Genomic DNA, 113,914 nt, shown 5'->3' with positions numbered 1-113,914 from the left:
TCCGCTGTCCGGTGCAGGTGGAGAACGACGCGAACGCCGCGGCCGTGGCCGAGCACTGGAAGGGCGCGGCCAAGGGCACCGACGACGTGGTGTTCGTGATGGCCGGGCTCAGCCCGGGCGCCGGGTCGCTGATCGGCGGCCGGCTGCACCGCGGCTTCGGCGGGGCGGCGGGTGAGATCGGCGCCCTGCACCTGCTGGGGCGGGACGTCACGCCCGAGCGGCTGCTGTCGACCACCGGTGAGCCGCTGCACCCGCTCGACGAGCAGGCGGTGGCCGAGGTCTTCGCCGAAGCCAAGGGCGGGGACGAGCACGCCGTCGCCGCGGTGGACCGGTTCATCCAGCGGCTGGTGCACGACGTGGCCGCGCTGGTGCTGGCCATCGACCCGGAGCTGGTGGTGGTGGGCGGCTGGGCGGCAGGTCTGGACGGCGTACTGGACCCGCTCCGCCAGGAGCTCGCGCGCTACTGCCTGCGCCCGCCGAGGGTGGCGCTGTCGATGCTCGGGGAGGCGGCGGTGGCCACCGGCGCGCTGCGGCTGGCACTGGACCACGTCGAGGAACAGCTCTTCGCCATCGAGAAGACCGTCACCGCCCGCCGCTGACACCGCTCCCGTCCCTCCGGACCCCGCCGAGCGTGCCGGGCCGGCCGGTCCCTCGGGACCACTCCGGACCCCGCCGTGCGCTCCGGGCCCGGCCGAGCGGCCGCCCGGACAGCCGCCGGACGTGCCGCCGCCCCGGGCGGCGGGGGCCGGTCCGGGGCGGGCGGGAAGAGCGGGGCCTGGCGGCCGGGGTCAGGAGGCCTGACGGGTGTCGTCCGGGTGGATCTGCACGTCGCCGAGGTCGCCGAAGGTGAGGCGGCAGGTGTCGGCCCGGTAGGTGGCCACCGACACGGCCGCGGTGCCGTCGGCGGTGAGGTAGCGGGTGGTGACCACCAGCACGGGGGCGCCGGGCAGCCGGTCGAGTTCCTTGGCGTCGTCGGCGCGCGCGGAGCCCAGCTCCACGGACCGGTCCTGGCCGTCCAGCTCCAGGCGGCGCAGTTCGCGCAGGACCGCGCGGGCGCGGGCCGGTCCGGCCGGTGCGTCTATGGCCGAGAGCCCGGGCACGGACCCTCCCGGGACGTGCAGCAGCTCGGCCGCGACGGGCTGGCCCTGGGTGACGCGGGTGCGCCGGACGGTGTGGATCCTGCTCTGCGGGTCGACGCCCAGCAGCCGCGCCACGGCGGGCGTGGGCAGGCCCTCGGCCGCGTCGACCGGCTGCCAGCCCTCGCCGGCCTCGGAGGGCCAGCCGCGCCCGGTGCCGCCGACGGCGACGCCCAGCCGCGGCGGGGCGACCGTGGTGCCCACGCCCCGGCGGCGCTGCAGGCGCCCTTCCAGCTCCAGCTGCTCCAGCGCCTGCCGCAGGGTCGCCCGGGCGACTCCGAAGCGCGCGGCCAGCTCACGCTCGTTCGGCAGGATCTCGCCCACGGCGAAGTCCTGATCGAGCGCCTCGCTGAGCACGGTCTTGAGGTGCCAGTACTTCGGCTCCGGCACCGATTCGAGCTGCGTGGTCCCCACCCTGACTCCTCCTGCAGTCGCTGTTCTCCAGCGGCAGTTCCGCGCCTTTGTTTATTAAAGGTTCCTGACTATCCCTGCGACCATAGGGCGGCGCACCCCCTTGGTCAAGACCAATCCTCATCCCTTTGCCGGGCAGACCGGGCATACGTATCAGCACGTTCACAGGATGTTCTTGCGGAGTGCAAAGAGGGCGAACGAACCAGACCCGACACCCGCCGGCCGCCGGCCCGGCCACCGCTCCCTAGCACCCTTGCCGCCCGGCTACCCAGCGGTAATGATGCGTTGACGGCGCTTCCCATCACCGCGCCGCCCAACACACCGGCTCCGCACGCCACTTCGACCGCCCGGCCGGATCCGCGACGGAGCCCCGACGAGGAGCAGCATGCCCGCCACGGTCTCCTTCACGATCGACACCCCGCACGGCCCCCGCCCCGCCACCGTCGCCTACGAGCGCCGCGGCGCCGGCGAGCCGCTGCTCCTCCTGCACGGCATCGGCCACCACCTCCAGGCCTGGCACCCGGTCATGGACGTCCTCGCCACCGCGCACGACGTCATCGCCGTCGACCTGCCGGGCTTCGGCACCTCCCCCGCCCTCCCCGAGGGCGTCCGCTACGACCTGGAAGGCGTGGTCCCGACCCTGGCCGCGCTCTGCACGGCCCTGGGCGTCGAGCGCCCGCACGTGGCCGGCAACTCCCTCGGCGGTCTGCTCGCGCTCGAGCTGGGCCGGCAGAAGCTGGTCCGCTCGGTGACCGCGCTGTCCCCCGCCGGGTTCTGGACCGACGGCGAGCTCCGGTACGTGGTCACCGCCCTTGTCGCCCTGCGGGCCGGTGCCCGGAGCCTGCCGCTCCCCGCCGTGCGGCGGCTCTCCCGTACGGCGGCCGGCCGGGCCGCGCTCACCAGCGCCATCTACGCCAGGCCGGGCCGGCGTTCGCCCGAGGCCGTGGTCGCCGAGACTCTGGCGCTGCGCGACTGCCCCGGTTTCGGCGGCACCCTGAAGGCGGGACCGGTCCGCTTCACCGAGGACGTCCCCGGGATGCCGGTGACCATCGCCTGGGGCGACCGCGACCGGCTGCTGCTGCGCCGTCAGGGCGTCCGCGCCAAGCACACCGTCCCCGGTGCCCGCCTGGTGAGGCTCCGCGGTTGCGGGCACGTCCCGATGAACGACGACCCCGCGCAGGTCTCCCGGGTCATCCTCGACACCACCCACGCCCTGGTCTGACCGGCGCCTGCGGGCGCGCGGCCCCCGAAGCCCCGTGCGGACAGCACTGTCTGACGGGTGTTCACCGACGGTTCGCGTGCCCGACGGGTCGGGCCGGTGTGGCGGCGGCACACTGGCCCGACCCGTCACCCGGAGGCGCCCGATGCCGTACCCCAGCCCCGACCGCCGTTCCCTGATCCGCGGCTCCCTGGCCGCGACGGCGGCCCTGACCCTGCCCGCCGCCGTCCCCGCCGCCGCCCTCTCCAAGGCGCCCGCCCTCGCCCTCTCCGGACGCCCGCAGGCCCTGTGGGGAGTCCAGTCGGGCGAGGTCACCGAGGACTCCGCCCTCGTCTGGGTGCGCTCGGACCGGCCCGCCCGGATGCTGGTGGAGACCGCCCCCACGGAGTCCTTCCGGTACGGCCGGCGCCGCTGGCACGGCCCGCTGCTCGGCCCCGGTACCGACTTCACCGGCGTCACCGCCCTGCACGGCCTGCCGCCGGGCACCCAGATCCACTACCGGGTGCTGCTCGCCGACCCCGACGACCCGCGCCGTACCGGCCTGCCCGTCTCCGGCACCTTCCGCACCGCCCCCGCCCGCCGCCGGGCCGGGGTCCGCTTCCTGTGGTCCGGGGACCTCGCCGGACAGGGCTGGGGCATCAACCCCGACCGCGGCGGCCACACCGTCTTCGACGAGATGCGCGGCCTGGACCCGGACTTCTTCCTCTTCAGCGGCGACACCGTCTACGCCGACGGCCCGATCCAGGCCACCGCCCTCCAGCACGACGGCACGCCCTGGCGCAACATCACCACGGACGAGAAGGCGAAGGTCGCCGAGACCCTTGCCGAGTACCGCGGGAACTTCCGGTACAACCTCCTCGACGAGCCCTACAAGCGCTTCCAGGCGCAGGTCCCGACGATCGTCCAGTGGGACGACCACGAGGTGCGCAACAACTGGTACCCCGGACAGCTCCTCGACGACCCCCGCTACACCGTCAAGGAGGTGGACGTGCTGGCCGCCCGGGCCCGGCAGGCCTTCGGCGAGTACTTCCCGCTCGACCCGGGCCGAACCCGGCACGGCGCCCGGGGCACGGCCGGCCGGATCCACCGGGTCGTCCCGCACGGCCCGCTGCTGGACCTCTTCGTGCTCGACATGCGCACCTACCGGGACCCCAACTCCCCCGGCCGGCAGACCGACGACCCCACCGGCATCCTGGGCGCCGAGCAGCTGACCTGGCTCAAGCGCGAACTGTCGCGCTCACGGGCGGTGTGGAAGGTGATCGCCGCCGACATGCCGCTGGGCATCCTGGTGCCCGACGGGGCGACCGACTTCGAGGCGGTGGCCCAGGGCGACCCGGGCGCCCCGCTCGGCCGGGAGCTCCAGATCGCCGAACTCCTGCGTCACATCAAGCACGAGCGCATCACGGGCACCGTCTGGCTCACCGCCGACGTGCACTACACCTCGGCCCAGCACTACCTCCCGGAGCGGGCCGCCTTCTCGGACTTCGCGCCCTTCTGGGAGTTCGTCTCCGGCCCGATCGGGGCCGGCGGCTTCCCGGCGGGACGGCTCGACCAGACCTTCGGCCCGGAGTTCGCGTACGTGAAATCACCCGAGTTCGCCAACGCGTCCCCGGCCGAGGCGCCGCCGAACTACGGTGAGGTCCGGATCGACGGAGCGAGCGGGGAACTGACCGTGCGGCTGCGCCAGCAGGGCGGGCAGGTGCTGTACACGAAGGTGCTCCAGCCCGGCCGGGTCGGCCAGTAGGACACCGGGTGCCCGGGGCGGAGATCCCCCGCCCCGGGCGTCCCACGGGCCGCGCACGTCACACGCGCCCCGGGCGTCACACCGATCCCCGGAGTCCTCCGGAAGAAACCATTCGGAAAACAGGGCGAAACCGGCCAGATCCACCTTTTACCAGTCGGTCACAGAACGTTCGTGATCAGGCAACACCACGGCGGGAGAGTGGTGTGCATGACTGACAGGACCTCCGCCCCCGCCCCCCGCCACCACTGGCGCCGCGACCTCGTCGAGCTCGCCGCCCTCTTCACCGCCGTCGCGGTCGCCGACGGCCTCGCCAACCTCGTCGCCCACGGCCCCGACGGCCCGGTCCTGCTGGTGGCCTCGGCCGTGGCGCTGCTCGTCACGGCCGGATTCCACACCTGGTGGGCCCGCCGGCACAGTCATGCCCCGCCGCCCCGGCCGGGCGGCGCCGCCACCTCCCCCGGTGTCCGGCCGACGGGCGCGCTGTGGCGGATGCGCACGACCGTGCGCGACGAGCCCGGCAGCCTCGCCGCGCTCTGCACGGCCCTGGCCCGCCAGGGCGTGGACATCCTGACCCTCCAGACCCACCCGCTGGCCGAGGGCGGCACGGCCGACGAGTTCCTGCTGCGCGCCCCGCAGGAGCTGACCGCCACCGAGCTGACCCGTACGGTCGCCCTCGCCGGCGGCCGGGACACCTGGACCGAGCGGGCCGACGCGCACGACCTGGTCGACGCCCCGACCCGGATCCTGGGCCTGGCCACCCGCACCGCGCTGGACGCCGCCGAACTCCCGCTGGCGCTGCGCCAGCTGCTCGGCCGCTGCACCATCCGGTCGGTGCCCGCCACCACCCTCTCCGGCCGGCCCAACGCCGCCGCGGACGCCCCCGTCGAAGGGGTGCTGGAGACCACCGTGATGCGGCTGCGGGACCCGTCCGGCGGGGCGATCACGATCGAGCGCCCCTATCTGCCCTTCACCCCGACCGAGTTCGCCCGGGCCCGCGCTCTGGTCGAGCTGGACGCCCGGCTCGGCCCCCGGGTCCCCCGCAGCCAGGACGTACTGACCCTGCCCGAGGGCAACGAGATCACCGTGCGCCGCGCGGACACCGCCGACCTCCAAGCCGCCCGGGCCATGCACGACCGCTGCTCCGAGCGCACCCTGGGCCTGCGCTACCACGGTCCGGTCGGGGACGCCGACCGGTACCTCGGCCACCTGCTCAGCCCCCGCTTCGGCCGCACCCTGGCCGTGTGGACCGCGTCCGGCAAGCTGGTCGCCCTCGGCCACCTGCTCTGGGACGGCGACGAGACCGAGATCGCCCTGCTGATCGAGGACGACTGGCAGCGCCGCGGCATCGGCTCCGAACTGCTGCGGCGGCTGATCGCGATGGCCGCGGAGGCCGGCTGCGACAGCGTCTACGCCGTCACCCGGTCGGCCAACACCGGGATGGTGGCGGCGATGCGGGGCCTGGGGCTCCCCCTCGACTACCAGATCGAGGAGGGCACCTTGGTGATCACCGCCCGGCTGGAGACCGTGCCGGTGCCCTCCCGGCCGTCCCGCGAGGCCCACCGACAGGAGTTTGAGCAGGAACGATGATGACGCGGACCCCTTCTTCGTATGAAGATGTCCGCATGTCAGACACCCTCCACAGCACTGCGCTGCCCCGCCAGGTCGCCGACGCCTACGTCGACGAGCTCATCGCCCTCGACCCCATCACCGGCACGTACCTGGGAGTCGCCGCGAGCGCGCGCACGCTCCCGGACTTCTCCCCGGCCGGCCGGGAGGCGGTGGCCGACCTCGCCCGCACCACCCTGCGCAGGCTCGCCGAGGCCGAGCGGCAGCCCGGCGCCGACACCGATGCCGAGCGCCGCTGCGCCCGCCTGCTGCGCGAGCGGCTGACCGCCGAACTCGCCGTCCACGAGGCGGACGAGGACCTGCGTGCCGTCTCCAACATCCACTCCCCCGCCCACGCGGTGCGCGAGGTGTTCACCCTCGCGCCGACCGACACGGAGGAGGACTGGAGCGCCGTCGCCGAGCGCCTGCGGGGCGTGCCGGCGGCGCTGGAGGGCTACCGCGCCTGTCTGGCGCTCGGTCTGGAGCGGGAGCTGTACGGCTCCCCGCGCCCGGCCGGGGTCTTCGTCGAGCAGCTGGCCGCCTGGGCCGGCGAGGACGGCGAGAGCGCCGGCTTCTTCGCCGGGCTCGTCGCCGACGGCCCCGAGACGCTGCGCGCCGAGCTGGACGAGGCCGCCGCGGGCGCCACCGCCGCGGTCCTCGCGCTCCGCGACTGGATGCGGGACGTGTACGTGCCGGCGGTCGCCGGGCAGCCGGACACGGTCGGCCGGGAGCGCTACGCCCGCTGGTCGCGCTACTTCAACGGCACGGACCTGGACCTGGACGAGGCCTACGCCTACGGCTGGTCCGAGTACCACCGCCTGCTGGGCGAGATGAAGGCCGAGGCCGGCAAGATCCTGCCGGACAAGGGTCCCTGGGAGGTGCTGAAGCACCTCGACTCGCACGGCACCAGCATCGGCGTGGACGAGGTCCAGGGCTGGCTGCAGGGCCTGATGGACGAGGCCATCGAAGCGCTCGACGGGACCCACTTCGAGCTGGCCGAGCGGGTGCGCCGGGTGGAGTCCCGCATCGCCCCGCCCGGCGGCGCGGCGGCCCCGTACTACACGGGCCCCTCGGAGGACTTCTCGCGACCGGGCCGGACCTGGCTGCCCACCATGGGCCAGACCTCGTTCCCCACCTACGACCTGGTCTCCACCTGGTACCACGAGGGCGTGCCGGGCCACCACCTCCAGCTCGCGCAGTGGACGCACGTGGCCGACCAGCTCTCCCGCTACCAGGCCACCGTCGGCATGGTCAGCGCCAACGCCGAGGGCTGGGCGCTGTACGCGGAGCGGCTGATGGACGAGCTGGGCTTCCTCAAGGACGCCGAGCAGCGGCTGGGCTACCTGGACTGCCAGATGATGCGCGCCTGCCGGGTGATCGTGGACATCGGCATGCACCTGGGCCTGGAGATCCCGGCGGACTCGCCGTACCGCCCGGGCGAGCGGTGGACGCCGGAGCTGGCGCAGGAGTTCTTCGGCATGCACAGCGGCCGGCCGGCCGACTTCGTGGCCAGCGAGCTGGTCCGCTACCTGTCGATGCCGGGGCAGGCCATCGGCTACAAGCTGGGCGAGCGGGCCTGGCTGCTGGGCCGGGCCAACGCCCAGGCCGCGCACGGCGACGCCTTCGACCCGAAGGCCTGGCACATGGCCGCCCTCTCGCAGGGCTCGCTGGGCCTGGACGACCTGGTGGACGAGCTGTCCAAGCTCTGACCAAGCCTCCCGCGCACGCCCGACGGCCGCCCGTTCCCTTCCGGGAGCGGGCGGCCGTCGTGGTCGCGGGCGGGGTACGGGCGTTCTGGCGGGCCGGCCGTACCCCCGTGCGGGGCTGGGCCCGGGTCAGCAGCCGCAGTTGTCGGAGTCGGTCGGCGCGGTCAGCGGGTCGGCCTCGGTGCGCTGCTCCCGGCCCTGCCAGGTCTCGACCTCGAAGCCCTCGCGGATCCAGTACTCGATGCCGCCCAGCATCTCCTTGACCTGGAAGCCCAGTTCGGCGAGGGCCAGGGCGGAGCGGGTGCCGCCGTTGCAGCCGGGGCCCCAGCAGTACGTCACCACCGGCACGGACTTGTCCAGCAGGCGCTCGGCCTGCTCCGGGATGAGGGCGGTGGGCAGGTGGATCGCGCCGGGCACGTGCGCCTGGTCCCAGGACTCGGTCGAGCGGGAGTCGACGAGGACGAAGCCCAGGTCGCCACCGGCCTTGAAGGCCGCGGCCACGTCCGAGACGTCGGCGTGGAAGGTGAGGCTGGCGCGGAAGTACGCGGCCGCGGCGGCCGGGGAGGCCGGCGGGACCCGCAGCACGGAGTTGGTGGGGGCGGGGGCCTGGGTGGTGTTCGTCGTCGTCATGGCCAGAAATCTACAATCTGTTGATCCACTCGGGAAGTGAATTTCCCCGGCACTCGCCTTGCCCGGCCGGGGAATCCCCTGTTATCCCTGGAACATGACCATGTATTCCCCTGACGCAACGGACTGGCGCATCCTGGATGCCCTGCAGCGCGACGGCCGGGCCAGCTTCGCCGATCTCGCCCGGGCCGTCTCGATGTCGGCCAGTGCGGTCACCGAGCGGGTCCGCCGCCTCGAAGAGGCCGGGGTGATCACCGGCTACACGGCCGTGGTCGACCACGAACGGCTCGGGCTGCCGATCCTCGCGTACACCCGGCTGCGCTACCCGCACGGCAACTACAAGCCCTTCCACGACCTGCTGGAGACCACCCCGGAGATCCTGGAGGCCCACCACGTCACGGGCGACGACTGCTTCGTGCTGAAGGTTGCCGCCCGCTCGATGCCGCACCTGGAGGAGATCTCCGGCAAGATCGCCGCGCTGGGCTCGGTGACCACCAGCGTGGTCTACTCCTCGCCGCTGCCCCGGCGGGCGCTGAGCAACTGACTACTAGGACGCGGCGGTGTGGTGCCGGACCGCCGAGCCGCCGCGCTGTTTGACGACCTCCAGCTGGGCCTGGACACGGGTGCGCAGGTCCGCGACGTGGCTGACGATGCCCACGCTGCGGTCGCGTTCGCGCAGCGAGTCCAGCACGTCCAGCACCTCGTCCAGGGCCTGCTCGTCGAGGCTGCCGAAGCCCTCGTCGATGAAGAGGGTGTCCAGCCGCATCCCGCCGGCCTCCTCGGTGACCACGTCGGCGAGCCCGAGCGCCAGGGCGAGCGAGGCGGAGAAGGTCTCGCCGCCCGAGAGGGTCGCGGTGTCGCGGGTGCGCCCGGTCCAGGCGTCGACCACGTGCAGTCCGAGGCCGGACTTGGCGCCCCGGCCGGCCCGGGCGTCGGAGTGCACCAGGGTGTACCGGCCGCCGGACATCCGCAGCAGCCGGACGGTGGCGGCGGCCGCGACCTGTTCCAGGCGGGCCGCGAGCACGTACGACTCCAGGCGCATCCGGCGTTCGTTGTCGGCGGAGGTGCCCGCGGTCAGCCCGGCCAGCCGGGCCACCCGGTCGTACTCCTCGCGCAGCGGGCCGAGTCCGCGCAGTTCGGTCTCCGCCTGCCGGGAGAGCCGGTCCAGCTCCGAGCAGCGCAGCCGGGCCGCGTCGCAGGCCGAACCGGCGGCGCGCCAGCGGGACTCGGCGGCGGCCGCGGCCCGCTCGGCCGGCTCCGGGCGGGCCGGCTCCGCGGCGGCGGCCGCCGCGGTGTCGGTCTCGGAGAGCCGGTCGGCCACCGCCGCCGCCTCGGCGGCCCAGGCGTCCAAGCGGTGCTGGCAGGACCGGCGTTCGGGGTCGGGCAGCAGGGCCTCGACAGCCGCCTCGGTGGTCTCGAAACCGGCCGTGAAGGCGGCGTGGGCCAGCCGGTCGTCGGCTTCCTTGAGGCGCTGCGCGGTGGCCTCCGCCTCACGGGCGGCCTCCCCCGCCCCGGTGACCAGCCGCACCCGGTTCTCCAGGACCCGGGCGCGCTCGGCGACGCTGCCGGCGTCGGCGCGCAGCCGCGCCAGTTCCTCCTCCAGCGAGGCCTGTTCGGTCTCCAGGGCCTCTCGGCGGGAGGTGGCGGCGGTGGCGGTCTGCTCGGCGGTGCGCCGGGTCTCCAGCCGGTGTCCGTGCTCCCGCTCGGCGCGGGCCAGCGCCTCCGCCGCGGCGTGCAGGCCGGCCGCCAGGGTCCGGGCCGCGGCGTGCTCGGCGGTCAGCCGACCGGTACGGTCGACCAGTTCGGCGGTGGTGGCCTCGCCCGCGCCGGCCGCGGCCTCGGCGGCGGCCTCCGCCACGGCCGCCAGCTTGCGCTCCGCCGCGGCGCGTTCGCCGTCCAGGCGCTCGTAGCGGGCGTGGGCGGCGTCCTCGGCCGCCCGGTCCACGTGCCCCGCGGCCGGCCGGGCCGGGTGCGGGTGCTCGGCCGAACCGCACACGGCGCAGGGCCGGCCCGCTTCGAGGGCGGCGGCCAGCTCGGCCGCGATCCCGGCCAGCCGGGCCTCCTTGAGCTCCAGCCAGTGCTCGCGGGCGGCCCCGGACCGCTCGCGTACGGCGGCCAGGTCCGCGGCCACGGACCCGGCCTCGCGGGTCAGTTCGTCCCGGCGGCGGGCGGCGGCCAGGTGCAGCCGGGCCGGCTCCAGCCGGGCGGCCAGCTGCTCGGCGCGGGTGGCCGCGCCGCGGGCCTCCTCCACGGCCTGCTGGAGGGCGGTGCGCCGGGCCTCCCAGCCGGCCAGCCAGCCGGCGGCCTCGTGCAGCTGCTCCTCGGCGGCCCGGGCCTCCCGGTCCAGGGCGGCCCTTTCGCGGGAGATCTCGGCGCTGCGCGCTTCGGCGCGGCGGCCGGCGGCCAGCTCGCCCAGCTCCTCGCGCAGCCGCTGGGCGACGGCGGCGAGCTGCTCGGCGCCGGCCTCGGCGAGGGCGGGCGGCAGCTGGCCCCGGGCGGCGGCCGCCCGGCGCACCGCCCGCTCGTGGTCGCCGTGGGCGCTCTCGCGCAGGTCGACGGCGGGGGCGACCCGGTCGGCCCGGGCCCCCCGGTCCAGCCGGGCGCGTACCCGCTCGCGTTCGGGGGCGGCGGCCTCGAGCGCGGCCGAGCGGGCCAGCGCGTCGGCGTACCGGCGCTGGAGCCGGTCCAGTTCCCGGGCCTCCTCCAGGGCCCGGCGGCTGCCGTGGTGGGCGCTCTCCGCGGCAGCCAGCGCGTACTCGGCCACGGTCAGCCCCTCGCGGGCGCCGGAGCGGGCGACCGCGGCCCAGCAGCGGACCGCCTCGGCGAGCCCGGGCTCGCCGGGCGAGAGCGGCGGCAGCGGCCAGGCGCGCAGCTCGGCGGTGTCCCCGGCGGCCTGGGCCAGCCGGTGGGCCACGGCGAGCACCCGCTCGTCGCCCTCGCGCACCCGCGTCTCGGCGACCCGCCGCAGGTCGGCGAGCCGGGTCTCGACGGCCGCGAACCGGCGGGTGTCGAAGAGCCGGCCCAGCAGCCGGCCGCGGGCCTCGGCGTCGGCGCGCAGGAAGCGGGCGAACTCGCCCTGCGGCAGCAGGACCACCTGGCAGAACTGCTCCCGGCTCATGCCGAGGAGCTGTTCGACTTCCTCGCCGATCTCCTGGTGGGAGCGGCTGAGCGGCTGCCAGCCGGTGACCGGGTCGTGCACCCGCAGCCAGCTCTGGGCCTTGTCGCGGGTGGTGCCGGTACCGCGCTTCTTGGGGCGGGACTGCTCGGGGCGGCGGGTGATCTCCAGCCGGCGCCCGGCGACGGTCAGTTCGAGGGTGACCTCGGTGGCGGTGCCGGGGTCGGCGTGGTCGCTGCGCAGGGTGGTGCCGGGCGCCTGGCGGGCACCGGGCACGGAGCCGTACAGCGCGTAGCAGACGGCGTCGAGCACGGAGGTCTTGCCGGCTCCGGTGGGGCCGTGCAGCAGGAAGATGCCCGCGGCGCAGAGGGCGTCGAAGTCGATCTCCTGGGCCTCGGCGAAGGGCCCGAAGGCGGTGACGGTCAGCCGGTGCAGCCTCATCGGGCGCCCTCCTGGCGGGCCTGGTCCGCCCGGACGTCGTCGAAGGCGTCCCGCAGCACGGCGCGTTCGGCGTCGTCGGCCGGGCTGCCGCCGCGGACGTGGACCACGAAGTCCTCGGCGATCTCCTGGTCGGTGCGGCCCTTGAGGCGTTCGGCGTAGGAGGCGCCGGGGCCCTCCTCGCCGCCCTCGGGGTCGAAGGCGAGGGACAGGGTGCCCGGGAAGCGCTCGGCCAGCCGGGCCATCGGATCGGACGGCCGGGCCGGGTCGGTGAGGGTGGCCTCGACCCAGGCGTCCTCGTGGCGGGCCAGGGCCGGGTCGGCCAGCAGGTCCTCCAGGCGGCCCCGGATCCGCGCCAGCGCCCGGGGCACCGGCGTCTCCAGGCGCTCGGCGGTCAGCTCGCCGCCGGGCCCGAGGTCGACCAGCCACATCGACTTGCGGTGGTGCACCTCGGAGAAGGAGTAGGCGAGGGGGGAGCCGGAGTAGCGGACCCGGTCGGTCAGGGTCTGGCAGCCGTGCAGGTGCCCCAGGGCGACGTAGTCGATGCCGTCGAAGACCTCGGCCGGCACGGCGGCGACCCCGCCGACGGTGATGTCGCGTTCGCTGTCGCTGGCCTGGGCGCCGGTGACGAAGGCGTGCGCGAGGACCACCGAGCGGGTGCCGGGGGCCCGGCCCGCCAGGTCGGCCCGGATCCGGTCCAGGGCGGCCCCCAGCACGGCCTCGTGGCTGCCCTTGTCGGCCGCGAACTCGTCCTTGACCAGGGCGGGCTCCAGGTACGGCACGCCGTAGAGGGCGACCTCGCCGTGCTCGTCCGCGACGACCACGGGGTCGGCGCAGCCCGCCGGGTCGGTGCGCAGGTGGATGCCGGCCCGGTCGATCAGCCCGGCGCCGACGCCGAGCCGGCGGGCGGAGTCGTGGTTGCCGGAGATCATGACGGTGGGCACGCCGAGGGCGGCCAGCCGGTGCAGCGCGCGGTCGTACAGCTCGACGGCGGCCAGCGGGGGCACGGCCCGGTCGTAGACGTCCCCGGCGACGAGGACGGCGTCGACCCGGTGCTCCTCGGCGGTGGCGACGAGGTGGTCGAGGAAGGCCGCCTGGGCCTCGAGCAGGCTCACGCGGTGGAAGGCCCGGCCCAGGTGCCAGTCCGAGGTGTGCAGCAGTCTCACGCGCGGCCCCGCCCGCCCGCTCGGTCCGTGTGCAGCCGCACGCCCGCCCCGCCTTCGTCTCGCTCCTGGTCCCCACCACGCTAACGGACCGGAGGCCTTGCTCCGGACTCGTATGCTCGGCCGCATGTCTGTACTGCTGCGGAGGACCGGCAAGGCGGGGCGGATCACCCTCGACCGCCCCCAGGCGCTCAACGCGCTCACCCACGACATGGTGCTGCGGATCGACGCGGCCCTGGACGACTGGGAGGGCGACCCGGGCGTGGAGGTGGTGGTGCTCGACGGGGCGGGCACCCGGGGGCTGTGTGCGGGCGGTGACATCCGGGCGATCCGGGAGTCGGCGCTGGCGGACGGGAGTGCGGCCCGCGCGTTCTGGCGTGACGAGTACCACCTCAACGCGCGGATCGCGGGCCTGCGCAAACCGTGGGTGGCGCTGATGGACGGCATCGTGATGGGCGGCGGCGTCGGGCTCTCCGCGCACGGCTCGGTGCGGATCGTCACGGAGCGTTCGCGGGTGGCGATGCCGGAGGTCGGCATCGGCTTCGTGCCGGACGTCGGCGGCACCTACCTGCTGAGCCGCGCGCCGGGTGAGCTGGGCACGCACCTGGCGCTGACCGCGACCGCGATGACGGCGGGCGACGCGCTGCTGTGCGGGTTCGCCGACCACTACGTCCCCTCGGACCGGCTGCCCGCCCTGCTGGAGGCCCTGTCCACCCGGGGTGCGGAGGCGGTCGAGGCCTTCGCCGAGCCGGCTCCCCCGGCTCCGCTGGCCGAGCGGCGCGGCTGGATCGACGCCTGCTACGCGGCGGACACCGTCGAGGAGGTCGTGGACCGGCTGACCGGCTCGGCCGAACCGGCGGCCAAGGAGGCGGCCTCGGTGCTCCTGGGGCACTCGCCGACCGCCCTGAAGGTGACCCTCGCGTCGCTGCGGCGCGCCCGCGGGCTCCGGTCGGTGGGACGCGTGCTCGCCCAGGAGTGGTGCGTCTCGCTGGCCGCACTGTCCTGGCCGGACCTGGCCGAGGGGGTCCGGGCGCAGGTCGTGGACAAGGACCGGCAGCCCCGCTGGTCCCCGCCGCTGCTCGCCGAGGTCCCGGACCGCACGGTGGCCGACGCCTTCCTGGAGCCCGCGGAAGGCCCCCTCTGCGGGCGGTGACGGCCGCGGGCGACGGCGGGCCGGCCCTCCCCCACCCGCTCGGCGCGGGCGGGCCGGCCCGCCCCGGTCAGCTTCCGCAGGCGCCCAGGCAGACCCGCGGCCGCTTCTGGACGTGCACGTCCCCGGGATAGTCCGCGTCCCGGGCGTTGGCGTCCACGGTCGCGTCGGCCCACCCGTCGCGGAACCGGGCGTCGCCGTACGGGCGCACCTCTCCCTGCCAGGGCACGGACCGCCCGGCCGTGCAGTCGACCGACTCCACGAGCCATCCGGTGACCGTGGTGGCGCCCTGTTCCTGCCGCAGGCCGGCGGAGACGTCGACCCGGGTCATCTTGGTGCAGCGGACCGTGCCGTGCAGCACGGCCCGCCCGTCGGGCGTGACGCTGCCGGTCCGGGCGCCCGAGAGGGCGAGCTCCAGCACCGGCGGTGCCGGCGTGGAGCGGATGTGGAAGGAGCCGCGGGCCGTCGCGGTGCCGGTGGCGCAGCGCTGTTCGAAGGCGGCGTCGACGGAGTTCAGCCAGCCGGCCTCGGACCAGTCGACCGCGGTGACGGTGAAGCTTCCGGTGACCCCGCCCCGGCAGCGCCGGCCGGCCCCGCCGAAGTTCAGCCCGGGCCGGTCGTCGTGGAAGGGGAACTGCGCCACGTCGCGGTAGGTCCCGGCGGTGAGGCGGCGGCCGGCGGGCGCTCCCACCTCGACGCTCCACCACGTGCCGTCCGTGGCCCGGACCACCAGCGACAGCATGTTGCTGTGGGCGCTGCGCTGGACGATGAAGGTCTGGTCGGCCGCGTCGAAGTGGTCCGAGCGCCCGCCGGTGGCCTCGTCCCCCGGCTCGCCGGCGAAGTCGAGGCGTCCCTCGGCCACCGGCTGGTCGAGCGTGGGCAGCTCCGGCATGTCGTCGTCGGCCGCGGCGCCGCCGGCCGTGAGCGCCAACAGCAGCCCGGCGGCCGCGAGGCCGCGGAGGAGTAACGGTCCGATCCTGGTGCCTGCCATGCGGATTCCCCCCTGGAAGTCCGGTCACGAGCGGTCCGTGGCAGCGTAGGCGGCCGGGTGGGGGCGGGACGGGGATTGGCCGGGACCGGGCGGGCGTCGTCCGGAACTCGCGCAGCGGCCTCCGGGGGCCCGGGCCGGTCGGGACGGCCCACGGGCGTCAGGCGTCGCCGTACGCCTCGCCGCCGAGTTCGAAGGCGGCCGTGCCGGCGGTGGTGTCCGCGAGCCAGGCGCGGAAGGGGTCGATGTCCGTCTCGGGGAGGCCGATCTCGATGGCCACCGCCTCCCCGTAGCGGACGTCCAGCACGGCCCGGCCGGTGGCGCGCAGGTCGTTCTGCATCTTGCCGGCCCGCTGGTGGTCCACGGTGACGGTGGCCAGCCGGTAGCGGCGCCGGGTGATCGTGCCGAGGGCGTCCAGGGCCTCGCCCACCACGCCCCCGTACGCGCGGATCAGGCCGCCGGCGCCCAGCTTGACCCCGCCGTAGTAGCGGGTGACCACGGCCACCGCGTACCGCACCTCGCGGCGCAGCAGCATCTGGAGCATCGGCACCCCGGCGGTGCCGCCGGGCTCGCCGTCGTCGCTGGCCTTCTGGACGGCCGCGTCGGCCCCGATGACGTAGGCGAAGCAGTTGTGCGAGGCGGTGGGGTGCTCGCGGCGGATCCGGGCGACGAACTCCTGCGCCTCCTGCTCGGTCGCGGCGGGCGCGAGCGCGCAGAGGAAGCGCGAGCGGTTGATCTCGGACTCGTGCACGCCCTCGCGGGCCACCGTCACGTACTGGTCTGCCTTCACCCGACCACCCTAAACCGCTGGTGGGAATGGGCCGGGCGGTCCGCGGCGTTGACACCGGCCGTGGGCCCGGGCCGGATCCGCGGGCGGTTCACGGCCCCCCGGCCCGGCCGCGTGCGCGGCCCGAGACGAGACGACGGGAGACCAGACGTGTACGGCGATCCGGCGACCATCCGCACGATCCTGACCGAACTGGGCGACACCTGGGCGGTGGTGGGCCTCTCAGCCAACCGCGACCGCGCGGCCTACGGCGTGGCGAAGGTGCTCCAGCGCTACGGCAAGCGCATCGTGCCGGTGCACCCGAAGGCCGAGACGGTCCACGGCGAGCAGGGCTACCCCTCGTTGGCGGCGATCCCCTTCCCGGTGGACGTGGTCGACGTCTTCGTGAACAGCGAGCTGGCCGGGCCGGTGGCCGACGAGGCCGGGGCGGTCGGCGCCGCGGCCGTCTGGTTCCAGCTCGGTGTGATCGACGAGGCGGCCTACCACCGCACCCGCGAGGCCGGGCTGCACATGGTCATGGACCGCTGCCCGGCGATCGAGATCCCGGCACTGGGCTGAGGCCGGGCCGGCCGTGCCCCGGCCGAGGTCAGCCGGCCGCGCGCCGGACGTGCAGGTGCCCCTCGCGGGGGAACTCCGGCGGCGCGGCGGTCAGTACGGCTTCGAGGGCGTAGCCGCTCTTCTCCGCGACGCGGCAGGAGGCGAGGTTGTCCAGCTGGTGCAGGAGGTCGAGGCGGGCCGGGCCGGCCGGCCCGAAGGCGGTGAAGGCCCAGTCGGTCAGCGCCTCGAGCGCCCGCGGGGCGACCCCCCGGCCGCGGGCGTGCGCGGCCGTCCAGTAGCCGACCTCGGCGGTGGGGCGGCCGGCCGCGGCCCCCTTGAGGACGACGCTGCCGGCGAGCCGGCCGCCGCCGGAGCCGGCCGTCGGGCCGGTCTCCAGGACGGCGAAGCCGAGCCGGTCCCCGGCCTCCCAGCCGCGCTGCTCGGTGGCCAGCCAGCGGATCCCGTCGGCCTCGTCGGCCACCTCGTGGCTGGTCCAGCGGCGCAGCACCGGGTCCCGGCAGACCTCGACGAGCGCCGGGAGGTCGGCTGGTGTCCAGGGCCGCAGGAGCAGGGCGGGGCCGGCCGCGGTCGCGGGGGCGTGCAGCACGACGGAGGAGTCCACCGGCCGATCATAGGCTGGAACGATCTTCGCGCCCGGTGCCGGAACCGTCAGGGCACCGGGGGGATGGTGACCGCGAGGGTCATCTCGGCGGGTTCCGGGCCGTCGTTGTGGTAGCCGTGCGGGACGTCCGCCTCGAAGACCGCCGCCGCACCGGCCGGCAGGGCGTGCCGCCGGTCCGCGACGACCAGGGTCAGCTCGCCCGCGGTGACGTGCAGCATCTCGACCGTGCCCGGCGGGTGCGCGTCGGAGTCGGTGCCCTCGCCCGGCTCCAGCCGGTAGCTCCACATCTCGAAGGGGCCCCGGCGGTCGTCGCCGACCAGCATGGTGGTGACGCTGCCCGCCTCGGTCGACCACATCCGCACGCCCTCGCCGGGGCCGACCACCCGGACCCGGGGCCCGCGGTCGCGGTCAAGCAGCGTGGTGATGCTCACACCGAGCGCGTCCGCGAGTTTGACGGTGGTGCCGACGCTGGGGTTCGTCCGGGCCTGCTCGATCTGGATGATCATGCCGCGGCTGACCCCGGCCCGGGCCGCCAGCGCGTCCAGCGTGAAGTGGCGTTCGGTGCGCCAGCGCTTGAGGTTGCGGGCCAGCGCCTGTGTGAGCTGTTCGAGGTCCGTCACCGTGCCGCCTGCTCCATCCGTGTCCCCGTGTCCCCGTCCGTGTCCGGGTCAGCCGCTGCCGCGCTTTCCCCGGGGGCCCGTCCAGCATGCGAGAGTCCAATATTCTTGATGGCGTAGTGCAATCCATTGGACTAGCGTGCGCTGTACCGACCGTTCACCGCACTGTACTGCGAGGCGCTGCCATGACCACATTCTTCGCCCTGGCCACGGCCGTGCTCTGGGGCTTCGCGGACTTCGGCGGCGGGCTGCTCACCCGGCGCCTGCCCGCCCTGACCGTGGTGGTGGTCTCGCAGTCGCTGGCCGTGGTCGTGCTCGGCGCGGTGGTCCTCGGCACCCAGGCCTGGCGGGACGCGGGGAGCGAGCTGTGGTTCGCGGTGGCCGCCGGCCTGGTCGGCCCGGTCGCGATGCTGAGCTTCTACAAGGCGCTCGCCCTGGGGCCGATGGGAGTGGTCTCGCCGCTGGCCTCGCTGGGCGTGGTGGTGCCGGTCGGAGTGGGCCTGGCCCTGGGCGAGCGGCCGGGCGGCGGGCAGTTCGCCGGGATCGCGGTCGCGGTGGCCGGCATCATGCTGGCCGGCGGCCCCGAGCTGCGCGGCGCACCGGTCCAGCGGCAGGCCCTGGTGCTCACCCTGCTGTCGGCCTTCGGCTTCGGCGCGGTGATGGCGCTGATCTCCGAGGCCTCGACCACCGTCACGGGCCTGTTCCTCGCCCTGTTCGTGCAGCGGGTGACCAATGTGGCGGCGGGCGGCACGGCGCTGTGGCTCTCGGCCCGCCGGGGCAACCCGGTGCTGCCGGCCGGCACCGGCCGGGCCGTCCTGTGGGGAGCGCTGCCCGCCCTGGCCTTCGTCGGACTCGCGGACGTGGCGGCGAACGGCACCTACTCGATGGCCGCGCAGAGCGGTCCGGTGACGGTGGCGGCCGTGCTCGCCTCGCTCTACCCGGTGGTCACGGCGCTGGCCGCGCGCGGGGTGCTGGGCGAGCGGCTGAAGGTGATCCAGGCGGCCGGGGCCGGACTGGCGCTCGCCGGCACGGTCCTGCTGGCCGCGGGATAGCCGCCCGCGGCCCTCTCCGGGCGTACGGCGCTCAGCTCTCCAGGGCGTCCAGCAGTCCGGCCCGCTCCGCCTCCGCGAGGGCCTGGAGCTGGCCGGGGGTGACCCCGGCCGGGATCGGCACCGGTGCGGGCGTGCGCAGCGGCGGCTGCCAGCCGGTCTCCGGCTGCCAGCGCCGGACGACCTTGGCGGGCGCGCCGGCCACCACCGCGTGGTCGGGGACCTCGCCGCGGACCACGGCCCCGGCCGCCACCACGACGTTGCGCCCCAGCCGCGCCCCGGGCAGGATCACGGCGCCCGTGCCGAGCCAGCAGCCCGGGCCGATCTCCACCGGCTCGCTGCGCGGCCACTGCCGGCCGACCGGCTCGTGCGGGTCGTCGTAGCTGTGGTTGGTGGAGGTGATGTAGACGCCCGGTCCGCAGAAGGTGTCGTTGCCGATGGAGATGCGGGTGTCCGCGATCACGTGGCTGCCCCGGCCGAGCACCACCCCGTCGCCGAGCACGAGCACCGGCTCGTCGCCGAGGTCGAGGTCGGGCATCATCCCGGCGGTCAGCGTGACCTGCTCGGCGATGATGCAGTGGGAGCCGAGCCGGATCCAGCGCTCGCCGAAGACCGTGCCCTGCGGGAAGGCCAGCCGGGTCCCGGCGCCGATGGCGCCGAAGCGCAGCCGGCCGGGGGTCTCGGCGGTGACGGCACCGGCCTGCTGCATCCAGCGCCAGGCGGCGTGGGCCACGCGGCCGGCGGCCCGCCGCCGCCAGGATGAGAACGTGTTTCTGTTCTTCGGCACCCGGTCACGGTAACGGCCGCCGGACCGGGCGTCCGGACCGGCGGCCTGTGATCTTCGCCCCACGCGGCCCGCGCGGCCCGCGGTCAGCCCTCCACGGCCTCGCGGTGCGCCTTGACCAGCTCCTCGTACATCAGCGCGTTGACCTTGATGCCCTCACGCTCCTCGTCGGTCAGCTGCCGGCGGACCTTCGCGGGCACCCCGGCCACCAACGAGCCGGGCGGGACCTCCATGCCCTGCGGGACCAGCGCCTGCGCGGCCACCAGCGAGCCGGCGCCGATCCGGGCGCCGTTGAGCACCGTGGACCCCATGCCGATGAGCACGTCGTCCTCGACGGTGCAGCCGTGCAGCACGGCGTTGTGGCCGACCGAGACCCGCTCGCCCACGGTGACCGGGAAGCCCGGGTCCACGTGCACGGTGCAGTTGTCCTGGATGTTGCTGCCGGCGCCGATCACGATCGGCCCGCAGTCGGCGCGCAGCACGCCGTGGTACCAGACGCTGGCGCCCGCGGCCAGGGTCACCTCACCGACCACCACGGACGTCGGGGCGGTGAACGCCTCCGGGTGGACCTGGGGCTCCTTGCCGCCCACGCCGAGGACCAGTGCCTGCTCCGCCATCGCCTTCTCCTTGCCGTACCGCTGCTTCGAGTCGCGCCGATGCGAACGGTAGGCGATGCGGGCCGGGCCGGCGCGCGCCGGGTCAGTCCGTGGCGGCGGCCGGCTCGGCGGCGCCCGGCACGGCGGCCGCCTCGGCCTCGGCGGCGGCCTTCTTGGCCCGCTGCTTGATGACCAGCAGGGAGGTCAGGCCGATGAGCACCGCGAGCACCAGCCCCAGCCAGGAGAACTTCTTGAGCCAGGACTCCGCGACCACGCCGACGTAGTAGATGACCGCGGTGGTGCCGCCCGCCCAGGCGATGCCGCCGAGGACGTTGGCGGTGAGGAACTTCCAGTACGGCATGTGCAGCACGCCGGCCAGCGGCCCGGCGAAGATCCGCAGCAGGGCGACGAAGCGGCCGAAGAACACGGCCCACATGCCCCACTTCTCGAAGGACCGCTCGGCCATGGCGATCTGGGGCGCGCCGAAGTGCTTGGGGAACCTGGCACCCAGCTTGGCGAGCAGCGGCCGGCCGCCCTTGCGGCCGATGGCATAGCCGGCCGAGTCGCCGATCACGGCTCCGGCGGTGGCGCAGGCGCCGAGGACGACCGGGTTGACGCCGTCGTGCTGCGAGGACAGCAGCGCGGCGCTGACCAGGATGATCTCGCCGGGCAGCGGGATGCCCAGCGACTCGAGTCCGATGACCAGGGCGACGATGAGGTACACGCTGACCGCCGGCACGGTGTCGAGCCATTCCTGGATGTGCACCGGTACGTCCTTTGCGGTCCTGGGCCTCGTCGCCCCGGTGCACGCCCCCTGCGGCACCTGCCGGGCAGCCTACCCGCTCGCCGCGCGCGGGCCCCCGCTCACCGGCCGGCGGGACGGCCGCCCGCGGCGGCGGCCGGGACCACCGCCTTGGCCCGCAGCGGCAGTTCGCGCGAGGAGCGGCCGACGAACACCTCGCGCGGACCGGTGCCCAGGACCCAGGCGTGCCCGGCCGGGTCCCAGGAGGACAGGCTCCGGGCGTCGACGGTGAGCTTCACGCGCGCCGCCCGCCCCGGATCCAGGGTGAGCCGGCGGTACCCGGCCAGGGCGCGCACCGGCTGGTCGAGCCGCAGCGCCGCGGAGGGCCCGAGGTAGACCTGGGCGACCTCGGTGCCGCGCCGCCTGCCGGTGTTGCGGACGGTGAACTCGACGGTCAGCGCCCCGCGCTCGGCCCGCACCGCGAGCCCTTCGTAGCCGAAGGCCGTGTACGACAGGCCGTGGCCGAAGGGGAAGAGCGGGGCGACCCGCTGCGCGTCGTACCAGCGGTGGCCGACGTGGATGCCCTCGCTGTACTCCTGCCGGCCGGCCACGCCCGGGTAGCGGACCGGGTCCCCGGCGACCGGGTGCAGGTTCTCGGCGGCCGGGAAGGTCTGGGTGAGCCGGCCGCCGGGGTCCTCGTCGCCGAAGAGCACGGCGGCGGTGGCGGCGGCTCCCTCCTGGCCCGGGTAGTACATCTGCAGGACGGCGCCGGTGGCCTTCAGCCAGGGCATGGTCGTGCTGGAGGAGGTGTTGAGCACCACGGTCGTGCGGGGGTTGGCCGCGGTGACCGCCTCGATGAGCCGCTGCTGACCGCCGGGGAGGGCGAGCGTGGTGCGGTCGCGGCCTTCGGTGGCGTCCTCGTAGGCGAAGAGCACGCAGCTGTGCGCGGCCTTGGCCGTGCGGACGGCCGCGGCGAGGTCGTCGGCCCGGGTGGCGCCGGTGGTGTGGCGCAGCCGGAAGCGCTGGCCGCCGGTGCCGCCCTCGGCGCGGACGGTGAGCCGGTGGGCGCCCTTGGTCAGGCGCAGGGTGCGGCGGCGCACGGTCAGCCCGTCCGGCGCGGTGCCCAGCAGCCCGCCGGCGAAGAACTCGGCCACCCCGGGCTGGACGGGGAAGAGCTCCTGGCCGTCGAGGGTGACGCTGGGGCGCCGGCCGCTGTAGTGGACGAGCAGGGTCCACTCGTCGTCGGCGGGGACGGTGAGGGTGCCTTCGTAGGCCCAGGCGCGGCCGGCGGCCACGCTCCGGTCGTCGAGGGCGGCGGCCGGGGCGAGTCCGGCGCCCGGCAGCGGGCGGCCGTAGACGTCCTCGCCGAGGGCGTAGCTGACGGTGGCGCCCTTGCCGGCCCGGGCCCGGATCGCCTCCAGGGGGCCGGCGGCCCGGTCCGGCACCACGTGCGCGCTGCCGCCGCCGCTGACGAACGGCACCTGCCCGGTGGGGCCGATCACGGCCAGGGAGCGGGCGGCGGGGCCGGCCAGGGGCAGGGTGCCGCGTTCGTTGCGCAGCAGCACCGCGCCCGCCACGGCCACCCGGCGGGCGAGTGCGGCGCCGGCGGCCGGGTCCCGCCGCGGCCGGGCGGGCGCGGCGCCGCCGATCAGCCCGAAGCGGTCCATGGTGGCGAGGACACGGCGGACCGCGCGGTCCACGTCGGCGACGGGCACGGTGCCGTCCGCGACGGCCCTCCTGAGCCCGGTGCCGTAGTGGGCGCCGCCGGGCATCTCCATGTCGAGTCCGGCGGTGAGGGCGGCGGCGGTGCTGTGGGTGGCGTCCCAGTCGGACACCACCCAGCCGTCGAAGCCCCAGCGGCGGCGCAGCAGTTGGTCGAGCAGGTCCTTGTTCTCGCAGGCCCAGGTGCCGTTGACCTTGTTGTAGGCGCCCATCACCGAGCCGCAGCCGGCCGTCACGGCCGCTTCGAAGCCGCGCAGTTCGGTCTCGTGCAGGGTCTGCTCCCCGGCGATGACGTCGACGGAGGCGCGGCCCTGCTCCTGGTTGTTGGCGGCGAAGTGCTTGACGGTGGCGATCAGGCCCTCGTCCTGGATGCCCCGGATCACCTCGCCGACCAGGTCCGCGGTGAGCTTGGGGTCCTCGGCGAAGGTCTCGAAGTTCCGCCCGGCGTACGGGGTGCGGATCAGGTTGACCATCGGCGACAGCAGCACGTCCTGGCCCAGGGCCCGGCCCTCGCGGCCGATCAGCCGGCCGTAGGCGCGCGCCAGCGCGGGGTCGAAGGCGGAGGCCAGCAGCACGGGCGCGGGCAGGGCGGTGGCGTGCGCGTCGACCCGGACGCCGGCCGGTCCGTCGGCCAGCCGCAGCGGGGGCACGCCGAGCCGGGGCACCCCCGGGACGTACCCGGCCTGGCCGAGGTTCTTCGGGTCGCGGTCGCCGTGCAGCAGGCCGATCTTCTCGTCGAGGGTGAGCTTGTCGAGCAGGGCCTCGACCCGGGCGGCGGCGCCCGGCCGGGCGGCCCGCACCGGCGCCTCCCGGAAGCCGGCCTCGGCCACCTCCGGCGCCCCCGCGCGGTCCGCGGGCGGCGCGGGCGGCACGCAGCCGGCGGCCCCGGCCGCCGCGGTGGCCGCGCCGAGCAGGCGCAGGGCGGTACGTCGGGACAGGGCCTCGCTCATCGGCGCTCACTCCTCGGGCTGCCCGCGGGGGAACGCACTCCCCTCGCGCGGACACTGTGCGCCCGTCCCCCGCCCGGCGGCGGCCGGACGCCCCGCACGGGGGCGGGCTTCACCCGACGGGGGCACCGCGGTCGGATGGTCGTACCGGAGGGTGGGGCGATGGCCGAATGACACTCTTTGCCACTTCAACAATTTGTGTATTCTGCCGATCGGCATGTACAGATCATGGCCGTGGATCGCCCGTGCACCTCGCGCGCACCGATCACACGGCCAGATCAGGGGAGGAACCATGAAGTACCGCTTCGCGGCCGTCGCCGCCGCCGTCGCACTGACCCTCGGGACCGCCGGCGCCGCGTCCGCGTCGACGACGCTGCCCAGCACCAACACCGCGCACCGCTGCGTGCGCCACACCACCGGCCTGTGCGGCTGGACCCACGGCCAGCGCCCGGTGGACAAGTACGAGACGGCCCGCTGCAAGGACCGCACCCACTCGTACTCCCGCCACTCCAGCGGCACCTGCTCGCGCCACAGCGGCGTGCGGTACTGGTTCAAGTAGCCCGCCGCCGGTCCCGACAGACCGCCGCGGCAGCACGAAGGCCCCCGTCCTCGCCGGACGGGGGCCTTCGCGCGCTGCCGGTGGCCGCCGGTCAGGCGGGGTTGTTCGGACGCAGGGTCCAGATGACGGTCATCTCGCCCGAGACGGCCTCGTCCTCGCGCTGGATCTCGATCTTCACGGGGAACTCGGGACGGCCCCCGGCGTCGAGCTCGGCGACCACCTCGGCGGCCGGGCGGCCCAACGTCGCGGTGGCGGTGACGACCCCCTTGGCGACCTTCTTGTAGCCGATCTCGGCGCGCACGGCGAGCGGCACGGCGCGGGAGAGCTGGTCGCCGAAGGCGGCGAGGACGATCGCGCCGCTGGCGGACTCGGCCAGGGTGAACATGGCTCCGGCGTGCGGGCCGGCGATGTGGTTGTGGTACTCGGCCTGGTCCGGCAGGCGCAGCACGGCGCGCTCCGGCGTGGTCTCCACGAACTCGAGGTTCAGGGTGCGGACCATCGGCACGGTGGCCGCCAGCAGTTCCCCGACGTTCATCTGATCAGCGCTCATGGGTCGCGATGTTACCCACGAGTAGAGAGCCTTGGCCAGACCCTGCCCGGGGGCGGGCGTGGCTCCCGTCGGTGGTCCCCTCTATGGTTACGGCCTATGTGGCCAGGACAGCAGCCGCCCGGGGGCGAGCAGGACCCGCAGGACGGGAACCAGAACCCGCAGGGCGGGACCGACAATCCGTACCAGCAGTCCCCCCAGCCGGGGGAGGACCAGCCGGTGAACCCGTACCAGCAGCCCGCGGGCGGGTACGGCTACCCGCCGGGGCCCCCGGCCCCGCCGCAGGGTGGTTACGGCTACCCCCAGCAGCCGCCGGCCCCGCCGCAGGACGGGTACGGCTACCCGCAGCCGCCGGCCCCGCCGCAGGACGGGTACGGCTACCCGCTCCAGCCGCCGGCCCCCGCGCCGACGCCGGACGGTTACGGCTACCCCCAGCAGGGCCAGTACCCGCAGCCGCCGACGGCCGAGCAGTGGTCGTACGCCCAGCCGTACGAGACCCCCGGCACCCCCGGTGGCAAGCGCAAGACCGCCAAGGTCGCGATCATCGCCTCCGTCGTGGTGCTCCTGGCGGCCGGCGGCATGGGCGCGTACGTGCTGACCCAGGACGACGACAAGAAGTCCGTGGCCGACGACAAGCCCACCACTCCCCCGTCGAGTTCGGCCCCGGCCTCGCCCAGCGCCAACCCGCGCGCCGGCGGCGAGATCAAGCCGACCATCCCGGGCTGGAAGGTGGTCGTCAACCCGAAGTACGGCACCGCCTTCGACGTCCCGCCGGAGTGGCAGGTCGACACCCCGGACACCTACGTCGGCTTCGCCGACGACACCAAGACCGACGGCCGGCCGGTCACCAGCTTCTCCGCACCCGCCTTCCTCAAGGAGAAGTGGTGCAGCGTCGACCACGACAAGGACGGCGACCTCGAGGACTACGCCCTCGCGGGCACCGGCACCAAGGGCGGCCAGGGCGCCAAGGACACCGCCTCCGGCGCGCACAACGAAGCCGGCAACTGGGTCTGGGCGCCGTACGCCCAGAAGGAGAAGTCCAAGATCAAGATCGGCAAGTCCCGGCCGTTCACCACGAAGTCCGGGCTCAAGGGCCACTACGCCACGGCCACCGCCAACGGACTGAAGAAGGAGAACAAGTGCTCCACCGATGGCAAGTCCATCGCGTTCACCTTCCACGTCGCCAACGGTGACTTCGCGAGCTGGGTGCTCTACGCCCCCAACAACGTGAAGGACGAGCTGGACCACACCGTGATCAAGAAGATCATGAGCACCGTCCGGCTCACCAGCACCAACTGATGGCCGGCTGATCCGATGTCCGTGCGCTCCGCCCGCCCCGCGTGGGCGGGCCGCAACTACACCCTGCTGACGGCCGCCGCGGTCGTGACGAACCTGGGCGCCCACGGCGCCCTGATCGCGGCGACCTTCGCCGTGCTCCAGAGCGGCGGCAGCGGGGCGGACGTCGGCCTGGTCGCCGCCGCCCGCACCCTCCCGCTGGTCCTCTTCCTGCTGATCGGCGGGGCGCTGGCCGACCGGCTGCCACGACACCGCGTCATGGTGGCGGCCAACGCCCTCAACTGCGTCTCCCAGGGCCTGTTCGCCCTGCTCGTGCTGGCGGGCGAGCCGCGGCTGTGGCAGATGATGCTGCTCTCCGCGCTCGGTGGCACCGGGCAGGCCTTCTTCAACCCGGCCGCCGAGGGGATGCTGCTCTCCAGCGTCTCGGGCGAGCACGCGGGCCGCGCCTTCGCCCTCTTCCGGATGGCGATGAACGGCGCCGGCATCGGCGGCGCGGCCCTGGGCGGCGCGATGATCGCCGCGATCGGCCCCGGCTGGGTCCTGGCCGTGGACGCCGCGGCCTTCGCCGTCAGCGGGGCGCTGCGCGCCTTCCTCGACGTGAGCGGCGTGGCCGCGCGCGAGCCGGGCGGCGGGATGCTGTCCGACCTGCGCGAGGGCTGGCAGGAGTTCGCCTCCCGGCCCTGGCTGTGGAGCATCGTGCTGCAGTTCTCCGTGGTGGTGGCCGTGGTCGGCGCCGCCGAATCGGTGTACGGGCCGCTGGTGGCACGGGACCACCTCGGCGGGGCCGGTCCCTGGGGGCTGGCGCTCGGGGCCTTCGGCACCGGCACCATCTGCGGCGCGCTGCTGATGATGCGCTGGAAGCCGCGCCGGCTGCTGCTGGTGGGCACGCTCTGCGTGTTCCCACTGGCGCTGCCCTCGGCCGCGCTCGCCGTCCCGGCGCCGCTCGGCGTGCTCGTCGTCGTGATGTTCGTCAGCGGCACCGCGATCGAGGTCTTCGGCGTCTCCTGGATGACGACCATGCACCAGGAGATACCGGAGGAGAAGTTCTCCCGGGTCGCGGCCTACGACTGGTTCGGCTCCCTGTCGATGCTCCCGCTGGCCACCGCGGTCGCCGGCCCGGTCGAGTCGCTGGTCGGCCGGACGGCCGCGCTGTGGGGCTGCGCGGTCCTGGTGACCGTGGTCACCGCCGCGGTGCTGACCGTGCCCGACGTCCGGCGGATGACCCGGCGGCCGGCGCCGGTGGCCGCCGCGGGCGGCGAGCGGCCGGCCCCCGCCGTGCCGTCCGCCGGCTGCCCCGCCGACGGCGCCTGCGAGGGCGTCAGCCGAGGCTGAAGGCGCCCGCCGGGGGCTGCGGCGAGGGGGTGGCGTCCGCGTCCCCGACCGGCCGGGCGCCGGCGATCAGCCGGGTCAGGGCCGCCCCCTCGGTGACCCGCGCCGGGAAGGCGTCGGCCGCACAGCGCCGGGCCAGCGGGCCGAGGTCCATCTCCCGGTGGGCGGCGAGCAGCAGCGCGTTGCCGAACCGCCGCCCCCGGAGCACCGACGGCTCCGCGACCAGGGCGACGTACGGGAAGGCGGCCGTGAAGTTGGCCAGTTGCGAGCGGAGGAAGCCGAAGGGCGCGCCGTCGGCGAGGTTGGCCGCGTAGACGCCCGCGGGCCGCAGCACGCGCGCGGCCTGGTGGGCGTACTCCAGCGAGGTCAGCTGGGCGGGGACCCGGGAGCCGCCGAAGACGTCGGCGACCAGCACGTCGGCGCTCGCGTCCGGGGCGGTCCCGATCCAGGCCCGGGCGTCCGCGGTGTGCACGGTCCCGGCCGTGAACGGCAGCAGCTCCAGGACCAGCCGGGTCAGGGCCGCGTCGAACTCGACGACCTGCTGCCGGGAGCCGGGCCGGGTGGCGGCGGCGTACCGCGGCAGGGTGAGCGCCCCGCCGCCGAGGTGCAGGAGGTCCAGCGGTTCGCCCTCGGGGGCCGCGCAGTCCAGGACGTGCGCCAGCCGCCGGACGTACTCGAACTCGAGGTGCCGGGGGTCGTCGAGGTCCACGTACGACTGGGGCGCGCCGTCCAGGGTGAGCAGCCAGCCGCCGGCGCTGTCCACGTCGGGCATCAGCTTGGCGCTGCCGGAGTCCACCGCGCGCAGGACGGGCAGCCGCTCATCCTCGGGCCCGTCGTCCGCGCTCTCGTCGTCCGCGCTCTCGTCGTACTGCTCTGCAGGGTCTGCCACCCGGCCATTGTCGCCCGGCCGGCCGCTGCGATACTCCCTGATCATGGACACGATCACCGAGTGGGAGTGGCGGCTGCGCACCGCGGGACCGGCGGACATCGAGCCCATCGCCGAGCTGAAGGCCGTGGTGATGCGGGCCGACCTGACCCGGCTGGGCCGGTTCGGGGAGGAGCGCTGCCGCCGGATCTTCCGCGAGGGCTTCGCGCCCGGGTTCACCTCCGTCATCGAGCTGGCCGGCGCCTTCGCCGGTTCCCTGACGCTGCGTCCGCACCAGCGGGGCGGCCGGGAGATCGCCCACTTCTACCTCGACCCGGCCGTGCAGGGCCGCGGGCTGGGCGGCGAGATCCTGCGCTCCGTCCTCGCGGACTGCGACGCCCGCGGGCTGCCGGTCCGGCTCACGGTCCTCCAGGGCAGCGCCGCCCGCCGCTTCTACGAACGCCACGGCTTCGCCCTCGAATCCGAGGACCCGATCGACGTCCACATGCTCCGGCCGCCGGCAGGCGGCTGACGGACCCCGGGCACCGGAGCCGTCGGCGCCACGGCCATAATGACGATCATGAGTCTGCGCCGTGAGACGGCCGGCTCCCCGGCCCGCCGGCCCGGGTATGCCGCTGCCGTGTGGGGGTTCGCGTTCGCCGTTCCCAGCTTCTACTGGGCGCTGGGCGGGCTGGCCGGGGCGAGCACCGCGGTCGCGCCGTCCCTGGTCGAGCTGGCCCGGGAGCGCAATCCCGGATTCATCGCGGTGCTGTGGGTGACGGGCGCGCTCAAGGCCGCCGGCGGCCTGCTCGGGCTGGCGCTGGTGCGCCGCCGTCCGTGGGGGCGGGCCGGTGACCGCCTCCTCCAGCTGTCGGCCTGGGGCGCGGCGGTGCTGCTCGTCTGGCACGGGGCGCTGTTCGTCGGCCAGGGACTGCTGGTGCAGGCCGGTGTGGTCGGGGTCGACCCCGAACTGCTGCCGGTCAGCCGCTGGTACACCTACCTGTGGGGCCCCTGGTTCGTGGCGGGCGGGATCGCCTTCGCGCTCGCGGCCCGCTCGCGACTGCGCACGGTGCCGGCCGACGAGCGCCGGCCGGCCCGGACCGCCGGCGTCGTCGGCGGCCTGGGCGCGCTGCTGCTGTCGGCCGGGGCCCTCGCGGCGGGGATCGGCTAGCCGCCACTCAGTCCGCCCACAGGGCGCGGGCCTCGGCGGTGTGGGTGGCGGACTGGGTCAGGCCGGCGCGGGCGGCGGGGGCGCGGCGGGACGGGTCGAGGACGTTGCGGCCGAAGGCCTGGCGGGCCTCCTTCGACGGCGTGATCAGCAGCACCTGCGCGCCCCCGGCGCGCAGCGCCTCGGCCTGGGACCGGGCCGAGGGGATCACCCCGCCGCCGCGCGGCAGCGGGGCCAGGATCACCACGCGGCGGTAGCCGGCGGCCAGGTCCGCGTTGGTGCCCGAGCGCATCCCGCCGTCGATCCAGCGGCGGCCCAGCACCGTCACCGGCGGCCACACCCCGGGCACCGCGCAGCTGGCGCAGACCGCGTCGACCAGACCGGCCCCGCTCTCCTTGTCGAAGGCCCGGAACTCACCGGTCAGCGCGTCGACCGCGGTGACCACCAGCCGCCGCTCGGGCCATTCGTGGGAGACCAGCCGCCCTTCGAGGACCACGCGCCGCTCGGCCTCCCCGACGGTCTCGGCGGCCAGCGCCATGGCGCCCAGCCGGGCGCCGTAGGCCCGGCTGTCCTTGGCCCGCACCATCGCGAGGGCGTAGCGGGCCAGCAGGCCGGGGCCCAGCCGGGCCGCGATCTCCCCGGAGGCGTCGCCCAGCTGGCGCTCGTACAGCTCCCGCGGCGTCAGCAGGCCCGAGGCCAGCTGGGCGCCGATGACCGAGCCCGCGGAGGTGCCGACCACCAGCTCGGCGGTGGAGAGGTCCACGCCGGCCTCGGCCAGACCGTGCAGCAGGCCGGCCTCCCAGCCGACCCCCGTCAGTCCGCCGCCGCCGAGAACCAGTGCCGTGTCACCCATCGCCGCCCCCTGCTCCGTGTGCGCATGCGCGTGTGGACGGCAGTCTGGCGGATGCCGGACCGCCGTCCACACCCCGGGGGTGGCTCCCGGTCTCAGAGCAGCGCGGTCACCGTGCCGGCGCCGACGGTGCGGCCGCCCTCACGGATCGCGAAGCCGAGGCCGCCCTCCAGGGGCACGTCCCGGCCGAGCTCGACGGTCATGGTGACCGTCTCCCCCGGGCGGGCCGCCCCGGCCTCGCCGAGGTCCACGTCCCCGACCACGTCCGCGGTGCGGATGTAGAACTGCGGCCGGTAGCCGGTGGTCAGCGCGGTGCGCCGGCCGCCCTCCTTCGCGGACAGGAGGTAGACCTGCGCGCTGAAGCGGCGGCGCGGGGTGACGCTGCCGGGCGCCGCGACCACGTCGCCGCGCCGGACGCCGTCCCGTGGGACGCCCCGCAGCAGCAGCGCGACGTTGTCCCCGGCCTCGGCGGACTCCATCGGCTTGCCGAAGGTCTCCAGGCCGGTGACCACCGTCTCGGCCGGCTCCTCCGCGCCCGCGCCGAGCAGCGCGACCCGGTCGCCCACCCGGACCGTGCCGCGCTCCACCGCGCCGGTGACGACGGTGCCCCGGCCGGTGATGGTCAGGACGTTCTCCACCGGCAGCAGGAAGGGCGCGTCGGTGTAGCGCACCGGGGTCGGCACGTAGGTGTCCACCGCGTCCAGCAGCGCCTCGATCGCGGCCGTCCACTGCGGCTCGCCGGCCAGCGCCCGGAGCCCGGAGACCCGGACCACCGGCAGGGTGTCCCCGCCGTAGCCGTGCGCCGTCAGCAGTTCGCGGACCTCCAGCTCGACCAGGTCGGTGAGCTCGGGGTCGCCCGCGTCGGCCTTGTTGAGGGCGACGACGACGTGGTCGACGCCGACCTGCCGGGCGAGCAGGACGTGCTCGGCGGTCTGCGGCATGACCCCGTCGACCGCGGAGACCACCAGGATCGCCCCGTCGAGCTGCGCGGCACCGGTGACCATGTTCTTGACGTAGTCGGCGTGGCCGGGCATGTCGACGTGCGCGTAGTGGCGGGTGTCGGTCTCGTACTCGACGTGGGTGAGGTTGATGGTGATGCCGCGGCGGGCCTCCTCGGGGGCCCGGTCGATGCGGTCGAAGGGCACGTAGGACGCCCCGCCGCGGTCGGCGAGGACCTTGGTGATGGCGGCGGTGAGGGTGGTCTTGCCGTGGTCGACGTGGCCCATGGTGCCGATGTTGAGGTGCGGTTTGGTGCGGACGTACGCCTGCTTGGACATGGTTCCTTCCCGGAACGCGAAGCCTGGGTGGAGATGGGGGACCCCTGGGCCGGACCGACCCTCCCCCTGCGGGGTCCGCCGGACGATCCGGGAAGGGTCAGCTTCGGGCGCCGTCGAGGGGCGCGGCCGCGGCGGCTGCGAGGCCTGCCGGGGCGGCGGGGGCAGCCTTCGGCGCGTCCGCGACTGCGGACGGCGCTGCGGGGAAGGTCTGCCGGAACATGTCCCTGATCCTGCCCGGCGCGGGCCGGCCCGTCGAATGGTTTTCCGCCACAACGTCCGCGGCTCAGGGGGGCCTTGACGGCGGCGGGCGGGCACCGGGGCGGCACGCGCACGTCACCGGGATTCCGGCCCGATGAGGCCGGGATTACGGCGCGCCGACACGGAGGTCGGTTACCCTCCCCGAATGTCGCTTCCCGCCGCACGTTCCGCAGCATTGTCCTCCCGCTGTGCTCGCGCGCTGCTCGCGCCCCGCTCGCGGCTGGCCCTGCTCGTCCTCCTGCTGGTGGCCGCCGGGGTCTGCGCGGCGCTCTTCCAGCCCCAGCGGATGCTCTCCGACGGCTGGCCCCCGCCGCAGGTCGCGGGCGCCGGCGCGGTACTCCTGTTCGCCGTGGGATACGGGCTGTGCACGGCCGCCTTCGTGCCGCGGCCGCTGCTGAACCTCGCCGCCGGAGCGCTCTTCGGGGCCTCCTTCGGACTCGTCGCGGCGGCCGCCGGGACGGTGCTGGGGGCCGCGCTCTCCTTCGGGCTCGGCCGGGTGCTGGGCCAGGAGGCGCTGCGGCCGCTGCTGCGCGGCAAGTGGCTCACAGCGGCCGACGGGCAGCTGAGCAGGCACGGTTTCCGGTCGATGCTGGCGGTGCGGCTCTTCCCGGGCGTGCCCTTCGCCGCGGCCAACTACTGCGCCGCGGTCTCCAAGGTCGGCTGGGGGCCGTTCCTGCTCGCCACCGCCGTGGGAATCCTCCCCAACACCGCCGCGTACGTCTTCGCGGGCAGCCGGGCCGCCGAACCGGGCTCCCCCGTCTTCCTGGCCTCGACCGGCTTCATCGTGCTGAGCGCGGTGGGTGCGGCGGCGGTGGCCTGGCGCAAGCGGCACCGGCTGCGAGCCGGCGCCGCCACCGCCTGAGCCACCGGGCGGGCGCCCCGCGGGGGCCCGTCGGGTCTCGGGCAGGCCACCCGGTGGTAAAGAGTCCCCCAAACGGGCTCTAGCATCGGAGCCGAACTGCCCGACGATCACAAGGACGAGCGCACCCCGACATGAGCTGGTTCGAATCCCTAATCCTCGGTCTCGTCCAAGGGCTCACGGAGTTCCTGCCGATCTCCTCCAGTGCCCACCTGCGGCTGACCGCGGCCTTCGCCGGCTGGCACGACCCGGGCGCGGCCTTCACCGCGATCACCCAGATCGGCACCGAGACCGCGGTGCTGATCTACTTCCGCAAGGACATCCTGCGGATCCTGACCGCCTGGTTCCGCTCCCTCACCGACCGCTCGATGCGCGCCGACCACGATGCGCAGATGGGCTGGCTGGTGATCGTCGGGTCGATCCCGATCGGCGTGCTCGGCATCACGCTCAAGGACCAGATCGAGGGCCCGTTCCGGGACCTGCGGCTGATCGCGACCACGCTGATCGTCATGGGCGTCGTGCTGGGCGTGGCCGACCGGCTGGCGGCCCGGGACGAGATCGGCGGCCGGCACCGGGCGGTGCGCGTGCGCAAGACCCTGACGGACCTGAACGTCAAGGACGGCCTGATCTTCGGCGTCTGCCAGGCGATGGCCCTGATCCCGGGCGTCTCCCGGTCCGGCGCCACCATCAGCGGCGGCCTCCTGATGGGCTACACCCGCGAGGCGGCGGCCCGGTACTCCTTCCTGCTGGCCATCCCGGCCGTGCTGGCCTCGGGCGGGTACGAGCTGAAGGACGCGGGCGAGGGGCACGTGGCCTGGCCGCAGACCATCTTCGCGACGGTCATCGCCTTCGCGGTCGGCTACGCCGTGATCGCGTGGTTCATGAAGTTCATCACCACCAAGTCCTTCATGCCGTTCGTGGTCTACCGGATCGCCCTCGGCGTCATCCTCTTCGTGCTGGTCGGCGCGGACGTACTGAGCCCGCACGCGGGCGAGTCGGGCCAGTAGCCCGGCCCCCCTCCCGGCCCTCCATCGGGGCCCGAGCCACCCACCGCCCCTGTCCGGGAACGTTCCCGGACAGGGGCGGCGTCGTTGTGCCCAGGGAAGCGGTGCGCTGCGGGGCGCCCGCCAGTCAGAGCCGGGGGTGCCCGATGGGTGGCCGAGTCGTACTGGAGAGGTTTCCGGCGGGGAGTCCGCACGGCAGCTGGCCGGCCGAGGAGTACGCGGCCGAGCGGCTGCGCGAGGGGGTGGCCGCCGAGGTGGTGATGGACCTGGCGACCGACGCCTTCCTGGTGGTCGTCCGGCAGCGGGAGGCGGGTTCCGGCCCCTGAGGGGCGTCATCCGGATCAGTGCCCGCACGGGCCTTGGCCTCGCGCCCCCGCTGTCCCACACTGACCCGATGACGCAGCGCGTGGACCTCGCGACGGTGATGGACCGGCTGGCGGTGGACGACGTGGTCACCGGGTACGCGGTGGCCGTCGACGACGGCGACTGGACGGCCTACCGGAAGCTCTTCACCCGGGACGGCCGGGCCGACTACACCTCCGCCGGCGGGATCGCCGGACCGGCGGGCGAGGTGGCCCAGTGGCTCGCCGAGACCATGCGGCTCTTCCCCGTCCGGCAGCACCTGATCGTCAACCGGCGGGTGACGCTGGAGGACGTGGGCGGCTCCCCCGGGGACCGGGCCGAGGTGCGCGCCGACTTCGTGAACCCGATGCGGCTGGCCGAGGAGGGGGACCCGCTCACCGCCCCCAACTTCGTCGCGGCCGGCCGCTACACCTTCGAGCTGGCCCGGACGTACGACGGCTGGCGGCTGCGGCAGGTCACCGTGCACGAGAAGTGGCGGCACCTGGCCCCGGCCGAGCAGCCGACAACGGGCTGATCCGGGATCACACTGGTGGGAGGGCACCCGGCGCACCGGAGCCCGTACGGCGGGAAGCGGAGGCGCCTGATGGGGTGGTGGCCCGGAGCCGGCTGGCACCGGTCCCCGTGGTGGCGGGGGGCGGCGGCCGTCGCGGCGGGCGCGCTGCCCGCCCTCGCCTTCCCGGCCCCGGACCTGTGGTGGTTCGCGTACGTCGCGCTGGTGCCGTGGATGCTGCTGGCCCGGTCGGCCCCGACGGCCCGGCGGGCGGCCCTGGACGGCTGGTGCGGCGGCGCCGGCTTCGTCTTCGCGGTGCACCACTGGCTGCTGCCCAGCCTGACGGTCTTCCTGGTACCGCTGGCCGCACTGCTGGGGGCGCTGTGGATCCCCTTCGGGCTCCTGGTGCGCCACCTGCTGGGCGGGGCGCCCTCGCCCGCCCGGGCGGGCTGGGCGCTGCTGGTGGTGCCCTCCGGCTGGCTGCTGTCCGAACTGGCCCGGTCCTGGGAGGGGCTGGGCGGCCCCTGGGGGCTGCTGGGCGCCAGTCAGTGGCAGTTGCCGGCGGCCCGGCGGCTCGCCTCGGTGGGCGGCGTCTGGTTGGTCAGCCTGGTCGTGGTGGCGGTCAACTGCGCCTGGGTGATGCTGATCCGGGTCCGCGGTGCGCGGACCACCGCGGTCGGCGGGGTGGCGGCCTGCGCGGTGCTGACGGTGGCGGTCTGCGCCTGGGCCCCCCGGCCCGAGCCGGCCGGCACGCTCCGGGTCGCGCTGGTGCAGCCGGGCGTGATCGCGGACGGACCGGACGCCGTCGAGCAGCGCTTCGCCGCCGGCGAGCGCCTGACCCGGCAACTGGCCGGCAGCCGTCCGGACCTGGTGGTGTGGGGCGAGTCCAGCGTCGGCGCGGACCTGACGGACCGCCCGGACCTGGCCCGCCGGCTGGCCCGGCTCTCCGCCGAGGTGGGCGCCCCGCTCCTGGTGAACGTCGACGCCCCGCGCTCGGACCGGCCGGGCATCTTCAAGAGCGCGGTGCTGGTCGGCCCCCAGGGCCCCACCGGCGCCCGGTACGACAAGATGCGGCTGGTGCCCTTCGGCGAGTACGTGCCGGCCCGCGCACTGCTGGGCTGGGCGACCTCGGTGGGCAAGGCGGCCGGGGAGGACCGGCGGCGCGGTGACGGGCCGGTGGTGATGCGGCTGCCGGCCGGCCCCGGTCAGGAGGCGCCCGGCCTCCGCTTCGGGCCCCTGGTCTGCTTCGAGTCGGCCTTCCCCGACATGAGCCGGCGGCTCGCCCGGGACGGCGCGGCGCTGCTGGTGGCACAGTCCTCGACGGCCAGCTTCCAGGGCAGCTGGGCGCCCGCCCAGCACGCCTCGCTGGCCGCGCTGCGGGCGGCCGAGACCGGCCGCCCCTTCCTGCACGCCACCCTCACCGGGGTCAGCGTGGTGCGGGGACCCTCCGGGGAGGCGGTCGGCCCCGCGCTCGGCACCTCCGCACGGGCCGCCCGGGTCTACCGGGTGCCCCTGGCCACCGGGACCACGCTCTACGTCCGCTGGGGCGACTGGGCGGTGCACGGCGCGGTGCTGGTGCTGGCCCTGCTGTGCGCCGCGGAGGGCGTCCGGGCCGTCAGGAGGCCTGCTCCAGCGCTTCCAGAACAATCCGCTCACACAGCTCGTGGGTGAGCAGCGCGTCCCGGGCGCTGACCGTCCTGCCGACCGCGACTGCGGCCAGGAAGGCGTCCACCACCTGCTCGATGCCGCGCTGCCGGGCCACCGGCACCCAGTCCCCGCGCCGGCGCACGGTCGGCTGGCCCTTGTGGTCGATCACCTCGGCGAGGTTGACCACCTGCCGCTTGGCGTCCTGCCCGGACACCTCCAGGACCTCCTCGGTCGAGCCGGAGAGGCGGTTCATGATGCCGAGGGCGGTGAAGCCCGCGCCGCCGAGCTGGAGCACCACCTGCTCCATCAGCCCGTCGCGGACCCGGGCCTGCACGGTGACCCGGTCGGCCTCGCCCGGAAGCAGGAAGCGGAGGGTGTCGACCACGTGGATGAAGTCGTCCAGCACCAGGGTGCGCGGGTCCTCGGGCAGGCCGACCCGGTTCTTCTGCATGACGATCAGCTCGCGCGGGTGCTCGGCGCACTGCGCGTACCCGGGCGCGTAGCGGCGGTTGAAGCCCACCGCCAGCGACACCCCGCGCTCCTCGGCCAGCTCGACCAGCTGCCGCGACTGCGCCAGTTCGTAGGCCAGCGGCTTGTCCACGTAGGTGGCGACCCCGGCCGCCAGCAGCCGGCCGACGATCTCGGGGTGGACGGCGGTCGGCGCGTGCACGAAGGCGGCGTCCAGGCCCTCCTCGAGCAGGGCGTCCAGGCTCGCGTGCCGCCGCTCCGCCGGGATCCGGTACTGCTCGCCGACCGCGTCCAGGGTGGCCGGGCTCCGGGTCTGCAGGTGCAGTTCGAGGTCCGGGCGGGTGGCGAGGACCGGCAGATAGGCCTTCTGCGCGATGTCGCCGAGTCCGATGCAGCCGACCTTCACCGGGAGCCTCCTGAAGCCGTGCCGTGCGGGAACCGGGCCCGGCCGTTCGGTCCGGCCCCGGGGGAACTCCCCGCAGCTTAATCCCTGGTACCCGAGGGGGCTTTGCTCCAGGATGGCCGCCATGACGAAGATCGAACGCAGTGAACCCGACACCCTGGCCGGCGAGCGCGAGATGCTGGACGGCTGGCTCGACTACCATCGCGCCACCCTCGCGCTGAAGTGCGCGGACCTCACCGACGAGCAGCTGCGCCGGCAGGTGCTGGCGCCCTCCGAGCTGACCCTCCTGGGCCTGACCCGCCACATGGCGGAGGTGGAGCGCTACTGGTTCCGGGACATCACCCTCGGCGAGGACGTGCCGGACCTGTACTGCACGGAGGAGGACCCGGACGGGGACTTCCACGTGACCGAGGAGCACACCTACGCCGAGGCCGAGACGGCCCGTCAGGAGGCGATCGTCCGGGCCCGGGAGATCGCGGCGGCCCGCTCGCTGGACGAGGTCTCGGCCCGCCGCAGCCGGCGCACCGACGAGGCGTTCAGCCTGCGCTGGGTCTACACCCACATGATCGAGGAGTACGCCCGCCACAACGGCCACGCCGACATGCTGCGCGAGCACATCGACGGCGCGACCGGGGACTGACCGGGGCCGCCGCGCACCCCGCGGCCCGCGTCACCGGGACGAGCCCGATCACCCGTACAGGGTGATTTTCCACTCCTGGTTTCCGCAACCGGGCCGGAGCACAGCAGAGTTGCCCGGGTGCACCCAACCCGAACCACGACAAAACTCCTGCTCGGCGTGGCCTGCGCGGTCTCGGCCGTCTCCGGCTGTGTGAACGTGAACCCGGCGGCCGTGGCGCCCGCGGCCTCCGCGGAGCCTGCGGCGGACCCGGGCGAGCCGCAGTACGAACCCCGCGGCGGCCGGGGCCCGGCCGCCGGACAGGTGGTCGTCCGGGCGCCCGCGCTGGAGGCCCTGGAGTCGGCTCCCGACGCCCCGCACCGGTCCTCCCGCGGCGCGGCCGAGGCCGGCCGGCCGGAGGCCGCGGCCCGGCCGGGTCCGGCCGCCGGTACGGACTCCACGCCGCAGGAGACGCCCGACCGGGCCGCGCCGGCGCCCGCGGGGGTGCCGCTGGACGACGGCGTGGAGCCGCCGCTGCCGCCGGCCGGACCGACCCGGGTCCACACCGGGCGCCACCACCCCGGGCACGGCAAGGGCGAGCGGCCCGAGACCCTGCCCCAGGTACCGGCGACGCTGCGGCCGGCCGACGTGTGCGCGATGGGCCGGAAGTTCGGCCAGTGGAAGAAGGACAGCCCCGAGTCCCGGATCTGCTCGGGGGTCTACGGCGAGTAGCCCACCCGGACCCGCGCGCCGGCCGCCGCCTACCCCACGTCCCGGGGCATCCGCAGCTCCATCCGGTGGATCGCCGCCCGCACCCCGTCGCCGTAGCCGTCCTCGCCCAGGGCGCTGGTGGCGGCCCGGGCGCGGTCCAGATGGGTGCGGGCCGCCTGGGGGCGCCGGAGTTTGAGGTAGTCGGCCGCGAGGTTCAGGTGGAGCGAGGGGTAGAAGGCCCGGACCGCGGGGGCGGGGGCCGCGGCCGGCGCACCGGGCACCGCGTCCGCGGCCGTCAGCGCCCGCAGGTCCCAGGCCAGCTCGTCCACCGGGTCGTCCTGGGCGTCGGCCATGTAGTGCGCGAGCGTGCAGCGGTGCAGCGGGTCGCCGTCCGGCCCCAGCTCGGTCCAGATCCCGGCCAGCCGGTTGCGCGCCTCGGCACGGTCACCGGCGTGCAGGAGCATGACCGCCTGACCGATCCGGGTCAGGACGGCGTCCTCCGACGCCTGCTGCTGCTCCGCCAACGCGGCCTCCCGTGCCGTGACGCCCTGTGATCATCCCGACGCTAGCCGCCGGGGACCCGCTTCCCGCTCAGGCGCGGTGGAGCGTCAGCCCAGGTCCGGGATCCGCCAGTCGATCGGCTCATGGCCCTGGGCCGCGACCGCGGCGTTGATCTGGGTGAAGGGCTGGGAGCCGAAGAACTTCTTGGCCGACAGCGGCGAGGGGTGCGCGCCCTTGACGACCACGTGCCGGGTCTCGTCGATCAGGGGGAGCTTCTTCTGCGCGTAGGCGCCCCAGAGTACGAAGACCGCCGGGTCCGGGCGCTCGGCCACCGCGCGGATCACCGCGTCGGTGAACTTCTCCCAGCCCTTGCCCTTGTGGGAGTTGGGCTCGGACTCACGGACCGTCAGGACGGCGTTGAGCAGCAGGACGCCCTGCTCGGCCCACGGCATGAGGTAGCCGTTGTCCGGGACGGGCAGGCCGAGCTCGGCGTGCATCTCCTTGTAGATGTTGCGCAGGGAGGGCGGGGTCTTGACGCCGGGCAGCACCGAGAAGCACAGGCCGTGGCCCTGGCCCGGGCCGTGGTACGGGTCCTGGCCCAGGACGAGCACCTTGACGCGGTCGAACGGCGTGGCCTCCAGGGCCGCGAAGACGTGCTCGCGCGGCGGGTAGACCGGCCCGTCGGCCCGCTCCTTCTCGACGAACTCGACGAGCTCCTGGAAGTAGGGCTTCTCGAGCTCTTCGCCGAGGACGGGGAGCCAGGACTCGGGCAGGGACTGGGTCACGTGAACAACCTCCGGGGGACGTGCGTGCAGCGCGTTCGGTACTGCCCCAGAACCTACCGGCGGCCACTGACAACGCCCGCCCCGGATACCCCAACGCCCGCCGCGGGGACCGCGCGAGCGGTCCGCGCGACGGGCGCGGTGCACTGCCGGGAGCGGCTACCAGCTGGTCTTGCGGTACAGCTCCCACATCTGCATGACCGTCTGCGGGTCGAGGGCCCGCTCGGCGCCCGCGATGTCCTCGCCGGCGCCCACGTACAGCTTGCCCTGCCACAGGGGCAGCAGGCGGACGTCGGTGGCCAGGATCTCCTGGGCCCGGTCGAACTGCGGACCGACCGCGCTGCGGTCGCTCTGGCGGCGCGAGCGGGGCAGCAGGTCGGTGGTGATCTCCTTGGCCTCGTAGGGCGTGCCGACCGCGTTGTCCTTGCCGACGAAGGGCGCGATGAAGTTGTCCGGGTCCGGGAAGTCGGGGAACCAGCCGCGGCCGAAGACCGCGTACTTGCCGTTCTTGTAGCCCTCCTGGAAGACGTCCCACGGCTTGCCCTGGAGCGTGATCTTGAAGAGCCCGCTGTCCTCGAGCTGCCGCTTGAGCTCCACGAACTCCGCCGCCGTCGAGGAGCCGTAGCGGTCGGTGGTGTACGACAGGGTCAGCTCGACCGGGTCGGTGATGCCGGCCTCGCGCAGGATGGCCTTGGCCTTGGCGACGCTCGGCTGGCCGTAGCGGTCGTAGAAGGGCGTCTTGTGGGTGGCGACGCCCTTGGGGACCATCGAGTACAGCGGCTCGGCGGTGCCCTGGTAGACCTTCGAGACCAGCGCCCCGCGGTCGACGAGCTGGGCGACGGCCTTGCGGACCGCGGGCTTGGCGACGACCGGGTCGGCCGGGTTGAAGACCAGGTAGCGGATCTCGGCGCCGAAGTTCTCGACCAGCTGCACGCCCTGCTTGCGGGACTCGGCGCTCTGCAGGTCCTTGATCTCCACCGCGGTCAGGCCGCGGTAGGTGGCGTCGATCTCCTTCTTCTTCAGCGCCCCGACCATGACCTCCGAGTCGTTGAAGTACTGGATGGTCACGGCCTCGTTCTTGATGCGCGCGAAGCCCTTGTAGTCCGGGTTGCGCACCAGCTCGGCGAGCTTCTTGCGCTCGTAGTCCTGGAGCAGGTACGGGCCCGAGCCGGTGACCTTGCCGTCGGTGCGCAGCTTGTCGGCCGGGTACTTGTCCGGGGCCACCAGGGAGGCGGCCGGGGAGCCGAGGACGAAGGGGAAGGTGGCGTCCGGCGTCCTGAGGTGGAAGACGACGGTCTGGTCGCCGCTGGTCTCGATCCGCTCCAGGCTGCCGAAGAGGTCCTTCGGGCCGACCTTGGAGTTGATCGTGCGGATGCGGTCGAAGGAGTGCTTGACGGCCTTGGCGTCCAGGGGCTCGCCGTCGGAGAACTTCAGCCCCTTCTTCAGCACGCAGCGGTACGACTCGTTGGCCGCGTCGGTGAAGTCACAGCTCTGGGCGGCGTCCGGCTGGGGCTTGGTGGCGCCCGTGGGGAAGGCGAGCAGGGTCTGGTAGACGTTCCGGTACAGCTCCCAGGAGCCGTCCCAGGCCGCGGCCGGGTCGAGGGTGGTGGGCGAGCTCGTCGTACCGACGACGAGTTTCTGATTGCCCTTTTCGTCATCGTCCGAAAACACGCCGCAACCGGCGAGCAGGGATATGGACGCAAGGGCCGCAGTGGCCTGCAGGCATCTGGTCCAGTTGAACACGTGCACGCTCCTCGATCAGCCACCCACATGGGAGTCGGCCGACCATACCGCAGTGCCCCACCGGGCCAATGGTCAGGCTCGATGGGGCACTTGATCAATTACCGGTCCGGATTGCGGGGCATTTGGCACCCTTTAGCAAGGCAATCCGTCCGGTTATCGGTCAGCCAACTCCGGCATTAAGAAAGATTCCACCATCAACGACCAGAGTCTGTCCGGTGACCCATTCCGACTGGTCCGAGGTGAGAAATGCGGCAGCTCCGCCGATGTCCGACGGAAGCCCCAGCCGGCCCAGCGGGTAGGCCGCCGCGGCCTCCGCTTCGCGCCCCTCGTAGAGCGCCTGCGCGAACTTCGTCTTGACCACCGCGGGGGCGATCGCGTTGACCCGGACGGCCGGCGCCATCTCGTGCGCCAGCTGGAGGGTGAGGTTGACCATGGCGGCCTTGCTCATGCCGTACGCCCCGATGAAGGGCGAGGCGGAGACGCCGGCGATGGAGGCGATGTTCACGATCGCCCCGCCGTGGTCCTTCTGCCAGGCGTGCCAGGTCCGCTGGGCGAAGCCGAGCGCCGAGATCACGTTGGTCTCGTAGACCTTGCGGGCCACCCCGAGGTCGAGGTCCGCCAGCGGCCCGAAGACGGGGTTGGTGCCGGCGTTGTTGACCAGGTAGTCCACCCGGCCGAACGCCTCCATCACCCGGTCCACGGCCGCGGCCTGGTGGGCCTCGTCGTGGGCCTTGCCGGCGATCCCGATCACCCGGTCCGCGCCGAGCCGTTCCACGGCCTCCTTGAGGGCGTCCTCGTTGCGTCCGGTGATGGCCACCCGGTCGCCGCGGGCGACCAGCGCCTCGGCGATGCCGTATCCGATGCCCCGGCTCGCGCCGGTGATCAGAGCGACCTTGCCGCTGTCCTGTTCAGTCACGTACGTGCCTTTCATCCCGTGGGTGCGGTCGGCGGCGGCGCCGCACCGGCGGGTGCGGCGCCGTCGGTCGGGCGGAGGCCCGGTCAGTCGAGGGGGCCGCCGGCCACGTACAGGACCTGGCCGGAGACGAAGCCCGCGGCCTCGGCGGTGAAGAAGGCGATGGCGTTGGCGATGTCGTCGGGACGGCCCACCCGCTGGACCGGGATCTGGGTCGCGGCGGCGGCCTGGAAGTCCTCGAAGCCCATGCCGACCCGGGCGGCGGTGGCCGCGGTCATCTCGGTGACGATGAAGCCGGGGGCCACGGCGTTGGCGGTGACGCCGAACTTGCCCAGTTCGATGGCGAGCGTCTTGGTGAAGCCCTGGAGGCCGGCCTTGGCGGCCGAGTAGTTGGCCTGGCCGCGGTTGCCCTGGGCGGAGCTGCTGGACAGGTTCACGATGCGGCCGAACTTCGCCACCACCATGTGCTGCTGGCAGGCGCGGGACATCAGGAAGGCGCCGCGCAGGTGCACGTTCATGACCGTGTCCCAGTCGGACTCGCTCATCTTGAAGAGGAGGTTGTCGCGCAGCACGCCCGCGTTGTTCACCAGGATGGTGGGGGCGCCCAGACCGGCCGCGACCCGCTCGACGGCCGCCTCCACCTGGGCGGCGTCGGAGACGTCGCAGCCGACCGCCAGGGCCTTGCCGCCGGCCGCGGTGATGGCCTCGACGGTGTCCTTGCAGGCGGCCTCGTCGAGGTCGAGTACGGCCACGGCGCGGCCCTCGGCGGCCAGCCTGATCGCGGTGGCGGCGCCGATGCCCCGGGCCGCCCCGGTCACGATGGCGACGCGCTGCTCGGTGGTGGACATGCTGGATCTCCTCGCCCTTGGGTGCGGCGCCCCGATGCCTGCGCGGTGCGGCGGCATTCTCTGAGCAACCGCTTAGTAGGTTCAGCGCAGCTGACGCTAGAAGCCCTGGCACCCGGTGTCAACGGCACCGGGTGACCGGGGCTCCCCCGCTCGGGCAGGAGTGCGGTGCTCAGCGCACCAGCAGGTCGAGCAGCCGCTCCACCTCGGCCTCGGGATCGGCCGTCAGGCCGGTGTGCACCGGGCCGGGCTGGACGACCGTGCTGCGGGGGGCGATCAGCCACCGGAACCGGCGCCCCGGGTCGTCCCCGGCCGCCGCGCCCGCCTGGGTGCCGCCCGCGCACACCCCCTCCACCGCCCGCAGGGCGGCCCGTACCCCCACCACGTCCGCGTGCGGGTCCAGGGCCAGCAGCTTCGCCTCGTCCAGATGGGTCCGGGCGGCCACGAAGGACTTGGCCCGGCAGTACACCAGCACCCCGGCGTTGAAGAGCTCACCGCGCTCGACCCGCGGGACCACCCGCACCAGCGCGTACTCGAAGACGTCCCGGTCGTTCACTTGCCTTCGCTCTTCTTCGTCGGGTGGGTGGGGGGCAGGCGCTCGGCGAGCCAGCCCGGCGGCGCCGAGGGGGCCTTGAGCGGCGCGTCCATCGAGATCCGCTCGTGGATGGTGGCCGCGCGCGGCAGCAGCACGTCCACGTACGCGCGGCGCAGCGCGTCCGGGGTCTCGAAGCCCGGCTCGTCGGTCAGCCACGCGTCGGGCACGTCGGCCGCGACCTCGGTCAGCAGCTCCTCCGTCACCAGGGGGGCCAGCTCGGCGGCCGCCGCCGGGACGTCCGGCGCGAAGGGCGCGAGGACGTGGTCGTGGGCGTTGTAGGGCTTGGCGGCGGCGGCCTGCGCGGTGGGCCAGTTGTGCTGCCAGATCATGGTGGCGCCGTGGTCGATCAGCCAGAGGTCCCCGTGCCAGACCAGGGTGTTGGGGTTGCGCCAGGACCGGTCCACGTTGTTGACCAGCGCGTCGAACCAGACCACCCGGCCGGCCTCGGCCGGGTCGACCTGGTAGGCGAGCGGGTCGAAGCCGATCGAGCCGGGCAGGTAGTCCATGCCGAGGTTCAGGCCGCCGCTCGCCTTCAGCAGCTCCTGGACCTCCTGGTCCGGCTCGCCCAGCCCGATCACCGGGTCGAGCTGGATCTGCACCAGCTCCGGCACCCGCAGCCCCAGCCGCCGGGCCAGCCGCCCGCAGATCACCTCGGCGACGAGGGTCTTGCGGCCCTGCCCGGCCCCGGTGAACTTCATGACGTACGTGCCCAGGTCGTCGGCCTCGACGATCCCGGGGAGCGAGCCGCCCTCACGCAGGGGCGTGACGTAGCGGGTGGCTGTCACTTCTGTAAGCATTTTCCCAAGATATCCATTCGTCGGGCCTTGCGATCCAAGGAAGCCCTCCTCGGCGGACATCGGAGGCTCAGCGCCAGGGTAGACGTCGCGATCATGGCCGCCCCGCGCGACTCCGGACATCCGGCGCGGCGGCCTGGACACCATCCTGAGCGGTAGTTAGGTTAGCCTTACCTCAATGTCGAGGTCGGTGACGGCTCGCGCCCCGCCCGTCCACAGGCGTCCGCCGAGATGAGTCAGGGTCAGATTAGGTTAGGCTAAGCTAATCGCCGAGTCGCTACGGAGGGGTGCGCGCTCACACACCATCAGGGGGAACTCGCTGCGCTGGGCCGCCCACAGCGCCGCGGTGTGCAGAGCGAGGCGCGGCTGCGCGGCCTGCGGGTCGTCGGGGCGTCACAAGAGGTTCACAGGGACGCGTGAGCGCGTCCCGCCCCCCGCCATGCCGCGGCGCCACGCTGCCCCCACGGACCTCGCAGGTCCCTCACGCACACAGAGAGAACGGAAGAACATGACCGTACGGGTCGCGGTGGCCGGTGCCAGCGGCTACGCGGGCGGGGAACTGCTCCGCCTGCTGTCGGCGCACCCCGGCGTGGAGATCGGCGCGCTGACCGCGCACAGCAGCGCCGGCCGCCCGCTGGGCTCCGTACAACCCCACCTGCCGGGGTTGGCCGAACGCATCCTGTCGGACACCACCGCCGCGGCCCTGCGCGGCCACGACGTGGTCTTCCTGGCCCTGCCCCACGGCCAGTCCGCCGCCCTGGCAGCCGAGTTGGCAGCGGACACGCTGGTGGTGGACTGCGGCGCCGACTTCCGGCTGCGGGATCCGGCCGCCTGGCAGCGCTTCTACGGCTCCCCGCACGCCGGGACCTGGCCCTACGGCCTGCCCGAGCTGCCCGGGGCCCGGGCGGAGCTGACGGGCGCCCGGCGGATCGCGGTCCCCGGCTGCTACCCCACCGCGGTCACCCTCGCCCTGTTCCCGGCGTTCGCCGCCGGCCTGGTGGAACCGGAGGCCGTGATCGTCGCCGCCAGCGGGACCTCCGGCGCCGGCCGCTCCCTCAAACCCCAGTTCCTCGGTGCCGAGGTGATGGGCTCCATGACCCCGTACGGGGTCGGCGGCGGCCACCGGCACACCCCGGAGATGGCCCAGAACCTGTCCCGGGTCGCCGGCGGGGACGTGACGGTCTCCTTCACCCCGACCCTGGCACCCATGCCCCGCGGGATCCTCGCGACCTGCTCGGCCCGGCTGCGTCCGGACACCACGGCCGGCGAGGCCGACGTCCGGGCCGCGTACGCCGCCCGGTACGCCGACGAGCCGTTCGTCCGGCTGCTGCCGCCCGGGCAGTGGCCCACCACCGCGGCCGTCCTCGGCTCCAACACCGTCCAGGTGCAGATCGCCGTGGACCCCGACGCCCGCAGGCTCGTCTGCGTGAGCGCCGTCGACAACCTCACCAAGGGCACCGCGGGTGGCGCGGTGCAGAGCATGAACATCGCCCTCGGCCTGCCGGAACGGCAGGGCCTGCCCACGAATGGAGTGGCCCCGTGAGTGTGACCGCCGCGCTCGGATTCCTCGCCAGCGGAGTGACCGCCGGCATCAAGGAGTCCGGGGACCCGGACCTGGCCCTGGTCGTGAACCGGGGGCCGCGCCGCGCCGCCGCCGGCGTCTTCACCTCGAACCGCGTGCAGGCCGCGCCCGTGCGCTGGTCCCGCACCGTCCTGGCCGACGGCCGGATATCCGCCGTCGTGCTCAACTCCGGTGGCGCGAACGCCTGCACGGGACCCGGCGGAGCCGATGACGCCCGCACCATGGCCGAGCGCACGGCGCGGGCCCTGAGCGTGCCGGTGCCCGACGTCGCGGTCTGCTCCACCGGCCTGATCGGCGTACGCCTGCCGATGGACCGCGTGACGGCCGGCATCGACACCGCCGCGGCCGCGCTGTCCCCCGACGGCGGCGAGGACGCGGCGGTCGCGATCAAGACCACGGACTCGGTGCACAAGACGGCGGTGGCCGGCGGCGCGGGCTTCACCGTCGGCGGGATGGCCAAGGGCGCGGGCATGCTCGCACCGGGCCTGGCGACCATGCTGGTGGTCCTGACCACCGACGCCGTCGTGGAGTCGGACCTGCTGGACGCGGTCCTGCGGCACGCCGTGCGCACGACCTTCGACCGGGTGGACTCGGACGGCTGCATGTCCACCAACGACACCGTGCTCCTGCTGGCCTCCGGCGCCTCCGGCGTCACGCCGACGGCCTCCGACCTCGCGGCGGCCGTCCGGACCGTCTGCGACGACCTGGCCCGCCAGCTCATCGGCGACGCCGAAGGCGCCTCGAAGGAGATCGAGGTGGCCGTCGTCGGTGCGGCCTCGGAGGCGGACGCCGTCGAGGTGGGCCGCTCGATCGCCCGCAACAACCTGCTCAAGTGCGCCCTGCACGGCGAGGACCCGAACTGGGGCCGGGTGCTGTCCGCGATCGGCACCACCTCCGCCGCCTTCGACCCCGACCGCCTGGACGTGGCCATGAACGGCGTCTGGGTCTGTCGCGACGGCGCCGAGGGCGAGTCCCGGGAGAAGGTCGACCTGTCGGACCGCCGGATCACCATCACCGTGGACCTGCGCACCGGAGGCTCCTCCGCCGTCGTGTGGACCAACGACCTGACGGCCGAGTACGTCCACGAGAACAGCGCGTACAGCTCGTGAGCGGGCCGGGGATCACGGAGACGACCGCGCCCGCCGCCGTACCCGGCGCCCGGGACCTGCCCTGGGTCGAAGAACTCCAGGGCCGCACGGTCGTCGTCAAGTTCGGCGGCAACGCCATGGTGGACCCCGCGCTGCACCGCACCTTCGCCCAGGACGTGGTGGAGCTCTGGCACGCCGGGCTGCGGCCGGTGGTCGTCCACGGCGGCGGACCGCAGATCAGCGCGCTGCTCGACCGGCTCGGCATCGAGTCCCACTTCGAGGCGGGACTGCGGGTGACCACCCCGGAGACGATGGACGTGGTGCGCATGGTGCTCACCGGCCGGGTCCAGCGGGAGCTGGTCGGGGCCATCAACGCCCACGGACCGTACGCCGTGGGCCTGTCGGGCGAGGACGCGCACACGATGACCGCGGTGCGCCGCCCGGCCGTCGTGGACGGCCTGCCGGTGGACATCGGGCTGGTCGGCGAGGTCGTGGCGGTGGAGACCGGCACCGTGGACGCGCTGCTGGCCCAGGGACGCATCCCGGTCGTCTCGCCCGTCGCCCGCGGCGAGGACGGACAGGTGTACAACGTCAACGCCGACCTCGCCGCGTCGGCCCTGGCCGCGGCGCTCGGCGCGGACCGGCTGGTGGTCATGACCGACGTCGAGGGCCTGTACGCGGACTGGCCGCACAGCACGGAGGTGATCGACCGCCTGGAAGCCGCCGAGCTGGACGCGCTGCTGCCCGCGCTGACCAGCGGCATGCTCCCCAAGATGGAGGGCTGCCTGCGGGCGGTGCGGGCCGGCGTGGGCCGGGCGCAGGTCGTCGACGGCCGGGTGCCGCACGCGCTGCTGCGCAGCGTGTTCACCGAGGACGGACCCGGCACCACGGTGGTGCCGGACGGCAGGCCCGGGCCCGTGGCGCCCGGCCGCGAGGAGGACGGCACGTGACCCCCGACCGGACGACCCCGCTCACCGACCGCTGGCGCGCGGTGATGATGGACACCTACGGCACTCCCCCGCTGGCCCTGGTCAGGGGCGAGGGCAGCACGGTCTGGGACGAGGACGGCCGCGCCTACACCGACTTCACCGGCGGGGTGGCCGTCAACAGCCTCGGGCACGCCCACCCGGCGCTGGTCACCGCGGTACGGGAGCAGGCCGCCCGGCTCGGCCACGTCTCCAACCTCTTCGTCGCGGAGCCGTCCGTGGCCCTGGCCGAGCGGCTGCTGGACCTCTCGGGCCGGCCGGGGCGGGTGTTCTTCGCCAACTCGGGCGCCGAGAGCGTCGAGGCCGCCTTCAAGATCGCGCGCCGGACCGGACGCCCGCACCTCGTCGCCACCGAGGGCGGCTTCCACGGGCGCACCATGGGGGCGCTGGCCCTCACCGGGCAGCCGGCCAAGCGCGACCCGTTCCTCCCGCTGCCCCCGGAGGTGACGCACGTCCCCTACGGCGACGCGGCGGCGCTGCGCGCGGCGGTCACCGAGGACACGGCCGCGGTCTTCCTCGAGCCGGTCCAGGGCGAGGCGGGGGTCCTCCCCGCGCCGCCGGGCTACCTGCGCGCCGCCCGGGAGATCACCCGGGCCGCCGGCAGCCTGCTGGTCCTGGACGAGGTGCAGACCGGGATCGGCCGCACCGGCCGCTGGTTCGCGCACCAGGCGGAAGAGGGCGTGGACCCGGACGTGATCACGCTGGCCAAGGGGCTGGGCGGCGGGCTGCCCATCGGCGCCACGGTGGCCTTCGGCGACGCGGCCGGACTGCTGACGCCGGGTCAGCACGGTTCCACCTTCGGCGGGAACCCGATCGCCTGCGCGGCCGGGCTGGCCGTGCTGGAGACCATCGAGAAGGACGGCCTCCTCGCCCACGTCTCGGCCGTGGGACGGCGGCTGCGCAGCGGCATCGAGGCCCTGGGGCACCCGCTGGTCCGCGAGGTGCGGGGGGCGGGCCTGCTGCTGGGCGTGGTGCTCGGCGCCCCGGTCGCGGCGCAGCTGCAACGCGCGGCGCAGGAGGCCGGGTTCCTCGTGAACGCCGCGGGACCCGCGGTGGTCCGCCTGGCCCCCGCGCTGACCTTGGCGGCCGAGCAGGCCGACGCCCTGGTCGCGGCGCTGCCGGGGGCCCTCGACGCCGTGGCCGCGGAGATGCCCGCCACCAGGGCATGATGTCCGTCGTGTCAGGAGAATACGAGATCACCGGCGGCCGGGCGGCCGACATCGCGACCAGCGTGGAGCAGGGCGTCTCGTCCGGTGCGCTGCCGCCGGGGTCCGTACTCCCGCCCATGCGCGAGCTGGCCGTCCGGCTGGGCGTGAACCCCAACACGGTCGCCGCCGCCTACCGCACCCTGCGCGAGCGCGGGCTGATCGAGACCGACGGGCGGCGCGGCAGCCGGGTGCGGGAGCGTCCGACCACCCTGGCGCGGGACGCCCTGCGCTCCGAACTGCCGCCCGGGGTCCGGGACCTCGCCTCGGGCAGTCCCGATCCCGCGCTGCTGCCGCCGCTGGGCGAGGCCCTGGCCGCCGCGGCCCGGCGGTACGCGCACCGGCCCCGGCTGTACGGCGACGACGTCGTGGTGCCGGAGCTGGAGCGCGCCGCCCGGGCCGCCTTCGACGCGGACGGCGTCCCGGCCGGCCCGGTCCTGCTCACCGCCGGCTCGCTCGATGCCGTCGAACGCGTGCTGAACGCCCACCTCCGGCCCGGCGACGCCGTGGCCGTCGAGGACCCGGGCTGGCGCAGCCTGCTCGACCTGGTGCCGGCCATGGGCCTGAAGGTGCTGCCGATGCCCCTCGACGAGGACGGCCCGCTCCCGGACGGCCTGGCGGCCGCCCTCGCCGCCGGGGCCCGGGCCGTGATCGTGACCGACCGGGCGCAGAACCCGACGGGTGCGGCCGTCACGGCCGCGCGCGCCGCCGAACTGCGCGCCCTGTTGGGGCAGCACCGGCAGGTCCTGGTCATCGACGACGACCACGGGCACGGCATCGTGGAGCAGCCGCTGCACACACTCGCGGGGGCCACCGACAGCTGGGCGTTCGTCCGCTCCACCGCCAAGGCCTACGGCCCCGACCTCCGGCTGGCGGTGCTGGCCGCCGACCGGGTGACGGCCGACCGGGTGCAGGGGCGCTACCAGCTCGGCCCGGGCTGGGTGAGCGGACTCCTCCAGCACACCGTCGTCGACCTCTGGGAGCGGGGCGCGCTGGACGGGCCCGCCGTGGCGCGTTCGTACGCCGCGCGCCGCGAGGCCCTGATCGCCGAGCTGGCCGCGCGCGGGGTCCCCGCGCGGGGGCGGGGCGGTCTGCACGTGTGGGTGCCGGTGCCGGACGAGACGGCGGCGGTGGCGCGGCTCCAGGCCGCGGGCTGGGCGGTCACGCCCGGCATCGGCTTCCGGCTGGCCTCGCCGCCCGGGATCCGGCTCACGGTCTCGCAGTTGGGGGCCGCTGACATGGCCGGCCTGGCCGCGGCCGTCGCGGACGCGGTCCGCCCGGCGCGCCCGGTGCGCTACGGCTGACCGCGGGCGGGGCGTACGGCATCGGGCGGGTCCCTTCCGGGGCCCGCCCTCCTGCGCTCTACAGACCGAGGGTCAGGACGCGCGCGTTGCGGCCGGGGTCCAGGGACTGCACCCACCCGCTCGGGGCCAGGCTGGGGCAGGCGGGGACGAAGCCGTGCCGTACGAACAGCCGGCCGTCACCGGTGGTCGCGGTGAACAGCGTGGTCAGCGCCCGGCTCCGGGCCCGGGCGAAGGCGGCGTGCAGCAGCCGGCCCCCCATGCCCGAGCCCTGCCGGTGGCCGGCCACGCAGAAGTTGTAGAGCACCCCCGCCGCGGCGTGCTCGCGCAGTCCGAGGCAGCCCTCCAGGCTGCCGTCGGCGGCCTGGGCCACGAGGAAGTCGCCGGCCCTCGCCACGTAGAGGGACAGCGGCCGTTCGCGCAGCGCGCCGGTGCGGACGAACGGTCCGGAGAGGGCGGCGAGCGCCGGTCCCTCGTCCTCGCGGGCCGGCCGCACGGAGAATCCCGGGTGGTACCGGTCCGCTTCGGCGGGGGCGGGAAGCGGCAGCGCGGCGGGGGCGGCAGGGGGCAGCGTGGCCGTGGTCAAGGCGTTCCTTCCTCAGGTGAGGCCGTTCGCGGCACGGGAACTCCCGGACGGGCCCGAGGAGACGGGGGTGGCGGGACACCCCGCCGGAACGATCGAAGTAAGGTTAGCCTTACCTAGGCGATTGGGCCAAGCCGGCTCACGGCTTCCCCGCCGTCGCCTCGCGGCCGTCCACGAAGGTCGCCACGACCTCGACGGCCCCGATCCGCGCCGGATCGACCCGCCGCGGGTCGTCCCCCAGGACGACCAGGTCGGCGCGCTTGCCGGGGCTCAGGCTGCCGGCCCGGTCCTCCCATCGGCAGGCGTACGCGCCGGCCACGGTGTAGGCGCGCAGGGCCTCCTCGACGGTGATCGCCTCGGCCGGGCCGACCGGCCGGCCGGAGGCCGAGGCGCGCTCGACCATGAACTGGACGGCGCGCAGCGGGGACCCGTCCGTGACGGGCCGGTCCGAGCTGCCCACCAGGGTCACCCCGTGGTCCAGGAAGGCCCGCCCGCGGTACATCCAGGGGGCCCGCTGCGCGCCCATGATGGCGGAGTAGTCGTCCCCGAACGAGTACAGGAACGTGGGCTGGACGACCGCGCTGACGCCGAGCCGCGCGAAGCGCGGGAGCTGGTCCGGGCGGATCAGCCCGGCGTGCTCGATGCGGTGCCGCGCGTCCGGCCGGGGCCGGAGCCGCTGGGCCGACTCGATGGCGTCGAGCGCCAGGTCCGCGGCCCGGTCGCCGATGGCGTGGACGGCGAGCTGCCAGCCGGCGAGGTGGCCGTCGACCACGAGCTGCGTCAGACGCTCGGGGTCGTCCTGCAACTGCCCGGCGTGGTCGAGGCCTTCGTACGGGGCGGTGAGGGCGGCGGTGCGGGCCATCATGCCGCCGTCGGTGAAGATCTTGAGCGCGCCCAGTGACAGCCAGTCGTCGCCGAACCCGGTCCGCATGCCCAGGTCCAGGGCGCGCGGCAGGCCGTCCTCCCGATGGGCCTCGCGGGGACGCAGCGTGTCGCCCGCCGCCATCAGCTGGACCCGCAGCGGCAGCCGGCCCTGGTCCCGCAGCAGTTGGTAGGCACCGAGTTCGACGGGGCTGTGGCCGAGCAGCCCGCCGCCGACGCCCGCCTCGGCCACGGCGGTGACCCCTTCGGCGAGGCAGGTGCGCGCCGCCCGCTCGACGGCGTCGGCGATCTCGGACTGGGAGTACGGCAGCCGCAGCCGCCGGGCCGCGGCCATGGCGCCCTCGGCCAGGAATCCGTCCTGGTGCGGAGTGCCGGCCGGGAGCAGGTCGAGGACCGCGCTGCTGACCACGCACCCGTGGCCCGAGTCGTGCATCAGGAAGACCTTGCGCCCCTGACCGACCGAGTCCAGTTCGGCGGCGGTCAGATGGCGGCCCAGGGCGCGCTGGTCGTAGCCCATCACCTCCACCCAGGCACCCGGTCCGCGGGTGCGGGCGACCGCCTCCGCCACGACCGCCAGCACGTCCTCGGCCCGCCGGCAGGGGGCGACGCTCGGGGTGCTCTGCTTGAGCCCGGTCCAGGCCAGGTGGACGTGGCTGTCGATGAACCCCGGCAGCACGGTGGCGCCTTGGAGGTCGATCACCTCCCGGGCGGGCAGGGAGGTCACGGCCTCGTCCAGGCCCACGATCCGGCCGCGCCAGATGCCCAGGTCGCGGGCGACGGGGTGGTCGGGGTCCATGGTGAGGAAGGTGGCGTTCGTCAGCCTCGTGCAGAGCATGGAAGGTCCGTCGGTCGGGGGCGGTCGGCGGCGGGCGGCGGGTCAGGCGCCGCTGGCCGCGGCCAGCGAGCGGGGGCGCAGATCCGTCCAGTGCGTCTCGATGTACTCCAGGCACTCCTCGCGGCCGGCCTCCTCGAAGGCGACCGTCCAGCCCCCGGGGACCGCGGAGAAGGACGGCCACAGGGAGTGCTGGCCTTCGTCGTTGACGAGGACCAGGAAGCGGCCGTCTGCGTCGTCGAACGGGTTGGTGCTCATGCTGGGGTTCCTCCTGGAGCCGATCGGGAGCCGGAATACTTAGGTTAGGCTCGCCTAATTGTAGAGCTTAACGTTTCCCCATCCCCCTCACAAGGAGACCCTGATGCCCGCACCCGAGCCCGTCGCGCCGAGCGACCCGGAGGGCCCGTTCGCCGCCCACGGCCTCGCCGGCACGCCCGGTACCGAGGAGTTCTGGGCGACCGCGGCCCCGGCGTCCACGCCTTCCGCGGACGGCGGTTGGACCACGCTCTTCCTCTGGCGCGGCAGCTCCCCGGCCACCGTCGACTTCGAGAGCTGGTCCGATCCGGTGCCGATGCTGCGGTGGCGCGCGACGGACTGCTGGTACGCCGAGGTCCCGATGCCGGCCCGGCTCAGGGTGACGTACCGGTTCCTGGCCGAAGGGGCCGGGCACGCCGACCCGTTCAACCCGGCCGGGGCGGGCGGCGACCGGTCGATCCACGCCACCCCCGACGCTCCCCCGCAGCCGCACTGGCCCGTCCTGGGCTCCGACGCCGTGCTGCCGCTGCCCCGTACCCGGATCCGGTGGGCGAGCGAACGGCTCGGCGGACGCCGCACGGTGCGGGTGCACCCGGTGGCCGGCGGCGGCCCGCTCGTCCTCCTGCTCGACGGGGACGACTGGCTGCACCTGCACCCCGCCATGACCGCCTTCGACGCGGCCGCGGCCGCGGGCGAGATGCCGCCGGTCACGCTGGTCTTCCTCCCCTCCAAGGACCGGGCGGCCGAGTTCGGCTGCCGGCCCGAGCTGTGGGAGGCGGTACGGGACGAACTCCTGCCCCTGGTGGCGGAGTGCGGCGTGCCGGCGGACCCGGACCGCCTGGTGGTCGCCGGGCAGAGCCTCGGCGGGCTGAGCGCCGTGTACGCCGCCCTGCGGTTCCCCGAGCTCGTCTCCCGGGTGGCCTGCCAGTCCGGGTCCTTCTGGTGGACGCCGGAGGCTGCCGGGCTCGCGGACCCGCTGGGCGGGCCCGTCGGCGGCGCCGTCGCCGACCTGCTGCGGGAGCGGCCGGCCCCCGCCGGCGCGCGGATCGCCTTCGACCTGGGCGAGCACGAGGCCCGGATGCGACCGCACTGCGAACGCGTGGAGGAACTGGCCGGGCAGGCCGGTGCGGCCGTCCGCGTGTCCAGGTCGGCGGCCGGCCACGACCGGGCGGGCTGGCGGCAGGCACTGCTGCGGGACGTCGCCTGGGCGCTGGCCTGATCCACCGAAGCCGGACTAGGCCGTCTCTTCCGGATCTTGCCTGACCCGCGCCTCCCCCAGCTACCGCTGGGAGGTGCCCCCAGGCACCGCACCTCGCCGCGTTGTCGGGCCCGCCCAAGTACGTCCAGTAATCGGGCGACCCTCCGCCTTGCGATGCACGGCGCCAGACGACGCGGGCTTAACCGGCAAGATCCGAAAGAGACGACCTAGACGGAAGGGGCCCGCGGGCCGGCGGTCAGCCGGACCCACGGGCCCCTTCCCCGTCACGTCAGCGGGTCACCGCGAGGCCGTACGCCCGGTCGGTGGCCAGCAGTTCGCGATGGGTGCCCTGCGCCGTGACGACCCCGTCCCCCAGGACGAGGACCCGGTCGGCGGCGTCCAGCAGCGCCGGGCTGCTCGTGATCACCACGGTGGTACGGCCCCGCCGCAGCTCCGCGATGTTCCGGGCGACCAGCTGCTCGGTCACGGCGTCCACCGCGGTCGTCGGGTCGTGCAGCACCAGCACGTCGGTGTCGGTGGCCAGCGCGCGGGCCAGGGACAGCCGCTGGCGCTGTCCCCCGGACAGGTTCGAACCGCGGTCGCGGACCTCGTAGTCCAGCCCCTGCCGGTGCAGGGCGACCACGTCCGTCAGCATCGAGGCCGCCACCGCCTCCGGCACCAGCCGGCTCGTCCCCGACGGGTCGATGTTCGAACGGAGCGTGCCCGCGAAGATCTCCCCGTCGTACGGATTGACCAGGACGTGCTCGCGCACCGCCTCGACCGACAGCTCGGCGAGCTCCCGGCCGCCGAGCCGGACCACGCCCTCGTAGGCGTCGGGGGCCACCTTCACCGCCAGCACGGCGGCCAGATCGGCCGCCACCCGCGGCTGGTAGGCGGCGATCGCGGTGAACTCGCCGGCCGGGACGTCGAACTTCACCCCCTGGAGGGCGCCGTACCGGACGCAGTCGATCTCCAGGTCCCCGCCCGGGGCCGGCCGCTCCGTCCCCGGGTCGGCCACGGCCGGTGCGGACAGCACCAGGGCCATCCGCTCCGCCGAGGCGCGCGCCATCATCACGTACTTCGGCATGTCCGAGAACAGCCGCAGCGGCTCCATGATGAACTGCGCCAGGCCCACGGCCATGACGAGGTCGCCGATGCCGATCTGGCCGTCGAAGGCGAGCCAACCCGCCGTCAGGGACACCGAGGCCGCGAGGACGGCGTTCAGCCCCAGGGCGGTGCCGGCGTAGGCGCCGTTGACCTTGGCGACCGTGACCGCCTGCTGCCGCGCCTGCGAACTCACCGCGCGGTACGACAGGAACGCCGCGTGGTTGCCGCCGAAGCCGTGCAGCGGGCGCAGGCCGGTGATCAGGTCGGCGACCTTCGCACCCGCCCGCGCCACCCGCGCCTGCTGCTCCTTGGTGCTGGAGCCGATCCGCTTCGACAGGACGCTGAGGACCGAGAGGATCGCCACGGTGCCGGCCATCACCAGCAGGCCCAGCCGCAGGTCCGCGAGGCCCAGGGCGACCGCCGCGATCAGCACCGAGACCATGGAGCTGATCAGCATCGGCACCACCTCGACGATGTCGGCGGTCTGGTCGGCGTCCTCGGTGGCGATGGTCAGCACCTCGCCGGACTTGAGGTCGACGTCCCGGGCCACCGGCTGGAGGCCGCAGGCCGCGACCTGCACCCTCCAGTGGTGGGCCTCGGTCGTGTTGGCCTTCTGCAGGATGCGCATCCCGAACCGCCACGACAACGAGACCGTCGTGATGATCGCGGCCAGGGCCGCGACCGAGAGGACGAGCGCCCCGGTGCTGCGGTGCTGCATCGTGTGCTCGACGATCAGGCCGAGCGCGATCGGGAAGGCCGTCTCGCCCGCCTGGTACATGCCCATGAGGACGGTGCCCCAGGCCATGGCGCCGGCGTTGCGGCGGATGGCGGTCCGCAGGATGTCGGATCCCGGCCGGCGGGATCTCTGGACGTCAGGAGTTGTCATCGATGTGGCGGGCAATCGCTTCCGGGGTCAACAGGGTGAACAGATCACGGATGGTGATCACGGGGCCGAACTCCCGGCGCAGGAGTCCGACGAGGCGTACGGCCAGCATGGAGTGTCCCCCGAGGGAGACGAAGTCACTCACCGCGCTCACCTCGTCGTCGTCCAGGTCCAGGGCCTCGGCGAAGTACTCGCAGACCACGGCCTCGGTCTCGGTCTCCGGGCCGCGCTCGCCCGACGTGGTCAGCGCACCCAGCGGCTTGGGCTCGGGAAGCGCCTTGGTGTCGGCCTTGCCGTTGACCGTGAGCGGGATGGCGTCGACCTGCGCGTAGTGCGTCGGGCGCAGGAAGTCCGGCAGGGCCGCGCCCACTTCGGCCGCGACGGCGGCCAGGTCGGCACCGTCCAGCACGAGGTAGGCGGCCAGCCGGTACGCGCCGTCGACCTGCGGGTCGGGCTGGGCGACGGCGGCGGTGAACCGCACGGCCGGGTGCGCCGCGAACGCCGCCTCGACCTCACCGAGTTCGACCCGGTGGCCGCGGATCTTGACCTGCTGGTCGGTGCGGCCCAGGTACATCAGGTTCCCGTCCGGCCGGCGGACCACCAGGTCGCCGGTGCGGTACATCCGCTCGCCGGGCTCGCCGAACGGCGAGGCGACGAACCGGTGCGCCGTCTGCCCCGGCTGCCCGAGGTAGCCCCGGGCGATGCCGATGCCCGAGACGTACAGCTCACCGGGCACCCCGTCCGGCAGCGGCCGCAGCCACGGGTCCAGGACGAACACGTCGGTGTTGTCGATCGCCACGCCCACCACCGGGTCCTGGCACTCGAAGGTGCCGACGCCCAGCGTGTTGATGGTGTACTCGGTCGGGCCGTACAGGTTGTAGCCGACCGTCCCCTCGGTGTCGGCGAGCCGCCGCCACAGGGCCGGGGTGACCGCCTCGCCGCCCAGCAGCACGAGCGCGGGACGACGTGCGGGGTCGTCGAGCAGTCCCTCCGCCACCAGCTGCTGCGCGTAGGTGGGGGTCACGTTGACGACGTCGATGCCGTGCTCGGCGCAGTACTCCGCCAGGGCGGGGGCGTCGCGGCGCAGCTCCTCGTCGCAGATGTGCACCTCGTGGCCGTCGGCGAGCCACAGCAGCTCCTCCCACGACATGTCGAAGGCGAAGGACACGGTGTGGGCGATCCGGAAGACCCGGTTGCCGTGCTCGGCCAGCACCGGCTCGAAGATCCGCCGCTGGTGGTTGACCAGCATGTTGGTGAGGCCGGCGTACTCGGTGACCACGCCCTTGGGCTTGCCCGTCGATCCCGAGGTGTAGATCGTGTACGCCGGGTGCCGGAGCCGGTCCGGGTCCCCCGGCGCGAAGGTCGTCACCGGCTCGGCCACCGGGAGCGGGCGGTCCAGTTCGATCAGGTCGCCGGTCAGCCGCGGTGCCACGGCGCTGACGGTGAGGATCACCTCCGGGCGGGCGTCCTCGACGATCGTCGCGATCCGCTCGTCCGGGTGGTCCAGCTCCAGGGGCACGTACGCCGCGCCGGTGCGCAGCACGGCGAACAGCGCCACGATCCAGTCGAGGGAGCGCGGGATCGCGAGACCCACGGTCCGCTCGGGGCCGATGCCCCGGCCGGCGAGCACGCCCGCCAGCTCACGGCTGCGGTCGCGCAGTTCGGCGAAGGTCATGCTCCGTCCGTGCGAGACCAGGGCGACCCGCTCCGGGGAGCGGTCGGCCGCCAGGTCGAAGCGGTCGACCACGGTGTCGGTGCCGACGTCGGTGCGCTCCGCCCGCTGCGGGGCCGGGCCGAGGCCCTGGAGCGATCCCATCGGTCCGGTGGCAGCGGCGAGCTCGTCCAGCACCCGGACGTAGTCCTCGAGGAGCCGGCGGGCGTCGGCGCCGGACCCGTGGCGGTGCTCCAGCTTGATGGTCAGCCGGTCGCCGGGGGTGACCACCCAGGTGAACGGGTAGTGCGTGGAGTCGTCCGACTTCTCCTCGACGATGCCGTGGCGGGCGTTCCGCTCGGCGAAGGCGTCCAGGTCCAGGAAGTTCTGGAGCACGAACAGGTTGTCGAAGAGGGCGTCGTGGCCACTGGCCCGCTGGATCTCGCCGAGCCCCAGGTGCTCGTGCTCCATCGCCTCGACCCGGGCGTTCTGGACGGCGGTCAGGTACGCGCCGACCGTCTGCGCCGGCCGGGCCTCGGTCCACAGGGGCACGGTGTTGAGCAGCACGCCGACGATGTCGGCCAGCCCCTCGCCCTCACGGCCCGAGACGGTCACGCCGAACACGGCGTCGCTGCGGCCCGTGTGGGCACCGAGCAGGAGCCCGAAGGCGCCGGTGAGGACCGAGTTCAGGGTGACGCCGTGCGCCTTCGCCGCCCCTCTCAGAGCGTCGGACTGCGCGGCGGAGAGGGTGTGCAGCAGCGCGGGCGGCAGGTCGGCCGACAGCACCGGGGCCGGTCCGGCCAGCAGCGTCGGTCCCGTCAGGCCCGCCAGGTGCCGCGCCCAGAAGTCCTCCGAGACGGCGGCGTCCCGGCCGGCGATCTCCCGGGCGTACTCCTCGAAGCCGGGCGTGGCCGGGGTCGCGTCCGGCCGGTCGCCGGAGAGTACGGCCTGGTAGGCCTCGAACAGGTCCTGGAGCACGATCGCCCGGGACCAGCCGTCCCACAGCAGCAGGTGGTAGCTGAGGAGCAGGCCGTCGCGGCCGTCGGGCAGCCGGACCACGGTCAGCCGGACCAGCGGCGGTTCGGCCGGGTCGAAGCCGGTGTTGCGGTCCCGGACCCGCAGTTCCTCGACCTCCGCCTCGCCGGAGAGCTCGACGGTGCGGACGTCGACCCGGCGGCCTCCCTTGAGAAGCTGCACCGGGTGGCCGTCGTCGTCGGTGCCGAAGCCCGCCCCGACGACGGGGTGCCGGGCGATCACGGCCGCCATGGCCTCGGCCAGGGCGTCCGGGTCCAGGCGCCGGTCGAAGCCGAACCAGCTCTGCGCGACGTAGTGCCCGGCCGCCCCCGCCAGCTGGGCCTGGAAGTACAGGCCGCGCTGGAGCGGGGTGACCGGCGCGGTGCGTTCGGCGGTCGCCGCGGCGTCCGCCACGGCCTCCAGCGCGGTGAGCCAGTGCGCGGTGATCTCGTCGGGGATCCCCTCGGCGAGGGTGAAGGCGGCGTGCAGGCTGCCGGTGGCCGCGTCGGTCCAGGCGTTGACCTCGACGGCGTACGGGCTGCCCTGGTCGCCGCCCGTGATGTGCAGGGCCTGGGACTCGCTGCCCCGGCCGAGGTAGTTGAACAGCACCTGCGGGCGGGCGGTCAGCAGCGGGGCGGTCTGCGGGTTGAGGTAGCGCAGGCGGCCGTAGCCGACGTGTCCGGCCTCGTCGGGCTGCCGCTCGGCGAGCTCGCGGGCGGCGGCGACGGGGTCGGTGTGCGCGGTGAGCCGGACCGGCGCGATCGCGGTGAACCAGCCGACGGTACGGGTGTAGTCGTGGTGCTCGCGCACCGCGACCCGGCCGTGCCGCTCCAGCTCGATCGCGAGGTCCGCGGGCTCCGTCTGGACCCGGGTCAGGGCGGTGCGCAGGGCGCCGCACAGCAGCTCGGTCAGGGCGACGCCCAGGGCGGCCGGCGCCGTGCGGGTGACCAGGTCGCTCACGCCGGGGTCGAGCACCACGGTGCTCTCCCGCAGCGCGCCGACCGCGGGCAGCAGCGGGGGCGCCTGAAGGGTCTCGGCCCAGTGGCCGACGCCCCGGGCGTCCTCGAGGGCCCGCACCGCGGAGGCCTCGGCGTACTCGGCGTAGGACGTGGTCGCCGGGGCGAGGGGCTCGCCGCGCAGGGCGGCGGCCATGTCGTCCAGGAGGATCAGCCAGGACACCGCGTCCACGGCGAGGTGGTGCACGGTGATCACCACGGTGCGGGTGGCCGCGAGCCAGGTGAACGCGGCGACGTTCCCGGACTCGGGGTCGAGCGCCGCGGCCGCCTCGTTCGCGGCGGCGGCGGCGTCGGCGGTGCCTTCCCGCACCACGGCGGCCTCGCCGGCCGGCTCGGTGTGCAGGCTCCACACCCCGTGCTCGGCCCGCAGCCGCAGCCGCAGCGCCGGGTGGGCCGCCAGCAGGGCCGCGGCGGCGCGCCGTACCTCGGCGAGGCCGGCGCCCGCGGGCACCTCCAGCGCCCGGGCCTGGGCGAACCGGTCGAGGGAGCCGCCCAGTTCCCGCTGCCGCAGGATGATCGGGGTCGGCGCGACCGGCCCGTCCTCGCGGCGGGCCGGGGCGGGCCCGGCCGCGGGCGCCTGGGGTGCGCGGGTGCCCAGCAGCTCGGCGAGCGCGCGCGGGGTCTTGTGCAGGAACACGTCGCGCGGGGAGACCGGCAGGCCGAGCGCCCGGGCCCGGTTGACCACGGTGATCGCGACGATGCTGTCGCCGCCGGCACCGAAGAAGTCGGTGTCCGGGTCGGCGGTGGGCAGGTCCAGGGTGTCGGCGAAGATGCCGACCAGGGAGTCGAGTGCCGCGGGGGTGACGGCCACCGGCGCGTCGTCCTCGGCGGCCCGTGCGGCGAGCGCCCGGCGGTCCAGCTTGCCGTTCACGGTCAGCGGCAGGGCCGCCAACGGGAGGACCCGGCCGGGCACCATGTGCACCGGCAGCTTCGTCGCGAGCAGGGTGGCGAGGTCGCCCGGCACGCTGCCGACCACGTGCGCCACCAGGTGGTCGCCGGTGTCGGCGACCGTGACGGCCACGTCGACCACGCCGTCCAGCTCGCGGACCGCGGACTCGACCTCGCCGAGCTCGATCCGGAATCCCTTGAGCTGGACCTGGTCGTCGGCGCGGCCGGTGAACTCCAGCTCGCCGTCGAGGGTGCGCAGGGCCAGGTCGCCCGTGTGGTACATCCGGGAGCCGTCGTCGGCGAACGGGTTCGCGACGAACCGGCCCGCGGTCAGGCCCGGGCGGCCCAGGTAGCCGAGCGACACCTGGTCGCCGGCCACGTAAATGGCCCCCACCCGGCCCGGCGGCACCGGCCGGAGCCGGTCGTCGAGCAGGTAGGTCACCAGGCCCGGGATGGGCCCGCCGATCGGGCTGACCTCCTCGCCGGGGCCGAAGTCCCGGTCGTCCAGCACCCGGTGGGTGACGTGGACGGTGGTCTCGGTGATGCCGTACATGTTGACCAGCTCGGGGCGGCCGGTGCCGTACCGCTCGACCCAGCCGCGCAGCCGGCCGAGGTCCAGGGCCTCGCCTCCGAAGACGACCCGGCGCAGCGCGGTGAGGGGCGCGCCGGCGAGCCGGTCGGCCTCGATGAACTGGTAGAAGGCCGACGGCGTCTGGTTGAGCACCGTGACGCCCCGCTCGCGGACCAGCCGGTGGAAGTCGAGCGGCGAGCGGGTCAGTCCGTAGTCGGGGACCAGCAGCTCGCCGCCGTGCACCAGCGCGCCCCACAGCTCCCAGACGGCGAAGTCGAAGGAGTAGGAGTGGAACTGGACCCAGACGTCGTCCGGGCCGAAGTCCATGTCGGGCTGGGTGTTGACGAGCAGGGTCACCACGCTGGAGTGCGGGACGACGACGCCCTTGGGGCGGCCCGTGGAGCCCGAGGTGTAGATGACGTACGCGGGATCGTGCCAGCCGGCCTCGGCGGGCTCGGCCGGCCCGGGCTCCGCCGAGAGTTCGTCGCCCTGCACCAGGACGCGGGCGGCCACACCGGCCCGCTCCAGCAGCGCGGTGAAGCGCTCTCGCTGGTCGGGGGCGACGAGGACGGCCTGCGGGGCCGCGTCGGCGAGGATGTACTCCAGCCGCTCGTCCGGATAGGCCATGTCGAGCGGTACGTACGCGCCGCCCGCCGAGACGATCGCGACCAGCGCGACGACCTGCTCCAGGGAGCGCGGCACCGCCACGGCCACCCGCTGGCCGGGCCGGACGCCGGTCGCCCGGAGTGCGGCGGCCAACTCGTCCTTTTCCCGGGCCAGTTCGCCGTAGGTCAGCGACCGGGTGGTGCCGTCGAGGGCGCACTGGGTGACGGCCACGGCCGACGGCTGCCGGCCGGCGGCGGCGTCGAACAGGGCCCCCAGGGAGGTCGGGGCGATGCGTGCCGGGCTCCGGGTGCCGGCCGGCGCCGGCGCACGGACGGCCGCCTCCGGCTCGGTGAGCAGGCTGTCGAGGACCTGGGTGAAGGTGCTCAGGATGTCCTGGGCACTGCTCTCCCGCAGCAGTTCGGCGTCGTAGATCAGGTTGAACCGCGGGCGTCCGTCGAGCGGGCGCTCCACGACCAGCGTCAGCGGGTAGTGCGGGGCGCCCTCGTTGACGAGATCGGTGACGGCGAGGGTGTCGCCGGTGCGCCGCAGGGCGGCGACGTCGGTCGCCACGTCGAAGACCACGAGGGTGTCGAAGAGGGAGCCGACGCCGGCCTGGCGGCCGATCCGGGCCAGCGAGACGTGCTGGTGGGGCAGGACCGCGCCCTGGTGCTCGCGGACCGCGGCGAGCAGCTGTGCGGCCGTGGTGCCGGCGGTCCACCGGGCGCGCAGCGGGACGGTGTTGATGAAGAGGCCGACCATGTCCGCGATGCCGGGGACGTCCGCGTCGCGGCCGGAGACGGTGGAGCCGAAGACCACGTCGTCGGTCCCCAGGATCCGGCCCAGGGTCAGGGCCCAGGCACTGTGGACGGCGACGCTGAGCGGCACGCCGGCCGACCGGACGGCCGCGTCGAGGTCGTACCCGGCCTCGCAGGAGGTGTCGGCGAAGCTCTGGGAGGGGGTGTGCCCCTCGGCCACCAGCGAGGCGCCCGGCAGGCCGGCCAGCTCGGCGGCCCAGACCCGGTCGCTCTCGTCGTCGTCGCGGCCGGCGAGCCAGCCCACGTAGTCCTGGAACCCGCCGAGCGGGTAGACGCTCCCCGGCGCGTGGTACTCGGCGAGCAGCGCGCGCAGCATCGGGGGCACCGACCAGCCGTCGGCGATGATGTGGTGCACGGTCTGCACCAGGACGTTCCGGCCGGCCTGCGGGTCGCGCACCAGCGTGAAGCGCATCAGCGGTCCGGTGGCGAGGTCGAAGCCGGCACGGCGGTCGCCTTCGGCGTAGGCGCGCAGCTCCTCCTCGGTGATGCCGGGGCGGTCCAGCGTGGTGAAGGGGGCCCGGGCGGCGTCGTCGAGGACGGAGACGACGCGGCCGTCGGCCAGGGCGGTGAAGCGCGCGGCGAGGTTCGGGTAGAGGGAGAGCAGCCGGGTGGCCGCGGCCGCGAGCCGGTCCGCGTCGAGGTCGCCTTCGAGGGTGAGCAGCTGCTGTTCGACGTAGCTGCCCGCGGAGTCGTCGTCGAAGACGGAGTGGAAGTACAGGCCTTCCTGGAGCGGGGTCAGGGGCAGGACCGCGCGGAGCGTCGGGCCGTCCAGGGCGTCCACGTCGGCCTGCGTCAGGCTGACGAGCGGGAAGTCGCTCGGCGAGTGGCCGCCCTCCTCGAGCCCGGCCAGGGCGGTGAGGGCGCTCTGGAAGTAGCCGCCGATCGTGTCGACGTCCGCGTCGGTGAACACCCCGTCGGGCCAGGAGACGGTGGTGACCAGTTCGAACGCGCCGTCGGCGGCGGGTTCGGCGATCGCGTTGAACTCCAGGGCCCGCGGCAGGCGCATCCTCGGGTCGCGCTTCTCGCCGAGCTGGCCGGTGGTGCCGGCCAGCTGCCAGTCGCCGGCGGAGCCCGCGTCGAAGCGGCCGAGGTAGTTGAAGAGGACCTGGGGCGCGGTCGCCGGGAAGTCGGCCCCGGCGAGGTGGCGCAGCACGCCGTAGGACAGGCCGTTGCCCGGCACCCGGGCGAGGTCGTCCTTGACGGCCTTGAGGGCGGCCGCCAGGTAGCCGGGGTCCGTGAAGTCGGCCGTGGCACCCGGGTCCACGGTGACCGGGAAGAGGGTGGTGAACCAGCCGACGGTGCGCGACAGGTCCGGCTCGGTGCCCGAGACGGCGGCGACGTGGCGCCCCTCGCGGCCGTGGCCCTCGAGCTCGATGTGGGCGAAGGTCTGGTCGAGGCCGCGGTCGCGGCGCCATCGGGCGAGGGCGACGGCGAGGGCCGTGAGCAGGACGTCGTTGACGCCCGCGTGGAACCGGGCCGGGACCTCGCCCAGCAGGGCGGCTGTGACGGCGGCGTCGGTGGTGAGGGTGACGTGCCGCTCCCGTTCGACGGTGTCGGCCCCGGTCAGGGCCCGTCGGCCCAGCGGGGCGTCCGGTCCGGGCAGCGGGCGGTCGTAGTGGGCGCGGTCCGCGTCGAAGGCGGCGCTCTCCAGCTGCTGGGTCCAGCGGCGGAAGGAGGTGCCCACCGGCGGGAGGTCGATCGCCTCGCCGGCGCCGTACTGGCGCCAGGCGGTGGCGAGGTCGTCCATCAGGACCCGCCAGGACACGCCGTCGACCACGATGTGGTGGACGACGAGGACCAGTTGGCGGTCGGCGGGGCGCCAGACGGCCCGCAGCATGGTGCCGTGGTCCGGGTCCAGCGCCTCGGTGGCGAGGGCCACGCACTCGTCGAGCGGCCGGTCGCTCTGCTGCCAGCCGGCCGCGCTGCCGTCCGCCGCCGGGACCTCGAAGCCCCACCGGTCGCCGCGGACCAGCCGGGCCCGCAGCATGTCGTGCCGGGCGACGACGGCGGTCAGGACCGCGTCGAGGGCGGCGGGGGTGAGGCCGGCCGGGGTGTTCAGCACGACCGACTGCACGAAGCCGTCCACGGCGTCCGTGGTCTCGCCGAGCCAGCGCACGATGGGCGAACCGGTGACGGCGCCGGTGGCGACGTCGTCGCGGTCCGCGCGGCCGGTGTCCTCCCGGCTGGCGACCGCGGCCAGGGCGCCGAGCACGCTGTTGGCGAAGATCTGTCCGGCGGTGACGTACAGGCCCGCCTCGCGCAGTGCGCTCAGCAGCGAGATCGCGAGGATGCTGTCGCCGCCGAGCTTGAAGAAGTCCTGGTCGACGCCGACCTCTTCCAGCCGCAGCACCGAGGCGACGGCGGCGCAGACCGTGCGCTCGTCGTCGGTGCCGGGCCGGACGAAGGAGCCGGTGGCGATCTCGGGTTCGGGCAGGGCGCGCCGGTCCAGCTTGCCGTTGGGGGTGAGCGGGAACTCCGGCAGCACGACGACGTGGGCGGGGACCATGTACTCGACCAGGTGGCCGGCGGCCCAGCCGAGGACTTCCTCGGACCGCAGGTCCTCGCGGCCGGCGGCCGGGATCACGTAGCCCACCAGGTAGGTGCCGCCGGCGCTGTTCTTCTTCGCGACGACGCAGGTGTGCCGGACCGCGGGGTGTTCGGCCAGGCCGGCTTCGACGTCCTCGAGTTCGAGGCGCATGCCGCGGATCTTGACCTGGTTGTCGGCCCGGCCGAGGAAGTCGAGGGAGCCGTCCGGGGCGAACCGCGCGAGGTCGCCGGTCCGGTACAGGCGGGAGCCGTCCGCGGCGAACGGGTTGGCCACGAACCGGGAGGCGGTGAGGCCGGGGGCGTTGACGTACCCGCGGCCCAGGAGGAAACCGCCGACGTAGAGCTCGCCGCCGACGCCGACGGGCACCGGGCGCAGCTCGTCGTCCAGGACGTACAGCTGGGTGTTGGGGTTGGCCTTGCCGATGGAGGTCGACAGGCGCTCGGCCTCGCCCCGGTAGATGACGTGGGAGACGCCGATCGTGGTCTCGGCGGGTCCGTAGCCGTGGTACATCGGGACGCCGTCGAGCTTGGTGCGGAAGCGCTCGTACAGCTCCGGGGTGAGCACTTCGCCACCGCACCACACGTGGCGCAGGCTGCCCAGGCGGCCGGAGTCGCCGGAGATCTCCAGCAGGACGTCCAGCATGGAGGAGACGAGGTAGGTGAAGGTGACCCGCTGTTCGGCGATCACGCCGAGGAGGTGGTGCGGGTCGCGCTCGCCACCGGGGCGCAGCACGATCAACCGGCCGCCGCAGACCAGCGGCAGGAAGATCTCGTTGATGGATATGTCGAAGGACAGGGGCGCCTTGAACAGCGAGGCGTCGTCGGGTCCGAAGCCGAGGATCTCCTTGACCTGCCACAGCAGGCGCTCGCTGATGGCCGCGTGCCGGATCATCGCGCCCTTGGGGCGGCCGGTGGAACCGGAGGTGAAGATCACGTAGGCCAGGGAGTCGTCCTGCACGGTGACGGCGGTGTCCTCGGTGGGGAGGCCGCCGTAGGCCCAGTCGTCGATGTCGACGGCCACGGCCGCCGGTTCGGCGGGGTCGTGGTCGCCGGAGCCGTTGAGCTGGAGGACGACCCCGGCGTCCTCGATGACCACGGCGCGGCGGGCGGCGGGCCAGGCCGGGTCCAGCGGCACGAACGCGCCGCCGGCGCGGAGCACGCCGAGCAGGCCGATCACCATCTCGGCGGAGCGGCCGAGCGAGATGCCGACCATCCGCTCCGCGGTGAGCCCCCGCTCGATCAGGGCGTGTGCCAACTGGGCGGAGAGGTCGGCAGCCTGACGGTAGGTCAGCGACCGGCGCTCGTCGACGACGGCGATCGCGTCCGGCCGGACCCGGACCTGCTCGAGGAACATCTCCACGATGGTGGGCCGGATCCGGTCGGCCGCGGTGTCGTTCCACTCGGCCAGGGTGGCGAGCCGCTCCGCCGCGCCGGACGGGGCGATGGTCCCGATGGGCCGGTCCGGGAAGTCCGCCAGGTCGTCGAGGGCGAGCTGCGCCCCCGCCGGCAGGACGCCCTCGGGGGCCGTGATGCGCGCCCCGTCCGGGGTCGTGTCGACCTGCCAACCCGCGGGCGCTCCGCCGCCGTTGTCGGCCCAGGCGATGACGTCCGCGAAGAGCGCACCCGGGGTGAGGTCCAGGCCGTCGGGACCGAGGCCCGTCGCCCAGTACGACAGCCCGATGGCACACGCCTCGGCGATGGTCCGGTCGGAGTGACCGCCGGTGCGCCGGCGCACGTCGGCCAGACGCGTGGGGGAGATCAGCACGAGACGAGCGCTCGGTTCCATCATTGAAGACTCAACACCCTTCCAAGTTGCGAAGGTCAGCCTAACCTAAGTTAGGGCTACCTAACTACCGTCTCGCCAGGCCCGCCAGAGCCTCGCGTAACGGCCACCGAGCGCCACCAACTCCTCGTGCGTGCCCTGCTCGACGACCCGCCCGGCGTCGAGCACCGCGATCCGGTCCGCGGCCACCGCCTGGGTCAGCCGGTGCGCCACGAACAAGGTCGTCCGGCCGGCACAGGCGGCCAGCACCGCGCGCTCCAGCTCGGCGGCACCCTCGCTGCCGGCCTCCGCGGTCGACTCGTCGAGCACCACCACGGGCGCACTGCCGAGCACCAGCCGCGCCAGCGCGATGGAGGCGACCTTGGTCCCCTCCAGGCGGTCGCCGCCCTCGCCCACCGCGGTGTACAGCCCGTCGGGCAGCGCCTCGACCCAGCCGTCGGCGCCCACCACGCGCAGCGCGTCCATCAGTTGCCCGTCGGACGCCTCCGGCGCCGCCAGCCGCAGGTCCTCGGCGAGCGGCCCGGAGAACACGTGCGTCTCCTGCGTCAGGATGCTCACCAGCGCCCGCGCCCCGGCCTCGTCGAGGTCGGCGAGGTCCGCCGACCCGATCCGCACCGAGCCGGACTGCGGGGACCCGATGCCGGCGATGAGGGCCGCCAGGGTCGATTTGCCCGCACCCGTCGCCCCCACGAGGGCCAGCGAACCGCCGGCCGGGATCGTCAGGCTGACGTCCCGCAGGACCGGTTCGTCGGCGCCCGGATAGGAGAACGTCAGTCCCTCCACCGTCACCGGCTGGGCCTTCGCGTCCGGCCGGACCACGCTCCGGTCGCCGACCAGCCGCTCGCCCGCGGACTCCGAGAGCACCCCGACCAGCCGGGTCAGGCTCGCGCCGGACTTCTGGGCCTCGTCGAAGGTGAACATGATGGCGCCCAGCGGGGTGAAGAGCCGGTGGAAGACCAGGGGCGCCGCCGAGACGTCGCCGAGGGAGGCCGAACCGGTCTCCAGCAGGACGTATCCCACCACGAGGATCAGCACCAGGCCGATGAACTCCGCCCGGTTCTCGCGTCCGACGAAGCGGCCGAAGAGGCGGAAGACGTCGATGCCGATGTCCCGCACCCGCTGCGAGTCGGCGGAGACCTTCTCGCGGAAGTCCGCCTCCAGCCGGTAGGCGCGTACCGTGTCGATGCCGTTCAGACCGCTGATCAGCGCCTGCGCGCGGTCGGCCTGGGCCACCGCGCGCTGCTGGTACAGGGGGGCCGACCGGGGCAGGTACCAGCGCAGGGCCAGCCCGTAGGCGGGCAGCGCACAGGCGCCCGCCAGGCCGAGCCGCCAGTCCAGCCCGAACATCCCGATGGTGGCGATCGCCACCAGCACGCCCGCGGAGAAGACGGTGGGGATGGCGGACCGGATGCCCTTGGACAGGACGGCGACGTCGTCGCCGACCCGGGAGAGCACGTCACCGCGGCCGACCTGCTCCACCCGGGCGCTGGGCATGCCCAGTACGGCCCGCACGGCGCCCTCGCGCAACTGCGCGAGCAGGTCGGCGCCGAGCCGGCCGATCAGGTAGGTCGACAAGGCGGTGGCCGCCGCGCCCAGGAGCGCGGCGGCCACCATCACGGCCCCGATCGGGACCAGGTCCGAGAGCGGACCGCCGTCGGCCACCCCGTCGACCACCCGGCCGACGAGGAGGACCGGGAGCATCTGCAGCGCCGCCCCGACCACCGTGCTGAGGACGGTGGCCGTGGTCAGCCAGGGCATCTCGCGGCAGTGTGCCGCGACCCATCGGGCTGCCTCACGTCCGGTCGTCGTGTGCAGGGTGGCCGGGGCGACGCGCGTTTCCGTGGTGCTCACACCTAGCCGATCGACTTGACGAGCTCGTCGATGGCGTACGGCATGGAGAGCAGGGTGGCCTGGGAGATGGCCGCGCCGGCCGCCGGGCCCTCGCTGTCGAGCACGTACGAGACCTTGTTGTTCTTCGTGACCTTGAGGTTCTTGAAGAGGTCGAAGTTCTTCAGCGCGTCCGTGTCGGCCTTGTCGTTGATGACGAAGACGCGGTCGACGTCGATGAGGTCCATGCGCTCCGGGGACAGCGCGGTGGAGAAGCCGCCCTTCGCGATCTTGTCGATCTCGGTCTGGCCCTTGAAGCCCATGCCGGTCAGGACCTGACCGCGCACGTCCGTCGTGGTGAAGGGGTTGACCGCGTCCTTGTACCAGGACAGGGCGACGGCGGTCTGCTGGGCGAACTCGGGGTGCGCCTTCTTGACCGCGGCCAGCTTGTCGTTGACGCCCTGGATCATCTTCTGACCCTCGTCGGCCTTGCCGAGCGCCTTGGCGATCTGGAGGGCGTTGTCCTGCCAGGGGGCGCTGAACGGCTCCTTCTCGGCCTTGGTGCGGCCGACCACGGGCGCGATCTTCGACAGCTTGTCGTAGGCGGCCTTGTCGACCTCGGAGTACACCGCGATGATCAGGTCCGGCCGCAGGGCCGCGATCTTCTCGTAATTGGGGCCGGAGTCACCGTTGTTCATGATGACGGTGGGCTTGGCGGAGCCCCACTTGTCCTTCACCCAGGGCCACTGGGTGTTGATGTCGGGGGACTTGCCCGCCGGGTTGGGGTACTGGTCGACCATGCCGACCGGCTTGATGCCGAAGGCGAGGACGGACTGGTCGTCGGTGTAGCCGACGGTCACGACCCGCTTGGGCGCGGACTTGACGGTCGTGGACCCGAAGGCGTGCTCCACGGTGACCGGGAAGACGCCCGACGCTGCGGGGGCGACCGCGCCCGTCTCCTTCTCGTCCTTGTCCGACTTCTCGGTGCCGCAGCCCGCGAGGAGGCTTACGCCGATGGCTGCGGCGGACACGGTCGCCGCCAGCCGGTGCCAGGGCTTGGTACGTGTCGTTCGGTCGAGGAGCATCCGGGGTTCCCTTGCTTTCGTGCGTTCTGATGCGACCCCATGTAAGGGCAGGCAAACCTTAGCGCGGGGTAATGAGGTAAGCCTAGCCTAAGTTGAGGTCTCCGGCTCACCCGCCCGCACTGTGGACGTGCGTCCGGCCGATCGGCACGATCAGCGGCCGGTCCCCCACCGGATCGTCGATCACCATCGCGCGCAACCCGAAGGCCTCTTCCAGCAGTTCGGCCGTCACCACGTCCCGCGGGTGGCCCTGCGCCAGGACCGAACCCGCCTTCATCACGATCAGGTTGTCGCTGTAGCGCGCGGCCAGGTTGAGGTCGTGCAGCACCATGACCACCGTGCGCCCCGCCTCGTGCAGGTCGTCGACCAGGTCCAGGACGTCGACGGCGTGCGCCAGGTCCAGGTAGGTGGTGGGCTCGTCGAGCAGCAGCAGACCGGTCCCCTGAGCCAGGGTCATGGAAATCCACACGCGTTGACGCTGACCGCCCGAGAGCTCGTCGACGGGGCGGTCGGCCAGGTCCTCGACACCGGTCATGGCCAGCGCCCGCGCCACGACGGAGGCGTCGTCCGAGGACCACTGGCGCAGCCAGCTCTGGTGCGGGTGCCGGCCCCGGGCGACCAGGTCGGCCACCGTCAGCCCCTCCGGCGCGACCGGGGACTGGGGCAGCAGGCCGAGCTTCTTGGCCACGTCCCGGGTCCTGAGCCGGGCGATGTCCTCGCCGTCCAGCACGACGGACCCCTTCGTCGGCTTGAGCAGCCGCGAAAGGGTCCGCAGGAGGGTGGACTTGCCGCAGCCGTTCGGGCCGATGATCGTGGTCACGACCCCCTCGGGGATCGTCACGTCCAAGGCGTCGATGACGGTCCGTTCGCCGTACCCGACACTGACCCCCCGGGCCGCCAGGCGCGGCACGGCACCCGCTTCCGTACGGGTCTCGCTGTCGGTCTCGGCGATGAACTGAGCGGCCACGGCTCCCCCTTTATTTAGGCTTGCCTAACCTTTCTACCACCTACCGGCGGTTCGCCCGCACCAGGAGGTAGATGAGGAAGGGGCCGCCGATGGCGGCGGTGACGACGCCGACCGGAAGCGTCACGGGCAGGGCCGTCCGCGCCACCAGGTCCGAACCCAGCAGCAGCAGGGCCCCCACCGCGGCGGAGGCGGTCATCGGGGGCGTCGGCGACTTCGTCAGACGCATCGCCACCTGGGGCGCCACCATCGCGACGAAGGGGACCGGCCCGGCGGCGCTGACCGCCATCCCCGCCAACAGCACGGCGCACAGCAGCAGGACGGCGCGCACCCGCGCGTACCGCACCCCCAGACCCGCGGCCACGTCGTCGCCGAAGTGCAGCGGCTTGAACTGGAAGGCGATGCAGGCCACCACCGCCACCAGGGCGACGGTCCCCCACAGCGCGATCCTGACCTCGTCCCACGACCGGTCGTCCAGGGAGCCGACCAGCCACGCCTGGGCCCGCGCCACGTCCCTGATGTCGGCGCTGACCAGGAGCCAGGTCGTGACCGACTCCATCACCGCGCTCACCGAGATGCCGATCAGGATGAGCCGGAAGCCGTCGACCCCGCGCCGCCAGGCCAGGAAGTAGACCAGCAGGCCGGTGCCCAGGCCGCCGGCGAGCGCCGCGGCGGACAGGCCCACCGAGCTGATCACCGCGGCGGCCGCCCCTCCGGACGCCGTCACCAGCAGCACGGCGACCGCGCTGGCGCCGCCGGTGATGCCCAGGATGTCCGGACTGGCCAGCGGATTGCGGGCGATGGACTGCGTGAGCGCCCCGGAGACCCCGAGCGCCACCCCCACCACCAGGCCGGCGGCGGCCCGGGGCATCCGCAGGTCCATGATCACGAACTCGTCGACCTGCTCGCCCCGGCCGAACAGCGTGGCGACCACCTGCCGCAGGCTGAGCGGGAAGTCCCCCACCGCGATCGACAGGCAGAAGACCAGGAAGACGGCGGCCGCCAGCAGCAGCGTGACCGCCACCATCCTGGGCCGCCATACGAACGACACGCCGCCGACCCGGACGCCGGGCGTCATCTGCGGCTTCACCGCTGTCTCGTTCATGCGCTCTTGAACTTTCCCCGCCACACCATGACCGCGAAGAAGGGGGCGCCCAGGAGAGCGACGAGGATGCCCGCGTCGAGCTCACCCGGGCGCACCACGACGCGCCCCACGATGTCGCAGACCAGGAGGACGACGGCGCCGAGCAGGCCCGCGTACGGCACCAGCCACCGGTAGTCGGGGCCGGCGAGGTACCGGGCCACGTGCGCGACCATCAGGCCCAGGAAGGCGATGGACCCGCAGGCCGCCGTGGCCGCTCCGGCCAGCAGCGTGATGGCGATGATGCCCGCGGTCCGGACCAGCGCGATGTTGACGCCCAGTCCGCGGGCCACGTCGTCGCCGAGGTTGAGGAGGTTGAGGGAGGGCAGGGTGGCCACCGCCAGCAGCAGCCCCGCGCCGACGAAGAAGGTCACCGGCCAGATGATGCGGAAGCCCACCCCGGCCACCGAGCCGGCGTTCCAGAACCGCAGGGCGTTGAGGGCCGCCTTGTCCGACAGCGCGACCGCCGTCGTCATCGCCGCGAGGAACACGGTGACGCCCTGGCCGGCGAGCGCGAGGGTGAGCGGGTTCCCGGCGCCGCGGCCGATGCTGGAGAGCCCGAAGACGACGACCCCCGCCGTCGCGGCGCCCAGGAAGGCGAACCAGACGTACTGGTAGGGGCTGGTGAGCCCGAACAGGGAGATCGCCGTCACCACGGCGAAGGAGGCGCCCGTGTTCACGCCGAGCAGGCCGGTGTCCGCGATGGGGTTGCGCGTGAACCCCTGGATCAGTGCGCCGCCGACGCCCAGGGCGATGCCGGCGACGATCGCGAGCACCGTCCGGGGCACCCGGACGGTCTGCACGATGAGCCGGATGTCGGTGAGCCGCTGGTCCGGCTCCGGGCCCGCGACCAGGCCGTGCCACACCTCGGCGGGGCTCAACGCCCGCGCGCCGACGGCGAGGGAGGCCATCGCGGCCACCACCAGGACCGCCGTCACGGCGGCCAACCCCACTATCCGCCGCCGCCGGGCCACCAGGACCCTGGTGAGCGGCGGGCGTTCCACTGTCGTCGTGCCCATGTCGGCCTACGCTATCCCTCGCTGACACCGTGCCGTGCCGGAGCACTGCGCCGTCGGACGGGCCGCCGGGCGGTCCGGTCCGCGGGGCACGGAGGTCCCTCTCTGTGAAGTGCCGCGAGCACGACCGCACCCGCCGCGCATCGGATGCGCGGCGGGCCCGGTCGTGCTCCTGTCGCCGTCGTGCTACGCCTGGCTCACGTGGCCGGCCACCGGACGGGCCTCGTCGGCCGCGGCCCTGGCGGTGCGGTCGAGGATCGAGTCGAGGATCTCGCCGACGCGTATGGCGGTGTTGGAGAGCAGGGAGGAGGTGATGCCGTGGGTGTGCTCGGTACCGCCCTGGAGGTAGATGCCGCAGTGCAGTTCGGGGTCGGTGGTCACGCGGTAGTCGCGCTCGACCCGGACCCGGCCCTGGTCGTCGCGGTGGCACTGGCGCGCCACCTCGCCGAGCAGGCCGAGGCCGTCGGCCTGCAGGTAGCCGGTGGCGCACACGACGACGTCGGCGTCCAGCACGCTCTCCTCGCCGGTGACGAGGGAGGTGACGGTGGCGCGGACCCCGTCGGGCGTCTCCGAGACCCCGGTCAGGCGCGAGATGTTGATGAACCGCAGCCGCTCGTTGCCGAGCACCTTCTCCTGGTACGCCTGGCGGTACAGGTCGTCGATGAGGTCGATGTCCACCACGGAGTAGTTGGTGTTGCCGTGGTAGCCCATCAGCCGCCGCTTGATGTCCTCCGGCGCGGTGAAGTACTCGTCCACGGCCTGGGGGTCGAAGATGCGGTTGGCGAAGCTGCTGTCGTCCGCCGGGCTGTAGCCGTAGCGGGAGAAGACCGCGCAGATCTCGGCCTGGGGGAAGCGGCGGTGCAGGTAGGCGACGTTCTCGGCGGCGCTCTGACCGGCGCCCACCACGATGAAGCGCCGGGGCTCGGAGCCGTCGAGCCCGTCCACCTTCGCGAGCAGGTCGGAGTTGTGCCAGACCCGGTCGGTGCGCTCGACGCCCTCCGGCATGACGGCGCGCAGGCCGGTGCCGATGACGAGGTTGCGGGCGCGGTGGACGACCACCTCGTCGCCGGAGCGCGAGGTCACGTCGAGGTATTCCACCACGCCGTCGCGGAGGACGGGCTCGACGGAGACGACCTGGTGGCCGTACGAGACCATGTCGTCGACCTTGGCCGCGGCCCACTCGAAGTAGTCGTGGAACTCGACCCGGAGCGGGAAGAGGTTCTTGTGGTTGACGAAGTCGATCAGGCGGTCCTTGCTCTGCAGGTACCGCAGGAAGCTGTACTCGCTGGACGGGTTCCGGAGCGTCACCAGGTCCTTCAGGAAGGACACCTGCATCGTCGCGTCGTCGATGAGCATGCCGCGGTGCCACCCGAAGCTGGGCTGCTGCTCGAAGAAGTGGGCCGTCACGGCCTCGTGCCTTCCGACGCGCGCATTGTGCTCGGTGAGCGCGATCGCCATGGCGACGTTCGACGGGCCGAAGCCGATACCGATCAGGTCGTGGATCAGTGGTGCGTCGCCAGGAAGAGCCTGAGACATGTCACTCCCATTCGTGCGGGGACAGCCGCCAGCCAGGCGTCCTGTCGGGGTGGGGAAAAGGGGGAGTCCAGGCACGCCGGTGACCGGCAGGCCGAGTGGAACTTAGGTAAAGCTAACCTGATCCAGCCAGGCTGTCGACCAGGCAAAGCAGACATATCGCCACACCGTCGGTCAATTGAGCCCGGAATCGGGGTCGTTGCATCGTTAGGTAAGGCTTGCTTTACTTGATCCTGCTCATTCGCTCTTCTGAGGAGGAACCCCGATGCGGGTCGTCATGTTCGGTTATCAGACCTGGGGCCACCGCACCCTCAAGGCGCTGCTGGAGTCCTCGCACGAGGTCGTGATGGTCGTGACGCACCCCAAGAGCGAGCACGCCTACGAGAAGATCTGGAGCGATTCCGTAGCCGACCTCGCCGAGGAGCACGGCGTCCCGGTCGTCATCCGCAACCGCCCCGACGACGAGGAACTGTTCCAGCGGCTCAAGGAGGCCGACCCGGACATCATCGTCGCCAACAACTGGCGCACCTGGATACCGCCGCGCATCTACACCCTGCCGCGCCACGGCACCCTGAACGTCCACGACTCCCTGCTGCCCAAGTACGCCGGCTTCTCCCCGCTCATCTGGGCCCTCATCAACGGCGAGTCCGAGGTGGGCGTCACGGCGCACATGATGGACGAGGTCCTGGACGCGGGCGACATCGTGGACCAGCGCGCGGTCCCGGTGGGCCCCGCGGACACCGCGACCGACCTCTTCCACAAGACGGTCGACCTCATCGCCCCGGTCACCATCGGCGCCCTGGACCGGATCGCCGCCGGCGAGACCGAGTTCACCCGGCAGGACCGCTCGCAGGCCAGCTTCTTCCACAAGCGGGCCGAGGAGGACATCCGGATCAACTGGGAATGGCCCGCCGAGGTCCTGGAGCGCCTGGTGCGCGCCCAGTCCGCGCCGTACCCGGCCGCCTTCACCTTCCACAAGGGCAAGCGCCTGGAGGTGCTGGCCGCGGTCGTCTCCGAAGGCGTCTACGGGGGCACCCCCGGCCGCATCTTCTACCGCGAGGGCGAGGGCGTGGTGATCGTCGCCGGCGCCGACGCCCGGACCGGCCGCAACCACGGCCTGGCCATCACCCGGGTCCGCACCGAGGACGGCCGCGAGCTCGGCGCCGCCGAGTACTTCACCTCCATGGGCGGGTACCTGACCGGCCGCGCCTGACCCGGCCCGCGGTTCCCGCACCACCGGTCCCCGCCCCGCTCCGGACGGTCCCCGGCAGGGCGGTGCGTACCGCCGCGCACGTCGACGACCTGCGCGGCGGTACGGTCCGTCCCGCTACTCCCCCGCCTCGTCCTTCTTCTTGCCGGCCGCGGCCAGGGTGCCGCCCAGCAGGGCCGCGCCCAGCGGCCACTCGCGCATGTGCACGGGCAGGGTCACGGCGTGGCCGCCGACCCGCAGGAGCAGCCCCGACTCCACCAGCCCCCGGGCCGCGGCGGCCCGCTCCGGGTCCGCGGTCAGCTCGGTCCAGGCAGGGCCCGCGAGGCCCTGGAGGAAGACCTCGATCACGGTCGGGTCGGCCAGGATCGTCTCGCCGGCGGACTCGGGCCGCTGGTCGACCACCGACAGGAAGCCCGGACCCCGCCGGAAGTAGAGCAGCCCGAAGCTGTCGGCCGACCGCCAGCCGGCGGCCGGCGCCCGGCACGGCTGCTGCACGGTGACGCGCTCCGGGGCCGGCAGGTGGTCGAGCCGGCCGACCAGACCCAGCCGGTCCGCGCCCAGGGTCAGCGCCCAGCTCACCCGGGCACCGATCGAGGCGCACTCCCGCAGCAGCGCCACCACCCGCACGATCACCTCGTCCGGGAGCGCCGAGAGGTCGACGGTCCGGGCCAGCCGGACCCCGGCGACCGGCACCCGGCCCAGCAGGGCCGCCAGTTCGGCCGGCGCGGGCAGGGCCTCCCACTCGGCGCCCAGGGTCAGGGTCGTGGACCCCGGTCGGCCGCCGGCCGGGGCGGGCGCCTGCGCCGTGCCCCGCTCCCGCAGCTCCGCGATGTCCATCAGCGCGCTCACGCCCATGCCGCCACCTCCTTGCCGCCGACCAGCTTGCGGCGGTACGGGTCCACTTCGAGTGCCACGCTCACGTACCGGCCGTCGTCCTCGAAGGCCAGCCCCCGGTCGACGAAGTACCGCAGGATCTCCTCGAGTTCCGCCTCCCCGACCACGTGCCCCTCGGCCGCCAGCCGGCGCCGGATGCCCTCGCGGGCGGCGCACTGGAACATCCCGAGGTACACGTTGCTGCGCACCTCGTCGAGCACGATGTCCTCCTCGGGCCAACTGGCCCGGCGGTCCTCGATCACCACCCGGCCGCGCTCGTCGGTCCAGTAGGACAGCAGGCTCTTCGGGTACGCCCTGGCCCATTCCTCGGCCGCCTGCTTCAGCTCGTCCTCGACGGCCCCGGAAATCCCCTGGACGCTGGTGTCGAAGAAGAAGACGAGGTCGTACAGCTCGTTCCGCGGCACCTGGTAGATGTAGTCGTAGATCTCCGACGGCCGGCGGAACATGAACCCCTGGGTGGGGTCCTCGAAATGCGGGCTGAACCGCTCCAGCGCGATGCGCCAGGCGCCGGTCGGCGGTTGCAGGTGTTCCAGCGCGGCGAACTTCCCGAGCATGCCCCGGTAGTCCTCCGCGGTCTCCCCCGGGAATCCGTACAGGATGTTCCAGGTGACGTTCAGACCGAGGTCCTGGCCGTCGCGCAGCATGCGGACGTTGTGCGCGCCGCTGACGCCCTTGTCCATGAGCTTGAGGACGTGACTGCTCAGGCTCTCGATGCCGGGCTGTACGTAGAGGACGTTCGCCTCCTTCAGTTTGCCCAGCTGCGCCTTGGTCATGTTGGACTTGATCTCGTAGTGGATCCGGAGGTCGCAGTCCAGGGCGGCGATTTCCGGCATCGCGGTGTTCAGGTACTTCATGTCGAGGATGTTGTCGACCATGACCAGGTCGAGGACCTGGTACTTCTGCGCGATGTCGTTGACCTCCTGGGCGATGCGGCCGGGCGCCTTGCTGCGGAAGTCGATGTTCGACCCGTTCAGGCCGCAGAAGGTGCACTGGTGCGCCTCGCCCCACCAACAGCCGCGGGAGGTCTCCAGCACCGCCATCGGGCGGACGTGGTGGCGGATCGGGGACTTCGCCAGCTGGGCGAAGAAGTTGTCGTAGTCGGGCGCGGGCACCGCGGCGAACGGCAGCGCCCCCTTGGCCGGCTCGTTGACCACGGTCCGCCCGTCCGCGTCCCGCCAGCTCAGCCCCGGTACGTCGGCCGGACTGCCGCCCTTGCGCAGGCGGTTGAGGAGGGCGGGCAGGGCCCGCTCGCCCTCGCCGCTGACCACGAAGTCCAGCTGCGGGAAGTTCCGGTGCAGCGCGGGACCCTGGGCGCCGTCGCAGTTGCTGCCGCCGATGACCGTGCGGATGCCCGGGACGAGCTTCTTCAGCTCCTTGGCGAGCGCCAGCGAGGGCACGTTCTGCATGAAGGTGGTGGTGAACCCGACCACGTCCGGCGGATCGGCGGCTATTTCGGCCGCGAGGGCCCGGATGAATCCCGGGGCGTGTTTCTGCATTTCCACCGGAAGCGTCGGGTCCACGTCCCGGTCCGTGAGGAACCGGGCGTATTCCTCGGCCTGGTACCCGTCGATGTCGTACAGCGCGGAGGTGAAGACCCAGTCACCCACTCCGTGGAATACCTGATCCGCCGTGTCGCCGTACACCTGGGGCGTGATCGCGCCGTCGGTCTCGCGCATCAGCCATTCCGCCCAGCGGAGGTTGGCGTACAGTTCGTCGACCTGCCAGCCGGCGGCCTGTCTGGTGACGCAGGGCCCCAGGATTCCGAGCGCGCTGGAGGGAGTGTCGAGTCCTTGCCATGGCATGGCAATCATCAGGATTCTCACAGGATGCCTACCCTAGAATTGCTCTCGCTTACGTGGTGACGTGGCCGATAAACTGCCCCGAGATTACTCGGATCAAGCCAGTCCGGAAGATGCCGGGAAGGCCCCGGGAGAAGAATCGACCAGCGGTCCAGCGGCGGTCCGGGAATTTCAGAACCGCATTCCACGCGCCCACTGCCCGAGCGCTGCCAGGAGCATGTCGTGGGCCTCCGGGGCGCCCACCGAGACGCGTACGCCCTGCCCCTGGACGGCCCGTACCCGCACCCCGGCCGCGGCGGCGGCCCGACCGAAGGACGCGGCGTGCGAGGGGATCGGCAGCCACAGGAAGTTGGCCTGCGAGGGCAGCACGGGCAGTCCCAGCTCCCGTAGCCGCAGCGCCAGTTCGGACCGGGCGGCGGCCACGGACGCGAGCCGGCCCCGCAGTTCGGCGCCGTTGCCCAGCGAGAGGATCGCGGCGTGCTCCGCCAGCCGGGTCACCCCGAAGGGGATCGCCGTCTTGCGTACGGTGGCCATGACCTCGCGGGGTCCGGCGGCATAGCCCACCCGCAGCCCCGCCAGGCCGTAGGCCTTGGAGAAGGTCCGCAGCACCACGGTCCGCCCCGCCGGGCGGAGCACGTCCGGCAGCCCCGGCGGATCGCCGCAGCGCTCGAACTCCACGTAGGCCTCGTCGAGGACGGTGACCACGTGCTCCGGCAGGGAGCGTAGGAAGGCGTGCAGCCGCTCCCGCTCGATGACGGTGCCGGTGGGGTTGTGCGGGGAGCAGAGGATGACGACCTTGGTGCGGCCGGTCACCCGCGCGGCGAGCGCGTCGAGGTCGTGGTGGCCGGAGCCGGTCAGCGGCACGGTCACGCTGGTGGCGCCGGCGACGGCGACCAGCAGCGGGTAGGCGTCGAAGCCCGGCCAGGCGTAGACGACCTCGTCGCCGGGGCCGCACAGGGCGAGCAGGATCTGCTGGAGGACGCCCGCGCTGCCCGGGCCGACGGCCACCTGGTCCGGGGCCACCCGCAGGTGTCCGGCCACCGCTTCGGTGAGCTCCCGGGCGGTCGGGTCGGGGTAGCGGCCCAGCCGCGGCAGTTCGCTCTGGACGCCGGCGAGCACGGACGGCAGCGGCGGCAGGGCCAGTTCGTTGCTGGACAGGTCGTGGGCGGCGCGCGGGCCGGAGCCGGCCCGCGCCGACTCCTCGGCCCGGTAGGCCGTCAGGTCCGCCAGCGTGCCGCGTTCGGCGTAGGTCGTGTGCGTCATCGGGCGGCCTTCTCCTGGTGCAGGGCGAGCAGGGCGAGCAGCGTCTCGTGGACGGGGGCGGCCAGCCCGGCCCGGCCGGCCAGCCGCACCACGGCGCCGGTCCAGGCGTCCAGTTCGGAGGGCCGGCCCGCGAGCACGTCGCGTTGCAGGGAGGAGGTGGCGTCGGGCGCCTGCCGGTCCATCAGCTCCACCGCCCGCTCCACGGCGTCCGCGGGCAGGCCGATCCCGAGCTTCAGCGCGGTCTCGTACACCTCCCGCATCCCGGCGATCAGCAGGTTCCGGGTGCCGGGGCGGGAGCGGAGCTCGCCGATGGTGGCGCCGGTGGCCGCGCCCACGCTGCCGATGGGTGCCACCAGCAGGAACTTCCCCCACAGCTCGGCCCGGACGTCGGTGGGCTCGGGCACGCCGACCCCGGCGTCCCGCAGGGCCGCGCGCAGCCGCTCGACCCGCTCGCTGGTACCGCTGTCCCACTCCGCGAAGGCCAGCGCGCCGGGCGGACCCACGTGCCGGATCCGGCCGGGTCCCTCCGTCGCCGCGACCACCCGGACCAGGCCCGGGAGCACCCGGTCGCGGCCGAGGGCGGCGGCCACCTGCTCGGGGGCCTCCACGCCGTTCTGCACGGTGACCACGGCCGTGGCCGGGCCGATCAGCGGGCCGATCCCGTCGAGGGCCGCGGCCAGCTGCGAGGTCTTGACGCAGAGCAGGACGTGGTCGACCGGTCCGAGCTCCCCCGGGTCGTCCGAGGCCCGCACCGCGGGCACCGACCAGCCGCCGGCGCCGTCGGCGACGTGCAGCCCGTCCGTGCGCAGGGCCTCGAGCCCGGCGCCCCGGGCCAGGAAGCGGACGTCGTGGCCGGCGGCGGCGAGCCGGCCGCCGAAGTATCCGCCCACCGCGCCGGCCCCGACCACCGCGACGGCCGGGCCCTTGCCGCCGCTCATCGGGGCAGCCTCCGGCCGACGCGGACGGGCAGGGCGACCAGGCCCCGGCTGAGCGAGCTGTCGCTGACCCACTCGATCTCGTCCTCGGGCACCGCGAGCGCCAGCCCGGGCAGCCGGCGCAGCAGGGTCGAGAAGGCGATCTGCCCCTGGAGCCGGGCCAGCGGGGCACCGATGCAGAAGTGCGCGCCGTGCCCGAAGGCCAGGTGGCGGTTGGGCGAGCGGGTGACGTCGAAGCGGTCCGGGTCCTCGTACACGTCCGGGTCGTGGCCCGCGGCGTTGAGCGAGAGGTGGACGAAGCTGCCCTTGGGGATGTCCACCCCGGCCAGGTGCATGTCCTCGGCGGCGGTGCGCAGCGAGGCCCAGCCGGCCGACCCCTCGATGCGCAGGATCTCCTCGATCGCGGTGGGGATCGTGGCCGGGTCCTGGCGGAGCAGGGCCAGTTGCTCGGGGTGGCGCAGCAGCAGCGAGGTGCCGTTGCCGATCATGTTGGCCACCGTCTTGTGCCCGGCGATGATCAGCAGGAGGAGCGTGGACAGCAGCTCCTGGTCGCTGTACGAGCCCTCGTCCCGGGCCCGGATGATCATGCTGAGGAGGTCGTCCCGCAGGTCCTTGCGGCGCTCGGCCGCCAGCGCGGTGAAGTACGCCGAGAACTCCTCGCCGGCCGCCTTGAGTTCACCGTCCCCGGTGCACGGGCCCTGGCTCAGGACGTGGCTCCACCGCAGGAACAGCGGCCGGTCCTCGACCGGGATGCCCAGGTACTCGCAGATGACGGTGAGCGGCAGCGGCAGCGCGAACTCGGTCAGCAGGTCGACCTCGCCGGAGTCCGGGAAGCCGTCGATGAGGTCGTCGACGATCTCCTGGATGCGCGGCGCGAGCCGGGCAACCGTGCCGGGCAGGAAGGCCCGGCGGATCGGCTCCTTGAGCCGGGTGTGCCGGGGCCCGTCGGCGAAGCCGAGGTTGCCGGCCACCAGCAGGCTGTTGTCGACGACCTTCTCCCGGAACTCCTCGGGAAGGTTCTCGACCTGCTTGGAGAGCCGCGCGTCGCCCAGGGCCTCCTCGACGACCTTGTTCGAGAGCACCGCGTACGCCTGGGCGCCGGGCGGGACGTTGATGCGGTGCACCGGGCACTGCGACCGCAGTTCGGCGGTGCGCGGGTGCGGGTCGGGCCCGGGGGTGGTGAAGTACTCGGTGGGTATGACGTCCGAGTCGGTGGTCATGACCTCTGGCATCGCGGTCACCGCTCCCGCGGTTCGCCGCTGCCGCCGGCCACCGCCGGGATGATCCAGATGACGTCGTCCTCCGAGACGGGCGTGTCGATGCCCTCCAGGTCCCGGATGTCGTCGTCGTTGCGGTAGACGTTCACGTACCGCTTCACGGCGCCCTTGTCGTCCATGAGCCGGTCGAGGGAGCCCGGACAGTCCGCGTCCAGTCCGAAAAGCACCTCGCGGACGCTCTCGCCGTCGACCGGGACCTTCTTGCCGCAGCCCAGGGCGAGGAAAGCCGAGGGGAGTTTGACGTCGGCCATTTCTCATACCTCCACGTTGAATTCGTCACGGATCGTCGACGGAATGCTGATGGAAAGCCGTTCGCATTCCTCGGGACCGGGCCGCCAGCCCGCCACCTGGTGGGCGATCTCGCCCTCGCTCTGATGGACGTACCAGATCACGTTCACGGGCCAGGAGGACTGGCGGAAGAGGTAGTCGTCCATCTGCGTGGGGTGCGCGCTCAGCTTCTGGAACCGCTCGCGCGGGGGGCCGATCTCGTGCCAGTTCGGGTGCGAGTGGATGGATCCCATCAGGTCCAGGCCCTTCTCGGACTGGCGCATGATGGCCCGCAGGACGCCCTTGTCGTCGGACCAGAACCCGCGCTTCGGGTTCCGGTACACGTCGCCGAACCGGGGGGCGATCGCGTGTTCGAACTCGGAGATGACGCTCTCGTCGCTGTCGCGGACGTTGGGCACGAACTCGATCTCGCTGATCGTGATCTCGCTGCCGTCGGACTGCCCGAAGAGCAGGCCCGAGGCGCGCGGGAGGTGATGGGGCACCCCCTCCTCGTCACGGCTGTCGAGGCACTTCTGGTATTCCTGCACGGCGTCGCTGAGGAAACGTCTGGCAGCTTCGGTTTCGAATCGGATGGTCCCCGGCATCTCGCCGAACAGACCCGTGTCGACTTCTGTCACCTCTGGCCCACCTTCCGTTCACCTTGCCTTGCGCCTCAAAGGGCTGGAAACAAGGCTGTGACACGGTTCTCGAAGGAATCTCAAGGTCACCTGGAGGGGGCGTCGAGCGGGCGTGGGGAGCGGGTGGATCCCGGCCCGGCGGTGCGCCGGGCCGGGGCCGGATCCCGCCGGCGGAGGGCTTTCAGTAGTGGCTGTTCATCGCCGCCCGCACCTCGGCGAGGGTGGCGTCGGCCACCGCGCGCGCCCGCTCGTTGCCCTCCCGCAGCGTCTGCCGCAGGAAGCCGCGGTCCTGCGCGTACTCGGTCCGGCGGGCCCGGATCGGGGCGAGGAAGTCGTTGACCGACTCGGTCACCGTCTTCTTCAGCGCGGCGGCGCCCGCGGCGCCGATCTCCTCGGCGATCTCCTGCGGGTCCCGGCCCTGGCAGAGCGCCGCCAGCAGCAGCAGCGAGGACACCTCGGGCCGGCCGGCCGGGTCGTAGGTGATGTGCCGCTCGGCGTCGGTCTTGGCGCCCTTGAGGAGCTTGGCGGTCTCGTCGGCGGTGGCCGCCAGGGCGATGGCGTTGCCCCGGCTCTTGCTCATCTTGGTGCCGTCGGTGCCGAGCAGCAGCGGCGCGCTGGAGAGCAGCGCGTCGGGCTGGGGGAAGACCGTGGCGCCGTTGCCGTAGCGGTCGTTGAAGCGGCGGGCGATGGTGCGGGTCAGCTCGAGGTGCGGCAGCTGGTCCTGGCCGACCGGGACCAGGTTGCCCTTGCAGAAGAGGATGTCGGCGGCCTGGTGGACGGGGTAGGTGAACATCAGGCCGCTGACCGCGGACTGCCGCGAGTGCGCGATCTCGTCCTTGACGGTGGGGTTGCGGTTGAGTTCGGCCACCGAGACGAGGCTGAGGAAGGGCAGCATCAGCTGGTTGAGGGCCGGTACGGCGCTGTGCGTGAAGATCGTGCTGCGCGCCGGGTCCACGCCGATCGCCAGGTAGTCCAGGACCAGGTCCTCGACGTGCTCGGTGAGGTTGTCCGCCACGTCGCGGTCGGTCAGCACCTGGTAGTCCGCGATGATCACGAACATCTCCACGCCCAGGTCCTGGAGGCGGACGCGGTTGTGCAGGGTGCCGAAGTAGTGCCCCAGGTGCAGCCGGCCGGTGGGGCGGTCGCCGGTCAGGACGCGGAACTGCGAGGGGTCCTTGCGGATCAGTTCCTCCAGCACCGCGCTGCGGGCCTGCGCCGCAGACGCGCCGATCGCGTCGACGGGGGCCTCGGGGCTCTCGGTCAGGGGGGTGGTGTTCAACGAAGTCTCCTGGTGGTCGGTCCGGCCGTCAGAGGTGGCCCGAACCCGTGATTCCCAGGTACTCCGAGGGGCCATCCGTCCGAACGGCCCGGTCATGCACAAAGGGTGGCCGCTCCTAACCGGAGCGCCACCAGCTGAGACATGACGAACGATGCATGCCCCGATCATAGGCTCGGCGGACCGGAGCCGGGGTGGAGTACGGCTCGAACGGGCCCGGCGCGTCGGGCCCCGCCGCGCGCCCCGGCCGGCCCCGGAGGCCGTCCGGGGCCTACCGGCTCCAGACCCCGGCGATCTCCGCGGTGGCGGCCAGGGTCGCCACCAGCGCCAGAGAATGACGCAAAACCATCGGCGTGTACGCGGCCGGCACCCCCGCGACCGCGTCGGAGGGCACGACCACGGTGTAGCCGAGGTTGACCGCGTCGAAGACGGTGTTGGGGATCGCCACGTTCGCCGAGACCCCGCTGACGACGAGCGTGCGGCAGCCGAGGTTGCGCAGCAGCGGGTCGAGGTCGGTGCCGGCCATCGGCGAGAGCCCGTGCAGCCGCCGCACCACGAGGTCTTCGGGGGCGACGGTGACCGGCTCGGCGAGCTCCACGGCCGGGGTGCCGACCAGTTGCTGGACCGGCAGCCGCCCGGCCGCCCGGAAGAGGCGGGCGTTGGCGTTGGCACCCCGGCCGTCCGGGCGCCGCTCGGCGACCGCGTGCACGACCTGGACCCCGGCGGCGTGCGCGGCTTCGACCAGGGCGCCGACCCTGGCCAGCGCGCCCGAGTCGCGGGCCTCCTTGGCCAGCTCGGGCAGGGCGCTGTCCGTGCCCACCACGCCCTGCTGGCACTCCACGGTCAGCAGGACCGTGGTCGCCGGGTCGAGCAGGCCGGCCAGTCGGTCCTGCCGGTCGGCCGCGGGCCGGTCGTGCGGTGCCATGGCGCCCCCTGGAACGCGTCGACGGGTCCGCACCGGGCGTTGCGCGGCGCGGGCGGAGCCCTCATGCTTCCTGACACACAGTCAGATGTGAAGGGGCGGAGGCCTGATGGACACCACACAGCGGCGCGGCCGGCGGATCATGATGTCCGCCGAGGAGCTGGACGCGTTCCTCGGCGAGCAGCGCACCTGCCGGGTGGCCACCGTCGCCGCGGACGGCCGGCCGCACGTGGGCGCCCTCTGGTTCGCCTGGGACGGGACGGCCCTGTGGCTGTACTCGATCACCCGCAGCCGGCGCTGGGCCCAGCTGCGCAAGGACCCGCGGATCTCGGTGGTGGTGGACGCCGGCGAGGACTACGGCGAGCTGCGCGGGGCGGAGCTGTCCGGCGCCGTGGAGTTCGTCGGCGAGGCGCCCCGCACGGGTGAGCCCTGCCCCGAACTGGCCGTCCCCGAGCGGATCTTCGCGGCCAAGAACTTCGGTCTCGACGCGATGCCGCACGACGGCCGACACGCCTGGCTGCGGCTGGTCCCGGAGTCGATCGTCACCTGGGACTTCGCCAAGATCTGAGGCCGCGGCGGCGCGGGTCACACCGCGGCGTGCCGCGCCCCCGAGGCCTGCAGCGCCGCCACCGCCGCCCGGACGGAGGGCCGCCGCCCGGCGTCCGAGCGCCACACCACGTAGATGTGCCGCCGTACGTTCTCGCGTACCGGCAGCAGCCGGACGCCCGGCGGCACCGGCCCGCGCCCGAGCCGCGGGGTGATGCACACCCCCAGCCCGGCCGCCACGAAGGCGAGCTGGGTCTGGTGCTCCTCGGCGATGTGCCGGATCCGGGGCTCGATGCCCTCCCCGCGCAGGGTGAAGACCAGCCACTCGTAGCAGAACTGCCCCTCGTTCCAGGAGATCCAGTCCTCCCCGCCGAAGTCGGCCAGGTCCACCGCGCCGGCCCCGGCCAGCGGGTGCCCGGCGGGCACCGCCACGTCCACCGCGTCGTCGAGCAGGGCCGCCCGGACCAGCTCCCCCGGGACCGGCATCCGCTTGTTGTACCAGTCGATGCCCACGGCCAGGTCGAGGTCGCCGCGGACCACCGCGAGCAGGCTCTCCTCGGGCTCCATCTCCCGGGTCCGCACGCGCAGTTCGGGGTGGTCGACGCGCAGCTGGGCCAGCGCCACCGGGAACAGCCCGCGCAGCGCCGTCGGGAAGGCCGCGATCCGCAGCTCGCCCACCGCCCGGCCGCGCTGCGCCTCCACGTCCGCCTGGGCCAGCTCGACCTGGGAGATGATCCGCGCCGCGTGGTCGGCCAGCAGCCGGCCCGCGTCGGTCAGCCGCACCCCCCGGCCGCTCTTGGCCAGCAGCGGCTGCCCCACCTCGCGTTCGAGCTTGGCCATCTGCTGCGAGACCGCCGAGGTCGTGACGTGCAGTCCGTCGGCGGCGCCGCTGACCGAGCCGTGCCGGGCGAGGGCGTCGAGGGTGCGCAGGCGCTCCAGGTTCAACATGTAAGCGATGCTACGCGGTCAGGTGGAGGTTTTCTCGCTTGTCCTAAGACGTTCTCGGGCGGCAAGGTGGCTTCATGAGCGCACCCGCAACCCCCTCCCCCACCACTCCCGCCACCCCCGCCGCCGCCGTCCCCACGGCCGCCGCCACCCCGCGCCGGCTGCTCGACTGGCGCGTCCGGTTCGCCGCGCTCTCGGTCGTCTGGGGGTTCAGCTTCCTCTTCATGAAGGTCGGCACCGAGGCCTACGCCCCGCTCCAGGTCTCCTTCGGGCGGGTGCTCTGCGGCAGTGCGGTGCTGCTGGCGGCGCTGGCCTGGCGCCGGGAGCGGCTGCCCCGCGGCCGGCGCACCTGGCTGCATCTGACGGTGGCGGCCGTGCTGCTCAACTCGCTGCCGTTCACGCTCTTCGCGTACTCCGAGCTGACCATCCCCTCCAGCCTGGCGGGCATCTGCAACGCCACCTCACCGCTGTGGGGCATGGTCCTGTCACTGGTCGCGCTCTCCGAGGACCGGCCCTCCCGGCGCCGGGTCGCCGGCCTCGGCATCGGCTTCCTCGGGGTGCTGACCGTCCTGGGCGCCTGGCAGGGCTTCTCGGGCCTGGACGCCAAGGGCACCGCGCTCGCCCTGCTGGCCGCGCTCAGCTACCCCGTCGGCTGGATCTACGTCCGCCGGACGCTGGCCGGGGCCGAGGGCTCCCCGCTGGCCATGACCGGCGCCCAGCTGCTGCTGGCCACCGTCCAGTTGGGCGTCCTGATCCCCTTCTTCACCCCGGCGCCCGGCGGCTTCGCCCTGTGGCCCACCCTCTCGGTGGTCGCCCTCGGCGCCCTGGGCACCGGCTACGCGCTCCAGGCCCAGTACCGCCTGGTCGGGGAGATCGGCCCGACCACCGCTCAGATGGTCACCTACTTCATTCCGGTGATCGCCACCGCCGCGGGCGTCCTCGTACTCGGCGAGGAGCTGCACTGGAACACCCCGGTGGGCGCGGTGATCGTGCTGGTCGGCGCCGCCCTGACGCAGAGCCGCCCGCGCCGGCGGCCGTGAATTCGGATGCGCGACTCCAGGCGATGGGGCTATTCTCCTAGCACAAACGCCAGTATGCACTAGTACAATGGAGTTCGCCCATGGACGCCGCCGCCTCCTACGCACCCACCGAACGCACCGTGCCGAGCCGTTCGCGCGAGCGCGCCGCGTACGACCGCGAGACGGTGCACTCGATCCTCGACGCGGGCTACCTCTGCCACCTGGGCTTCGTCCGGGACGGCGCGCCCGTGGTGCTGCCCACCCTGTACGGCCGGGTGGGCGAGACCCTGTACGTGCACGGCTCCACGGGCTCCCGCCCGGCGCGCCTGGCCGGCGGGGCGGAGCCGGGGCTGCCGGTCTGCCTCACGGTGACCCACGTGGACGGCCTGGTACTGGCCCGGTCGGCCTTCCACCACTCCATGAACTACCGCTCGGTGGTGGTGCACGGCACCGCCTACCCGGTCACCGACGAGGCCGAGCGGCGCACCGCCCTGGACGCGCTGGTGGACCACGGCATCCCGGGCCGGTCGGCCGACTCCCGCCCGGCCAACGCCAAGGAGCTCGCCGCCACCGCCGTGCTGCGGCTGGACCTCGTCGAGGTGTCCGCGAAGGTCCGTGCCGGCGGCCCCAACGACGACCCCGAGGACCTGGCCCTGCCGTACTGGTCCGGCGTGGTCCCGCTCGCACCCGTCCACGGCGCCCCGGTCCCGGCCGCCGACCTGGACCCCTCGATCGCGGTCCCGGAGTACCTGAGCACGCTCTGAACCGCCCGGCCCGGACGCGCCGCCCCACGGGGGTGGACGGCGCGTCCGGGCCGCGCTCACACCACCGGCGGCCGCCGGGTCTCGCTCACCGTCAGGGCCACCACCGCGGTGAGCAGGAGGGCGGTCCCGCCCACGGTCGCGCCGGTGAGGCGCTCACCGAGCCAGAGCACCGCGATCACGGCCGCGCTCACCGGCTCGATCAGCATGATCACGGAGACCGTGGCGGCCCGCACCCGGGCCGCGCCCGTGAAGTACAGCGCGTACGCCAGCGCCGTCGGCACCGTCGCCACGTACGCCAGCAGCACCAGCACCCGCAGCGGTTGCGCGGTGGCCGGCAGCGCGCCCTCGGCCAGCGCGAGGGGCAGCAGGGCCAGGGCCCCGACCCCGAAGGACCAGGCGGTGGTGACCAGCGGGTCCCCCGCACTGCCGGTCCGGCCGGCCCGCCGGGTGCGCAGGGTCATCGCGGCGTACCCGGCTGCGCTGAGCAGCGCGTACCCGATGCCCGCGGGCCGGACGGCCGCGGCGCCGCTGCCCAGCACCAGGACGCACAGCCCGGCGAGCGCGCCGCCGACCGCGGCCGCGCCGCCCCGGCCCAGCCGCTCGCCCATCCACGCGCGGGCGCCGAGGGCGATCAGCACCGGGCCGGCGCCCAGCGTGGCGACGGTGGCCACGGCCAGTCCGGTGTCGCGGACCGCGGCGAAGTAGGCGGACTGGAAGAGCGTGAACAGCAGACCGGTGACGACCAGGCTGCGGACCGCCGGCCGGGGCCGCGCCGCGGACCCGGCGGCCGGGCGGCGGCGCAGCGCGAGGACGCCCAGCAGCACGGCGAGGCCGCCGGCGCACCGCCAGAAGGACAGCGCCAGCGGCCCGAGGTCACTGGCGCGGTAGAGCAGGGAGGCCGCCGCACCGGCGGTGCCCCAGGCGGCACCGGCGACGACGAGCTGGAGCAGGCTGCGGCCGACCGGCGACAAGGGCCGGACGGGCAGCACGGAGGAAGGCAGGGACAGGTTCTTCGACACGTTCGATCTCCGCGGACGGGAAGGCAGGAGGGCGCCGGGGCGCCGTTACCGGATTCCGTGCGCGGGCAGCGCCGGACCGCCCGGGGGCACACCCCGGGCCGGGTCCACGCCGACGGCCTGCCGGCCGCGAGGGGGAGCCGCCCGCGTTACGCGGTCGGCGGCGAAAGAACGCTCAAGTACATGATCTGCACCCTATGTGGCGCTGGTCTCGCGGTCCAGGGCCGTTTCCGGCACCGCGGCGGCCGGCGTCCCGGGCCCGCCCCCGGCGACCGGCTCGGCCGGGTGCGCGTCCCCGGCGGCCGCGCGGGCGCTCTGGGCGACGAAGGCCCCGCCCAGCACCAGCGCCCCGCCGAGGATCTGGGGACCCGAAAGGTGCTCGCCCAGCAGGATCCAGGCGAAGACGGTGGCGACCACGGCCTCCAGGCAGGCCACCACCCCGGCCACCTGCGGGGAGAGCTTGCGGATCGAGACCACACCGGTGACGTACGCGAAGCAGGTGGCGATCAGCACCACCCAGCCGACCAGCAGCAGCGCGGGCACCTCGGTCCCGGCCACTTCCGCCGAGCCGCCCAGCACGTCCCAGTCCATGCCCCAGGGCCGGGCCACGAAGGTCAGCACGACGGCGGCGACCAGCATGCCGTACACGATCACGCCGAGCGGGTCGGGCGCGTCGGCCTCCTCGGTGCCCTGGTCGGACAGGATGAAGTAGAAGGCCTGGCAGCAGGCGGCCGCCAGACCCAGCAGCACGCCGATCAGGTCCAGGTCGAGCCCGGCCCAGATCTGCACCACGCAGGCGAGCCCGGCCACCGCCAGCGCGGCGCCGGCCGCCGCGGCCCGGGTCACCGGGCGGCGCTGCACGAAGCGGATCCAGCCGAGCAGCAGGGCCGGGCCGAGGTATTCCAGCAGCAGGGCCACGCCCACCGGGATCCGGGAGATGGCGGCGAAGTAGAACGCCTGCACGCCTGCCACGGCCAGCAGGCCGAAGCCGGCCAGCAGCGCGGGCCGGCGCAGCACGAGGTCGCGGTGGCGCCAGGCCAGCGGGGACAGCACGAGGGCCGCCCCGGTCACCCTGATCCAGACCATGTGGAGCGGGTCCAGACCCGCCTCGATCAGCGGCTTCGCCGCGACTCCGGAACTACCGAAGGCAACGGCCGAGACGAGGGCCAGGCCCAGTCCGGCGTTCTTCCCTGACGCTTGCATCGGGCCATCATGACAGCCGGGGTCAGCACCGTCACCAAGAAGACGCCTGTTGAGACGGCGCGGGGAACCGGCGCCCCCGGCCGAGCAGATCTGACAGGTCGTCAGTATTGAATGTTCCGGCCGCCGGGGCTACCTTCCGCGGCACGAACCGACGACAAAGGGGTGGTCGCATGGCCGAAGTCACCGCGGAATCGCGCATCGAGGCGCCCGCCGCGAAGGTCTGGTCCCAGCTGCTCGACTGGGACGCGTACGGCCAGTGGAGCCAGACCCACACCAACTTCCCCCAGGGCGGGCCCGCGGACCTCGCGGTGGGCGCGACCTTCGCGGAGAACATGAAGATGATGGGCTTCCCCGCGGAGGTGGTCTGGACCGTGGAGGCCCTGGAGGCCGAGCGGGTCCTGGCGATCCGCGGCAAGGGCCCGATGGGCGTGGTCGTCGGCACCCGGTACACGCTGGTCCCGGACGGCGCGGCCACGACCGTGCGGATCGACGGCGACTTCACCGGTGCGGCGGTCTCGCTGATGGCGGGGAAGCTCAAGGACTCGGCCACCGCCGCGCTCAACGAGTCGCTGCGCAAGCTGGCCGGCCTGGTGGCCTGAGCGCCGCGCATGCAGGCGGACGCACGACGGCGCCCCGCGGCGAGAGCCACGGGGCGCCGTCCTGTGCGCGGCCGGCGGATCAGTGCTCGTCGGCCAGGATCAGGTAGAGCTTCTTGCGGGCGTCGTTGACCACGGCGAGCGCCTTCTGGCGCTGCTCGGGCGAGCCGGTCTTCCAGACCTGCCCGAAGGCCTCCATCAGGCCGACGCCGGCCTGGCGGACCTCGTTCATCGTGTCCCAGTCGACCCCGCGGCCGGCCTCCTCCCATGGGGCGGGCGAGCCCGCCTCCGCTTCGGTGCGGCCGGCGTCGGTGAGCGTGAACAGCTTCTTGCCGCCCTCGCTCTCGCTGGTGATGAGCCCTTCGTCCTCGAGCATCTGCAGGGTCGGGTAGACCGAGCCCGGGCTGGGCTTCCAGGCCCCGCCGCTGCGCTCGCCGATCTCCTGGATCATCTCGTAGCCGTGCATCGGCCGGTCGGTCAGCAGGGCCAGGATCGACGCGCGGACATCGCCGCGCCTCGCCCGTCCCCGGCCGCCGCCGCGACCGCCTCGTCCACCCCCGAAGGGGCCGCCGAACGGCGGGCCGAAGGGGCCGAAGGCCGCGCGCCGCCCCGGGCCGAAGCCCGGACCGAAGCCGGGCCCGGGCCCGAAGCCCTGGCCGCGGCCACGCGGGTGTCCCTGTCCGTGATCGTGTTCGTGTCCATGAGAACGCATGACAGCGCTCCTTTCGGTGAGAGTATTCGCAACTCAGTCGCGATGGCTCAACGATATATCGGAACCGATCGCTTGGCAAACAACCAGGTCGATGGGCGAATGGCGGCCGCCCGAAGCGCGCGCCGGGCCGTGCGGTGATCTGCTGGGAGGCGACAGGACCGAGAGCTGCGGGAGGGACCGCCCCCATGACCAAGCCCCTGATCGTCATCACCGGTGCCAGCTCGGGCATCGGCGCCGAGACCGCCCGCCTCTTCGCCGCCGAGGGGCACCCCCTGCTGCTCCTCGCCCGCCGCCTGGAGCTGCTGGAGGAGCTGGGCCTGCCGGACGCGCTCTGCCGCAAGGTGGACGTCACCGACCGCGACGCCGTCGCGGCGGCCGTGCGCGAGGCGCAGGAGCGCCACGGGCCCGCCGACGCGATCGTCAACAACGCCGGGGCCATGCTCCTGGGCCGGGTCGCCGACCAGCCGGTGGACGAGTGGGACCGGATGATCGACCTGAACATCAAGGGCGTGCTCTACGGCATCCGCGCCGTGCTGCCCGGCATGCTGGCCCGCGGCGCCGGCACCGTGATCAACATCAGCTCCGTCGCCGGCCGCAAGACCTTCCCCAACCACACGGCGTACGTGGCCACGAAGTTCGCCGTGCACGCCCTGTCGGAGAACCTCCGCGAGGAGGTCGCCGCCTCGGGCGTCCGGGTGGTCACCATCGCCCCCGGCGCCGTGGAGACCGAACTCCTCTCCCACACCTCCGACGAGCGGATCAAGAGCGACTACCGGGCCTGGAAGGAGTCCGCCGGCGGCGCCCTGGCCCCCCGGGCGGTGGCCGAGGCCGTCGCGTACGCCTACCGTCAGCCCCCCGAGGTCACCATCCGGGAGATCGTCCTCGCCGCCACCGGACAGGAGTCCTGACCGCCGGCCGGCATCCGGCACCGCGCCGGCGGGCCGCCCCGCGGGACGATCGGCCCGCCGCCACCGCCCCCTCGCCCCGGGCCACGGCAGGCCTTAGGTCCCCGGCTGCCCGGATCCCAGGCCAGAGTCCCCCGATTGGCCTTGTCGTCCGGGCCCTGCGGCCCCGTACGTTCAAAGCATGCGCATCCGAATCGTCGACGCCTTCACCGACCGGCCCTTCTCGGGCAACCCCGCCGCCGTCCTGGTCCTGGACCAGGACGCCTTCCCCGCCGACGGCTGGCTCCAGCAGGTGGCCCGCGAGATGAACCTCTCCGAGACCGCCTTCACCCACCCGCTGCCCCCCGGCGGCGACGCGGACTGGGCGCTGCGCTGGTTCACCCCCGCCGCCGAGGTCGACATGTGCGGCCACGCCACCCTCGCCACCGCCCACGTCCTGGCCACAACCGGCCGGGCCACCGGCACCGTCCGGTTCACCGCCCGCTGCGGCGTCCTGACCACCGAGGCCGCCGGCGAGGGCCGCTACACCCTCGACTTCCCCACCTCCGAGCTGACCCCGGTCGCCGAACCGCCGGAGCTGGCCGCCGCACTCGGCAGCCCGGTGCACTCGGTCCACGACACCGCCGCGCACATCGGCGACCTGGTCGTGGAGCTGCCCGACGAGCGCGCGGTACGCGAGCTGCGCCCGGACCTCGCTGCGCTGCGCGCGTACGCCAAGCGCGGGATCATCGTCACCGCCCGCGCCGAAGACCCCTCCCGCGGCTACGACTTCGCCTCCCGCGGCTTCTTCCCGGCCGTCGGCATCGAGGAGGACCCGGTCACCGGCAGCGCGCACACCGCCCTCGCTCCCTTCTGGGCCGCCCGGCTGGGCCGCACCGACCTCACCGGCCTCCAGGGCGGGGCCCGTCAGGGCCTGGTCCGGGTCTCCCTCCAGGGCGAGCGCACCCTCCTGACCGGCGACGCGGTCACCGTGCTGGACGGCGAACTGCTGACGGCGCCGTAGCGGGTCAGCGGGTGGGCAGCCAGCCGACGTGCCCGGCGAGCAGCGCGTACCCGACGAAGGCGACGACGTCGAGCAGCGCGTGCGCCGCCACCAGCGGGCCCACCCGCCCCCACCGGCGGTACAGCAGCACGAACACCACGCCCATCACCATGTTGCCGATGAACCCGCCGACGCCCTGGTACAGGTGGTACGAACCGCGCAGCACGGAGCTGGCGACCAGCGCACCGGCCGGGCTCCAGCCGAGCTGACCGAGCCGGCGCAGCAGGTACCCGACCACGATCACCTCCTCCAGCACGGCGTTCTGCAGCGCGGAGAGGATCAGGACCGGGAACTTCCACCACACGTGCGGCAGCGCCTCGGGCACCACCGTCAGGTTGAAGCCGCCGGCCCGGGCCGCCAGGTAGAAGGCCAGCCCGGCGCTGCCGATGCCGGCCGCCACCAGGGCGCCCCGCCCCAGGTCCTGCCACGGCCGGGTGCGGTCGAGGCCGAGGGCCCGCAGCCCGGGTGCGCCCTCGCGGGTCAGCAGGTGGGCCACCAGCAGGACGGGGACCAGCGCGGAGGCGATCCCGAACAGCTGCCAGGCCAGGTCCAGCCAGGGCCGCCCCGGCGCGTGCGAGGCGTTGAGGGTGGCGGCCTGGTCCTTGAGCCCGCCCGGTCTGGTCACCGAGCCGATGAAGCTGATCAGTGCGGACACCCCGCTCGCACCCAGCGACAGGGCCAGCACCAGCAGGGTCTCCGACCTGAGAATGCCCCGCTCAGGTGCCGTTTCACGCAAAGATCCGTCCACCGCTCCCGTCTCCGCCCGCACATTGACTCCGATTCAGCAATCCCGTTCCATCCGCAACTCCGCCCCGCTAAGGTCTCGCCACGCGTACGAAGATCGCCGTGCGCGGCGGGGAGGGCTGCCCTCCCCATACTGCCTGCCCGGCATCTCATCGGGGTTCATGGAGGGGCACGACCAGCATGGGACGTCACAGCCTGCCCGACACCCGGCCCCGTGGCGAGGACCCGCCCGGCGGGACGGACCGGGGCCGCGCCACCCGCCGCACCGTGGTGATCGGCACCGCGCTCGCGCTGGCCGCCGGGACGGTGGCGGTGGCCGCCGCCCAGGGCGCCCTGCCCTTCGCCGCCGACTCCTGCGCGGACCGGGCGGTCCGCCTGCGGGTGGTGGCCAGCCCCGACATCGCGCCGGTGGTCCGGGAGGCCGCCGACCGGGCGCGCGAGCGGCACCTGACCTCCGACGGCCGCTGCCTGGCGGTCCGGGTCACCGCCCGCGACAGCCACGCCGTCGCCCTGGAACTGGGCGCGGGCCGGCGGACCCCGGACTACGACGTGTGGATACCGGACTCCGGGGCCTGGGTGGAGCGCACCCGGCTGCAGCCGGAGTCCACCGCGGTCGCCCCCGTCGCGGGCATCGCGGCCTCCCCCGTCGTGCTGGCCGCCACACCCGCCGCCGCGAGCGGGCTGGGCTGGCCGAAGAAGCAGTACGGCTGGGGCGAGCTGGCCGCGGCCGCGGTGGGCGGCGGGGAACTGCGGACGGGCGCCGCCGACCCGACCGCCAGCGCGGCCACCCTGCTCGCCCTGGGCCGCATCTCCGCCTCGGCGGCCGCGCTGGGCCCGGACGGCGACGTGGTCGCGGCCGGCGCGGCCAAGCTCCTCTCCCAGCGGATCAGCGAGAGCGACGCCCTGCTGCCGCAGACGCTGCCCCGCGACGGATCGCAGGCGGAGCGCGCCGACCCGCGGCGCAACCAGGCGGTGATCCTCTCCGAGCAGGCCGCGGCCGCCCACAACACCGCCCACCGCGACGCGCACCTGTCGCTCTTCTACCCGAAGGACGGCGCCCCGCTGCTCGACTACCCGTACACGCTGGTGGACGAGGCGCACCTGGACCTGGACGAGAACCGCGCGGTGATGCGCTTCCTGCAGCTCCTCGGCGACGAGGACGGCGGCCGGGCGCTGGCCCGGCACGGCTTCCGGGACCCGCACGCCGCCGCCTCGCCCGCGGTGGTGCGGGCGGCCGGCGGGGACCCGGCCCAGCCCGTGGGCGCCACCCTCGCGCAGCCGCCGACCGGCAAGGACCTCCAAGAGGCGCTGGCCATGTGGACCATCACCGTGCAGAGCGCCCGGCTGACCACGGTGGTCGACGCCTCGGGTTCCATGGCCGCGCCGGTACCGGGCCACGGCGACCGCTCCCGGATGGAGGTCACCCGCGGCTCACTGCTCCAGGGGCTGGCCACCTTCACCCCGGACGACGAGATCGGACTGTGGGAGTTCGCCACCCGGCTCGACGGCCCCCGGGACTACCGCCGGCTGGTCCCCACCCGGCGGCTCGGCGAGCAGGAGGACGACGGCTCCACCCAGCGGCAGCGCCTGGTCGCGGCCTTCGACGCGCTGACCCCCGAACCGGACGGCGCCACCGGCCTGTACGACACCGCCCTGGCCGCCTACCAGGAGGCCCGCGACTCCTACCGGTTCGGCAAGTTCAACGCCCTGGTGATCCTGACCGACGGGGTCAACGAGGACCCCGGCTCCCTCACCCGCGCCGCCCTGGTCAAGCGGCTCGAGGAACTGCGGGACCCCCAGCGGCCGGTACCGCTGATCGCGCTGGCGATCGGCCCGGACGCCGACCTCGGCGAGCTCGGGCCGATCGCGGCCGCGACCGGCGGGGGCGCCTACCGGGTCAACGACCCCACCCAGATCCACACGGTCATCCTCAAGGCCATCACGGCCGTCGGGCGGGGCTGACCCCGGCCGGGGCCGGCAGCTCCTCGTCGGGCAGCCCCAGCGGCCAGGTGTGCACGGGATCGCCCCGGTGGCTCAGCTCCGCGTACCGGCGGGTCAGCGCGGCGAGCGCGGCCTCCCGGCGCATCCCCGCCGAGCGGGCCCGGTGGTACGTCTCCACCTGCCAGGTCGCGCCGTTGGCCCGGCGGCGGCAGCGCTCCTCGATGATGCCGAGGTAGTGGTCCCGGTCGGCCGGTTCGATGCCCCAGGCGTCCAGGCCGTCCGCCGCCATCGGCAGCAGCTCGTCGAGGACCAGCTGCGCGGCGGGCACCGCGGCCAGGCCCCCGCCCCGACCGCGCCGGGGCCAGCGCAGCCGGGCGTCGATGCCGTACCGGCAGGCCGCGTCGAAGTTGGCCTCCGCCTCCGCGAAGGGCATCCGGGTCCACACCGGACGCGGCTCCTCGGCCAGGGTGCGCACCAACCCGTAGTAGAAGGCGGCGTTGGCGACCACGTCGGCGACGGTGGGGCCGGCCGGCAGCACCCGGTTCTCCACGCGCAGGTGCGGCATGCCGTCGGCGACCCCGTACACCGGCCGGTTCCAGCGGTAGACCGTGCCGTTGTGCAGCACCATCTCCTGGAGCCGCGGCACCCCGCCCTCGGCCAGCACCCGCAGCGGCTCCTCCTCGTCGCAGATGGGCAGCAGGGCCGGGAAGAAGCGGACGTTCTCCTCGAAGAGCTCGTACGCCGACTCCACCCACCGCTCGCCGAACCAGGTGCGCGGCCGCACCCCCTGGGCCTGCAGCTCGGGCGGCCGGGTGTCGGTGGCCTGGGTGAACAGCGGCGGCCGGGACTCCCGCCACAGTTCGCGGCCGAAGAGGAAGGGGGAGTTGGCGCCCACCGCGATCTGGGCCGCGGTGACGCACTGCGCGGCGTTCCAGACGGCCGCGAACCGGGCCGGGGTGACCTGGAGGTGCAGCTGCACCGAGGTGCAGGCGGCCTCCGGCACGATCGAGGTGGAGGTGCAGGCCAGCCGCTCGACCCCCTCGATGTCCAGGGTGAAGTCCTCTCCCCGGGCCGTGATGATCTGCTCGTTCAGCAGCGAGTACCGGTCCACGTCGGAGAGGTTCGCCGCGACCGCGTCGGCATGGGCGATGGTCGGCAGAATTCCGATCATCACCACTCCGGCGTCGACCTCCGCGGCCATCCGGTGGGCATACCCGAGTCCGGTGCCGAGCTCTTCGGCGAGCCGGTCGAAAACACGCCCTTCCAACCGGTGCGGGACGACGTTCACTTCCAGGTTGAACATGCCGAGTTCGGTCTGGAAATCCGGACTCGCTATTCGGTCCAGCACTTGTGCATTCATCATGCGCGGCAGTCCGTCGGAACCCGCGAGGTTCAGCTCGATCTCCAGCCCCATCAGATTCTTCGGGCGATCGAACCTCTTCTCCGCCAGAAGCCGCTCCAGTCCCTCGAGGCACTCGTGAAGCTTCCTCCGATACCGTTGCCGATCGGACAGGTCGAATCCGCCTGCCACGACCTTCTCCCCCATCGAAGCGTCCCTCCTCGAGTGGCCCGCCCCGGGCCCGGGGCGGACTGTACGGTCGATGATGCCCCGGGGCGGTGATCGATAACGCCGGGGGCGGACGGCTGGCGGACAGCGCGCGCCGGTTTGGCCGAAGCAGCGCTTCGGCACGTTCTCCGGGCACATGACAAAAATCCACGGCACCGCGCACATTTCCTTTGCCCGTGCCGATTCCGGCGAACGGCGCTTTCCAGCCGAGCGGTCGTCCGGTAACCTCCGAGCTCAGCGAGACTTATGCGCGAGCGAGCGGCACGGAATCCCACACGGCGGGACCGGTAAGCGCCTTGCCGGCAATAGCCAGGAGAGGTACCCGAAACACCGCGTGAACACGTGTCGTATAAACTCCGCAAACGAGGCAGAGAGTTGGCGCCCGGCCATTGCCCCACAGCCCCCCTCTGGCCCCAGAATGCGACAGCGCCGTCCCCGCACCTGCCCCGCACCTCCCCTCCCACGTGAGAGGCGACCCACTATGCCGCTGCATGTTTCCACGGCCCCCGCGCCCGCCCTGCGCAGCGTTCTCGCGGCACTCGGTTCCGCCACGGCCGTCCAGGCGCACACCCCCGCCCTGCGCGCCCTCCAAGGACCGCTGACCCCCGAACTCCCGCTCCCGGTGCACGTCCTGGACCGGCTCGGACTCTCCGAGCCCGCGGCCGCCGGCCGCCCGCCGCGCACCCGGCTCACCGGCTGGCGGTTCCTGATCCGCAGCGGCGAGCGGTACGTGGCCGCGGCCGACACCATGCTGACCCCGGACGGCTGGGCCTTCTCCCACTTCTTCGAGGGCCCCTACGTCGCCGCCACCGAACGCGCCCTGCACCAGGCGGAATCCGCCGGCGCGCACTACCAGCCGCGACTGCTCTCGGTGCCGGAGCTGTACATGATCACGCTGTGGCTGCACCGCGCCGCCGGGGCCGACCCGGCGTCCGGCCTGCCGGCCCCCGCGGACCTGCTGGTGCCGTTGGCCCCCGCGCCGCCCGGGATCGCTGCCTACCGCCCGCACCCGGTGTCCGAGCTGCTGCCCGTCCTCACTCATCGCCTCGCACCCCCCGTCCTGGCCACTCCTGCCTGATCCGGGTACGCCATACGGACTAGCCCGCCGGGACCACGCGCGAACCACCTGAACCGACCGGGGAGTTGGCTGAACCGCCCGCAAGGGTGATGCGTCATCAATCAGTGGGGACAGCTGCCGGGAAATCCCTGCGGAGCGACCGCCGTGGGGCAACACTGGGGTCCTGCTCCCGCTTTTGCGGGAAGACCCCTTCTACTGGGGAACTGACCGACCGATTGACGGGGGGGCGGCCATGAACACCGATTCGAGCCGCAGGACGACACTCACCACTCCGCAGCGAAAGAACGCATCCATGTGCCAGCACCAGCCAGCCTGCCCTTCAGCCGACTCCGCCGACCGGGAGGCGGCCCGGCTCCTGGCGCACCACCCCGAGCAGGGCTGGAGCCTGCTGTGCAACGGCGTCCTCGTCTTCGAGGACACCGGTGAGCTGCTGCCGGACGGCCAGATCATCGCACCGCACCGCCCGCTGGCGGCCACCCAGGTCGCCCGGGCCGCCTGACCGGCACACCACCACGGGCGCGGCGACCCGGCAGGCCGCACCCGCAGCACGCCGAGGGGCCGGCCCGGAGAGGAATCTCCGGGCCGGCCCCTTACGTCGTCCACCGCCCGCCGGGCGGCAGCGGTCAGTTGTCGTACTCGTCCAGCGGCGGGCAGGAGCAGACCAGGTTGCGGTCGCCGAAGGCGCCGTCGATCCGGCGCACCGGCGGCCAGTACTTGTCCGCCGGGGAGACGCCGGCCGGGAAGACCGCCTCGTCACGGGTGTACGGGTGGTTCCACTCGCCGCCCAGCGCCGCCGCGGTGTGCGGGGCGTTGTGCAGCGGGTTGTCGTCGGCCGGCCACTCGCCGCCGGCGACCCGCTCGACCTCGCCGCGGATCGCGATCATCGCGTCGCAGAAGCGGTCCAGCTCGTACAGGTCCTCGGACTCGGTGGGCTCGATCATCAGCGTGCCGGCCACCGGGAAGGACATGGTCGGCGCGTGGAAGCCGTAGTCGATCAGGCGCTTGGCGATGTCGTCGACGCTGACGCCGGTCTCCTTCGAGAGCGGACGCAGGTCGATGATGCACTCGTGCGCGACCAGGTCGCCCGGGCCGGTGTAGAGCACCGGGTAGTGCGGCTCCAGGCGCTTGGCGATGTAGTTGGCGCCGAGCACCGCGACCTGGGTGGCGCGCTTGAGGCCCTCGCCGCCCATCAGCCGCACGTACGACCAGGAGATCGGCAGGATGCCGGCGGAGCCCCAGGGGGCGGCCGAGATCGGGCCGACACCGGTGGCCGGGCCGGCGGTGGGCTGCAGCGGGTGGTTCGGCAGGTACGGCGCGAGGTGCGCGCGGACGCCGACCGGGCCGACGCCCGGGCCGCCGCCGCCGTGCGGGATGCAGAAGGTCTTGTGCAGGTTCAGGTGCGAGACGTCGCCGCCGAAGTGACCCGGCTTGGCCAGGCCGACCAGGGCGTTCAGGTTGGCGCCGTCGACGTAGACCTGGCCGCCGGCCTCGTGCACCTGGGCGCAGATGTCGGCGACGTGCTCCTCGAACACACCGTGCGTGGACGGGTAGGTGATCATCAGTACCGCGAGCTCGTCGCGGTACTGCTCGATCTTGGCGCGCAGGTCGTCCGTGTCCACCTCGCCGTCGTCGGCGGTCTTGACCACGACCACCTTCATGCCGGCCATCACGGCGCTGGCGGCGTTGGTGCCGTGCGCGGAGGACGGGATCAGGCAGATGGTGCGCTGCTCGTCGCCGTTGGCGCGGTGGTAGGCGCGCACGGCCAGCAGGCCGGCCAGCTCGCCCTGGGAGCCGGCGTTGGGCTGGATCGAGACCTTGTCGTAGCCGGTGACCTCGCAGAGACGTTCCTCCAGCTCGTTGATGAGCGTGGCGTAGCCCTGGGCCTGGTCGATCGGCGCGAAGGGGTGCAGCTGGCCGAACTCGGGCCAGGTGACCGACTCCATCTCGGTGGTGGCGTTGAGCTTCATCGTGCAGGAGCCCAGCGGGATCATGCCCCGGTCCAGCGCGTAGTCGCGGTCCGCGAGCTTGCGCAGGTAGCGCAGCATCGCGGTCTCGGAGCGGTGCTGGTGGAAGACCGGGTGGGTCAGGTAGCCGTCGGTGCGCAGCAGCGCCTGCGGCAGGGCGTCGCCGGTGGCGGCGTCCAGCGCCTCGAGGTCGGCCTCGGCGCCGAAGGCGGCCCAGACCGCGGCCAGCTGCTCGCGGCCGGTGGTCTCGTCACAGGACATCGAGACGTGGTCGGCGTCGACGAGGTACAGGTTGACCCCGCCCTGGCGGGCGGCGGCGACGACCTCGGCGGCGCGGCCGGGGACGCGCGCGGTGAGGGTGTCGAAGTAGCTGCCGTGCACCAGCTCCACACCGGCCGCCGTCAGGCCCGCGGCCAGCAGGGTGGCGTAGCGGTGGGTGCGCTGGGCGATCTGGCGCAGGCCGTCCGGGCCGTGGTAGACGGCGTACATGCCGGCCATCACGGCCAGCAGCACCTGCGCGGTGCAGATGTTGCTGGTGGCCTTCTCGCGGCGGATGTGCTGCTCGCGGGTCTGCAGCGCCAGGCGGTAGGCCTTGTTGCCGTCCGCGTCCACGGACACGCCGACCAGGCGGCCGGGCAGCGAGCGGGCGTGCTTCTCCTGGACGGCCATGTAACCGGCGTGCGGGCCGCCGAAGCCCATCGGGACGCCGAAGCGCTGGGTGGTGCCGACGGCGATGTCCGCGCCGAGGGAGCCCGGCGAGGCCAGCAGGGTCAGGGCCAGCAGGTCGGCGGCGACGGTGACGATCGCACCCAGGCCGTGCGCCTGCTCGATGACCGGCTTGATGTCGCGGACCGCACCGGAGGCGCCCGGGTACTGGAGCAGCACGCCGAAGACGCCGCGCTCGGCGATCTCGGCCGGGATGCCCGCGGAGAGGTCGGCGACGACGACCTCGACACCGGTCGGCTCGGCGCGGGTCTCGATCACCGCGATGGTCTGCGGCAGCGCGTCGGCGTCGACGAGGAAGACCCCGCCCTTGACCTTGCCCACGCGGCGGGCCAGCGTCATGGCCTCGGCCGCGGCGGTGCCCTCGTCCAGGAGGGAGGCGCCGGAGGTCGGCAGCCCGGTCAGGTCGGCGACCACGGTCTGGAAGTTGATCAGCGCTTCCAGCCGGCCCTGGGAGATCTCCGGCTGGTACGGCGTGTACGCGGTGTACCAGGAGGGGTTCTCCATGACGTTGCGCAGGATCACCGGCGGGGTGAAGGTGCCGTAGTAGCCGAGGCCGATCATCGGCGCCAGCACCTCGTTGCGGGCGGCGAGGGAGCGGAGCTCGGCCAGCACCTCGGCCTCGGTGCGGGCACCGGGGAGGTTCAGCGCCTCGGCGCTCTTGATCACGTCCGGCACAGCGGCCGCCGTGAGCTCGTCGAGCGAGCCGTAGCCGACCTGGGCGAGCATCTTGGCCTGGGCCTCGGCGTCGGGGCCGATGTGGCGCTGCTCGAAGGGGATGCCGCGCTCCAGGTGGGAGAGCGGAAGACGACTGGCGGTCATGGGCGGAGGCCTCCTGGTCTGACGACCTGCGAGGGGTACCACGGCGCGGGCACCCGAACGGCCTCCCCCTCTGTCATCTCAACCTGAGAGCTTCACCGGCAGACCCCGAAGAGGGCATGCCGGCTTTCACCGTCGGTGAGGAGGGGTTCCGGCACACCGGTCCGACGCCCGCCCTGCTTTCCAGAGTGGCCTCATCCGTGCGGTACGTCTGCCTGAGAGATTCCGGGGAGGATTTGCTCCTTCGGCGCCTCCGGTGAACTGGATCGGAGGACTCTCCCGCGCGGGGTCAACAGCCGGAAACCAGACTACCAGCGAGGTTCCTGGGACCTCCCTCGAGTGGCCCCCTCTCCGAATATGCACTTTTGTAGTCTTTACGGAGGAGTTGCGACCAAATGGAGGGACCGTGCAGACCGACATCGATCCGCGCAGCCTGATCGGCCGCAAGGCGTTCGACCGCAATGGCACCAAGATCGGGACCGTGGACGAGGTGTACCTCGACGACGCCACGGGCGAGCCGGAATGGGCCGCCGTCCGCACCGGTCTCTTCAGCCGGGACGCCTTCGTCCCCCTGGAGCCCAGCGAGGTCGTGGGCGACACCCTGCGGGTGCCCTTCGAACGCTCCCTGATCAAGGACGCCCCCGACTTCGGCGTCGGCCGGCACCTCTCCCCCGAGCAGGAACTCCAGCTCTACCACCACTACGGACTGGACGTCTCACTGCCCGGCGAGGTCTCCGCCGCCGCCCCCGACCGCGACTTCGGCCGGCTCGCCGGCGACGACGGGGCCTGAGCCGGCCGCCCCGGATCCACCAGCGGCAGCGGGTCGGACGGCACCAGCTCCGGATCGTCGACCTTGAACGTACGCACCCGGCCCGGCTGCGCCGAGCCGGGCTCCTCGAACCGGACGGTCACCCGCCCCACCCCGCTGCCCTGCACCCAGCCCGCGCCGTACTCGCTGTGCCGGACGTCGCTGCCGGCCGGCCAGCGCCGCTCCGGCGCCGGCTCCTCCTCGGCCGCCGCCACCGGCCCCTCGGCCCCGCCCGGACCCGGCGCAAGGCCTTCCGGGGGCGCCCCCGGCTCCCCGGCCGCGCCCTCCGCCGAGGCCTCGGCGAACTGCGCGAACAGGTCCTCCTGGGTGTAGTCGGCCAGCCCGGAGACGCCCACCCCCAGCAGCCGCACCCCGCCGGTGGTGTCCACCGCGTCCAGCAGCCGCCCGGCCGCCTCCCGCACCACCGCAGGGTCGTCCGTGGGCCCCCGCAGCGTCTCGGAGCGGGTCAGCGTCGAGAAGTCGAACCGCCGCACCTTCAGCACGATGGTCCGCCCCGAGTGCCCCGAGCCGCGCAGCCGCTGCACGCACCGGTCCGCCAGCCGCTGGACCTCGTACCGGATCCGCACCCGGTCGTGCAGGTCCACGTCGAAGGTGTCCTCCACCGACACCGACTTCGCGTCCCGCTCCGCGACCACCGCGCGGTCGTCCCGGCCCAGCGCCATGCGGTACAGCGCGACCCCGTGCGCCCGGCCCAGCAGCCGCACCAGCTCGTCCTCGCCCGCCTCGGCCAGCTCCCCCACCGTGGTCATCCCGGCCCGCCGCAGGTGCTCCCCCGTGGCCGGCCCCACGCCCGGCAGGGTGCGCACCGGCATCGGTGCCAGCAGCTCCCGCTCGGTCCCCGGGGGTATCAGCACCAGCCCGTCCGGCTTGGCCTCCTCGGAGGCGATCTTGGCGAGCATCTTCGACCCGGCCAGCCCCACCGACCCGCTCAGCCCCGTCACCGCCCGGATGTCCGCCCGCAGCCGCTCCCCGGCCGCCCGCGCCCCGGCCTCGTCGAAGGCCACCCCGCCGGCCTCCAGGTCCACGAACGCCTCGTCCAGGCTCAGCGGCTCCACCAGCGGCGACAGCCCCCGCAACAGCTCCATGACCTGGTCGCTGACCGACCGGTAGAGGTGGAAGCGCGGGTAGAGGTACGCGCCGTTCGGGCACAGCCGCCGGGCCTGCGCCGTCGGCATCGCCGAATGCACCCCGAACCGCCGCGCCTCGTACGAGGCCGTGGCCACCACCCCGCGCGGCCCCAGCCCCCCGACGATCACCGGCTTCCCGCGCAGGCTGGGCTTGGACGCCTGCTCCGCGGCGGCGAAGAAGGCGTCCATGTCCAGATGCAGGATGGTCGGTGCGGCTCTCACGACGCTGATGCTGCCTCACGCCACTGACAACGCCCCGCAAGACCCTCCGGGGCGGCCCGGGGGCCGGCCCCGGGGCTCAGACCGCCCGGTTGCGGCGGCGGGCCAGCTCGTCGGCCGGGTTGTGGCCGACCAGGGTCTCGCCGGTGTCCACCCGCTCGCCGTGCAGCTGGGACAGGGCGTGCTCCACGTCCCGCCAGACCACGCCCACCGCGATCCCGAAGACGCCCTGACCGCCCTGGAGCAGTCCCACGACCTCGTCCGGGGAGGTGCACTCGTAGACGGTCGCGCCGTCGCTCATCAGCGTCATCCGGTCCAGGTCGGAGAAGCCCCGGGCGCGCAGGTGCTGGACGGCGGTGCGGATGTTCTGCAGCGCCACCCCGGTGTCCAGGAAGCGCTTGACGATCTTCAGGACGACGACGTCCCGGAAGCTGTAGAGCCGCTGGGTGCCCGATCCGTAGGCCGGACGCACGCTCGGCTCCACGAGCCCGGTCCGCGCCCAGTAGTCCAGCTGCCGGTACGTGATACCGGCCGCGGCACAGGCCGTCGGCCCCCGGTATCCGATCCCCTCCGACGCCGGGTCCTCGTTGACCACTGCGGGTTCCTGCCGGCGCGCGGAGCCCACCGCGCCGCCGTAGAGCGGGTACGGCCCGCTGTCCCCCGCACTCCGCGCGGGGGTGCCCCCGGTCGTACCGTCGCCGCTGATTCTCACGCCGACCCTCCGTCCTTGACCTGCCCAACTCGACGGTAGGCAGTCACCAGGGGTGCGTCAACGATCGCCACACTCGGCACGCCGAGTGATAATCACCCTGAGAGTGGTTTCGCGTACCTCTCCGCGGGAAAGGCTACTCGAATGCCTTGAGCAACCATGGAGCGCTTCTCAGCCGCTCCCGGCGCCTCAGCCGCTCCCCGTGCCGAAGTCCTCCGGGGAGATCTGGTCCAGGAACTCCCGGAACTTCTCCACCTCGTCCTCCTGCTCGTCCGGAATCGCGATGCCGGCGTCGTCCAGCACGCCGTCGCTGCCGTAGATCGGCGTCCCCGTGCGCAGCGCCAGCGCTATGGCGTCGGACGGCCGCGCGCTCACCTCCACGCCGCTGGCGAAGACGAGCTCCGCGTAGAAGACGCCCTCCCGCAGGTCCGTGATCCGGACCTCGCTCAGCTCCTCGCCCAAGGCGTCCAGGACGTCCTTGAAGAGGTCATGGGTCAGCGGCCGCGGCGGGGCCATGCCCTGCTGTGCGAAGGCGATCGCGGTCGCCTCTCCCGGACCGATCCAGATGGGAAGGTACCGGTCGCCTCCCACTTCACGCAGGAGCACGATCGGTTGGTTGGAGGGCATTTCCACCCGGACACCCACAACGTCGAGCTCGTTCACACAGCAACCCTAGGACCTGCCGTGCGGGTTTGGGTAGTCGGGCACCCCCCGGGTCAGTGCAGCCGCACCCCGAGGGCGCTCTCCACCAGGGCTCCGTGCAGCCGCACGGACAGCCCGGCGAGCTCTTTCATGGTCGCTTCGGCGTGCGCCCTGGTCTGCGGGTTGCGGTGCCGGCGCAACGGTGCCACCACCTGCTCCACCAGGCCCGCCTCCCGCTCCGCGGCCGCCTTCATGGCCCGCAGGTGCCGCGGCTCCACACCGAATCGGCCCAGGTCGGCCACGAGTTTGGCGACGGTCAGCGCCTCCGCCTCGAAACCGCCGTCGGCCGACTCGGCCAACAGGCCGTACGACTCCCACTCGGCGAGCTGGGCCTCGTCCACCTCGGCCGCCGCCAGCAGCTCCGCACGGCCGACCCTGGCCACCGTGGGCCGGTCCGCACCGCCGTCGATCACCCCGAGCACGGCATCGCCCTGCGGCGAGGGCGCGGGAATCCTGACCGGCTCGCCCCGGTCCGCGGCGTCCAGCTGCTCGCGGATCACCTTCAGCGGCAGGTAGTGGTCGCGCTGCAGCCGCAGGATGCGGGCCAGTCGCGTCACGTCGTCGGGGCTGAACTTGCGGTACCCGGACGGCGTGCGCCGGGGCTCGACAAGCCCCTCGGCCTCCAGGAACCGGATCTTCGAAATGGTCACTTCGGGAAACTCGTCCCGCAGCTGGTTGAGCACCGAACCGATGCTCAACAGCCGCCCGGCCGAGCCGGCGGTGCCGTTTCCGGCACCGCCCGTCGGTGTACGCAGCATGGACCTTCCCTGGGGGTCGCTCCCCCCGGACCCGTCCGGGGGAAGGTCAGATGCCTCGCTGGGACGCGTAGAAGACCAGCCGGTACTTGCCGATCTGCACCTCGTCACCGGCGGTGAGCACGACCGAGTCGATCGGCTCCCGGTTGACGTACGTGCCGTTCAGGCTGCCGACGTCCGAGACCGTGAAGCGGCCGTCCTGGCCCCTGCGGAACTCGACGTGCCGCCGGGAGACCGTGACGTCGTCCAGGAAGATGTCGCTCTGCGGGTGCCGTCCGGCCGTGGTCAGCTCGCCGTCCAGGAGGAAGCGGCTGCCCGAGTTCGGCCCGCGCCGCACGATCAGCAGGGCCGAGCCCGCCGGCAGGGCGTCCACCGCGGCCTGGGCCTCGGGAGACAGGGACGGCAGGGCGTGCTGGCCGGTCATCTCCGCCTCGTAGGCCTCCAGGCCCGAGATCGAGATGGTCGACGTGGTCTCCGAGGCACGCTCCGGCGTCAGACCCGGCCGCAGCGGTGCGCCGCAGTTCGAGCAGAAACGGCTGTCCTCGCCATTGCGGTGCCCGCACCTGCCGCACACCAACATGGACGGCTCCTCGCGCCGCGGCTGCCCCGCGGAGGCATGGGTGGCGTACGGATCGGGGGCAAACCCTCCACCCGCACTTGAGGTTGATGGTTCACCGAAACCTATGCGTCCGGACCCTGCCGGGTCAACGGACGACGCGCCCGGCGCGCCCGGAATGTCACCGGACCCCGCGACCTCGTCACGGAACAGCGGGCGATCGCCCTGCTGCTCCGCGTCACCGTGACGCGCGGCGCGGTGCTTGTTGCCGCTGTCCTCACGCGCCTTCTTGCCGAACAACTTCTCAAACAACTTCACGGGCGATTCCCCTTGACCGAAACAGACCCGCCCGTGGGGCAGGACGAACCCTGAATGCACACACCTGCCGACCCGGACATTCTCACAACGTCCGCAACCACCAGACAGTTTCCACCACGCACCACCCGATCGGTGCGCCGACCCCCCGCAAGCCTCCGCCCACGTGGGCCGCACCACACTGCGCCCCGCCTCACGACGATGACGACCGAGCGTAGTCAGGCTGCTTCGCCGCCCGCAAGGCGTCGACGACGATCTTCGCCGACTGCTCCACGGATGCGGTGGCCTGCTCCTTCTCCAGGGTCTGGATGACCCCTCCCGGGATGTTCAACGCCGGCTCCAGGTCCTGCGGCTTGCCGATGACCTTGAACTCATAAGGCTGTGTGATCTTCCGACCGTCGACGGAGATCCCGCCGTCCGCATCGGCGAAGTACGTGTCGGCGACCACCCGCACGCCGTTGACCTGGATCGCCTCGGCCCCGGCCGCCCGCAGCTCCTGGACCGCGTCCAGCAGCATGTCGGGCTCCACGAGGTGCTTGGCGTCACCGACCCGCAGCGTGATCCCGGGCCCCTCCGCCGCGACCGAGCCCGCCAGGATGCCCAGTTGGCGCTCCTTCTCCACGGTCTGCTTGCGGGCCTCCTCGGCCTGGTCCGAGCTGGTCTCCAGCTCCCGCTTCTGGTCGTCCAGCCGCTGCTTCTCGTCCTCCAGCCGCTTCGTCCGGCCGTCGAGTTCGTCGAGGATGCGGACCAGGTCCTCCTGACGGGCCCCGCGCAGCGCGTTCGAGTCGCTGTTGGACCGCACCTGGATGGCCAGCCCCAGCCCCAGCACGAACAGCAGCAGCGCCACGACCAGTTGCGCACGGGTCACCCGCGGCGGCCACAGCCCCGCGGCCAGCCGCTGCCGCCCGGTCTGCTGCTCCGGTGCCGGCGGCGGGACGGGCACGCCGTCCTCGGGCCCCTGCGGGGCGGTGTTCTCGCTCATCGGCCTCACGCCCGGAAGACGTGCCGGCGGATGGCCGCCGCGTTGGAGAAGATGCGGATGCCGAGCACGACCACCACACCCGTCGACAACTGGGCGCCCACGCCGAGCTTGTCACCGAGGAAGACGATCAGCGCGGCCACCACCACGTTCGACAGGAACGACACCACGAAGACCTTGTCCACGAAGATCCCGTCGAGCATCGCCCGCAGACCGCCGAACACCGCGTCCAGCGCGGCCACGACGGCGATCGGAAGGTAGGGCTCGACCACGGCCGGCACCTCGGGCCGGACCAGAAGTCCGACCACCACGCCCACCACGAGGCCCAGTACGGCGATCACGATGCACCCTTCTTCGGTTCTGCGGTACGTACGATCAGGCTCGACGCGGCCGGCAGCCGTACGTCGTCCTCCTTGGAGACGCTGAAGCGGATCCCGTAGTTCTCCTGCAACACGTGCAGGTACTGGCCGTCCACGCTGTCCTGGAAGTCCGTGCTCAGCCGGTTCTTGTCCCCCACCGCCAGCACCTCGTACGGGGGCACCAGCGGCCGGTTGTCGACCAGTATCGCGTCACCCGCCGCGCGGATCGCCGACAGCGAGGTCAGCCGCTGCCCGTTGATCGACACGGCCTCCGCCCCGGCCTGCCACAGGCCGTTGACGATCCGCTGCATGTCCCGGTCCCGGACCCGCCCGGTGTCCGAGAAGCCGCTGCTCTCCCGGGGACCCCCGCCACTCTGGTCCACGGCGCCCTTGGCGTCGTCCACCGTCAGCTTCAGGCCCGGACCGTGCACCTCGGTCGCCCCCGACAGCAGCGCGACCAGTTCGCCCTGGTCACCGCCGTGCTGCTTGAGCGCCTCCCGCTGCCGGCCGGCCACCTCGGCGCGCAGCCCCTCGATGTCCTTCTCCAGGCCGTCGGCCTTGGCCGTGGCCGCATCGACCCGGCTGATCAGCTCCTCGCGCTCCTTGGCGATCACCGGAGCCGATATCCGCGCCTGCGCGGCACCCAGGGTGACGACCATCGCGGCCAGCACCAGGCCGGCCGCCAGCCCGAGCTTCGCCTTCAGCGTCCGGGGCAGTCCCGTGGTGCCCTCGGCCGCCCGGCGGGCCGACGCCTCGGCGTATCCCTCGTCCAGGCTGTGGTCCATCACGTGCGTCAGCAGCGACATGGACGCGTCCGGACGCGAGGGCCCGGGGGCCGAGCTCCGGTGGGGGGGCGGCTGCGACATGCGGCACATCGTCGCACGTCGTACGCGCCGACACCGAATGCACCCGCAACGCGGGCCGGGACGGCACCCACCGCCGTCCCGGCCCGCCCGCGGCACCTACCGGCCGGCGCCCTCGACGACGGCCGACCACTCGTCCAGCAGCGCCTGCGCCGAGGCGTCGTCGGGCCCCTCGGCCCACAGGTGCGTCACGGCCTCCGCCGGGTCCGGCAGCACCAGCGCCCAGCGCCCGTCCGCCTCGACCACCCGGACACCGTCCGTCGTGTCCACCGTGCGCTGCCCGGCCGCCTCCACGACCCGGCGCATGACCAGGCCCTTCACCGCCCAGGGCGTGGCCAGGTCGCGCTTGAGGACATGGGCTCGCGGTATCCGCGCATCGATCTGGCTCACCGTGAGCTGCGTCCGCGCCACCAGACCGATCAGCCGCACGAAGGCCGCCGCCCCGTCGAAGACACTGCTGAACTCGGGCACGATCAGCCCGCCCCGCCCGTCACCGCCGAAGATGGTGGTCTCCGCCCGGCCCACCCGGGTCAGGTCGTCGGGCGAGGTGGTCGTCCACTCGACCTGCGTGCCGTGGTACGCCGCCACCTGCTCCGCGATGCGCGTGGTGGTCACCGGCAGCGCCACCTTGCCGCTGCGCCGCTCGGCCGCCACCAGGTCCAGCATCACCAGCAGCGCCCGGTCGTCCTCGATGATCCGGCCCCGCTCGTCGACCAGCGAGATCCGCTCGCCGACCGGGTCGAAGCGGACCCCGAACGCGGCCCGCGCCGAGGCGACCATCTCGCCCAGCCGCACCAGGCCCGAGCGCCGGGACTCGGCGGTCTCGGTGGGCCGCGCCTCGTCGAGACCCGGGTTGATCGTCAGCGCGTCCACCCCGAGCCGGCCCAGCAGGCTGGGCAGCACCAGGCCGGCGCTGCCGTTCGAGGCGTCGACCACGACCTTCAGCCCGGACTCCGCGATCCCCGTGATGTTCACCCGGCGCAGCAGCGACCCGGTGTACGAGTCGAAGACGCTGGAGGGGAACTGCAGGTCGCCGATCTCACCCGGGAACGCCCGCCGGTACTCCTGGCGCGCGTAGACCCGGTCCAGCTTGCGCTGCCCGGCCGCCGAGAGGTCCGCGCCCCGCTCGTCGAAGAACATGATGTCGACGGAGTCCGGCACCCCGGGACTGGTCCGGAGCATGATCCCGCCGGCGCTGCCGCGCGCGGTCTGTTGCCGGGCCACCGGCAGCGGGACGTTCTCCAGGTCGCGCACGTCGATCGCACTGGCCTGCAGCGCCGAGATCACGGCGCGCTTGAGGGCGCGCGCGCCGCGGGAGTGGTCGCGCGCCGTGGTGACGGTCGCCCCCTTCTTGAGCGTGGTCGCGTACGCCCCGGCCAGCCGCACCGCCAGCTCGGGGGTGATCTCCACGTTCAGGATCCCGGAGACGCCACGGGCTCCGAAGAGGTGCGCCTGGCCCCGGGACTCCCAGATGACGGAGGTGTTGACGAAGGCGCCGGCCTCGATCGTCTTGAAGGGGTAGACGCGGACGTTGCCCTGGATGATGGACTCCTCGCCCACCAGGCACTCGTCGCCGATGACGGCGCCGTCCTCGATCCGGGCGGCCCGCATGATGTCGGTGTTCTTGCCGATCACGCAGCCGCGCAGGTTGCTGTGCTGGCCGATGTACACGTTGTCGTGGACCACGGCCCGGTGCAGGAAGGCACCGCTCTTGACGACCACGTTGGAGCCGACGACCGTGTGCTCGCGGATCTCGACCCCGGCCTCGACCTTGGCGTAGTCGCCGATGTAGAGCGGGCCGCGCAGCACGGCGTCGGGGTGCACCTCGGCGCCCTCGGCGACCCAGACGCCCGGGGAGATCTCGAAGCCGTCCATCTCGACCTCGACCCGGCCCTCGAGCACGTCGGCCTGGGCCTTCACGTAGCTCTCGTGGGTGCCCACGTCCTCCCAGTAGCCCTCGGCCACGTAGCCGTAGATCGGCCGGCCTTCCTTCATGAGCTGCGGGAAGACGTCGCCGGACCAGTCCACCGGGACGTCGGGCTGGACGTAGTTGAAGACCTCGGGCTCCATGACGTAGATGCCGGTGTTCACGGTGTCCGAGAACACCTGGCCCCACGTCGGCTTCTCCAGGAAGCGCTCGACCTTGCCCTCTTCGTCGACGATGGTGATGCCGAATTCGAGGGGATTGGGCACCCGCGTCAGGCACACCGTGACCAGGGCGCCCTTTTCCTTGTGGAAGCGGATGAGGTCCGTCAGGTCGAAATCGGTGAGCGCGTCACCGGAGATCACCACGAACGCGTCGTCCTTGAGGGCTTCCTCGGCGTTCTTGACGCTGCCGGCGGTGCCGAGCGGCTTTTCTTCGTTGGCGTACGTGAGCTCCATGCCGAGCTCCTCGCCGTCACCGAAGTAGTTCTTGACCAGGGAAGCCAGGAACTGGACGGTGACCACGGTCTCGCTGAGCCCGTGGCGTTTGAGCAGCCTGAGCACGTGCTCCATGATCGGTCGGTTAGCCACCGGCAGGAGCGGCTTGGGCATGCTCGAGGTCATGGGGCGAAGGCGGGTGCCTTCGCCGCCGGCCATCACGACGGCCTTCATGTCGGAGCGGTCCTCCTTGAAGAGACGACGGTCCAGCCGATCAGACCCCACCCGGCCAGACGGCGCCTCGAGTCCTCGCTGACTTCGAGACGGGCTCAATCGGCCGTGGCGTCCGCCTTGACCAGGCGGCGGACCTGAACCACGTAAAGGATCCCTGCCCACCAATAGAGGGTTGTACCCCATCCGGCGAACGCCCATCCGAAAATGGACGCGGTCCACGCGAGCCATCCGCTGCCATCACTCAGGAGCAGCAACGGGAAGGCGTACATGAGGTTGAAGGTGGCCGCCTTCCCGAGGAAGTTCACCTGGGGCGGCGGATAGCCGTGGCGGCGCAGGATGAGCACCATCACGGCCAGCATCGCCTCGCGTGCGAAGAGTGCCGCGGTGAGCCACAGCGGCAGGATCTCCCGCCAGGTGAGGCCGATGAGCGTGGACACGATGTACAGCCGGTCCGCGGCCGGGTCGAGCAGCCGGCCGAGGTTGCTGATCTGGTTCCAGCGCCGGGCGAGCTTTCCGTCGAGGTAGTCACTCACTCCGCTGAGCATGAGCACGAAGAGCGCCCAGCCGTCCTCTTTGGTCAGAATGAGCCAGAGGAACACGGGCACGCCGACGAGGCGGGCCATGCTCAGGATGTTCGGAATGGTGAGGATTCGGTCCGTCTGGACCCGTGTCTCCTGGACCTCCACCCGGGGGCCTCCACTGGGAAACGTATGAACGATGCCCCCTGACCCTACAGGAGAACATCCGTGCCCAGAACGCAGAAAAGCCCCGCACCAGAAGGTGCGGGGCTTTCCCACAATGATTGTTCGGCGGCGTCCTACTCTCCCACAGGGTCCCCCCTGCAGTACCATCGGCGCTGAAAGGCTTAGCTTCCGGGTTCGGAATGTAACCGGGCGT

99 protein-coding genes, 1 rRNA gene and 1 riboswitch (1 of these 101 cut by a window edge) are annotated in these 113,914 nt (G+C 73.7%); of the genes, 38 read left to right on the top strand and 62 right to left on the bottom strand.

What is annotated here, in order from left to right; all coding sequences use genetic code 11:
• Positions 1-599 carry the 3' portion of an ROK family transcriptional regulator gene (locus tag AB0O40_RS02445; protein ID WP_365034912.1) on the top strand. 556 nt of this gene lie to the left of the window's left edge, so the window shows 599 of its 1,155 coding nt (coding positions 557-1,155); the start codon falls outside the window, past its left edge; the stop codon is at positions 597-599.
• A gap of 189 nt (positions 600-788) precedes the next feature.
• Here the strand turns inward: AB0O40_RS02445 and AB0O40_RS02440 are convergent, their stop codons facing one another.
• Positions 789-1,550: a GntR family transcriptional regulator gene (locus AB0O40_RS02440; protein WP_365034783.1), complete on the bottom strand. Its 762-nt coding sequence runs from the start codon at positions 1,548-1,550 to the stop codon at positions 789-791.
• A gap of 382 nt (positions 1,551-1,932) precedes the next feature.
• On the opposite strand from AB0O40_RS02440, the gene AB0O40_RS02435 reads away from it, so the two are divergent.
• The 4 genes from AB0O40_RS02435 (at position 1,933) to AB0O40_RS02420 (ending at position 7,824) form a co-directional block, all read left to right on the top strand.
• A complete protein-coding gene (locus AB0O40_RS02435) occupies positions 1,933-2,769 on the top strand; it encodes an alpha/beta fold hydrolase (RefSeq protein WP_365034781.1) in 837 nt (278 codons plus the stop codon).
• Positions 2,770-2,911: 142 nt separating this feature from the next.
• Positions 2,912-4,510, top strand: a complete 1,599-nt coding sequence (locus AB0O40_RS02430; RefSeq protein ID WP_365034780.1) for an alkaline phosphatase D family protein — start codon at positions 2,912-2,914, stop codon at positions 4,508-4,510.
• 207 nt (positions 4,511-4,717) lie between these two features.
• Positions 4,718-6,097, top strand: a complete 1,380-nt coding sequence (locus AB0O40_RS02425; protein ID WP_365034778.1) for a GNAT family N-acetyltransferase — start codon at positions 4,718-4,720, stop codon at positions 6,095-6,097.
• A gap of 35 nt (positions 6,098-6,132) precedes the next feature.
• Positions 6,133-7,824, top strand: a complete 1,692-nt coding sequence (locus AB0O40_RS02420) for a DUF885 domain-containing protein (RefSeq protein WP_365034776.1) — start codon at positions 6,133-6,135, stop codon at positions 7,822-7,824.
• Between the two features lie 126 nt (positions 7,825-7,950).
• On the opposite strand, the gene AB0O40_RS02415 is transcribed toward AB0O40_RS02420, so the two are convergent.
• On the bottom strand, positions 7,951-8,451 hold the full coding sequence (locus AB0O40_RS02415) for a rhodanese-like domain-containing protein (RefSeq protein WP_365034774.1): 501 nt from the start codon (positions 8,449-8,451) through the stop codon (positions 7,951-7,953).
• Positions 8,452-8,545: 94 nt separating this feature from the next.
• Between AB0O40_RS02415 and AB0O40_RS02410 the strand changes: the two genes are divergently transcribed.
• Positions 8,546-8,992 carry an Lrp/AsnC family transcriptional regulator gene (locus tag AB0O40_RS02410; protein WP_365034772.1) on the top strand — a complete coding sequence of 149 codons (447 nt, stop codon included), beginning with the start codon at positions 8,546-8,548 and terminating at the stop codon, positions 8,990-8,992.
• A gap of 3 nt (positions 8,993-8,995) precedes the next feature.
• On the opposite strand, the gene AB0O40_RS02405 is transcribed toward AB0O40_RS02410, so the two are convergent.
• Together AB0O40_RS02405 and AB0O40_RS02400 are read right to left on the bottom strand one after the other, a co-directional pair.
• Positions 8,996-12,004, bottom strand: a complete 3,009-nt coding sequence (locus AB0O40_RS02405; RefSeq protein ID WP_365034770.1) for an SMC family ATPase — start codon at positions 12,002-12,004, stop codon at positions 8,996-8,998.
• On the bottom strand, positions 12,001-13,167 hold the full coding sequence (locus tag AB0O40_RS02400) for an exonuclease SbcCD subunit D (protein ID WP_365034768.1): 1,167 nt from the start codon (positions 13,165-13,167) through the stop codon (positions 12,001-12,003). The genes AB0O40_RS02405 and AB0O40_RS02400 overlap by 4 nt, the downstream gene beginning before the upstream one ends.
• 124 nt (positions 13,168-13,291) lie before the next feature.
• Here AB0O40_RS02400 and AB0O40_RS02395 point away from each other — a divergent pair, with 124 nt between their 5' ends.
• The gene (locus AB0O40_RS02395; RefSeq protein WP_365034766.1) at positions 13,292-14,317 is read left to right on the top strand and encodes an enoyl-CoA hydratase/isomerase family protein; all 1,026 of its coding nucleotides are present in this window, start codon (positions 13,292-13,294) and stop codon (positions 14,315-14,317) included.
• Positions 14,318-14,384: 67 nt separating this feature from the next.
• On the opposite strand, the gene AB0O40_RS02390 is transcribed toward AB0O40_RS02395, so the two are convergent.
• A complete protein-coding gene (locus AB0O40_RS02390) occupies positions 14,385-15,305 on the bottom strand; it encodes a hypothetical protein (RefSeq protein ID WP_365034765.1) in 921 nt (306 codons plus the stop codon).
• Positions 15,306-15,462: 157 nt separating this feature from the next.
• Positions 15,463-16,092 carry a YigZ family protein gene (locus AB0O40_RS02385; protein WP_365034763.1) on the bottom strand — a complete coding sequence of 210 codons (630 nt, stop codon included), beginning with the start codon at positions 16,090-16,092 and terminating at the stop codon, positions 15,463-15,465.
• A 147-nt stretch (positions 16,093-16,239) separates the two neighbouring features.
• Here AB0O40_RS02385 and AB0O40_RS02380 point away from each other — a divergent pair, with 147 nt between their 5' ends.
• On the top strand, positions 16,240-16,647 hold the full coding sequence (locus AB0O40_RS02380; protein ID WP_365034761.1) for a CoA-binding protein: 408 nt from the start codon (positions 16,240-16,242) through the stop codon (positions 16,645-16,647).
• 28 nt (positions 16,648-16,675) lie between these two features.
• Here the strand turns inward: AB0O40_RS02380 and AB0O40_RS02375 are convergent, their stop codons facing one another.
• Together AB0O40_RS02375 and AB0O40_RS02370 are read right to left on the bottom strand one after the other, a co-directional pair.
• On the bottom strand, positions 16,676-17,248 hold the full coding sequence (locus tag AB0O40_RS02375) for a GNAT family N-acetyltransferase (RefSeq protein WP_365034760.1): 573 nt from the start codon (positions 17,246-17,248) through the stop codon (positions 16,676-16,678).
• A 47-nt stretch (positions 17,249-17,295) separates the two neighbouring features.
• Positions 17,296-17,868: an XRE family transcriptional regulator gene (locus AB0O40_RS02370; protein WP_365034758.1), complete on the bottom strand. Its 573-nt coding sequence runs from the start codon at positions 17,866-17,868 to the stop codon at positions 17,296-17,298.
• Positions 17,869-18,050: 182 nt separating this feature from the next.
• Here AB0O40_RS02370 and AB0O40_RS02365 point away from each other — a divergent pair, with 182 nt between their 5' ends.
• Positions 18,051-18,917 carry a DMT family transporter gene (locus AB0O40_RS02365; RefSeq protein WP_365034756.1) on the top strand — a complete coding sequence of 289 codons (867 nt, stop codon included), beginning with the start codon at positions 18,051-18,053 and terminating at the stop codon, positions 18,915-18,917.
• Between the two features lie 31 nt (positions 18,918-18,948).
• On the opposite strand, the gene AB0O40_RS02360 is transcribed toward AB0O40_RS02365, so the two are convergent.
• The 4 genes from AB0O40_RS02360 to AB0O40_RS02345 all read right to left on the bottom strand — a co-directional run bounded on the left by AB0O40_RS02360 (position 18,949) and on the right by AB0O40_RS02345 (position 23,708).
• Positions 18,949-19,701, bottom strand: coding sequence for an acyltransferase (locus AB0O40_RS02360; protein ID WP_365034754.1), 753 nt, complete (start codon positions 19,699-19,701; stop codon positions 18,949-18,951).
• A gap of 83 nt (positions 19,702-19,784) precedes the next feature.
• Positions 19,785-20,315, bottom strand: a complete 531-nt coding sequence (locus AB0O40_RS02355; protein WP_365034752.1) for a gamma carbonic anhydrase family protein — start codon at positions 20,313-20,315, stop codon at positions 19,785-19,787.
• Between the two features lie 82 nt (positions 20,316-20,397).
• A complete protein-coding gene (locus AB0O40_RS02350; protein ID WP_365034750.1) occupies positions 20,398-21,060 on the bottom strand; it encodes a DedA family protein in 663 nt (220 codons plus the stop codon).
• 98 nt (positions 21,061-21,158) lie between these two features.
• Complete coding sequence (locus AB0O40_RS02345; protein WP_365034748.1) at positions 21,159-23,708, bottom strand: glycoside hydrolase family 3 C-terminal domain-containing protein; 2,550 nt, start codon at positions 23,706-23,708, stop codon at positions 21,159-21,161.
• Positions 23,709-23,997: 289 nt separating this feature from the next.
• Here AB0O40_RS02345 and AB0O40_RS02340 point away from each other — a divergent pair, with 289 nt between their 5' ends.
• Positions 23,998-24,264, top strand: a complete 267-nt coding sequence (locus tag AB0O40_RS02340; RefSeq protein ID WP_365034746.1) for a DUF3761 domain-containing protein — start codon at positions 23,998-24,000, stop codon at positions 24,262-24,264.
• 91 nt (positions 24,265-24,355) lie between these two features.
• On the opposite strand, the gene AB0O40_RS02335 is transcribed toward AB0O40_RS02340, so the two are convergent.
• Entirely contained in the window at positions 24,356-24,814 is a 459-nt protein-coding gene (locus AB0O40_RS02335; protein WP_365034744.1) for a DUF4442 domain-containing protein, read from the bottom strand.
• A gap of 96 nt (positions 24,815-24,910) precedes the next feature.
• Between AB0O40_RS02335 and AB0O40_RS02330 the strand changes: the two genes are divergently transcribed.
• Together AB0O40_RS02330 and AB0O40_RS02325 are read left to right on the top strand one after the other, a co-directional pair.
• Positions 24,911-26,110, top strand: a complete 1,200-nt coding sequence (locus AB0O40_RS02330) for a hypothetical protein (RefSeq protein WP_365034742.1) — start codon at positions 24,911-24,913, stop codon at positions 26,108-26,110.
• A gap of 15 nt (positions 26,111-26,125) precedes the next feature.
• Positions 26,126-27,439: an MFS transporter gene (locus AB0O40_RS02325; protein ID WP_365034741.1), complete on the top strand. Its 1,314-nt coding sequence runs from the start codon at positions 26,126-26,128 to the stop codon at positions 27,437-27,439.
• Here AB0O40_RS02325 and AB0O40_RS02320 read toward each other — a convergent pair.
• Positions 27,426-28,208 carry a fused MFS/spermidine synthase gene (locus tag AB0O40_RS02320; RefSeq protein WP_365034910.1) on the bottom strand — a complete coding sequence of 261 codons (783 nt, stop codon included), beginning with the start codon at positions 28,206-28,208 and terminating at the stop codon, positions 27,426-27,428. The two genes, AB0O40_RS02325 and AB0O40_RS02320, sit on opposite strands and share 14 nt — an antisense overlap.
• Positions 28,209-28,368: 160 nt before the next feature.
• On the opposite strand from AB0O40_RS02320, the gene AB0O40_RS02315 reads away from it, so the two are divergent.
• Both AB0O40_RS02315 and AB0O40_RS02310 read left to right on the top strand, forming a co-directional pair.
• A complete protein-coding gene (locus tag AB0O40_RS02315) occupies positions 28,369-28,833 on the top strand; it encodes a GNAT family N-acetyltransferase (protein WP_365034739.1) in 465 nt (154 codons plus the stop codon).
• Between the two features lie 48 nt (positions 28,834-28,881).
• Positions 28,882-29,472: a DUF3995 domain-containing protein gene (locus AB0O40_RS02310; RefSeq protein ID WP_365034737.1), complete on the top strand. Its 591-nt coding sequence runs from the start codon at positions 28,882-28,884 to the stop codon at positions 29,470-29,472.
• 7 nt (positions 29,473-29,479) lie between these two features.
• Here AB0O40_RS02310 and AB0O40_RS02305 read toward each other — a convergent pair whose 3' ends face one another.
• Both AB0O40_RS02305 and tuf read right to left on the bottom strand, forming a co-directional pair.
• The gene (locus AB0O40_RS02305; protein WP_365034735.1) at positions 29,480-30,322 is read right to left on the bottom strand and encodes a patatin-like phospholipase family protein; all 843 of its coding nucleotides are present in this window, start codon (positions 30,320-30,322) and stop codon (positions 29,480-29,482) included.
• A 92-nt stretch (positions 30,323-30,414) separates the two neighbouring features.
• Positions 30,415-31,596 (bottom strand): elongation factor Tu, encoded by a 1,182-nt coding sequence (gene tuf / locus AB0O40_RS02300; RefSeq protein WP_365034733.1) that lies wholly within the window; start codon positions 31,594-31,596, stop codon positions 30,415-30,417.
• Between the two features lie 403 nt (positions 31,597-31,999).
• Between tuf and AB0O40_RS02295 the strand changes: the two genes are divergently transcribed.
• From AB0O40_RS02295 to lnt, 5 genes are all read left to right on the top strand, one after another.
• The gene (locus AB0O40_RS02295; protein WP_365034731.1) at positions 32,000-32,716 is read left to right on the top strand and encodes a TVP38/TMEM64 family protein; all 717 of its coding nucleotides are present in this window, start codon (positions 32,000-32,002) and stop codon (positions 32,714-32,716) included.
• Between the two features lie 131 nt (positions 32,717-32,847).
• Complete coding sequence (locus tag AB0O40_RS02290) at positions 32,848-33,720, top strand: undecaprenyl-diphosphate phosphatase (protein WP_365034729.1); 873 nt, start codon at positions 32,848-32,850, stop codon at positions 33,718-33,720.
• Positions 33,721-33,863: 143 nt separating this feature from the next.
• Positions 33,864-34,043, top strand: coding sequence for a hypothetical protein (locus tag AB0O40_RS02285; protein WP_365034727.1), 180 nt, complete (start codon positions 33,864-33,866; stop codon positions 34,041-34,043).
• Between the two features lie 68 nt (positions 34,044-34,111).
• Complete coding sequence (locus tag AB0O40_RS02280) at positions 34,112-34,594, top strand: nuclear transport factor 2 family protein (RefSeq protein ID WP_365034725.1); 483 nt, start codon at positions 34,112-34,114, stop codon at positions 34,592-34,594.
• 69 nt (positions 34,595-34,663) lie between these two features.
• Complete coding sequence (lnt, locus tag AB0O40_RS02275) at positions 34,664-36,241, top strand: apolipoprotein N-acyltransferase (RefSeq protein WP_365034724.1); 1,578 nt, start codon at positions 34,664-34,666, stop codon at positions 36,239-36,241.
• On the opposite strand, the gene AB0O40_RS02270 is transcribed toward lnt, so the two are convergent.
• Positions 36,186-37,091 carry a Gfo/Idh/MocA family oxidoreductase gene (locus AB0O40_RS02270; RefSeq protein ID WP_365034722.1) on the bottom strand — a complete coding sequence of 302 codons (906 nt, stop codon included), beginning with the start codon at positions 37,089-37,091 and terminating at the stop codon, positions 36,186-36,188. The genes lnt and AB0O40_RS02270 overlap by 56 nt on opposite strands.
• A gap of 121 nt (positions 37,092-37,212) precedes the next feature.
• On the opposite strand from AB0O40_RS02270, the gene AB0O40_RS02265 reads away from it, so the two are divergent.
• The gene (locus tag AB0O40_RS02265; RefSeq protein WP_365034720.1) at positions 37,213-37,728 is read left to right on the top strand and encodes a DinB family protein; all 516 of its coding nucleotides are present in this window, start codon (positions 37,213-37,215) and stop codon (positions 37,726-37,728) included.
• A gap of 117 nt (positions 37,729-37,845) precedes the next feature.
• A complete protein-coding gene (locus AB0O40_RS02260; RefSeq protein ID WP_365034718.1) occupies positions 37,846-38,436 on the top strand; it encodes a hypothetical protein in 591 nt (196 codons plus the stop codon).
• 29 nt (positions 38,437-38,465) lie between these two features.
• Here the strand turns inward: AB0O40_RS02260 and AB0O40_RS02255 are convergent, their stop codons facing one another.
• The 7 genes from AB0O40_RS02255 to AB0O40_RS02225 all read right to left on the bottom strand — a co-directional run bounded on the left by AB0O40_RS02255 (position 38,466) and on the right by AB0O40_RS02225 (position 44,591).
• Positions 38,466-38,939 (bottom strand): hypothetical protein, encoded by a 474-nt coding sequence (locus AB0O40_RS02255; RefSeq protein WP_365034716.1) that lies wholly within the window; start codon positions 38,937-38,939, stop codon positions 38,466-38,468.
• Between the two features lie 84 nt (positions 38,940-39,023).
• A complete protein-coding gene (locus AB0O40_RS02250) occupies positions 39,024-39,701 on the bottom strand; it encodes a uracil-DNA glycosylase (protein WP_365034714.1) in 678 nt (225 codons plus the stop codon).
• Positions 39,702-39,857: 156 nt separating this feature from the next.
• Complete coding sequence (locus AB0O40_RS02245) at positions 39,858-41,441, bottom strand: ABC transporter substrate-binding protein (protein ID WP_365034713.1); 1,584 nt, start codon at positions 41,439-41,441, stop codon at positions 39,858-39,860.
• Between the two features lie 160 nt (positions 41,442-41,601).
• Positions 41,602-42,357 carry an SDR family oxidoreductase gene (locus AB0O40_RS02240; protein ID WP_365034711.1) on the bottom strand — a complete coding sequence of 252 codons (756 nt, stop codon included), beginning with the start codon at positions 42,355-42,357 and terminating at the stop codon, positions 41,602-41,604.
• An 83-nt stretch (positions 42,358-42,440) separates the two neighbouring features.
• Entirely contained in the window at positions 42,441-43,202 is a 762-nt protein-coding gene (gene fabG, locus AB0O40_RS02235; protein WP_365034709.1) for a 3-oxoacyl-ACP reductase FabG, read from the bottom strand.
• Positions 43,203-43,371: 169 nt separating this feature from the next.
• Positions 43,372-43,755: a DUF3037 domain-containing protein gene (locus AB0O40_RS02230; protein ID WP_365034708.1), complete on the bottom strand. Its 384-nt coding sequence runs from the start codon at positions 43,753-43,755 to the stop codon at positions 43,372-43,374.
• Positions 43,752-44,591: a HipA family kinase gene (locus AB0O40_RS02225; protein ID WP_365034706.1), complete on the bottom strand. Its 840-nt coding sequence runs from the start codon at positions 44,589-44,591 to the stop codon at positions 43,752-43,754. The genes AB0O40_RS02230 and AB0O40_RS02225 overlap by 4 nt, the downstream gene beginning before the upstream one ends.
• Before the next feature lie 505 nt (positions 44,592-45,096).
• On the opposite strand from AB0O40_RS02225, the gene argC reads away from it, so the two are divergent.
• The 5 genes from argC to AB0O40_RS02200 are packed head-to-tail and all read left to right on the top strand — an operon-like array spanning position 45,097 to position 50,753.
• A complete protein-coding gene (gene argC / locus AB0O40_RS02220; protein ID WP_365034704.1) occupies positions 45,097-46,131 on the top strand; it encodes an N-acetyl-gamma-glutamyl-phosphate reductase in 1,035 nt (344 codons plus the stop codon).
• Positions 46,128-47,279: a bifunctional glutamate N-acetyltransferase/amino-acid acetyltransferase ArgJ gene (gene argJ / locus AB0O40_RS02215; protein WP_365034702.1), complete on the top strand. Its 1,152-nt coding sequence runs from the start codon at positions 46,128-46,130 to the stop codon at positions 47,277-47,279. Before argC ends, argJ begins: the two co-directional genes overlap by 4 nt.
• A 56-nt stretch (positions 47,280-47,335) precedes the next feature.
• Entirely contained in the window at positions 47,336-48,208 is an 873-nt protein-coding gene (gene argB, locus AB0O40_RS02210) for an acetylglutamate kinase (protein ID WP_365034908.1), read from the top strand.
• 44 nt (positions 48,209-48,252) lie between these two features.
• Positions 48,253-49,413, top strand: coding sequence for an acetylornithine transaminase (locus AB0O40_RS02205; protein WP_365034906.1), 1,161 nt, complete (start codon positions 48,253-48,255; stop codon positions 49,411-49,413).
• Between the two features lie 8 nt (positions 49,414-49,421).
• Complete coding sequence (locus AB0O40_RS02200) at positions 49,422-50,753, top strand: aminotransferase class I/II-fold pyridoxal phosphate-dependent enzyme (protein ID WP_365034700.1); 1,332 nt, start codon at positions 49,422-49,424, stop codon at positions 50,751-50,753.
• Positions 50,754-50,811: 58 nt separating this feature from the next.
• Here AB0O40_RS02200 and AB0O40_RS02195 read toward each other — a convergent pair whose 3' ends face one another.
• The 3 genes from AB0O40_RS02195 to AB0O40_RS02185 all read right to left on the bottom strand — a co-directional run bounded on the left by AB0O40_RS02195 (position 50,812) and on the right by AB0O40_RS02185 (position 53,305).
• Positions 50,812-51,246, bottom strand: coding sequence for a GNAT family N-acetyltransferase (locus AB0O40_RS02195; protein ID WP_365034905.1), 435 nt, complete (start codon positions 51,244-51,246; stop codon positions 50,812-50,814).
• Between the two features lie 226 nt (positions 51,247-51,472).
• Entirely contained in the window at positions 51,473-53,050 is a 1,578-nt protein-coding gene (locus AB0O40_RS02190) for an amidohydrolase (RefSeq protein ID WP_365034698.1), read from the bottom strand.
• 42 nt (positions 53,051-53,092) lie between these two features.
• Complete coding sequence (locus AB0O40_RS02185) at positions 53,093-53,305, bottom strand: MbtH family protein (RefSeq protein WP_365034696.1); 213 nt, start codon at positions 53,303-53,305, stop codon at positions 53,093-53,095.
• Positions 53,306-53,408: 103 nt separating this feature from the next.
• Between AB0O40_RS02185 and AB0O40_RS02180 the strand changes: the two genes are divergently transcribed.
• Positions 53,409-54,521 carry an alpha/beta hydrolase-fold protein gene (locus AB0O40_RS02180; protein ID WP_365034694.1) on the top strand — a complete coding sequence of 371 codons (1,113 nt, stop codon included), beginning with the start codon at positions 53,409-53,411 and terminating at the stop codon, positions 54,519-54,521.
• Between the two features lie 268 nt (positions 54,522-54,789).
• Here the strand turns inward: AB0O40_RS02180 and AB0O40_RS02175 are convergent, their stop codons facing one another.
• The 8 genes from AB0O40_RS02175 to AB0O40_RS02140 form a co-directional block, all read right to left on the bottom strand.
• On the bottom strand, positions 54,790-56,493 hold the full coding sequence (locus AB0O40_RS02175) for an ABC transporter ATP-binding protein (RefSeq protein WP_365034692.1): 1,704 nt from the start codon (positions 56,491-56,493) through the stop codon (positions 54,790-54,792).
• Positions 56,480-67,387 carry an amino acid adenylation domain-containing protein gene (locus AB0O40_RS02170; RefSeq protein WP_365034690.1) on the bottom strand — a complete coding sequence of 3,636 codons (10,908 nt, stop codon included), beginning with the start codon at positions 67,385-67,387 and terminating at the stop codon, positions 56,480-56,482. Before AB0O40_RS02170 ends, AB0O40_RS02175 begins: the two co-directional genes overlap by 14 nt.
• 57 nt (positions 67,388-67,444) lie before the next feature.
• Entirely contained in the window at positions 67,445-69,232 is a 1,788-nt protein-coding gene (locus tag AB0O40_RS02165; protein ID WP_365034689.1) for an ABC transporter ATP-binding protein, read from the bottom strand.
• A 2-nt stretch (positions 69,233-69,234) separates the two neighbouring features.
• Positions 69,235-70,293 (bottom strand): iron-siderophore ABC transporter substrate-binding protein, encoded by a 1,059-nt coding sequence (locus AB0O40_RS02160; RefSeq protein ID WP_365034687.1) that lies wholly within the window; start codon positions 70,291-70,293, stop codon positions 69,235-69,237.
• A gap of 106 nt (positions 70,294-70,399) precedes the next feature.
• Positions 70,400-71,257 (bottom strand): ABC transporter ATP-binding protein, encoded by an 858-nt coding sequence (locus AB0O40_RS02155; protein ID WP_365034685.1) that lies wholly within the window; start codon positions 71,255-71,257, stop codon positions 70,400-70,402.
• A gap of 40 nt (positions 71,258-71,297) precedes the next feature.
• Positions 71,298-72,359, bottom strand: a complete 1,062-nt coding sequence (locus AB0O40_RS02150) for an iron chelate uptake ABC transporter family permease subunit (RefSeq protein WP_365034684.1) — start codon at positions 72,357-72,359, stop codon at positions 71,298-71,300.
• Positions 72,356-73,414, bottom strand: a complete 1,059-nt coding sequence (locus tag AB0O40_RS02145; RefSeq protein ID WP_365034682.1) for an iron ABC transporter permease — start codon at positions 73,412-73,414, stop codon at positions 72,356-72,358. The genes AB0O40_RS02150 and AB0O40_RS02145 overlap by 4 nt, the downstream gene beginning before the upstream one ends.
• Before the next feature lie 183 nt (positions 73,415-73,597).
• Entirely contained in the window at positions 73,598-74,947 is a 1,350-nt protein-coding gene (locus tag AB0O40_RS02140) for a SidA/IucD/PvdA family monooxygenase (RefSeq protein ID WP_365034680.1), read from the bottom strand.
• A 262-nt stretch (positions 74,948-75,209) separates the two neighbouring features.
• On the opposite strand from AB0O40_RS02140, the gene AB0O40_RS02135 reads away from it, so the two are divergent.
• A complete protein-coding gene (locus AB0O40_RS02135; protein WP_365034678.1) occupies positions 75,210-76,157 on the top strand; it encodes a methionyl-tRNA formyltransferase in 948 nt (315 codons plus the stop codon).
• A gap of 114 nt (positions 76,158-76,271) precedes the next feature.
• On the opposite strand, the gene AB0O40_RS02130 is transcribed toward AB0O40_RS02135, so the two are convergent.
• The 9 genes from AB0O40_RS02130 to AB0O40_RS02090 all read right to left on the bottom strand — a co-directional run bounded on the left by AB0O40_RS02130 (position 76,272) and on the right by AB0O40_RS02090 (position 85,428).
• Complete coding sequence (locus AB0O40_RS02130) at positions 76,272-77,009, bottom strand: DUF5825 family protein (protein WP_365034676.1); 738 nt, start codon at positions 77,007-77,009, stop codon at positions 76,272-76,274.
• Positions 77,000-78,859 carry a RiPP maturation radical SAM C-methyltransferase gene (locus AB0O40_RS02125; protein ID WP_365034674.1) on the bottom strand — a complete coding sequence of 620 codons (1,860 nt, stop codon included), beginning with the start codon at positions 78,857-78,859 and terminating at the stop codon, positions 77,000-77,002. The genes AB0O40_RS02130 and AB0O40_RS02125 overlap by 10 nt, the downstream gene beginning before the upstream one ends.
• A gap of 159 nt (positions 78,860-79,018) precedes the next feature.
• Complete coding sequence (locus tag AB0O40_RS02120; protein WP_365034672.1) at positions 79,019-80,110, bottom strand: histidinol-phosphate transaminase; 1,092 nt, start codon at positions 80,108-80,110, stop codon at positions 79,019-79,021.
• A complete protein-coding gene (locus AB0O40_RS02115; RefSeq protein ID WP_365034671.1) occupies positions 80,107-81,048 on the bottom strand; it encodes a 2-dehydropantoate 2-reductase in 942 nt (313 codons plus the stop codon). The genes AB0O40_RS02120 and AB0O40_RS02115 overlap by 4 nt, the downstream gene beginning before the upstream one ends.
• Positions 81,045-82,277, bottom strand: a complete 1,233-nt coding sequence (locus AB0O40_RS02110; RefSeq protein ID WP_365034903.1) for a cytochrome P450 — start codon at positions 82,275-82,277, stop codon at positions 81,045-81,047. Before AB0O40_RS02110 ends, AB0O40_RS02115 begins: the two co-directional genes overlap by 4 nt.
• Positions 82,278-82,282: 5 nt before the next feature.
• Positions 82,283-82,573 (bottom strand): MoaD/ThiS family protein, encoded by a 291-nt coding sequence (locus tag AB0O40_RS02105; protein ID WP_365034669.1) that lies wholly within the window; start codon positions 82,571-82,573, stop codon positions 82,283-82,285.
• A 3-nt stretch (positions 82,574-82,576) separates the two neighbouring features.
• Positions 82,577-83,227 carry a hypothetical protein gene (locus tag AB0O40_RS02100; RefSeq protein ID WP_365034667.1) on the bottom strand — a complete coding sequence of 217 codons (651 nt, stop codon included), beginning with the start codon at positions 83,225-83,227 and terminating at the stop codon, positions 82,577-82,579.
• A 181-nt stretch (positions 83,228-83,408) separates the two neighbouring features.
• Positions 83,409-84,458: a tryptophan--tRNA ligase gene (trpS, locus tag AB0O40_RS02095; protein ID WP_365034901.1), complete on the bottom strand. Its 1,050-nt coding sequence runs from the start codon at positions 84,456-84,458 to the stop codon at positions 83,409-83,411.
• A gap of 316 nt (positions 84,459-84,774) precedes the next feature.
• On the bottom strand, positions 84,775-85,428 hold the full coding sequence (locus AB0O40_RS02090) for a cysteine hydrolase (RefSeq protein ID WP_365034665.1): 654 nt from the start codon (positions 85,426-85,428) through the stop codon (positions 84,775-84,777).
• Positions 85,429-85,534: 106 nt separating this feature from the next.
• Here AB0O40_RS02090 and AB0O40_RS02085 point away from each other — a divergent pair, with 106 nt between their 5' ends.
• On the top strand, positions 85,535-85,993 hold the full coding sequence (locus AB0O40_RS02085) for a pyridoxamine 5'-phosphate oxidase family protein (protein ID WP_365034663.1): 459 nt from the start codon (positions 85,535-85,537) through the stop codon (positions 85,991-85,993).
• A gap of 17 nt (positions 85,994-86,010) precedes the next feature.
• On the opposite strand, the gene AB0O40_RS02080 is transcribed toward AB0O40_RS02085, so the two are convergent.
• Complete coding sequence (locus AB0O40_RS02080) at positions 86,011-86,919, bottom strand: LysR family transcriptional regulator (protein ID WP_365034661.1); 909 nt, start codon at positions 86,917-86,919, stop codon at positions 86,011-86,013.
• Between the two features lie 74 nt (positions 86,920-86,993).
• Between AB0O40_RS02080 and AB0O40_RS02075 the strand changes: the two genes are divergently transcribed.
• Both AB0O40_RS02075 and AB0O40_RS02070 read left to right on the top strand, forming a co-directional pair.
• Entirely contained in the window at positions 86,994-87,956 is a 963-nt protein-coding gene (locus AB0O40_RS02075; protein ID WP_365034659.1) for a DMT family transporter, read from the top strand.
• Positions 87,957-88,036: 80 nt separating this feature from the next.
• Entirely contained in the window at positions 88,037-88,699 is a 663-nt protein-coding gene (locus tag AB0O40_RS02070; RefSeq protein ID WP_365034657.1) for a pyridoxamine 5'-phosphate oxidase family protein, read from the top strand.
• A 56-nt stretch (positions 88,700-88,755) separates the two neighbouring features.
• Here AB0O40_RS02070 and AB0O40_RS02065 read toward each other — a convergent pair whose 3' ends face one another.
• Positions 88,756-89,718, bottom strand: coding sequence for an EamA family transporter (locus AB0O40_RS02065; RefSeq protein WP_365034655.1), 963 nt, complete (start codon positions 89,716-89,718; stop codon positions 88,756-88,758).
• 192 nt (positions 89,719-89,910) lie between these two features.
• The gene (locus tag AB0O40_RS02060; RefSeq protein ID WP_365034653.1) at positions 89,911-90,918 is read right to left on the bottom strand and encodes an EamA family transporter; all 1,008 of its coding nucleotides are present in this window, start codon (positions 90,916-90,918) and stop codon (positions 89,911-89,913) included.
• Positions 90,919-91,088: 170 nt separating this feature from the next.
• Between AB0O40_RS02060 and AB0O40_RS02055 the strand changes: the two genes are divergently transcribed.
• Positions 91,089-91,517 (top strand): SRPBCC family protein, encoded by a 429-nt coding sequence (locus AB0O40_RS02055; RefSeq protein WP_365034652.1) that lies wholly within the window; start codon positions 91,089-91,091, stop codon positions 91,515-91,517.
• A gap of 79 nt (positions 91,518-91,596) precedes the next feature.
• Here AB0O40_RS02055 and AB0O40_RS02050 read toward each other — a convergent pair whose 3' ends face one another.
• Entirely contained in the window at positions 91,597-92,226 is a 630-nt protein-coding gene (locus tag AB0O40_RS02050; RefSeq protein WP_365034650.1) for a PadR family transcriptional regulator, read from the bottom strand.
• A 185-nt stretch (positions 92,227-92,411) separates the two neighbouring features.
• Between AB0O40_RS02050 and AB0O40_RS02045 the strand changes: the two genes are divergently transcribed.
• Both AB0O40_RS02045 and AB0O40_RS02040 read left to right on the top strand, forming a co-directional pair.
• Positions 92,412-93,134, top strand: a complete 723-nt coding sequence (locus AB0O40_RS02045; protein ID WP_365034649.1) for an SDR family oxidoreductase — start codon at positions 92,412-92,414, stop codon at positions 93,132-93,134.
• Positions 93,135-93,312: 178 nt separating this feature from the next.
• On the top strand, positions 93,313-94,134 hold the full coding sequence (locus tag AB0O40_RS02040) for a PhzF family phenazine biosynthesis protein (protein ID WP_365034647.1): 822 nt from the start codon (positions 93,313-93,315) through the stop codon (positions 94,132-94,134).
• Between the two features lie 4 nt (positions 94,135-94,138).
• Here the strand turns inward: AB0O40_RS02040 and AB0O40_RS02035 are convergent, their stop codons facing one another.
• On the bottom strand, positions 94,139-94,942 hold the full coding sequence (locus AB0O40_RS02035; protein WP_365034646.1) for a type II CAAX endopeptidase family protein: 804 nt from the start codon (positions 94,940-94,942) through the stop codon (positions 94,139-94,141).
• 155 nt (positions 94,943-95,097) lie between these two features.
• Between AB0O40_RS02035 and AB0O40_RS02030 the strand changes: the two genes are divergently transcribed.
• Positions 95,098-96,879: a substrate-binding and VWA domain-containing protein gene (locus tag AB0O40_RS02030; protein ID WP_365034644.1), complete on the top strand. Its 1,782-nt coding sequence runs from the start codon at positions 95,098-95,100 to the stop codon at positions 96,877-96,879.
• Here the strand turns inward: AB0O40_RS02030 and AB0O40_RS02025 are convergent.
• A complete protein-coding gene (locus AB0O40_RS02025; RefSeq protein WP_365034642.1) occupies positions 96,857-98,404 on the bottom strand; it encodes a glutamate--cysteine ligase in 1,548 nt (515 codons plus the stop codon). The genes AB0O40_RS02030 and AB0O40_RS02025 overlap by 23 nt on opposite strands.
• A gap of 502 nt (positions 98,405-98,906) precedes the next feature.
• On the opposite strand from AB0O40_RS02025, the gene AB0O40_RS02020 reads away from it, so the two are divergent.
• Positions 98,907-99,503: a hypothetical protein gene (locus AB0O40_RS02020; protein ID WP_365034640.1), complete on the top strand. Its 597-nt coding sequence runs from the start codon at positions 98,907-98,909 to the stop codon at positions 99,501-99,503.
• A gap of 292 nt (positions 99,504-99,795) precedes the next feature.
• The gene (locus AB0O40_RS02015; protein WP_365034639.1) at positions 99,796-100,002 is read left to right on the top strand and encodes a DUF5999 family protein; all 207 of its coding nucleotides are present in this window, start codon (positions 99,796-99,798) and stop codon (positions 100,000-100,002) included.
• 124 nt (positions 100,003-100,126) lie between these two features.
• Here the strand turns inward: AB0O40_RS02015 and gcvP are convergent, their stop codons facing one another.
• A complete protein-coding gene (gene gcvP / locus AB0O40_RS02010; RefSeq protein ID WP_365034637.1) occupies positions 100,127-103,012 on the bottom strand; it encodes an aminomethyl-transferring glycine dehydrogenase in 2,886 nt (961 codons plus the stop codon).
• Positions 103,013-103,202: 190 nt separating this feature from the next.
• A riboswitch (glycine riboswitch) is annotated at positions 103,203-103,301 on the bottom strand.
• A gap of 114 nt (positions 103,302-103,415) precedes the next feature.
• On the opposite strand from gcvP, the gene AB0O40_RS02005 reads away from it, so the two are divergent.
• A complete protein-coding gene (locus tag AB0O40_RS02005; protein WP_365034635.1) occupies positions 103,416-103,799 on the top strand; it encodes a PRC-barrel domain-containing protein in 384 nt (127 codons plus the stop codon).
• On the opposite strand, the gene AB0O40_RS02000 is transcribed toward AB0O40_RS02005, so the two are convergent.
• The 11 genes from AB0O40_RS02000 to rrf form a co-directional block, all read right to left on the bottom strand.
• Positions 103,709-105,187, bottom strand: coding sequence for a DNA polymerase IV (locus AB0O40_RS02000; RefSeq protein ID WP_365034633.1), 1,479 nt, complete (start codon positions 105,185-105,187; stop codon positions 103,709-103,711). The two genes, AB0O40_RS02005 and AB0O40_RS02000, sit on opposite strands and share 91 nt — an antisense overlap.
• A gap of 76 nt (positions 105,188-105,263) precedes the next feature.
• Positions 105,264-105,896 (bottom strand): MerR family transcriptional regulator, encoded by a 633-nt coding sequence (locus AB0O40_RS01995; protein WP_365034631.1) that lies wholly within the window; start codon positions 105,894-105,896, stop codon positions 105,264-105,266.
• Positions 105,897-106,082: 186 nt separating this feature from the next.
• Positions 106,083-106,556, bottom strand: a complete 474-nt coding sequence (locus tag AB0O40_RS01990) for a bifunctional nuclease family protein (RefSeq protein ID WP_365034629.1) — start codon at positions 106,554-106,556, stop codon at positions 106,083-106,085.
• 53 nt (positions 106,557-106,609) lie between these two features.
• The gene (locus tag AB0O40_RS01985; RefSeq protein WP_365034627.1) at positions 106,610-107,353 is read right to left on the bottom strand and encodes a MerR family transcriptional regulator; all 744 of its coding nucleotides are present in this window, start codon (positions 107,351-107,353) and stop codon (positions 106,610-106,612) included.
• Between the two features lie 46 nt (positions 107,354-107,399).
• Positions 107,400-108,332 (bottom strand): FHA domain-containing protein, encoded by a 933-nt coding sequence (locus AB0O40_RS01980; RefSeq protein WP_365034899.1) that lies wholly within the window; start codon positions 108,330-108,332, stop codon positions 107,400-107,402.
• 82 nt (positions 108,333-108,414) lie between these two features.
• Positions 108,415-109,203, bottom strand: coding sequence for a DUF881 domain-containing protein (locus AB0O40_RS01975; RefSeq protein WP_365034626.1), 789 nt, complete (start codon positions 109,201-109,203; stop codon positions 108,415-108,417).
• Positions 109,204-109,208: 5 nt separating this feature from the next.
• A complete protein-coding gene (locus AB0O40_RS01970; protein ID WP_003970459.1) occupies positions 109,209-109,541 on the bottom strand; it encodes a small basic family protein in 333 nt (110 codons plus the stop codon).
• Positions 109,538-110,434, bottom strand: a complete 897-nt coding sequence (locus AB0O40_RS01965; RefSeq protein ID WP_365034624.1) for a DUF881 domain-containing protein — start codon at positions 110,432-110,434, stop codon at positions 109,538-109,540. Before AB0O40_RS01965 ends, AB0O40_RS01970 begins: the two co-directional genes overlap by 4 nt.
• Positions 110,435-110,521: 87 nt before the next feature.
• A complete protein-coding gene (locus tag AB0O40_RS01960) occupies positions 110,522-113,017 on the bottom strand; it encodes a mannose-1-phosphate guanyltransferase (protein WP_365034622.1) in 2,496 nt (831 codons plus the stop codon).
• A 95-nt stretch (positions 113,018-113,112) separates the two neighbouring features.
• Positions 113,113-113,703 carry a CDP-alcohol phosphatidyltransferase family protein gene (locus tag AB0O40_RS01955; RefSeq protein ID WP_365034620.1) on the bottom strand — a complete coding sequence of 197 codons (591 nt, stop codon included), beginning with the start codon at positions 113,701-113,703 and terminating at the stop codon, positions 113,113-113,115.
• Between the two features lie 118 nt (positions 113,704-113,821).
• A 5S ribosomal RNA gene (gene rrf / locus AB0O40_RS01950) occupies positions 113,822-113,914 on the bottom strand; the annotation flags it as partial.

Origin of the sequence: Streptomyces sp. NPDC089919 (assembly GCF_040684615.1) — a bacterium.
Classification (GTDB): domain Bacteria; phylum Actinomycetota; class Actinomycetes; order Streptomycetales; family Streptomycetaceae; genus Streptomyces.
This window is presented reverse-complemented; position numbering and strand designations above follow the sequence as displayed.

Coding starts and splice junctions, on each gene's coding strand:
- AB0O40_RS02435 (WP_365034781.1), top strand. CDS start 1,933: ATGCCCGCCACGGTCTCCTTCACGATCGACACCCCGCACGGCCCCCGC.
- AB0O40_RS02430 (WP_365034780.1), top strand. CDS start 2,912: ATGCCGTACCCCAGCCCCGACCGCCGTTCCCTGATCCGCGGCTCCCTG.
- AB0O40_RS02425 (WP_365034778.1), top strand. CDS start 4,718: ATGACTGACAGGACCTCCGCCCCCGCCCCCCGCCACCACTGGCGCCGC.
- AB0O40_RS02420 (WP_365034776.1), top strand. CDS start 6,133: ATGTCAGACACCCTCCACAGCACTGCGCTGCCCCGCCAGGTCGCCGAC.
- AB0O40_RS02415 (WP_365034774.1), bottom strand. CDS start 8,451: ATGACGACGACGAACACCACCCAGGCCCCCGCCCCCACCAACTCCGTG.
- AB0O40_RS02410 (WP_365034772.1), top strand. CDS start 8,546: ATGACCATGTATTCCCCTGACGCAACGGACTGGCGCATCCTGGATGCC.
- AB0O40_RS02405 (WP_365034770.1), bottom strand. CDS start 12,004: ATGAGGCTGCACCGGCTGACCGTCACCGCCTTCGGGCCCTTCGCCGAG.
- AB0O40_RS02395 (WP_365034766.1), top strand. CDS start 13,292: ATGTCTGTACTGCTGCGGAGGACCGGCAAGGCGGGGCGGATCACCCTC.
- AB0O40_RS02390 (WP_365034765.1), bottom strand. CDS start 15,305: ATGGCAGGCACCAGGATCGGACCGTTACTCCTCCGCGGCCTCGCGGCC.
- AB0O40_RS02365 (WP_365034756.1), top strand. CDS start 18,051: ATGACCACATTCTTCGCCCTGGCCACGGCCGTGCTCTGGGGCTTCGCG.
- AB0O40_RS02355 (WP_365034752.1), bottom strand. CDS start 20,315: ATGGCGGAGCAGGCACTGGTCCTCGGCGTGGGCGGCAAGGAGCCCCAG.
- AB0O40_RS02345 (WP_365034748.1), bottom strand. CDS start 23,708: ATGAGCGAGGCCCTGTCCCGACGTACCGCCCTGCGCCTGCTCGGCGCG.
- AB0O40_RS02340 (WP_365034746.1), top strand. CDS start 23,998: ATGAAGTACCGCTTCGCGGCCGTCGCCGCCGCCGTCGCACTGACCCTC.
- AB0O40_RS02335 (WP_365034744.1), bottom strand. CDS start 24,814: ATGAGCGCTGATCAGATGAACGTCGGGGAACTGCTGGCGGCCACCGTG.
- AB0O40_RS02330 (WP_365034742.1), top strand. CDS start 24,911: ATGTGGCCAGGACAGCAGCCGCCCGGGGGCGAGCAGGACCCGCAGGAC.
- AB0O40_RS02325 (WP_365034741.1), top strand. CDS start 26,126: ATGTCCGTGCGCTCCGCCCGCCCCGCGTGGGCGGGCCGCAACTACACC.
- AB0O40_RS02320 (WP_365034910.1), bottom strand. CDS start 28,208: ATGCCCGACGTGGACAGCGCCGGCGGCTGGCTGCTCACCCTGGACGGC.
- AB0O40_RS02315 (WP_365034739.1), top strand. CDS start 28,369: ATGGACACGATCACCGAGTGGGAGTGGCGGCTGCGCACCGCGGGACCG.
- AB0O40_RS02310 (WP_365034737.1), top strand. CDS start 28,882: ATGAGTCTGCGCCGTGAGACGGCCGGCTCCCCGGCCCGCCGGCCCGGG.
- AB0O40_RS02305 (WP_365034735.1), bottom strand. CDS start 30,322: ATGGGTGACACGGCACTGGTTCTCGGCGGCGGCGGACTGACGGGGGTC.
- tuf (WP_365034733.1), bottom strand. CDS start 31,596: ATGTCCAAGCAGGCGTACGTCCGCACCAAACCGCACCTCAACATCGGC.
- AB0O40_RS02295 (WP_365034731.1), top strand. CDS start 32,000: ATGTCGCTTCCCGCCGCACGTTCCGCAGCATTGTCCTCCCGCTGTGCT.
- AB0O40_RS02290 (WP_365034729.1), top strand. CDS start 32,848: ATGAGCTGGTTCGAATCCCTAATCCTCGGTCTCGTCCAAGGGCTCACG.
- AB0O40_RS02285 (WP_365034727.1), top strand. CDS start 33,864: ATGGGTGGCCGAGTCGTACTGGAGAGGTTTCCGGCGGGGAGTCCGCAC.
- AB0O40_RS02280 (WP_365034725.1), top strand. CDS start 34,112: ATGACGCAGCGCGTGGACCTCGCGACGGTGATGGACCGGCTGGCGGTG.
- lnt (WP_365034724.1), top strand. CDS start 34,664: ATGGGGTGGTGGCCCGGAGCCGGCTGGCACCGGTCCCCGTGGTGGCGG.
- AB0O40_RS02265 (WP_365034720.1), top strand. CDS start 37,213: ATGACGAAGATCGAACGCAGTGAACCCGACACCCTGGCCGGCGAGCGC.
- fabG (WP_365034709.1), bottom strand. CDS start 43,202: ATGTCCACCACCGAGCAGCGCGTCGCCATCGTGACCGGGGCGGCCCGG.
- AB0O40_RS02225 (WP_365034706.1), bottom strand. CDS start 44,591: ATGCTTACAGAAGTGACAGCCACCCGCTACGTCACGCCCCTGCGTGAG.
- argC (WP_365034704.1), top strand. CDS start 45,097: ATGACCGTACGGGTCGCGGTGGCCGGTGCCAGCGGCTACGCGGGCGGG.
- AB0O40_RS02205 (WP_365034906.1), top strand. CDS start 48,253: ATGATGGACACCTACGGCACTCCCCCGCTGGCCCTGGTCAGGGGCGAG.
- AB0O40_RS02190 (WP_365034698.1), bottom strand. CDS start 53,050: ATGCTCTGCACGAGGCTGACGAACGCCACCTTCCTCACCATGGACCCC.
- AB0O40_RS02185 (WP_365034696.1), bottom strand. CDS start 53,305: ATGAGCACCAACCCGTTCGACGACGCAGACGGCCGCTTCCTGGTCCTC.
- AB0O40_RS02180 (WP_365034694.1), top strand. CDS start 53,409: ATGCCCGCACCCGAGCCCGTCGCGCCGAGCGACCCGGAGGGCCCGTTC.
- AB0O40_RS02175 (WP_365034692.1), bottom strand. CDS start 56,493: ATGACAACTCCTGACGTCCAGAGATCCCGCCGGCCGGGATCCGACATC.
- AB0O40_RS02170 (WP_365034690.1), bottom strand. CDS start 67,387: ATGATGGAACCGAGCGCTCGTCTCGTGCTGATCTCCCCCACGCGTCTG.
- AB0O40_RS02160 (WP_365034687.1), bottom strand. CDS start 70,293: ATGCTCCTCGACCGAACGACACGTACCAAGCCCTGGCACCGGCTGGCG.
- AB0O40_RS02150 (WP_365034684.1), bottom strand. CDS start 72,359: ATGAACGAGACAGCGGTGAAGCCGCAGATGACGCCCGGCGTCCGGGTC.
- AB0O40_RS02145 (WP_365034682.1), bottom strand. CDS start 73,414: ATGGGCACGACGACAGTGGAACGCCCGCCGCTCACCAGGGTCCTGGTG.
- AB0O40_RS02140 (WP_365034680.1), bottom strand. CDS start 74,947: ATGTCTCAGGCTCTTCCTGGCGACGCACCACTGATCCACGACCTGATC.
- AB0O40_RS02135 (WP_365034678.1), top strand. CDS start 75,210: ATGCGGGTCGTCATGTTCGGTTATCAGACCTGGGGCCACCGCACCCTC.
- AB0O40_RS02130 (WP_365034676.1), bottom strand. CDS start 77,009: ATGGGCGTGAGCGCGCTGATGGACATCGCGGAGCTGCGGGAGCGGGGC.
- AB0O40_RS02125 (WP_365034674.1), bottom strand. CDS start 78,859: ATGATTGCCATGCCATGGCAAGGACTCGACACTCCCTCCAGCGCGCTC.
- AB0O40_RS02120 (WP_365034672.1), bottom strand. CDS start 80,110: ATGACGCACACGACCTACGCCGAACGCGGCACGCTGGCGGACCTGACG.
- AB0O40_RS02115 (WP_365034671.1), bottom strand. CDS start 81,048: ATGAGCGGCGGCAAGGGCCCGGCCGTCGCGGTGGTCGGGGCCGGCGCG.
- AB0O40_RS02110 (WP_365034903.1), bottom strand. CDS start 82,277: ATGCCAGAGGTCATGACCACCGACTCGGACGTCATACCCACCGAGTAC.
- AB0O40_RS02105 (WP_365034669.1), bottom strand. CDS start 82,573: ATGGCCGACGTCAAACTCCCCTCGGCTTTCCTCGCCCTGGGCTGCGGC.
- AB0O40_RS02090 (WP_365034665.1), bottom strand. CDS start 85,428: ATGGCACCGCACGACCGGCCCGCGGCCGACCGGCAGGACCGACTGGCC.
- AB0O40_RS02085 (WP_365034663.1), top strand. CDS start 85,535: ATGGACACCACACAGCGGCGCGGCCGGCGGATCATGATGTCCGCCGAG.
- AB0O40_RS02080 (WP_365034661.1), bottom strand. CDS start 86,919: ATGTTGAACCTGGAGCGCCTGCGCACCCTCGACGCCCTCGCCCGGCAC.
- AB0O40_RS02075 (WP_365034659.1), top strand. CDS start 86,994: ATGAGCGCACCCGCAACCCCCTCCCCCACCACTCCCGCCACCCCCGCC.
- AB0O40_RS02070 (WP_365034657.1), top strand. CDS start 88,037: ATGGACGCCGCCGCCTCCTACGCACCCACCGAACGCACCGTGCCGAGC.
- AB0O40_RS02060 (WP_365034653.1), bottom strand. CDS start 90,918: ATGCAAGCGTCAGGGAAGAACGCCGGACTGGGCCTGGCCCTCGTCTCG.
- AB0O40_RS02055 (WP_365034652.1), top strand. CDS start 91,089: ATGGCCGAAGTCACCGCGGAATCGCGCATCGAGGCGCCCGCCGCGAAG.
- AB0O40_RS02050 (WP_365034650.1), bottom strand. CDS start 92,226: ATGCGTTCTCATGGACACGAACACGATCACGGACAGGGACACCCGCGT.
- AB0O40_RS02045 (WP_365034649.1), top strand. CDS start 92,412: ATGACCAAGCCCCTGATCGTCATCACCGGTGCCAGCTCGGGCATCGGC.
- AB0O40_RS02040 (WP_365034647.1), top strand. CDS start 93,313: ATGCGCATCCGAATCGTCGACGCCTTCACCGACCGGCCCTTCTCGGGC.
- AB0O40_RS02030 (WP_365034644.1), top strand. CDS start 95,098: ATGGGACGTCACAGCCTGCCCGACACCCGGCCCCGTGGCGAGGACCCG.
- AB0O40_RS02025 (WP_365034642.1), bottom strand. CDS start 98,404: ATGGGGGAGAAGGTCGTGGCAGGCGGATTCGACCTGTCCGATCGGCAA.
- AB0O40_RS02020 (WP_365034640.1), top strand. CDS start 98,907: ATGCCGCTGCATGTTTCCACGGCCCCCGCGCCCGCCCTGCGCAGCGTT.
- AB0O40_RS02015 (WP_365034639.1), top strand. CDS start 99,796: ATGTGCCAGCACCAGCCAGCCTGCCCTTCAGCCGACTCCGCCGACCGG.
- gcvP (WP_365034637.1), bottom strand. CDS start 103,012: ATGACCGCCAGTCGTCTTCCGCTCTCCCACCTGGAGCGCGGCATCCCC.
- AB0O40_RS01985 (WP_365034627.1), bottom strand. CDS start 107,353: ATGCTGCGTACACCGACGGGCGGTGCCGGAAACGGCACCGCCGGCTCG.
- AB0O40_RS01975 (WP_365034626.1), bottom strand. CDS start 109,203: ATGAGCGAGAACACCGCCCCGCAGGGGCCCGAGGACGGCGTGCCCGTC.
- AB0O40_RS01965 (WP_365034624.1), bottom strand. CDS start 110,434: ATGTGCCGCATGTCGCAGCCGCCCCCCCACCGGAGCTCGGCCCCCGGG.
- AB0O40_RS01960 (WP_365034622.1), bottom strand. CDS start 113,017: ATGAAGGCCGTCGTGATGGCCGGCGGCGAAGGCACCCGCCTTCGCCCC.